This window comes from Ruegeria sp. S263 (assembly GCF_056780525.1).
This window is the reverse complement of record NZ_CM165558.1, coordinates 308,152-422,099: the sequence shown is the minus strand read 5'-3', so window position 1 is coordinate 422,099 and position 113,948 is coordinate 308,152. Positions and strand designations below refer to the sequence as shown.

The 113,948-nt window shown below is 57.7% G+C and carries 110 protein-coding genes, 3 tRNA genes, 1 pseudogene and 3 riboswitches (2 of these 117 only partly in view); of the genes and pseudogenes, 46 read left to right on the top strand and 68 right to left on the bottom strand.

Going from position 1 to position 113,948, the window contains the following annotated elements; translation table 11 throughout:
* Nucleotides 1-22, bottom strand: partial view of a dTDP-4-dehydrorhamnose 3,5-epimerase gene (gene rfbC, locus ACT2B1_RS02055; protein ID WP_171240271.1) — the beginning only. It extends 509 nt beyond the left edge of the window; 22 of the gene's 531 nt are visible here — the first part of the coding sequence; the start codon lies at nt 20-22; its stop codon lies beyond the left edge, outside the window.
* A 317-nt stretch (nt 23-339) separates the two neighbouring features.
* On the opposite strand from rfbC, the gene ACT2B1_RS02050 reads away from it, so the two are divergent.
* A complete protein-coding gene (locus tag ACT2B1_RS02050; RefSeq protein WP_481668473.1) occupies nt 340-1,509 on the top strand; it encodes a glycosyltransferase family protein in 1,170 nt (389 codons plus the stop codon).
* A 432-nt stretch (nt 1,510-1,941) separates the two neighbouring features.
* On the opposite strand, the gene ACT2B1_RS02045 is transcribed toward ACT2B1_RS02050, so the two are convergent.
* The gene (locus ACT2B1_RS02045; protein ID WP_171240270.1) at nt 1,942-2,658 is read right to left on the bottom strand and encodes a sulfotransferase family 2 domain-containing protein; all 717 of its coding nucleotides are present in this window, start codon (nt 2,656-2,658) and stop codon (nt 1,942-1,944) included.
* 326 nt (nt 2,659-2,984) lie between these two features.
* Nucleotides 2,985-3,060: transfer RNA gene (locus ACT2B1_RS02040), tRNA-Lys, on the bottom strand.
* A 211-nt stretch (nt 3,061-3,271) separates the two neighbouring features.
* Between ACT2B1_RS02040 and dapF the strand changes: the two genes are divergently transcribed.
* Entirely contained in the window at nt 3,272-4,114 is an 843-nt protein-coding gene (gene dapF, locus ACT2B1_RS02035; RefSeq protein WP_171124010.1) for a diaminopimelate epimerase, read from the top strand.
* Entirely contained in the window at nt 4,111-5,367 is a 1,257-nt protein-coding gene (gene mtaB / locus ACT2B1_RS02030; RefSeq protein WP_171240256.1) for a tRNA (N(6)-L-threonylcarbamoyladenosine(37)-C(2))-methylthiotransferase MtaB, read from the top strand. Before dapF ends, mtaB begins: the two co-directional genes overlap by 4 nt.
* Before the next feature lie 141 nt (nt 5,368-5,508).
* On the opposite strand, the gene ACT2B1_RS02025 is transcribed toward mtaB, so the two are convergent.
* The 3 genes from ACT2B1_RS02025 to petA are packed head-to-tail and all read right to left on the bottom strand — an operon-like array spanning nt 5,509 to nt 8,239.
* Nucleotides 5,509-6,294: a cytochrome c1 gene (locus tag ACT2B1_RS02025; RefSeq protein ID WP_171124256.1), complete on the bottom strand. Its 786-nt coding sequence runs from the start codon at nt 6,292-6,294 to the stop codon at nt 5,509-5,511.
* 17 nt (nt 6,295-6,311) lie between these two features.
* The gene (gene petB, locus ACT2B1_RS02020; protein ID WP_170387948.1) at nt 6,312-7,643 is read right to left on the bottom strand and encodes a cytochrome b; all 1,332 of its coding nucleotides are present in this window, start codon (nt 7,641-7,643) and stop codon (nt 6,312-6,314) included.
* Between the two features lie 11 nt (nt 7,644-7,654).
* Nucleotides 7,655-8,239, bottom strand: a complete 585-nt coding sequence (gene petA, locus ACT2B1_RS02015) for a ubiquinol-cytochrome c reductase iron-sulfur subunit (protein ID WP_171124003.1) — start codon at nt 8,237-8,239, stop codon at nt 7,655-7,657.
* Nucleotides 8,240-8,724: 485 nt separating this feature from the next.
* Here petA and ACT2B1_RS02010 point away from each other — a divergent pair, with 485 nt between their 5' ends.
* Nucleotides 8,725-9,168, top strand: a complete 444-nt coding sequence (locus tag ACT2B1_RS02010) for a c-type cytochrome (protein WP_171240254.1) — start codon at nt 8,725-8,727, stop codon at nt 9,166-9,168.
* Nucleotides 9,169-9,180: 12 nt separating this feature from the next.
* Here ACT2B1_RS02010 and ACT2B1_RS02005 read toward each other — a convergent pair whose 3' ends face one another.
* Nucleotides 9,181-9,792, bottom strand: coding sequence for an FMN-binding negative transcriptional regulator (locus tag ACT2B1_RS02005; RefSeq protein ID WP_171123999.1), 612 nt, complete (start codon nt 9,790-9,792; stop codon nt 9,181-9,183).
* 55 nt (nt 9,793-9,847) lie between these two features.
* Nucleotides 9,848-9,998, top strand: a riboswitch (FMN riboswitch).
* A gap of 68 nt (nt 9,999-10,066) precedes the next feature.
* Between ACT2B1_RS02005 and ACT2B1_RS02000 the strand changes: the two genes are divergently transcribed.
* From ACT2B1_RS02000 to cobO, 5 genes are all read left to right on the top strand, one after another.
* Entirely contained in the window at nt 10,067-10,507 is a 441-nt protein-coding gene (locus ACT2B1_RS02000; RefSeq protein ID WP_481668472.1) for a 6,7-dimethyl-8-ribityllumazine synthase, read from the top strand.
* 142 nt (nt 10,508-10,649) lie between these two features.
* Nucleotides 10,650-11,750: a chorismate synthase gene (gene aroC / locus ACT2B1_RS01995; RefSeq protein WP_481668471.1), complete on the top strand. Its 1,101-nt coding sequence runs from the start codon at nt 10,650-10,652 to the stop codon at nt 11,748-11,750.
* Nucleotides 11,734-12,408 (top strand): HD domain-containing protein, encoded by a 675-nt coding sequence (locus ACT2B1_RS01990; protein WP_171240252.1) that lies wholly within the window; start codon nt 11,734-11,736, stop codon nt 12,406-12,408. Before aroC ends, ACT2B1_RS01990 begins: the two co-directional genes overlap by 17 nt.
* Before the next feature lie 32 nt (nt 12,409-12,440).
* Nucleotides 12,441-13,376 (top strand): DMT family transporter, encoded by a 936-nt coding sequence (locus tag ACT2B1_RS01985; RefSeq protein WP_171240251.1) that lies wholly within the window; start codon nt 12,441-12,443, stop codon nt 13,374-13,376.
* 58 nt (nt 13,377-13,434) lie between these two features.
* A complete protein-coding gene (gene cobO, locus ACT2B1_RS01980; RefSeq protein ID WP_481668470.1) occupies nt 13,435-14,034 on the top strand; it encodes a cob(I)yrinic acid a,c-diamide adenosyltransferase in 600 nt (199 codons plus the stop codon).
* A 237-nt stretch (nt 14,035-14,271) separates the two neighbouring features.
* Here the strand turns inward: cobO and ACT2B1_RS01975 are convergent, their stop codons facing one another.
* Complete coding sequence (locus ACT2B1_RS01975; protein WP_171212054.1) at nt 14,272-15,138, bottom strand: branched-chain amino acid aminotransferase; 867 nt, start codon at nt 15,136-15,138, stop codon at nt 14,272-14,274.
* 160 nt (nt 15,139-15,298) lie between these two features.
* Between ACT2B1_RS01975 and ACT2B1_RS01970 the strand changes: the two genes are divergently transcribed.
* Genes ACT2B1_RS01970 through dxs form a run of 6 tightly spaced genes read left to right on the top strand, consistent with a single transcriptional unit; the run spans nt 15,299 to nt 20,539 of the window.
* Nucleotides 15,299-15,811, top strand: a complete 513-nt coding sequence (locus ACT2B1_RS01970) for a MarR family winged helix-turn-helix transcriptional regulator (RefSeq protein WP_171123984.1) — start codon at nt 15,299-15,301, stop codon at nt 15,809-15,811.
* Nucleotides 15,808-16,509: a response regulator gene (locus ACT2B1_RS01965; RefSeq protein WP_481668469.1), complete on the top strand. Its 702-nt coding sequence runs from the start codon at nt 15,808-15,810 to the stop codon at nt 16,507-16,509. The genes ACT2B1_RS01970 and ACT2B1_RS01965 overlap by 4 nt, the downstream gene beginning before the upstream one ends.
* Nucleotides 16,510-16,561: 52 nt before the next feature.
* Nucleotides 16,562-17,488, top strand: a complete 927-nt coding sequence (locus ACT2B1_RS01960; RefSeq protein ID WP_481668468.1) for a histone deacetylase family protein — start codon at nt 16,562-16,564, stop codon at nt 17,486-17,488.
* Nucleotides 17,485-17,727, top strand: a complete 243-nt coding sequence (locus ACT2B1_RS01955) for an exodeoxyribonuclease VII small subunit (protein ID WP_171123978.1) — start codon at nt 17,485-17,487, stop codon at nt 17,725-17,727. Before ACT2B1_RS01960 ends, ACT2B1_RS01955 begins: the two co-directional genes overlap by 4 nt.
* On the top strand, nt 17,728-18,594 hold the full coding sequence (locus tag ACT2B1_RS01950) for a polyprenyl synthetase family protein (RefSeq protein ID WP_171124238.1): 867 nt from the start codon (nt 17,728-17,730) through the stop codon (nt 18,592-18,594).
* A gap of 16 nt (nt 18,595-18,610) precedes the next feature.
* The gene (gene dxs, locus ACT2B1_RS01945) at nt 18,611-20,539 is read left to right on the top strand and encodes a 1-deoxy-D-xylulose-5-phosphate synthase (RefSeq protein ID WP_171240246.1); all 1,929 of its coding nucleotides are present in this window, start codon (nt 18,611-18,613) and stop codon (nt 20,537-20,539) included.
* A gap of 100 nt (nt 20,540-20,639) precedes the next feature.
* Here dxs and ACT2B1_RS01940 read toward each other — a convergent pair whose 3' ends face one another.
* The 5 genes from ACT2B1_RS01940 to ACT2B1_RS01920 form a co-directional block, all read right to left on the bottom strand.
* A complete protein-coding gene (locus ACT2B1_RS01940; RefSeq protein ID WP_171240245.1) occupies nt 20,640-21,536 on the bottom strand; it encodes a metal ABC transporter solute-binding protein, Zn/Mn family in 897 nt (298 codons plus the stop codon).
* The gene (locus ACT2B1_RS01935; protein ID WP_217350996.1) at nt 21,533-22,435 is read right to left on the bottom strand and encodes a metal ABC transporter permease; all 903 of its coding nucleotides are present in this window, start codon (nt 22,433-22,435) and stop codon (nt 21,533-21,535) included. Before ACT2B1_RS01935 ends, ACT2B1_RS01940 begins: the two co-directional genes overlap by 4 nt.
* Nucleotides 22,428-23,186 (bottom strand): metal ABC transporter ATP-binding protein, encoded by a 759-nt coding sequence (locus ACT2B1_RS01930; RefSeq protein WP_481668467.1) that lies wholly within the window; start codon nt 23,184-23,186, stop codon nt 22,428-22,430. Before ACT2B1_RS01930 ends, ACT2B1_RS01935 begins: the two co-directional genes overlap by 8 nt.
* Nucleotides 23,186-23,317: a hypothetical protein gene (locus ACT2B1_RS01925; protein ID WP_256367674.1), complete on the bottom strand. Its 132-nt coding sequence runs from the start codon at nt 23,315-23,317 to the stop codon at nt 23,186-23,188. Before ACT2B1_RS01925 ends, ACT2B1_RS01930 begins: the two co-directional genes overlap by 1 nt.
* A gap of 208 nt (nt 23,318-23,525) precedes the next feature.
* A riboswitch (cobalamin riboswitch) is annotated at nt 23,526-23,737 on the bottom strand.
* A gap of 468 nt (nt 23,738-24,205) precedes the next feature.
* A tRNA-Thr gene (locus ACT2B1_RS01920) sits at nt 24,206-24,281 on the bottom strand.
* A gap of 164 nt (nt 24,282-24,445) precedes the next feature.
* On the opposite strand from ACT2B1_RS01920, the gene ACT2B1_RS01915 reads away from it, so the two are divergent.
* From ACT2B1_RS01915 to arsB, 4 genes are read left to right on the top strand one after another with little or no spacing between them, the layout of a single operon-like run.
* Entirely contained in the window at nt 24,446-25,279 is an 834-nt protein-coding gene (locus ACT2B1_RS01915; protein ID WP_481668466.1) for an arsenate reductase/protein-tyrosine-phosphatase family protein, read from the top strand.
* Nucleotides 25,276-26,274, top strand: a complete 999-nt coding sequence (locus ACT2B1_RS01910; RefSeq protein WP_171240388.1) for an ArsJ-associated glyceraldehyde-3-phosphate dehydrogenase — start codon at nt 25,276-25,278, stop codon at nt 26,272-26,274. Before ACT2B1_RS01915 ends, ACT2B1_RS01910 begins: the two co-directional genes overlap by 4 nt.
* A complete protein-coding gene (arsJ, locus tag ACT2B1_RS01905) occupies nt 26,271-27,536 on the top strand; it encodes an organoarsenical effux MFS transporter ArsJ (RefSeq protein WP_481668465.1) in 1,266 nt (421 codons plus the stop codon). The genes ACT2B1_RS01910 and arsJ overlap by 4 nt, the downstream gene beginning before the upstream one ends.
* 41 nt (nt 27,537-27,577) lie before the next feature.
* Nucleotides 27,578-28,564 carry an ACR3 family arsenite efflux transporter gene (gene arsB / locus ACT2B1_RS01900; RefSeq protein ID WP_254449223.1) on the top strand — a complete coding sequence of 329 codons (987 nt, stop codon included), beginning with the start codon at nt 27,578-27,580 and terminating at the stop codon, nt 28,562-28,564.
* Between the two features lie 6 nt (nt 28,565-28,570).
* Here arsB and glf read toward each other — a convergent pair whose 3' ends face one another.
* From glf to ACT2B1_RS01885, 3 genes are read right to left on the bottom strand one after another with little or no spacing between them, the layout of a single operon-like run.
* A complete protein-coding gene (gene glf, locus ACT2B1_RS01895) occupies nt 28,571-29,728 on the bottom strand; it encodes a UDP-galactopyranose mutase (protein ID WP_481668464.1) in 1,158 nt (385 codons plus the stop codon).
* Nucleotides 29,725-30,618, bottom strand: a complete 894-nt coding sequence (locus ACT2B1_RS01890; RefSeq protein ID WP_481668463.1) for a hypothetical protein — start codon at nt 30,616-30,618, stop codon at nt 29,725-29,727. Before ACT2B1_RS01890 ends, glf begins: the two co-directional genes overlap by 4 nt.
* Nucleotides 30,615-31,415, bottom strand: a complete 801-nt coding sequence (locus ACT2B1_RS01885; protein WP_171124221.1) for a glycosyltransferase family 25 protein — start codon at nt 31,413-31,415, stop codon at nt 30,615-30,617. The genes ACT2B1_RS01890 and ACT2B1_RS01885 overlap by 4 nt, the downstream gene beginning before the upstream one ends.
* Before the next feature lie 543 nt (nt 31,416-31,958).
* Between ACT2B1_RS01885 and ACT2B1_RS01880 the strand changes: the two genes are divergently transcribed.
* Nucleotides 31,959-33,743, top strand: coding sequence for an ABC transporter ATP-binding protein (locus tag ACT2B1_RS01880; protein ID WP_481668462.1), 1,785 nt, complete (start codon nt 31,959-31,961; stop codon nt 33,741-33,743).
* A 149-nt stretch (nt 33,744-33,892) separates the two neighbouring features.
* On the opposite strand, the gene ACT2B1_RS01875 is transcribed toward ACT2B1_RS01880, so the two are convergent.
* The 3 genes from ACT2B1_RS01875 to ACT2B1_RS01865 form a co-directional block, all read right to left on the bottom strand.
* On the bottom strand, nt 33,893-34,927 hold the full coding sequence (locus ACT2B1_RS01875) for an NADP-dependent oxidoreductase (RefSeq protein ID WP_481668461.1): 1,035 nt from the start codon (nt 34,925-34,927) through the stop codon (nt 33,893-33,895).
* Between the two features lie 29 nt (nt 34,928-34,956).
* Complete coding sequence (locus ACT2B1_RS01870) at nt 34,957-35,367, bottom strand: DoxX family protein (RefSeq protein ID WP_171124215.1); 411 nt, start codon at nt 35,365-35,367, stop codon at nt 34,957-34,959.
* A 98-nt stretch (nt 35,368-35,465) separates the two neighbouring features.
* Nucleotides 35,466-36,146, bottom strand: a complete 681-nt coding sequence (locus ACT2B1_RS01865; protein ID WP_171124660.1) for a type 1 glutamine amidotransferase domain-containing protein — start codon at nt 36,144-36,146, stop codon at nt 35,466-35,468.
* A gap of 287 nt (nt 36,147-36,433) precedes the next feature.
* Here ACT2B1_RS01865 and ACT2B1_RS01860 point away from each other — a divergent pair, with 287 nt between their 5' ends.
* Entirely contained in the window at nt 36,434-37,018 is a 585-nt protein-coding gene (locus ACT2B1_RS01860; RefSeq protein WP_171240395.1) for a TetR/AcrR family transcriptional regulator, read from the top strand.
* 121 nt (nt 37,019-37,139) lie between these two features.
* On the opposite strand, the gene ACT2B1_RS01855 is transcribed toward ACT2B1_RS01860, so the two are convergent.
* Nucleotides 37,140-37,216 (bottom strand) — tRNA-Arg (locus ACT2B1_RS01855).
* Between the two features lie 114 nt (nt 37,217-37,330).
* On the opposite strand from ACT2B1_RS01855, the gene ACT2B1_RS01850 reads away from it, so the two are divergent.
* Nucleotides 37,331-38,356, top strand: coding sequence for a LacI family DNA-binding transcriptional regulator (locus ACT2B1_RS01850; RefSeq protein ID WP_171124211.1), 1,026 nt, complete (start codon nt 37,331-37,333; stop codon nt 38,354-38,356).
* A 4-nt stretch (nt 38,357-38,360) separates the two neighbouring features.
* Nucleotides 38,361-39,572 (top strand): winged helix-turn-helix domain-containing protein, encoded by a 1,212-nt coding sequence (locus tag ACT2B1_RS01845; RefSeq protein WP_481668460.1) that lies wholly within the window; start codon nt 38,361-38,363, stop codon nt 39,570-39,572.
* Nucleotides 39,573-39,575: 3 nt separating this feature from the next.
* On the opposite strand, the pseudogene ACT2B1_RS01840 reads toward ACT2B1_RS01845, so the two are convergent.
* Together ACT2B1_RS01840 and hpaR are read right to left on the bottom strand one after the other, a co-directional pair.
* Nucleotides 39,576-40,264 (bottom strand): annotated as a pseudogene (locus ACT2B1_RS01840) (fumarylacetoacetate hydrolase family protein).
* Between the two features lie 113 nt (nt 40,265-40,377).
* Complete coding sequence (gene hpaR / locus ACT2B1_RS01835; protein ID WP_171123943.1) at nt 40,378-40,806, bottom strand: homoprotocatechuate degradation operon regulator HpaR; 429 nt, start codon at nt 40,804-40,806, stop codon at nt 40,378-40,380.
* 237 nt (nt 40,807-41,043) lie between these two features.
* Here hpaR and ACT2B1_RS01830 point away from each other — a divergent pair, with 237 nt between their 5' ends.
* Entirely contained in the window at nt 41,044-41,814 is a 771-nt protein-coding gene (locus tag ACT2B1_RS01830; protein ID WP_171240397.1) for an HpcH/HpaI aldolase family protein, read from the top strand.
* Between the two features lie 4 nt (nt 41,815-41,818).
* Here ACT2B1_RS01830 and ACT2B1_RS01825 read toward each other — a convergent pair whose 3' ends face one another.
* Complete coding sequence (locus ACT2B1_RS01825) at nt 41,819-42,961, bottom strand: DUF3095 domain-containing protein (RefSeq protein WP_171124202.1); 1,143 nt, start codon at nt 42,959-42,961, stop codon at nt 41,819-41,821.
* Between the two features lie 142 nt (nt 42,962-43,103).
* Between ACT2B1_RS01825 and ACT2B1_RS01820 the strand changes: the two genes are divergently transcribed.
* The 4 genes from ACT2B1_RS01820 to ACT2B1_RS01805 all read left to right on the top strand — a co-directional run bounded on the left by ACT2B1_RS01820 (nt 43,104) and on the right by ACT2B1_RS01805 (nt 47,497).
* Nucleotides 43,104-44,276 (top strand): MFS transporter, encoded by a 1,173-nt coding sequence (locus ACT2B1_RS01820; protein ID WP_481668459.1) that lies wholly within the window; start codon nt 43,104-43,106, stop codon nt 44,274-44,276.
* 23 nt (nt 44,277-44,299) lie between these two features.
* Entirely contained in the window at nt 44,300-45,334 is a 1,035-nt protein-coding gene (locus ACT2B1_RS01815; RefSeq protein WP_481668458.1) for a glycosyltransferase family 4 protein, read from the top strand.
* A 111-nt stretch (nt 45,335-45,445) separates the two neighbouring features.
* Nucleotides 45,446-46,468 carry an aspartate-semialdehyde dehydrogenase gene (locus ACT2B1_RS01810; protein WP_481668457.1) on the top strand — a complete coding sequence of 341 codons (1,023 nt, stop codon included), beginning with the start codon at nt 45,446-45,448 and terminating at the stop codon, nt 46,466-46,468.
* A gap of 150 nt (nt 46,469-46,618) precedes the next feature.
* Entirely contained in the window at nt 46,619-47,497 is an 879-nt protein-coding gene (locus ACT2B1_RS01805; protein WP_171240400.1) for an endonuclease NucS domain-containing protein, read from the top strand.
* Nucleotides 47,498-47,566: 69 nt separating this feature from the next.
* On the opposite strand, the gene ACT2B1_RS01800 is transcribed toward ACT2B1_RS01805, so the two are convergent.
* The 7 genes from ACT2B1_RS01800 to ACT2B1_RS01770 form a co-directional block, all read right to left on the bottom strand.
* Nucleotides 47,567-48,613 carry an ABC transporter ATP-binding protein gene (locus ACT2B1_RS01800; protein WP_171240401.1) on the bottom strand — a complete coding sequence of 349 codons (1,047 nt, stop codon included), beginning with the start codon at nt 48,611-48,613 and terminating at the stop codon, nt 47,567-47,569.
* A complete protein-coding gene (locus ACT2B1_RS01795; RefSeq protein WP_481668456.1) occupies nt 48,613-49,860 on the bottom strand; it encodes an MGH1-like glycoside hydrolase domain-containing protein in 1,248 nt (415 codons plus the stop codon). The genes ACT2B1_RS01800 and ACT2B1_RS01795 overlap by 1 nt, the downstream gene beginning before the upstream one ends.
* A gap of 5 nt (nt 49,861-49,865) precedes the next feature.
* Nucleotides 49,866-51,074, bottom strand: a complete 1,209-nt coding sequence (locus tag ACT2B1_RS01790) for a carbohydrate ABC transporter permease (protein ID WP_171124188.1) — start codon at nt 51,072-51,074, stop codon at nt 49,866-49,868.
* Nucleotides 51,074-52,306 (bottom strand): ABC transporter permease subunit, encoded by a 1,233-nt coding sequence (locus tag ACT2B1_RS01785; protein ID WP_481668455.1) that lies wholly within the window; start codon nt 52,304-52,306, stop codon nt 51,074-51,076. The genes ACT2B1_RS01790 and ACT2B1_RS01785 overlap by 1 nt, the downstream gene beginning before the upstream one ends.
* Before the next feature lie 66 nt (nt 52,307-52,372).
* Entirely contained in the window at nt 52,373-53,728 is a 1,356-nt protein-coding gene (locus ACT2B1_RS01780; RefSeq protein WP_171123920.1) for an ABC transporter substrate-binding protein, read from the bottom strand.
* Nucleotides 53,725-54,879 carry a LacI family DNA-binding transcriptional regulator gene (locus ACT2B1_RS01775; RefSeq protein ID WP_481668454.1) on the bottom strand — a complete coding sequence of 385 codons (1,155 nt, stop codon included), beginning with the start codon at nt 54,877-54,879 and terminating at the stop codon, nt 53,725-53,727. Before ACT2B1_RS01775 ends, ACT2B1_RS01780 begins: the two co-directional genes overlap by 4 nt.
* Nucleotides 54,880-55,185: 306 nt before the next feature.
* Entirely contained in the window at nt 55,186-55,836 is a 651-nt protein-coding gene (locus ACT2B1_RS01770) for a carbonic anhydrase (protein WP_171123916.1), read from the bottom strand.
* A gap of 150 nt (nt 55,837-55,986) precedes the next feature.
* Between ACT2B1_RS01770 and ACT2B1_RS01765 the strand changes: the two genes are divergently transcribed.
* From ACT2B1_RS01765 to ACT2B1_RS01755, 3 genes are all read left to right on the top strand, one after another.
* A complete protein-coding gene (locus tag ACT2B1_RS01765; protein WP_481668453.1) occupies nt 55,987-56,370 on the top strand; it encodes a hypothetical protein in 384 nt (127 codons plus the stop codon).
* Nucleotides 56,371-56,434: 64 nt separating this feature from the next.
* Complete coding sequence (locus ACT2B1_RS01760) at nt 56,435-57,817, top strand: leucyl aminopeptidase family protein (RefSeq protein ID WP_481668995.1); 1,383 nt, start codon at nt 56,435-56,437, stop codon at nt 57,815-57,817.
* A complete protein-coding gene (locus tag ACT2B1_RS01755; protein WP_171240407.1) occupies nt 57,814-58,551 on the top strand; it encodes a C40 family peptidase in 738 nt (245 codons plus the stop codon). The genes ACT2B1_RS01760 and ACT2B1_RS01755 overlap by 4 nt, the downstream gene beginning before the upstream one ends.
* Here the strand turns inward: ACT2B1_RS01755 and ACT2B1_RS01750 are convergent.
* From ACT2B1_RS01750 to ACT2B1_RS01705, 10 genes are all read right to left on the bottom strand, one after another.
* The gene (locus ACT2B1_RS01750; RefSeq protein WP_171123908.1) at nt 58,548-58,898 is read right to left on the bottom strand and encodes a DUF2794 domain-containing protein; all 351 of its coding nucleotides are present in this window, start codon (nt 58,896-58,898) and stop codon (nt 58,548-58,550) included. The genes ACT2B1_RS01755 and ACT2B1_RS01750 overlap by 4 nt on opposite strands.
* Before the next feature lie 72 nt (nt 58,899-58,970).
* Nucleotides 58,971-60,638 carry an ABC transporter permease gene (locus ACT2B1_RS01745; protein WP_481668452.1) on the bottom strand — a complete coding sequence of 556 codons (1,668 nt, stop codon included), beginning with the start codon at nt 60,636-60,638 and terminating at the stop codon, nt 58,971-58,973.
* A 110-nt stretch (nt 60,639-60,748) separates the two neighbouring features.
* Nucleotides 60,749-61,966, bottom strand: a complete 1,218-nt coding sequence (locus tag ACT2B1_RS01740; RefSeq protein ID WP_171240409.1) for a phenylacetate--CoA ligase family protein — start codon at nt 61,964-61,966, stop codon at nt 60,749-60,751.
* Nucleotides 61,967-61,985: 19 nt separating this feature from the next.
* A complete protein-coding gene (locus ACT2B1_RS01735; RefSeq protein ID WP_171123903.1) occupies nt 61,986-62,819 on the bottom strand; it encodes an ABC transporter ATP-binding protein in 834 nt (277 codons plus the stop codon).
* A gap of 73 nt (nt 62,820-62,892) precedes the next feature.
* Complete coding sequence (locus ACT2B1_RS01730; RefSeq protein WP_171123900.1) at nt 62,893-64,173, bottom strand: ABC transporter substrate-binding protein; 1,281 nt, start codon at nt 64,171-64,173, stop codon at nt 62,893-62,895.
* Nucleotides 64,174-64,245: 72 nt separating this feature from the next.
* Nucleotides 64,246-65,322, bottom strand: coding sequence for a branched-chain amino acid ABC transporter permease (locus tag ACT2B1_RS01725; protein ID WP_481668451.1), 1,077 nt, complete (start codon nt 65,320-65,322; stop codon nt 64,246-64,248).
* 3 nt (nt 65,323-65,325) lie between these two features.
* On the bottom strand, nt 65,326-65,583 hold the full coding sequence (locus ACT2B1_RS01720; RefSeq protein ID WP_171123896.1) for a hypothetical protein: 258 nt from the start codon (nt 65,581-65,583) through the stop codon (nt 65,326-65,328).
* Nucleotides 65,584-65,585: 2 nt separating this feature from the next.
* A complete protein-coding gene (locus ACT2B1_RS01715) occupies nt 65,586-66,572 on the bottom strand; it encodes a branched-chain amino acid ABC transporter permease (RefSeq protein WP_171124173.1) in 987 nt (328 codons plus the stop codon).
* A gap of 29 nt (nt 66,573-66,601) precedes the next feature.
* Nucleotides 66,602-67,420 carry an ABC transporter ATP-binding protein gene (locus ACT2B1_RS01710; RefSeq protein ID WP_171123892.1) on the bottom strand — a complete coding sequence of 273 codons (819 nt, stop codon included), beginning with the start codon at nt 67,418-67,420 and terminating at the stop codon, nt 66,602-66,604.
* 78 nt (nt 67,421-67,498) lie between these two features.
* The gene (locus ACT2B1_RS01705) at nt 67,499-69,442 is read right to left on the bottom strand and encodes an AMP-binding protein (protein ID WP_171124286.1); all 1,944 of its coding nucleotides are present in this window, start codon (nt 69,440-69,442) and stop codon (nt 67,499-67,501) included.
* 217 nt (nt 69,443-69,659) lie between these two features.
* On the opposite strand from ACT2B1_RS01705, the gene ACT2B1_RS01700 reads away from it, so the two are divergent.
* Nucleotides 69,660-70,064, top strand: a complete 405-nt coding sequence (locus ACT2B1_RS01700) for a hypothetical protein (RefSeq protein ID WP_171240411.1) — start codon at nt 69,660-69,662, stop codon at nt 70,062-70,064.
* 23 nt (nt 70,065-70,087) lie between these two features.
* Here the strand turns inward: ACT2B1_RS01700 and mutT are convergent, their stop codons facing one another.
* Genes mutT through ACT2B1_RS01685 form a run of 3 tightly spaced genes read right to left on the bottom strand, consistent with a single transcriptional unit; the run spans nt 70,088 to nt 72,564 of the window.
* Nucleotides 70,088-70,486: an 8-oxo-dGTP diphosphatase MutT gene (mutT, locus tag ACT2B1_RS01695; RefSeq protein ID WP_171240412.1), complete on the bottom strand. Its 399-nt coding sequence runs from the start codon at nt 70,484-70,486 to the stop codon at nt 70,088-70,090.
* Nucleotides 70,483-71,709, bottom strand: coding sequence for a bifunctional glutamate N-acetyltransferase/amino-acid acetyltransferase ArgJ (gene argJ / locus ACT2B1_RS01690; protein ID WP_171240413.1), 1,227 nt, complete (start codon nt 71,707-71,709; stop codon nt 70,483-70,485). Before argJ ends, mutT begins: the two co-directional genes overlap by 4 nt.
* 6 nt (nt 71,710-71,715) lie before the next feature.
* Nucleotides 71,716-72,564 carry a peptidylprolyl isomerase gene (locus ACT2B1_RS01685; protein WP_481668450.1) on the bottom strand — a complete coding sequence of 283 codons (849 nt, stop codon included), beginning with the start codon at nt 72,562-72,564 and terminating at the stop codon, nt 71,716-71,718.
* 176 nt (nt 72,565-72,740) lie between these two features.
* Between ACT2B1_RS01685 and secA the strand changes: the two genes are divergently transcribed.
* The 3 genes from secA to ACT2B1_RS01670 all read left to right on the top strand — a co-directional run bounded on the left by secA (nt 72,741) and on the right by ACT2B1_RS01670 (nt 78,056).
* A complete protein-coding gene (gene secA / locus ACT2B1_RS01680; RefSeq protein ID WP_481668449.1) occupies nt 72,741-75,458 on the top strand; it encodes a preprotein translocase subunit SecA in 2,718 nt (905 codons plus the stop codon).
* 100 nt (nt 75,459-75,558) lie between these two features.
* A complete protein-coding gene (locus tag ACT2B1_RS01675) occupies nt 75,559-76,476 on the top strand; it encodes a hypothetical protein (RefSeq protein WP_171124163.1) in 918 nt (305 codons plus the stop codon).
* A gap of 23 nt (nt 76,477-76,499) precedes the next feature.
* Complete coding sequence (locus tag ACT2B1_RS01670) at nt 76,500-78,056, top strand: phosphate ABC transporter substrate-binding/OmpA family protein (RefSeq protein WP_171240417.1); 1,557 nt, start codon at nt 76,500-76,502, stop codon at nt 78,054-78,056.
* A 3-nt stretch (nt 78,057-78,059) separates the two neighbouring features.
* Here ACT2B1_RS01670 and radC read toward each other — a convergent pair whose 3' ends face one another.
* The 13 genes from radC to dnaK form a co-directional block, all read right to left on the bottom strand.
* Nucleotides 78,060-78,815 (bottom strand): RadC family protein, encoded by a 756-nt coding sequence (gene radC, locus ACT2B1_RS01665; RefSeq protein WP_171124657.1) that lies wholly within the window; start codon nt 78,813-78,815, stop codon nt 78,060-78,062.
* Nucleotides 78,816-78,850: 35 nt separating this feature from the next.
* A complete protein-coding gene (locus ACT2B1_RS01660; RefSeq protein ID WP_171124160.1) occupies nt 78,851-79,585 on the bottom strand; it encodes an ABC transporter permease in 735 nt (244 codons plus the stop codon).
* Nucleotides 79,582-80,307 carry an ABC transporter ATP-binding protein gene (locus tag ACT2B1_RS01655; protein ID WP_481668448.1) on the bottom strand — a complete coding sequence of 242 codons (726 nt, stop codon included), beginning with the start codon at nt 80,305-80,307 and terminating at the stop codon, nt 79,582-79,584. Before ACT2B1_RS01655 ends, ACT2B1_RS01660 begins: the two co-directional genes overlap by 4 nt.
* The gene (gene tenA, locus ACT2B1_RS01650) at nt 80,304-80,978 is read right to left on the bottom strand and encodes a thiaminase II (RefSeq protein WP_481668447.1); all 675 of its coding nucleotides are present in this window, start codon (nt 80,976-80,978) and stop codon (nt 80,304-80,306) included. The genes ACT2B1_RS01655 and tenA overlap by 4 nt, the downstream gene beginning before the upstream one ends.
* Nucleotides 80,975-81,910: an ABC transporter substrate-binding protein gene (locus ACT2B1_RS01645; protein ID WP_481668446.1), complete on the bottom strand. Its 936-nt coding sequence runs from the start codon at nt 81,908-81,910 to the stop codon at nt 80,975-80,977. Before ACT2B1_RS01645 ends, tenA begins: the two co-directional genes overlap by 4 nt.
* A gap of 19 nt (nt 81,911-81,929) precedes the next feature.
* Nucleotides 81,930-82,892, bottom strand: coding sequence for a HesA/MoeB/ThiF family protein (locus tag ACT2B1_RS01640; RefSeq protein ID WP_171240421.1), 963 nt, complete (start codon nt 82,890-82,892; stop codon nt 81,930-81,932).
* The gene (locus ACT2B1_RS01635) at nt 82,889-83,485 is read right to left on the bottom strand and encodes a thiamine phosphate synthase (RefSeq protein ID WP_481668445.1); all 597 of its coding nucleotides are present in this window, start codon (nt 83,483-83,485) and stop codon (nt 82,889-82,891) included. The genes ACT2B1_RS01640 and ACT2B1_RS01635 overlap by 4 nt, the downstream gene beginning before the upstream one ends.
* Entirely contained in the window at nt 83,482-84,246 is a 765-nt protein-coding gene (locus ACT2B1_RS01630; protein ID WP_171124151.1) for a thiazole synthase, read from the bottom strand. The genes ACT2B1_RS01635 and ACT2B1_RS01630 overlap by 4 nt, the downstream gene beginning before the upstream one ends.
* Nucleotides 84,247-84,248: 2 nt before the next feature.
* The gene (thiS, locus tag ACT2B1_RS01625; RefSeq protein ID WP_171123862.1) at nt 84,249-84,443 is read right to left on the bottom strand and encodes a sulfur carrier protein ThiS; all 195 of its coding nucleotides are present in this window, start codon (nt 84,441-84,443) and stop codon (nt 84,249-84,251) included.
* On the bottom strand, nt 84,427-85,404 hold the full coding sequence (locus ACT2B1_RS01620; protein ID WP_171240425.1) for an FAD-dependent oxidoreductase: 978 nt from the start codon (nt 85,402-85,404) through the stop codon (nt 84,427-84,429). Before ACT2B1_RS01620 ends, thiS begins: the two co-directional genes overlap by 17 nt.
* Nucleotides 85,401-86,204 (bottom strand): bifunctional hydroxymethylpyrimidine kinase/phosphomethylpyrimidine kinase, encoded by an 804-nt coding sequence (thiD, locus tag ACT2B1_RS01615; RefSeq protein ID WP_481668444.1) that lies wholly within the window; start codon nt 86,202-86,204, stop codon nt 85,401-85,403. Before thiD ends, ACT2B1_RS01620 begins: the two co-directional genes overlap by 4 nt.
* Nucleotides 86,205-86,251: 47 nt before the next feature.
* Nucleotides 86,252-86,358: riboswitch (TPP riboswitch) on the bottom strand.
* Nucleotides 86,359-86,531: 173 nt separating this feature from the next.
* On the bottom strand, nt 86,532-87,683 hold the full coding sequence (gene dnaJ / locus ACT2B1_RS01610) for a molecular chaperone DnaJ (RefSeq protein WP_171123856.1): 1,152 nt from the start codon (nt 87,681-87,683) through the stop codon (nt 86,532-86,534).
* A gap of 74 nt (nt 87,684-87,757) precedes the next feature.
* Entirely contained in the window at nt 87,758-89,665 is a 1,908-nt protein-coding gene (gene dnaK, locus ACT2B1_RS01605) for a molecular chaperone DnaK (RefSeq protein ID WP_171212102.1), read from the bottom strand.
* Nucleotides 89,666-89,877: 212 nt separating this feature from the next.
* Here dnaK and ACT2B1_RS01600 point away from each other — a divergent pair, with 212 nt between their 5' ends.
* Nucleotides 89,878-90,480 (top strand): alpha-ketoglutarate-dependent dioxygenase AlkB family protein, encoded by a 603-nt coding sequence (locus ACT2B1_RS01600; protein ID WP_171123852.1) that lies wholly within the window; start codon nt 89,878-89,880, stop codon nt 90,478-90,480.
* Here ACT2B1_RS01600 and ACT2B1_RS01595 read toward each other — a convergent pair.
* On the bottom strand, nt 90,477-91,298 hold the full coding sequence (locus ACT2B1_RS01595) for an ABC transporter permease (protein ID WP_171123850.1): 822 nt from the start codon (nt 91,296-91,298) through the stop codon (nt 90,477-90,479). The two genes, ACT2B1_RS01600 and ACT2B1_RS01595, sit on opposite strands and share 4 nt — an antisense overlap.
* A 122-nt stretch (nt 91,299-91,420) precedes the next feature.
* Between ACT2B1_RS01595 and cysQ the strand changes: the two genes are divergently transcribed.
* The 7 genes from cysQ (at nt 91,421) to ACT2B1_RS01560 (ending at nt 99,407) form a co-directional block, all read left to right on the top strand.
* Complete coding sequence (gene cysQ, locus ACT2B1_RS01590; RefSeq protein WP_481668443.1) at nt 91,421-92,218, top strand: 3'(2'),5'-bisphosphate nucleotidase CysQ; 798 nt, start codon at nt 91,421-91,423, stop codon at nt 92,216-92,218.
* Nucleotides 92,218-93,018 carry a 3-deoxy-manno-octulosonate cytidylyltransferase gene (locus ACT2B1_RS01585; protein ID WP_481668442.1) on the top strand — a complete coding sequence of 267 codons (801 nt, stop codon included), beginning with the start codon at nt 92,218-92,220 and terminating at the stop codon, nt 93,016-93,018. Before cysQ ends, ACT2B1_RS01585 begins: the two co-directional genes overlap by 1 nt.
* A 60-nt stretch (nt 93,019-93,078) precedes the next feature.
* Nucleotides 93,079-94,062, top strand: a complete 984-nt coding sequence (gene galE, locus ACT2B1_RS01580) for a UDP-glucose 4-epimerase GalE (protein ID WP_171240431.1) — start codon at nt 93,079-93,081, stop codon at nt 94,060-94,062.
* 7 nt (nt 94,063-94,069) lie between these two features.
* Nucleotides 94,070-95,104: a glycosyltransferase family 2 protein gene (locus tag ACT2B1_RS01575; RefSeq protein ID WP_481668441.1), complete on the top strand. Its 1,035-nt coding sequence runs from the start codon at nt 94,070-94,072 to the stop codon at nt 95,102-95,104.
* 167 nt (nt 95,105-95,271) lie between these two features.
* A complete protein-coding gene (locus ACT2B1_RS01570; protein ID WP_171240529.1) occupies nt 95,272-96,258 on the top strand; it encodes a glycosyltransferase family 2 protein in 987 nt (328 codons plus the stop codon).
* On the top strand, nt 96,255-97,955 hold the full coding sequence (locus ACT2B1_RS01565) for a DUF5927 domain-containing protein (RefSeq protein ID WP_481668440.1): 1,701 nt from the start codon (nt 96,255-96,257) through the stop codon (nt 97,953-97,955). Before ACT2B1_RS01570 ends, ACT2B1_RS01565 begins: the two co-directional genes overlap by 4 nt.
* Nucleotides 97,956-97,961: 6 nt before the next feature.
* Nucleotides 97,962-99,407 carry a nodulation protein NodH gene (locus ACT2B1_RS01560; protein WP_481668439.1) on the top strand — a complete coding sequence of 482 codons (1,446 nt, stop codon included), beginning with the start codon at nt 97,962-97,964 and terminating at the stop codon, nt 99,405-99,407.
* Here ACT2B1_RS01560 and ACT2B1_RS01555 read toward each other — a convergent pair.
* From ACT2B1_RS01555 to hslO, 8 genes are all read right to left on the bottom strand, one after another.
* Nucleotides 99,391-99,909 carry a L,D-transpeptidase family protein gene (locus tag ACT2B1_RS01555; protein WP_171123838.1) on the bottom strand — a complete coding sequence of 173 codons (519 nt, stop codon included), beginning with the start codon at nt 99,907-99,909 and terminating at the stop codon, nt 99,391-99,393. The two genes, ACT2B1_RS01560 and ACT2B1_RS01555, sit on opposite strands and share 17 nt — an antisense overlap.
* 60 nt (nt 99,910-99,969) lie before the next feature.
* Complete coding sequence (locus ACT2B1_RS01550) at nt 99,970-100,755, bottom strand: ion transporter (protein ID WP_171240436.1); 786 nt, start codon at nt 100,753-100,755, stop codon at nt 99,970-99,972.
* Between the two features lie 21 nt (nt 100,756-100,776).
* Nucleotides 100,777-102,000, bottom strand: a complete 1,224-nt coding sequence (locus ACT2B1_RS01545; protein ID WP_481668438.1) for a class I SAM-dependent RNA methyltransferase — start codon at nt 101,998-102,000, stop codon at nt 100,777-100,779.
* A gap of 108 nt (nt 102,001-102,108) precedes the next feature.
* Nucleotides 102,109-103,941, bottom strand: coding sequence for an ABC transporter ATP-binding protein (locus ACT2B1_RS01540; RefSeq protein WP_481668437.1), 1,833 nt, complete (start codon nt 103,939-103,941; stop codon nt 102,109-102,111).
* Complete coding sequence (locus tag ACT2B1_RS01535; RefSeq protein ID WP_481668436.1) at nt 103,938-105,776, bottom strand: ABC transporter ATP-binding protein; 1,839 nt, start codon at nt 105,774-105,776, stop codon at nt 103,938-103,940. The genes ACT2B1_RS01540 and ACT2B1_RS01535 overlap by 4 nt, the downstream gene beginning before the upstream one ends.
* A 191-nt stretch (nt 105,777-105,967) precedes the next feature.
* The gene (locus tag ACT2B1_RS01530; RefSeq protein WP_171124125.1) at nt 105,968-107,122 is read right to left on the bottom strand and encodes a CCA tRNA nucleotidyltransferase; all 1,155 of its coding nucleotides are present in this window, start codon (nt 107,120-107,122) and stop codon (nt 105,968-105,970) included.
* Complete coding sequence (locus ACT2B1_RS01525) at nt 107,119-107,724, bottom strand: CoA pyrophosphatase (protein ID WP_171212113.1); 606 nt, start codon at nt 107,722-107,724, stop codon at nt 107,119-107,121. Before ACT2B1_RS01525 ends, ACT2B1_RS01530 begins: the two co-directional genes overlap by 4 nt.
* Nucleotides 107,708-108,685, bottom strand: coding sequence for an Hsp33 family molecular chaperone HslO (hslO, locus tag ACT2B1_RS01520; protein WP_171123823.1), 978 nt, complete (start codon nt 108,683-108,685; stop codon nt 107,708-107,710). The genes ACT2B1_RS01525 and hslO overlap by 17 nt, the downstream gene beginning before the upstream one ends.
* A gap of 76 nt (nt 108,686-108,761) precedes the next feature.
* Between hslO and ACT2B1_RS01515 the strand changes: the two genes are divergently transcribed.
* A complete protein-coding gene (locus tag ACT2B1_RS01515) occupies nt 108,762-109,205 on the top strand; it encodes an NUDIX hydrolase (RefSeq protein WP_171123821.1) in 444 nt (147 codons plus the stop codon).
* Here ACT2B1_RS01515 and ACT2B1_RS01510 read toward each other — a convergent pair.
* The gene (locus ACT2B1_RS01510) at nt 109,202-110,425 is read right to left on the bottom strand and encodes a PP2C family protein-serine/threonine phosphatase (RefSeq protein ID WP_481668435.1); all 1,224 of its coding nucleotides are present in this window, start codon (nt 110,423-110,425) and stop codon (nt 109,202-109,204) included. The genes ACT2B1_RS01515 and ACT2B1_RS01510 overlap by 4 nt on opposite strands.
* A gap of 208 nt (nt 110,426-110,633) precedes the next feature.
* Here ACT2B1_RS01510 and ACT2B1_RS01505 point away from each other — a divergent pair, with 208 nt between their 5' ends.
* Nucleotides 110,634-110,963 carry an Hpt domain-containing protein gene (locus ACT2B1_RS01505; RefSeq protein WP_481668434.1) on the top strand — a complete coding sequence of 110 codons (330 nt, stop codon included), beginning with the start codon at nt 110,634-110,636 and terminating at the stop codon, nt 110,961-110,963.
* Here ACT2B1_RS01505 and ilvA read toward each other — a convergent pair.
* Complete coding sequence (gene ilvA / locus ACT2B1_RS01500; protein ID WP_171240444.1) at nt 110,960-112,186, bottom strand: threonine ammonia-lyase IlvA; 1,227 nt, start codon at nt 112,184-112,186, stop codon at nt 110,960-110,962. The two genes, ACT2B1_RS01505 and ilvA, sit on opposite strands and share 4 nt — an antisense overlap.
* A gap of 59 nt (nt 112,187-112,245) precedes the next feature.
* Nucleotides 112,246-112,887 (bottom strand): hypothetical protein, encoded by a 642-nt coding sequence (locus ACT2B1_RS01495; protein ID WP_481668433.1) that lies wholly within the window; start codon nt 112,885-112,887, stop codon nt 112,246-112,248.
* Nucleotides 112,888-113,149: 262 nt separating this feature from the next.
* Between ACT2B1_RS01495 and ACT2B1_RS01490 the strand changes: the two genes are divergently transcribed.
* On the top strand, nt 113,150-113,948 hold the 5' portion of the coding sequence (locus ACT2B1_RS01490; protein ID WP_171240445.1) for an argininosuccinate synthase. It continues 428 nt past the right edge of the window; only the first 799 of its 1,227 coding nucleotides appear in the window; its start codon is at nt 113,150-113,152; its stop codon lies beyond the right edge, outside the window.

Here is a 113,948-nt window from a genome sequence, read left to right as displayed (position 1 = left end):
AAGGCGTTTCAGTAAAAATCATTAACCATCCGCCTGTTCCAACGGTCACCAAATATCGGGTGGTTCAGATTCTGAGACCGGGCGTGGATCAGTGGTAAGAAAAATGACCCTAAAAAAGAGCCCGCGAAGTGAACCAGACGTAAAAACTTAACCAGACAACGCGGATTATTTCCATAGTTTTTGAAGCGGTCAGCCGATATCGTCCGGGCAATGCTGAAATCTCGATCTTACAGGGCAATCAGCCGGGCAAGTTGAAAGGTTCGGGAAGAAAGTCTTTGAATAGGCCACGTAGTGGTTGTGAAATACATTTTGTCTGGAATCCTTAAAAGGAACACGTATTTGACCAGCCCAGCCCCGTCCGCAAAGACGCCCAGAGAAGTTCTGATTTTCTCCCAGCGCAGCCTGAACGACAACGTCTCGCGCTGTTCGGGGTTTGAGTTCGAAGACCTGATTGCCGAAATCGAAAACGCCGAGATTCTGGCGCCAAAGCGCGCCAAGGAACGGCGCCTGCCCTTTAACCCCAAGCGGTGGCTGTCCAAACGCTCGGATCTGTTCAGGCACTGGCCGTCCGGCGTGCAGAAAACCAAGCTGGATCGCGACTACGACCTGTTCTTTTGCGATGCGCAAAAACCAGAAGAGCTTTTGGCGCTGGACGCGATTTCTAACTGGCGCGCACGCTGCGGTCTGGCCGTCTGTGTTCTGGAAGAGGTCTGGTCGAAGGAGTTGGATCTTCATCTGCCGCTTATCAAATATCTGGCCCAATTCGACCTGATCTGCTGCGCCTTTGCTGAAACTTGCGATGACCTTCAGCGCATAACAGGAAAACCCGTCATTCACCTGCCTGGCGCGGCTGACATGGTTCGCTTTGCACCAGAAGCAGCAACTTCGGACCGCCCGATCGACGTTTATTATATGGGCCGCAGACGTCCGGAATTGCATGATAGGTTGCTTCAAAAGATCAAGGAACGCGGCGGTTTCTACCTTTATGACTCGGCGACCAAGCCACCCGTTACCGCGCAACACCGCGTGCACCGTGATCTGCTGGCAAATCTCGTTCAGCATTCCAAACTGTTCATGGTCGATATCGCCAAAATCGGCCACGAAGATCAGATAAAGGGCAACATCGCGTGGGGACCGCGCCACGTGGAAGGCATAGCGGGTGGGGCCGCGCAGGTTGGCTACGCCCCCGAAACCGAAGACTATGAACGGTATTTCGACTGGCCCGAGTCCGTGGTCAGGCTGTCCGAAGACCCTGACGCGGCCATTGACCAAATTGTTGCTTTGCTGGACGACCCCGCAGAACTGGACCGCATGCGCAGGATCAACCTCGCAGCGGCAACGCAAAAACACGACTGGCTGCATCGCTGGGCACAGATTCTGGACCACCTGCAAATCCCCCAGACAGACGGGATGGCAAAGCGCCGTCAGCATCTTGCAAATATCGCAGCCGGTTACAGAAGTGATGATCCTTCATACACGGATGCGACCAAGCTCGTGAGTGCGCCCTGACCGATCTGAGCCACGCCCAAGCACCCGACACAAGGCCGACGCTCATACACTAATTGTAGCGAAAGTCGCGGGGCGGCAAGTTGCACTCTACAACCCCCTCTAACCAGTCAATGAAAAAACCGGTATGCGCTCAAAACAATAACATGCCGCCCACCTTACGATGATGACATTGTGGCAAAACTGTGTCCACGATTCTTGCGGAAACGAATTGTTTCCTAAATAGAAACCTATAATTTTCAGTAAGTTAATATCAGGTTACGTGAATATATGCAATAATATTTCACTATCGTGAAACGCAAGGCAGTTACTGTTGCCGGATAGAAAACAGTATCCCCCGATGCCTTGAGTCAGGCTGTACGGAAGCCGTTCATAGCGACGCCCGTGAAACAGGGTATGGGATCAAAATTGAGCTTTTCCACTGGCAGACGCCTCTCAATCGAACCGGTAACCAAAGGCCTCAATATCTTCGCCATAGCGCCGGCCGATGATCTGACGGGTGCGCTCATCAAACGCCGTGTGATAGCTTTCTGCGGCCGGTTTGACATTCTGCGCTGCGATTCTGGGGAATGTCACACCGGTCAGGCTTTCAACCCTATCGAGATCAGCATCAAAGCTTTCGATCTTGCCCACGAAATCGCAGATCTGCGCACCCGCACTGGTGGACAGGTGGCGCGTCTGCGACAACCAGTGACGGTCCGCCACAGCATCGCTTCCATAATCGCTGTCCAGCCACTCGACAAACTCCGGGAACGGCATAAACGGGCGAATTCCTTCAAACCGCGACAGAATCGACAGCTTTGACGCCGTCACTGCATCGGCAATCTTGTCCTTCCAGCACGAATGAACCCGAGACCAGGGATTGCGTACAAAAGAGAACACAAAATAGTCCGGAAAACCGGCGGCAATCTCATCTGGCGTGCTGTCGAATTCATGACCCGGCGCATTGCCGCTGGCCTGAGCAAACATCGCCTGAACGGTGCGGCTGGCAACCTTTGGAATCGGAGCAGCCAGAACCTTCTGTTGCCGCAACACAAACCTCTCGGCCCTCGGATCGCAGCTTGGCGGCGTGCCTTGCCTAAGCAGCCTCAACCCTTTGAACGCGGCCTGCGACATGGTTGGGGAAAAAAGGCGACGGTGCCGAAGCTTCATCCTAACCCTCTGCTCGCCATACGGCTGTCTGGTGTCGCGTCAGCACGTTCGAATCCCTTTCGTATGGCCCTGTTTTTGAAAGATAACACATCCATTTTACCTTGTCCCAGCCCCCGCAAGGACTCCGACGTCACACCTGCTGTTAACTGCACAAATACAAAGCCGGTCCGAATGGCTTGGATATGCGCGATGACCCAAAAACTGTGCATGACGACGGGCAAAGCCCTAAATGGTGCCAAAATTCCCGCAAACAGGTGATTTTCATAGATGGCAAACAACCAACATCGGTCCTTGGAAGCCTAAACAAATGACGCTGTTTGAAAAAGTGGTGAGCCGTGCAGGATTCGAACCTGCGACCCACTGATTAAAAGTCAGTTGCTCTACCAACTGAGCTAACGGCCCACTCTTTTGTCTGGATCTTCTCGATCCGTGGCGCTCTCTAAGGCATTTTCCCAACTGGGTTCAAGGCCTTTTTTGCACCTCGTTTCGCCAACAATTTCTTGCGTTTCGGCGTCCCGATAGGCGGCCTACTTAGGCAGGTGGCGCTGGGGGGTCAACCCCTTTTTTGAGGAATTTGCACTGCAGGCTGGATTCCCGTCCTGCGCAACGCTATATGCCCGCTATGCAACAAGATCCAAACACCGGTTTGCCCTTCATGAAGATGCACGGGCTGGGCAATGACTTTGTCATTGTGGACGCCCGCGCGCAGTCCGCCGAAATTTCCCCTGCGCTGGCAAAGGGAATCGGTCACCGGCAGTTTGGTGTTGGATTTGACCAATTGGCCGTTATCGAAAACGGCGAATCGGATGCGCATCTGGTCTTCTACAATGCGGATGGGTCGACTTCGGCCGCCTGCGGGAATGCCACACGCTGCATTGCGCGGTTTCTGATGGAAGAAACCGGAAAATTAGCCCTGACCCTGACAACAGAGCGCGGGACGCTCTACGCGCAGGATGCAGGCGACGGCCTGACGTCGGTCAACATGGGACATCCTCAAACCGATTGGCGCGACATACCTCTGGCCGAGGATGTAGACACCCTGGAACTGCCAATCGAAGGTGGACCGACGGCCACGGGCATGGGCAACCCGCACTGCACATTCTTTGTCGAAGATGCCGACGCCATTCCCCTGACCGAGTTCGGCGCGCGCTATGAACATCACCCGCTTTATCCCGAACGCACCAATGTGCAGGTGGCGCATGTAATCCGACCGGATCACATCCGTATGCGCGTATGGGAACGGGGTGTGGGCATCACTTTGGCCTCGGGCTCATCGTCCTGCGCAACTGCGGTGGCGGCTGCACGTCGCGGCCTGACGGAGCGCAATGTACAGATTGAACTGGATGGCGGTACGATCTGGATTGATTGGAAAGACGACGGTGTCTGGATGACCGGCCCGACCTGCCACGTCTTCTCGGGTACCCTGACACCTGAGTTCCTGAGGACGCTTGGATGAGCATCCCTAAATTCACCACCCTGGGCTGCCGCCTGAACGCCTATGAGACCGAGGCGATGAAGGAGTTGTCGCAGCAGGCGGGCCTGTCGAACGCGGTCGTGGTGAATACCTGCGCCGTCACGGCCGAGGCCGTCCGAAAGGCCCGGCAGGAAATCCGCAAGCTGCGCCGCGAAAACCCCGATGCGCGGCTGATCGTAACCGGTTGCGCCGCCCAGACCGAACCCGAAACCTTCGCCCAAATGGACGAGGTCGATGCCGTTATCGGCAATACCGAAAAGATGCAGCCCGACACTTGGAAAGGCATGGCCGCCGATTTTATCGGCCAGACCGAAGCGGTTCAGGTCGACGACATCATGTCCGTGACCGAAACCGCTGGCCACCTGATCGATGGCTTCGGCACCCGCTCGCGTGCCTATGTGCAGGTTCAGAACGGCTGCGATCACCGCTGCACCTTCTGCATCATTCCCTATGGCCGCGGAAACTCGCGCAGCGTCCCCGCGGGCGTGGTGGTGGATCAGATCAAGCGGCTGGTGGACCGAGGCTATAATGAGGTGGTGCTGACCGGCGTAGACCTGACCTCATGGGGCGCAGACCTGCCAGCACAGCCCAAGCTGGGCGATCTGGTGCTGCGCATCCTCAAGCTGGTACCGGACTTGCCGCGCCTGCGGATCAGCTCGATCGACTCGATCGAAGTGGATGAAAACCTGATGCAAGCCATCGCCACCGAGCCGCGCCTGATGCCCCACCTGCACCTGTCGCTGCAGCATGGCGACGACCTGATCCTGAAACGGATGAAGCGCCGCCACCTGCGTGACGATGCTATCCGCTTTACTGAAGAGGCCCGCAAGCTGCGCCCAAACATGACCTTTGGCGCGGATATCATCGCAGGTTTCCCCACCGAAACAGACGCCCACTTCGAAAACTCGCTGAAACTTGTCACCGACTGCGACCTGACGTGGCTGCACGTCTTCCCCTATTCCAAACGCGAAGGCACCCCGGCCGCCCGCATCCCGCAACAGATCAATGGCAATGTCATCAAAACGCGCGCCGCCCGACTGCGCGCCGCCGGGGACGCTCAGGTCGCCAAGCATCTGACCGCCCAACTGGGCAAAACCCATCACATTCTGATGGAAAACCCCACCATGGGTAGAACCGAGCAATTCACCGAAGTCACCTTCACCACCCCTCAACCCGAAGGCCAGATCGTCACCGCCACGATCACGGATCACACCGGTAGCCAACTCAAAGCCTGATCCGCGCTTCATCTGGCCAAAAATATCCCGGGGATGAATTGGCCGCAGGCCAAGAAGGGGCTGGCCCCTTTATCCCGCCCTCAACGAAAAACCCCCGCTACCGGATGGCGCGGGGGTTCAAATTTCTAGCTGTCGAAAACCTCAGACGGTCTTCTTGCCTTTTACACCAGCCCACAAACGCTTGTTCACAAGGTACAGCAGGACCGACAGAACAGACAGGAACAGCACGCCGACAAAGCCGGAATACTTACGCTCCATCATCTTCGGCTCGGCAGTCCACATCAAGAAGGCCGCAATATCCTCGGACATGGCTTCGACGGTGGCCGGATGACCATCCGCGAATTCTACCTGATCTTCGGACAGCGGAGGCGCCATCGAGATCCAGCCGCCCGGGAAGGCTTTGTTCTCATAAAGAACGGTGCCCGCCTCTTCCTTTTCCTCACCGGTGTAACCATCCAGCAATGAGGCGATGTATTCCGCACCACCCATACCTTTGAACAGTTGGTTGATCCCCAGACCATAGGGGCCGTGGAAACCGGCACGGGCCTTCGCCATCAGGCTCAGGTCAGGCGCGCCAACACCGTTGTTCGCCGGGAAGTGGTCAGTTGGGATGGCCGGGCGGAAATCGTCCAGCTCAGGATCGAACACTTCGAAGTTACCCGCCGCATAGGCGATGACTTCTTCTTCCGAATATCCCAGCGCTTCGAGATCACGCAAAGGTACATATTGCAGGCCGTGGCAGGCCGCACAAACCTCGGTATAGATCTGAAGACCGCGCTGAAGCTGATGCTTGTCCCAGGTACCAAACGGCCCTTCGAACGAGAAGTGGAAATCCTCGATATGCTGCTCGCCGCCACCTGCCGCGAAGGACGCAGCAGGGGTAAGAGCCAAAGCAAACGCGGCACCGATTGCAAGTTTCTTGAACATGTTTCCGGTCCCTCTTCTTACTCGGCCGGCGTGGCGTCGGCGTCAGCCTTGCCATAATGCGCGTTGAAGTCTTCTTCGATGGTTTCCGGCTGGGCATCGGGTTTTTCGATAACACCCAGGATCGGCAGGATCACGAAGAAATAGGCGAACCAGTAGGCGGACGCGATCAGCGAGAAAGTCGCATAAGGCTCTTCTGCGGGCATCGCACCCAGCCACATCAGGGCAAAGAAGTCGATGATCAGCAGGTAGAACCACCACTTGAACATCGGACGGTATTTGCCCGAACGCACGGTCGAGGTGTCCAGCCACGGGGCCAGCGCCATCGCCAGGATCGCACCGAACATCGCCAGAACACCAAAGAACTTGGCGTCGATGATGCCACCAGTGATGAAGCTGGCGAATTGCACAACCCAGACCTCACCGGTGAAGGCACGCAGGATCGCGTAGAACGGCAGGAAATACCATTCAGGCACGATGTGTGCAGGCGTGACCAGCGGGTTGGCCTCGATGTAGTTGTCCGGGTGGCCCAGATAGTTCGGCATGAAGCCGACAACCGCCCAGAACACGACCAGGATCACGGCAAGCGCAAACAGGTCCTTGATCACGAAATACGGCCAGAACGGCAGCGTGTCTTTCTCGGCCTCGGCTTTCGAACCACGGCGCACTTCAACACCCGTGGGGTTGTTGTTGCCGGTGGTGTGGAAGGCCCAGATATGCACGATCACCAGCGCCGCAATCACGAACGGCAGCAGATAGTGCAGCGAGAAAAAGCGATTCAGCGTGGCGTTATCCACCGCCGGTCCGCCCAGCAGCCAAGTCTGGATCGCGTCACCCACAAACGGGATCGCGCCAAACAGACCGGTAATCACGGTCGCACCCCAGAAGGACATCTGACCCCAGGGCAGAACATAGCCCATGAACGCGGTGCCCATCATCATCAGGTAGATCAGCATCCCGATGATCCACGTGATCTCACGCGGGGCTTTGTACGACCCGTAAAACAGGCCACGGAAGATGTGGATGTAAACCGCAACAAAGAACAGCGACGCGCCGTTCATGTGCAGGTAACGCAGCATATAACCGCCATTCACGTTGCGCATGATGTGCTCGATGCTGGCAAAGGCCAGATCAACATGCGGGGTGTAGTGCATCACCAGAACGATCCCGGTGACGATTTGCAGCGCCAGGCAAAACGCCAGGACGATGCCCCAGATCCACCACCAGTTCAGGTTCTTGGGGGTGGGGATCATGATGGTGTCGTAAATCAGGCCGACGATTGGCAGGCGGCTGTTCAGCCACTTCTCGCCGTTTGTCTTCGGCTCGTAATGATCGTGGGGAATTCCGGACATCTGGGTCTCCCTTAGCCGAGTTTGATGGTGCTGTTGTCCGTCCACTCAGCGGGCGGGACAGGCAGGTTTTCAGGCGCGGGGCCTTTGCGGATACGACCGGCAAGGTCGTAGTGCGAACCGTGGCAGGGGCAGAACCAACCGCCAAAGTCACCGGCATCGCCCAGCGGCACACAGCCAAGGTGTGTACAGACGCCCATCTGAACCAGCCACGCACCGGGTGCCTCGCCCTCCGGCGAGGGCATCACGCGGTTTGCGTCCGTCGCTGGCGCATCGGCCGGTTGGTTGAAGTTGCGTGCCAGCGGATCGGGCAGCGAATCAACGCCTTCGGCGTCCTGTTCCTTCGCCTCTTGGATCTCGGCACCGGTACGGTGACGGATAAAGACGGGTTTACCCAGCCACTTGACAGTCAGCTGTGTCCCCGGCTCAACGCCGCTTACGTCCACACGGATCGAGGACAGCGCCTGAACGTCTGCCGAGGGGTTCATTTGGTTGATCAGGGGCCATACGGCTGCACCCGTCGCAACGACACCTGCGCCGCCAGCGACGTAGTAGAGGAAATCTCTGCGGGTGCCTTCGTGGTCTTCTGCGTGGGACACGAGGTTTTCTCCGATTCCGGCGCCCGGAGGATACCGGGCAAACATGCATCAGCACCGCATCAAAGCGGCGTCTCATCGCGGCTATCTAGCCGGGAGAAATCGGTTCGTCCAGCGGTCATAGGCGCGCACTACGCCGCATCTGGGCATTCATGTCACAACGTAACCCTGAATTTTCAAGCCTCGGGGGGATTTTTGGCAGGATTCCCGCTGATCGTCGCGCGTTCGTCGAAATGTGATTCGGATCAGCAGGATGCGGTGACAACCGATGTGCACAAGGGTACCAGATCCGCTGCACCCCGCGTCGAATTGCAAAGTTTAGGTCAGAATTAGCCAAAAAAATTCTACTTTTGCGTGATTTCGATCGCCGTAAATATCAGATCAAAAATAGATATTCTCAAAATCCTTGAAACGCATCATTTCGATTGCACTTTTAACGCGAATGCATAAAGGCGCAGGGAAAAGCCACCGTTAACAGGACGCCTTTCATGCCAAACCTATCTGTACCCATTCTGACCTTTGCGCTGCTTGCGTCGACTCAGGCCTTAGCTGCCGGTGACCCGGCGCGGGGCGAGACACTCTATTTTCGCTGTTCGTCCTGTCACGCGATAATCAAGGGCGGCGAAGTTCTGGTCAAAGGTGGCATCACGGGGCCGAATCTCTATGGCGTTGTCGGCCGGGCAGCAGGAACCGAGAACGATTACCTGAACGGAAGCGAACGGCTACCCGTTGGTCTTTTCACCGATGACATGATCCGATCTGGTCAGGAAGGCTTGATCTGGACCGAAGAGAACATCGCAGCCTACTCCAAAGACCCGATCGGTTTCATTCAGGATTTCCTGAACGACGAAAAAGCGCGCCCCAACATGAGCATCAAGCTGAAGGAAGGTGCTGAAGATATCGCGGCCTATCTCGCGACTTTCTCCAACTAACCCCTGGTCTGGTCACGCGTCGCGCATCAGCGTGGCCAGCCATCCCAACTCGACGCCGAGCCCGCCTTCAACCCGTTCAGCCGCCGCTTCGCGCGCCTCGTCGGGTTTGTTCTGGTTCAGCTTCCAGGTTCCCTGAATATCGTCGACATACATCCGGCAGGGCACGATCATCCTTAGCATGCGATCCAGCGCATCGGGCGACATCTTGTCAGCGGTCCATGCGGGCTTGGGTAAAAGCCGCTCTTCATAAAAGGCCGATTGTCGGTCCAAAAGACCCCGCAACTCGGCCTGAGGGCGCTTTTCAATCCGCCCAGTCAGATGCACGGCGACATAGTTCCATGTAGGAACCTGATCTGCCAGACCGTACCAATCCGGAGAAATATACCCATCCGGCCCGGATACCGCGATACGCCCAGCGCGCGGGGCGGTTAGGGTGCGCAGGATCGGATTCGACCGCACCAAATGCAGTTCGACCATTGAACCATCGGAACTCAGCAAAAACGGCACATGGCTGATCAGGGGTGCGTCATCAGTGGACAGCGCCAAAACCCCAAAGGCCCGGTCACGGGCAAAGTTGATGTGGCGGGTACGGTCTTCGGCGCGGAAAGCCGGATTTGGGTGCATGGCATCTCTCCTGACGGAACGACTTGCAGATTCGCTTGGTCCTTGGCAAGGTTTGCCTCGTTCTCAGGGCGGGGCGGAATTCCCCACCGGCGGTATGCGGGCCATGACCCGTAAGCCCGCGAGCGGCCCCGGAATCTTCGGGGTGACAAGCAGATCTGGTGAGAAACCAGAGCCGACGGTTACAGTCCGGATGGAAGAGAACGTGCAGCGCGCCAATTGGCGCGGCTGCTCGTGATCGCCTTGGGTGACGTGTCTGTTTACGAAGGAGATCACAATGACACACACCCGCTATGCTTTCGTCAAAGCCAACTGGCATTCCGATATTGTCGATCAAGCGCTGGAAGGATTCCAACAGCTTATCCCCGCTGATCAGATTGACGTCTTCGACGTGCCCGGCGCGTTCGAGATGCCGTTGCTGGCCCGCGACCTGGCCCAAACCGGCAAATATGCCGCCATCGCCTGCGCCGCTTTCGTGGTGGATGGCGGTATCTACCGACACGACTTCGTGGCGCAAGCCGCAGTCGACGGCCTCATGCGCGCCGGGCTGGACACGGGCGTTCCTGTCCTGTCAGTCTCGCTGACGCCGCACCAATATCAGGAAACCGACCACCATAATGCGATCTACCGCGCGCATTTCGTGGAAAAGGGCCGCGAGGCAGCGCAAGCCGCGCTCAAAATCAGTAAAACCCGCGCTGCACTTTTAGAACCGGCCTGACCCTTCTTCTGTTCAAAAATACTTCGGGGGAATCGCGGCTTGCCGCGATGGGGGCAGCGCCCCCTCCCCGCGCTCCAAACGCAAATCCGCTTGAGGCCCAAGGCTCTCCCCGCTAATCACAACCCTAAAAGGAGCACGCCCCATGTCGATGAACAGCTTTGGACACCTCTTCCGCGTCACCACCTGGGGTGAAAGCCATGGCCCCGCATTGGGGGCGACAGTGGACGGGTGCCCTCCCGGGGTCACCATTGACGAAACTATTATCCAGCACTGGCTGGACAAGCGGAAGCCGGGGCAGAACAAATTCACCACGCAAAGGCGCGAGCCGGATCAAGTGAAAATCCTGTCCGGCGTGTTCGAAGGCCAAACCACTGGAACGCCCGTACAGTTGATGATCGAGAATACCGATCAACGCTCCAAGGACTACGGCGACATCATGGACAAGTTCCGTCCGGGTCACGCCGATATCACCTATTGGCAGAAATACGGCATCCGCGACTATCGCGGCGGTGGGCGCAGCTCGGCTCGCGAAACCGCATCGCGGGTCGCGGCCGGAGGGCTGGCGCGCGAGGCGATCAAACAGATCGCGCCCAACGTGCAGATCACCGGCTACATGACCCAGATCGGCCCGCACAAAATCGACCGTACCAATTTCGACTGGTCGCAGATTGAACAGAACCCGTTCTGGACCCCCGATGCCCAAGCTGCTGACGATTGGGCAGCCTATCTGGACGATCTGCGCAAGTCCGGCAACTCGGTCGGTGCAATTGTCGAGGTGGTGGCGCGCGGCGTTCCCGCTGGGATCGGCGCACCGGTTTATGCCAAGTTAGACACTGATCTGGCCGCCGCGATGATGTCGATCAACGCCGTCAAAGGGGTCGAGATCGGCGAGGGTATGGCCGCCGCCGAACTGACGGGTGAGGCCAATGCCGATGAGATCTTCATGGGTCAGAACGGCCCGCAATACAGTTCAAACCACGCGGGCGGCATATTGGGCGGCATCTCGACCGGGCAGGACATCGTGGTGCGGTTTGCAGTCAAACCCACTTCGTCGATCCTGACCACGCGCAAGACGATCACCAAGTCGGGCGAAGAGACCGAAATCATCACCAAGGGCCGCCACGACCCCTGTGTCGGCATCCGTGCGGTGCCTGTGGGCGAGGCGATGATGGCCTGCGTGATCCTGGACCATTTACTTCTGCATCGCGGTCAGATTGGCGAGAACCGTGGACATATCGGCTGATCTGCGCCACCGGTTGCGCGGCATTGTCGTGCAACGCATGGAGACCGACCCGGCGCATGATCTGGCGCATCTGGACCGTGTCTGGGTGAACGCGCAGGCCATTTCGGACGAAACAACCAATATGCGCGTCCTGCTGGCGGCCAGCTATTTGCACGATCTGGTCAACCTGCCCAAGAACGACCCGGATCGCCACCTTGCGTCCCGTCGGTCCGCTGAAGAATCAGAGCCTATACTGGACAATTTCGGCTATACGCCCGAGGAAATCAAAGCCACGCGACACGCCATTGCAGCCCATAGTTTTTCCGCAAATATCCCCCCTGAAACCGCAGAAGCCTGTATTCTGCGCGACGCCGACAGGCTGGATGCGCTGGGGGCCATCGGTGTTGCGCGCAACTTCTCGGTTTCAGGCGCGTTGGGGCGGTCACTCTACGATCCGGCAGATCCATTTGCAGAATCCCGGTCACTGGATGATCTGCATTTCTCGGTCGACCACTGGAAGGTCAAGTTACTGAAACTTCCGGCAGATATGCTGACGAAACGCGGCAAGGCCCTTGCCCGAAAACGGGCCGAACGTATGATCCGCTTCCTGACCGAATTCGCCGAGGAAATCGGCCATCCGCTTCCGTCGGACTGGTCGCAACTAAATTCCACACGTTGATCTTTGCCCGCCAAAGGCGCAGGGTCGCGCCGATGGCTGACCCCCTAACGTCAAACAAACCACTTCTGGCTGTGGCGCTGAAACTCAGCGCCCTGGTTCTGTTCACGTCGATGCAGGCCCTGGTCAAAGCCTTGTCTGACACCTTCCCACCCGGAGAAATGGTGTTTTTTCGCTCGCTCTTTGCCGTGCCGGTCATCATAGGCTGGCTGGCCTGGCGCGGAGAGCTTTCGCAAGGCCTTGTGGTAAAAAAGCCCATGGGCCACTTCTGGCGCGGTGTTTTGGGCACCAGCGCCATGGGGCTGACCTTTACCGGCCTCAGTCTGCTGCCTTTGCCCGAAGTTACAGCCATTGGCTACGCCACGCCGATCTTCACCCTGATTCTGGCTGCAATCATGCTGGGGGAACGCATTCGCATGATCCGTATCGGCGCCGTGGCTTTGGGACTGCTGGGGGTTCTGATCATGATCTGGCCGCGTCTGGGCGGCAACAACATGGACACGGCCGCCACAATCGGGGCGCTGTGCGTGTTGGCGTCGACCATGGCGCGGGCCTTTGTGCAAATACATATCCGACAATTAGTTCAAGTGGACCATCCTGCGGCAGTCGTCTTCTATTTCTCGCTGACGGCTACCCTTCTGTCTGCGTTAACCGCCTTTTGGGGGTGGACGATGCCAACGCTGGAACAGACTCTAATACTGGTCGTTATGGGCCTAACCGGCGGGGTCGCGCAGATTCTGGTGACCACGTCCTACAAGTTCGGACAGGCCTCAATGCTTGCGCCCTATGACTATACCACGATGCTATTTGCCGTATTGATCGGGTATATCTGGTTCGATGAACTGCCGACGCTGGTAATGCTGGGCGGGGCCGCACTTGTGATCGCCGGTAATGTGGTTGTCATCTTGCGCGAGCGCCAACTTGGGATTGGACGCGAAAAGGCGCGTCAGGCGACAGATCCCAAAGCCTGATCTTTACCTTTTTAGAACTTCACCTAATTTGGGGCCAACACCAAATAAGGGTCCCAAGATGAGCGACGCAGAAGATCACAAGGAAAAGATGCAAAAGGTGCAGGCAAAGCACCGCAAAAAGGTGTCCGAGGCCGTCGATCCCGGGCGCGGCTTGGTGCTGATCAACACAGGCAAAGGCAAAGGCAAGTCATCTGCCGCCTTCGGAGTTGTCATCCGCGCGCTCGGATGGGGTCAGAAAGTCGCCGTGGTGCAATTTATCAAGGGAAAGTGGAAAACCGGCGAGCGTCGCTTTTTTGAAGAGCGCGATTTGGTGACATGGCACACAATGGGTGAGGGCTTTACCTGGGATACGCAAGATCGTGAACGCGACATCGCTGCTGCCAATGCCGCGTTTGACAAGGCACGGGCGCTGATGGCCAGCGGTGACTATGACCTTGTGGTTCTGGACGAAATCAACATCGCCTTGCGGTATGAATATTTGTCAGTCGAGCAAGTGATTGATGGGCTGAACTCGCGATCAGACAAGACCAGCGTATTTCTGACTGGCCGGGACGCACCGCAAGCCCTGCGCGACTATGCCGATCTGGTGACGGAAATGACCGAAGAAAAACACCCGTTCCAAGCTGGGATAAAAGCCCAGCGCGGCGTGGATTTCTGAGGATTAGAACCGCATTGCAGCCCCCGACCACTGCCCGGGGGAATGCAAGGTTTCGATCAGATCGCTTTGGGCTTGGGGTTCAGCGTGACGAACCACAGTTCAGCATCAGAGCGAATTGATCGAACGCTCACTTGCAACACCGCCCAACCAAAGGGGCGATCTGCACCAGACCTCTAACCGTGGGCAAAGAAAAACCCCCGCAGTAGCGAGGGTTTTGGTTCTTTCAGGTTTTTCAGATCACGCGCGTACAAGCGACTCGTAATCCTGTGCAATCTCACGCGTGATATCACCGACTTCGAACGTGTAGTCGCCGATCTGACCAACCGGGGTGACCTCGGCGGCTGTGCCCGTCAGCCAGCATTGTTCAAAATCAGCCATCTCTTCGGGCATGATGTGGCGTTCGTGAACCTTGATGCCCTTGTCTTTCAGCATCTGGATCACGGTCTGACGAGTGATGCCGTTCAGGAAGCAATCGGCCAACGGTGTGTGAACCTCGCCATCTTTGACGAAAAACACGTTGGCACCGGTCGCTTCGGCGACATAGCCCCGGTAATCCATGAACAGTGCGTCCGAACAGCCCTTGGCCTCGGCCTTGTGCTTGGAGATGGTGCAGATCATGTACAGACCCGCAGCCTTGGCGTGAACCGGGATGGTTTCGGGGCTGGGGCGTTTCCATTCAGCGATATCCAGCTTGGCACCCTGCATCTTGGCATCGCCGTAATATGCCCCCCATGGCCACACAGCCACGGCCATACGTACTGGGTTCTTGGCCGATGCCACGCCCATGTCATCACCTGACCCGCGCCAGACCAGCGCCCGGATATAGGCGTCCTGCAACCCGCTGGCTTTCAACGCCTCTTCCTTTGCGGCTTCGATCTGATCGACCGTATACGGCATCGGGATATCCAGCGCCTCGGCCGAGGCGATCAGACGTTCCGAATGCTCACGGCTTTTGAAAATCTTACCGTTATAGGCACGCTCACCTTCAAAGACGGACGAGGCGTAGTGCATTGCATGTGTCAGGATGTGGACCTTGGCATCGCGCCATGGCACCAGTTCACCATCCAACCAGATGACACCGTCACGATCGTCATACCCCGCCATGCGCAACCTCCTGAATCGGGCTTGGTTTTTCAATTATTGCGCTAATTAAGTCCGAAGCGGACATAATGTTGCGCAAAAACTGCGATTCGATACCTGTCCACTCTTGGAATGTCAATAACGCTGACATAAACTCGGCCTTGAGTAACCAATGAGGCATGATATGTCCGACACCCGTCCCGCCCAGGTCTTTGGCGGTGAAAGCCTGTTGTTTCTGACGGATGAACAACTGCGGCAGGGTATCGAAGCCATGTTCTTCGCCTATCGCGGATTCACAGCGGACCCGGACCGCATCCTGTCAGAGCTGGCCTATGGCCGCGCGCATCACCGGGCCATCCACTTTATCAACCGAGCACCGGGGACGACCGTAAATAACCTGCTGGCGATTCTCGGTGTTACCAAACAGTCCTTGAACCGCGTCCTGCGCACCCTGATTGACGACGGCCTGGTGGAAAGTCGCGTTGGAACAGTGGACAAACGTGAAAGACACCTATTCTTAACCGATAAGGGAGAGGAGCTGGAGGCCAGATTGTCCGAAGCCCAACGCGTACGGATGCGCGCCGCCTATAAGGACGCCGGCCCCGAGGCCGTTTCAGGTTTTCGCAAAGTGCTTGAAGCGATGATGGATGCTGATATGCGTCATGCCTATAAGAAACTGCGGGATACCACCTCATGAGCGATATGGACGCCCATCTGCTGATTGTTGACGATGACGAGCGCATTCGTGATCTGCTCAAGAAGTTTTTGATGCGGAACGGTTTTCTTGTCACAGCCGCGCGGAACGCCGCCCATGCGAGGCGGGTCTTGTCAGGCCTGGATTTCGACATGATCGTTCTGGATGTCATGATGCCCGGAGAAGACGGCGTCAGCCTGACCAAGGCGCTGCGAGAGACACACGCAACCCCGATCCTGCTGTTGACGGCGCGCGGTGAAACCGAACACCGGATTGCGGGGCTTGAGGCCGGGGCCGACGACTATCTGGCCAAACCGTTCGAGCCGAAGGAGCTGTTGTTGCGCATCAACGCAATTTTGCGGCGGATGCCCGAAACACATGCACAGGAAACGGCAAGCAAAATCCTGATCCTTGGGCCGATCCGGTACGACGTGGAGCGCGGAGAGATGTGGCAGGGCGAAGACCCAGTTCGTCTGACCGCAACCGAAAGCCAGTTGATGAAGATTTTCTCGGCGCAGCCCGGAGAACCCATAAGCCGCGCCAAGCTGGTCGAAGATCTGGGCCGCGACAAGGGGCAGGCACAGGAACGCGCGGTGGATGTTCAGATCACACGTCTGCGACGCAAGATCGAACAGGACCCAAAGCAACCCCGCTATCTGCAGACAGTCCGTGGGGCGGGTTATATGTTGGCCCCGGATTGATTTTGCCGCTGCGCGGCGATTTTATGCCTTCGGCGAGGATATTTTTAGCCTGATGAAGACTGCTCTTTTGACCCACGCGGATTGCCTTGAACATATGACCCCGGACGGACATCCCGAACGGGTCGCGCGGCTTGAGCATGTTCTTCATGCGCTGGAATCGCTGGATTTGGACCGAAGGACGTCTCCGCTTGCCGCGGATGATGACCTGCTGCGCATTCACCCCGAAAGCCACATACGGAGTATCCGCAGCAGCCGCCCGACTGAAGGATACAGGCAGATTGACGGCGACACTTTCATGTCTCCGGGATCGGTGGATGCGGCGTATCGTGCAGCGGGTGCTGTCGTTCGGGCGGTCGACCTTGTTCTGGGCGGTGACTCTCCGAATGCATTTTGCGCAATCCGTCCGCCGGGGCACCACGCCGAGTCCGAGACGGCGATGGGGTTTTGTCTGTTCGGCAATGCGGCGCTGGCTGCCAAACATGCGCTGGATCACCACAGGTTGAAACGCGTGGCAGTGGTAGATTTCGATGTGCACCACGGAAATGGCACGCAGGACTTACTGTGGGATGAGGCGCGTGCTTTGGTCATAACCAGCCAGCAGATGCCGTTGTGGCCCGGTACGGGACGTCCTGATGAAACCGGAGCCTACGATACGGTTTTGAATATTCCGCTGCCGCCTCGGTCCGGCGGAGCAGAGATGCGCGCAGCCTACGAAGCCCAAGCCTTCCCGCGGCTACGGGCATTCAAGCCAGAACTGATCATCATCTCGGCGGGTTTCGATGCGCATCAGGATGATCCTTTGGCAGAGCTTAACTGGTCGACCAGCGATTTTGCGTGGATCACGGCCGAGCTGTGCAAGATCGCTGATGAGTGTTGTAACGGGCGTATCGTCTCGACTCTGGAAGGCGGGTATGATCTGAACGCACTGGCCGAGGCCACACGTGCCCATGTGGAAGAATTGATGAAGGCAGCCCGATGACCGATACCCCTGTAGATCAGATGACATTTGAGCAAGCGATGAAAGAGCTTGAGGCCGTTGTTGGTCAACTTGAACGAGGCGATGTGGCGTTGGATCAGTCCATTGCCCTGTATGAGCGCGGTGCCGCCTTGAAAAAGCGCTGCGAGGACGAATTGAAGCGGGCTGAAGAAAAGGTGGCCGCGATCACGCTGGATGCGGACGGTCAACCAACCGGGACGACTCCTGTCGAAGGCCTGTAAATGTTTCAGGACATTCTGGCACGGGATGCCGCGCGGATTCAGAAGCAGTTCGATCTGGTTCTGGGCGGGCTGGATGATCTGGATGTGACCCATGCGATGGCGTATGCCACCGAAGGCGGCAAGAGGCTGCGTGGATTTCTTGTTCTGGAAAGCGCGCGGCTGCACGGTGTGGACCCGGCGCAGGCCATTTGGCCCGCAACGGGGATAGAAACGCTGCACGCCTATTCGCTGGTTCACGATGATCTACCTTGCATGGATGACGATGATCTGCGCCGGGGGCGTCCGACGGTCCATGTGAAATGGGATGAGGGAACGGCGGTTTTGGCCGGGGATGCATTGCAGACGCTAGCATTTGAGCTGTGCGCCCGACCCGAGGTCGGATCGGCCGAGGCTCGCGCAGAATTGGTACTGACTTTGGCCAAGGCAAGCGGTGTGCAGGGCATGGTGCTGGGTCAGGCGCTTGACATTGCTGCGGAAACCGCGAAATCGCCATTATCGCTGGATCAGATTACCCGGCTTCAGGCTGGCAAGACCGGTGCGTTGATTGAATGGTCGGCCTGCGCCGGTGCGCGTTTGGCTGGCGCGGATCCCGAACCCCTGCGCCGATACGCGCGGGATCTTGGACTTGCTTTTCAGATCGCTGACGACATCTTGGATATTGAAGGAGACGCGGCAATCGCCGGAAAGCGTCTTCAAAAGGATACAGAGGCAGGCAAGGCAACTTTTGTGTCGCTGCTGGGTCTGGATACCGCCAAAAGCCGGGCGGCCGAGCTGGTGGATCGGGCCTGCGACGCACTTGAAGGCTATGGGTCAACCGCGGAAACCTTGAAGGACGCCGCGCGCTTCGTTATTGCCCGGGACAGCTAAGCCAGGAACGCGCCAAATGTCAGATCGCCCGAACACGCCCTTGCTGGACCTCGTGAGCCGCCCCGCGGACCTGAAGCAGTTCTCGGACGCGCAGCTACGTCAGGTTGCGGATGAACTGCGAGCGGAAACGATCTCGGCCGTTTCGGTCACGGGCGGGCATTTGGGTGCAGGGCTGGGTGTGGTGGAACTGACCACAGCGCTGCACGCCGTGTTCGATACACCGCGCGACAAGATCATCTGGGACGTTGGGCATCAGTGCTATCCGCATAAAATCCTGACCGAACGGCGCGACCGCATCCGTACTTTGCGCATGAAAGACGGGTTGAGCGGCTTCACCAAGCGCAGCGAAAGCCCATATGACCCGTTTGGCGCGGCGCATAGCTCGACCTCGATCAGTGCGGCACTCGGGTTCTCGGTCGCGCGCGATCTGGGCGGTGTCACGCCCGAAGGATTGGGCGACGCGATCGCCGTGATCGGCGACGGTTCGATGTCGGCGGGCATGGCGTTCGAGGCGATGAACAACGCGGGCCACCTTAAGAAACGCCTGATCCTGATCCTCAACGACAACGAGATGAGCATCGCCCCCCCGGTCGGCGCGCTGTCCAATTACCTGTCCCGAATTTATGCCGAGGCTCCGTTTCACGATCTGAAAGCGGCGGCAAAAGGTGCAGTTTCTCTGCTGCCAGAGCCTTTCCGCGAGGGCGCGAAACGAGCCAAGGAAATGCTCAAGGGCATGGCAGTCGGCGGCACCTTGTTCGAGGAGTTGGGGTTTTCCTATATCGGCCCGCTTGATGGTCACGATATGGACCAGTTGCTGCCAGTTCTACGCACGGTCAAAGCGCGCGCGACTGGCCCGATCCTGATCCATGTGCTGACCAAAAAGGGCAAGGGATACGCTCCGGCAGAGCAAGCCCGCGACAAGGGCCATGCAACGGCCAAGTTTGATGTCGTGACCGGAAAACAGAAGAAAGCACCGTCAAACGCGCCGTCTTATACCTCGGTCTTTGGCAACACGCTGGTGGATGAGGCCGCGCGGGACGACAAGATCGTTGCCGTCACTGCCGCGATGCCGGATGGAACCGGCCTGAACCTGTTTGCCGAACGCTACCCCTCGCGCTGCTTTGACGTGGCGATAGCCGAACAGCACGGCGTAACCTTTGCTGCCGCGCTGGCTGCAGGCGGGATGAAGCCCTTCTGCGCGATGTATTCGACTTTTTTGCAGCGCGGTTATGACCAGGTCGTGCATGACGTGGCCATTCAGCGCCTTCCGGTGCGGTTCGCGATTGACCGGGCGGGCCTTGTAGGGGCAGACGGGGCGACCCATGCAGGGTCATTCGACATTGCCTACCTCGCCAATCTTCCCGGTATGACGGTCATGGCCGCCGCGGACGAAGCCGAACTGGTGCACATGGTTGCCACGGCAGCGGCTCATGACGACGGGCCAATCGCATTCCGCTATCCGCGTGGTGAAGGGGTCGGGGTTGACCTGCCTGAACGGGGCGAGGTTCTGGAAATCGGCAAAGGACGTATGATCCAAAAAGGGGCGCGGGTGGCGCTGTTGTCATTCGGCACCCGATTGGCCGAAGTGCAAAAAGCGGCTGAGGCTTTGTCAGCGCGCGGGATCACACCGACAATTGCGGACGCCCGGTTTGCCAAGCCTTTGGACCGTGACCTTATCCTGGACCTTGCGGCCAATCACGAGGCGCTGATCACCATCGAAGAGGGTGCGATTGGCGGTTTCGGCTCTCATGTGGCGCAGTTGCTGGCCGACGAAGGCGTCTTCGATCACGGCCTGAAATATCGGTCGATGGTTCTGCCTGATATTTTCATTGATCAGGCAAGCCCGGCGGATATGTATGCCGTGGCGGGAATGAACGCGGAACAGATCGAAGCCAAGGTGCTTTCGGTGCTGGGCGTCACCACAATCGGTGAAAAGCGCGCCTAATCGGGCCAATCGGCAGAGCAAAAACCGGAGCTTTCGGGCCCCGGTTCAATTCAACCGCGAGGCGTCAGTAAATCTGACCTCCTCGCGTAGAAACTTCTAATCAGCTTGCGGGTTCGCCCAGCGCGTTCATCAGCGTGCCCAGATTGTGCTGGAACATAGCAAGGTAGCTGGTCGCTGGGCCTCCCCGCTCGGACAGCGCATCGGAAAACAGGCGGCCACCGATGACAATGCCGGTCTCGTCCGAGATTTGCTGAACCAGAGCGGGGCTGGTGATGTTTTCCACGAACAGAGCGGCTGCACCTTCGGCCTTCAGTTGGTCGATCAGGATGGCCAGATCTTTTGCGGATGGTTCCGCCTCGGTGTCGATCCCGACAGGGGCCAGGAAGGTCAGGCCATAGGCATCAGCCAGATATCCGAACGCATCATGCGCGGTCACGACGGTGCGGCGGTCCGCAGGCAAATCTGCCAACTTGGATTTGGTCTCTGCGTCCAGCGCCTCAAGCTCTGCGATATAGGCGTCAGCATTGGCCGCGATCTGATCCGCGTGCTCAGGCATCGCAGCTTTCAACACATCCGCGACATTGGTCACATAGACCACCCCGTTCGACAATGAGTTCCACGCATGCGGGTCGATTTCGCCGTCGACCTTGACCGGAGTAATCCCATCGGTGGCGACGTGTACCGTGGCATCAGTACCCGATTCTGAAATGAGCGTGTCGGACCATGTTTCAAAGCCCAGACCGTTGACAAAGATGATGTCTGCCTTGGCGACAGCTTTGGCGTCGGCGACCGAGGGCTGATAGACATGCGCGTCTGCATCGGGGCCAACGATCGTCGTCACGTTGGCCAGATCGCCAACGACCTCTTCAACCATGTCCCCGAGGATCGAGAAACTGGCGACAATCTGGACGTCGTCCTCACCTGCAATGGCCGGAAATGCGACCAACGCAAACGAAGCCGAGGCGATGCCGGCATAGAGCGATTTTATAAGAGTCATTGTGCTTTCTCTTCTTGTTGAATCTGAGCAACGGGAATGTCGTTGGACACGACTGGTTTGCGGGCTCTTTTGCCAAAACCAAGTGGGCCGAAGATGGCCGAGACTAGGAAAATTCCGCCCGCGACCAGAACAATGGCCGGTCCGGACGGGGTCTCTGGGAACAGGTAAGACAGGGTCAGCCCGATCCAGCAACTGGACAGCGCAAAAACGAAGCCCAGAACCAACTGAGCTGTAATCGTACTGGCCCAGTATCGTGCCGCTGTTGCGGGCAGGATCATCAGACCAACGGCCATCAGCGTGCCCAAAGTCTTGAATGCGGCCAGCAGGTTCAGCACCAGCAGCAGCATGAACCCCTGATCCACCAGCCAAGGCCGCCGCGTTTGAGTTTCAAAGAAAACCGGGTCGCAGGTGCTGACAATCAAAGGCCGCAGAAGGAAGGCAAAGGCCACCAGCGTTACGGTCGCCACACCGCCCACCAGCAGCATCGACGCGTCGTCGATCCCAAGGATCGAGCCAAACAGGAAGCTTTTCAACGGAACAGCCGACCCCGCCGCAGACAGAATGAATATCCCAACCGCCAGCGCGATCAGATAGAGCGACGCAAGGCTGGCGTCGCTGCGCAGGATCGTTCTGCGCGCCAACAACGCCGTCAGCATTGCGACACCGACGCCCGCGATCAGACCGCCCACCAGCAATGACATGACTGACAGGCCAGCGGTCACGAAACCAATGACAATGCCCGGTGTGATCGCATGCGCCATCGCCTCGCCCGCCAGCGACAGACGCCGCAGAACAAGAAACGCCCCGACCGGAGCAACCGAAGCCGACAAGACGGTCGTGACCACGAAAGCACGGCGCATAAAGGCGAAGCCCCACATTTCGCTGAGCAGTTCAAACATGCGCGGGCTCCTGCGGTTTTGGGCTGGACCGGAACATCCAGGACGCCTGACTTTCGGACAGATACCCCTGCGCCACCAAACGGTCCGGCGTCAGTACATCATCCACCGGGCCATGCGTGGCCTCTTGCCCGCCAAGCAACAGGGCGTGGCTGCAATGGTCCAGCACCGAAGACAGGTCGTGCACCACCAACACGACTGAGCGTCCCTCGTCACGCCAGCGGTGAATAATCGACAGCAGATGCGCCTCGGTGCTTTGGTCAACGGCTGCAAATGGCTCGTCCAGCAGGATCAGCGGTGCGTCCTGCATAATGACACGCGCGAACAGGGCGCGCTGCAACTGCCCACCTGACAGCATGTGAATTGGGCGGTCAGCGATATCAAGAACACCGGCCTCGTCCAGCGCAGCGGTCATTCGGTCACGTGCCGCATTGTCCAGCCCCGACCGAAATCCAAACTCGCGCCAGGCACCCATTGCCGCCAAGTCCCGCACGCGAATTGGGAAACGCCGGTCAAATTCTGTCATTTGTGCCAAGTAACCGATTTCGCGCGGGCGGCCCTTGGGCCAATTCAGGCTGCCCGACAGCGGGTCCATCAAGCCCAATAACATTTTCACAAACGTGCTTTTACCTGACCCGTTGGCACCTAACACAGCCAAGGTTGTTCCCGCCTCGATATCCATCGTCAGTCGGCGAAACAACGTCAGTTCGCGGTACCCAAGCGTCACATCGCGGATTTGCAGAACGGCCGTCATCAGATCACCATGTAAATCGCAAGCCACAACAGCGCAGACAGCACCAAGGCACCCGCGACCAGAACCGGCACGCTGAGCTCGGTCAGGCAGCGTCCGCGTTGGCCCACGGCATAATTCGAACGGCGCGTCATGGGGTTGCCTCGCAGGGCATAAGGCAAGCGTAATCAGACAGCGTCAAGGCGGCGATGTCCCTGCACATTCTGCAGGGCCTGAACTGACAGTAATGCAATGACATGCGCATCGCCTCCTTCATTCAGACGGGGGACAAGCGAGTACAAGACAACGGGCGGCACAACCGCTTGAAACATTGTCATCTCCCTCTGGGACACCCCGCCCAGGTTCTTAAATATTCGGATGGCAGGTCTCCTGACTTACGGGTCTACGCTTTCCCGATCCTTCCCAGACAAATGCCCAGTGGACGATCTCGGGTCGCTCACCGCCTACAGTTGCGGGGGCAGTCACGGACTTGACCCATTTGACCGGGTCGCACCGTATTCCCTTTTATCCCTTCCCGCAAACAGCGGTCGGGAACCATCCCGGCGACAAAATAGGAACCGGGTCGATTCGGCAAGGGTCCACACCCGGCCTTGGCAGTTGTACGCCGCTGCGCGGGGCGCGACAAAAGGAAGCCCGACCCCAAGACCACATGCGCTCTGAACAGAGGTTAAATGCGAGAATAAACGCCATGTTGCGGTTTTCCTTTGGCATTGCCTCTCAACTTCGACCCTTCCGGCCAAGGTTGAACACCTGATCTTGAAGCAGTTTCGACTAATGAAGGGCAAGACAGCGATCCAACTTGTCGAATCGTTTTTCTGAAACAGACGTTGAGACCCACTATATCTGAGTGTTCGGTATGCACTACCGCGGTTTGCGCTGTTACGATGCCCCGCGATTACCCAATTGCTAATCCTGACCGCAGCCCGGACCGAATTTATCAAAGTCGAAAACGCAACCGGCACCAAGAAAAATGGCTGAAAGCCTTGATCCCAAATCCTAATTTGCATCGAAATTGAGAGGAGTGGTGCCTCAAGAGGGACTCGAACCCCCGACCTTGTCCTTACGAAGGACCTGCTCTACCAGCTGAGCTATTGAGGCAAACGCAGGACCGTTTAAACGGTCCCAAAGTGGCGTGCAAGTCTTGATCTGCCGGATTTCCTCCACCGAACAGGTGCTGCGCTTTCCAGCTTCAATTGTGAATTATTTGTAACAGCGTGGATCACGCGTTGCCGACTCATTCATAATTCAATATTTCATGAAATATGATAGATCAGATAACCGACCAACTTGCCATTCTTGGCCACCCGCAGCGCATCTCCGTGTTTCGCATGTTGATGCGACGATTTCCTGACACCGTCCCGGCAGGTGAGTTGGCAACGGAACTGGGGATCAAGGCCAGCACCTTGTCGAACTACCTGAACGCACTTCAGCGGTCGGGTCTGGTGATGCAGGAACGGGCGGGAACCTCTCTGCTCTATTCGATTGAAATGAAGAATGTGCAGCACATGCTGGAATTCCTGCTGAACGACTGCTGCCGTGGACGACCTGATATCTGTATGCCTTCAACACAAGGAACCAGGAAAATGACGGATCGGAAATTCAACGTACTTTTTCTGTGTGTGGGAAATTCCGCCCGCTCGATCTTTGCTGAATCCCTTCTGCGGACGTTGGGCGGGGATCGGTTCAACGTCTATTCCGCGGGCACGCAACCTACGTCGAAACTCAACCCCTTTGCCGTTCAGGTGCTGAGCGATAGGGGGCACGATACATCAGGCCTGCGCTCGAAACATATGTCCGAGTTCGCCACAGACGATGCGCCCGAGATGGATTTCGTCTTTACGGTCTGCAATCAGGCCGCCAACGAAGAATGCCCCGCTTGGGAAGGTCAGCCCATCAGTGGCCACTGGGGTATGGTCGACCCGGTCAAGACAACCGGCACAGAGGCCGAGCAAAGCCTCGCCTTCCAAAACGCATATGGTGCGCTGAAACGGCGGATCGAAGCGTTCACCTCGTTGCCGGTCGAAAGCCTGGATCGGATCGCATTGCAAACTGCCGTCGACGATATCGGCAGAACCCACGTCGAGGACACGAAATGACCACTTACGCGGTAAACGGCCTCGGCCGGATGGGAAAACTGGCCCTGAAACCCCTGCTGGAGAAGGGTGCCAAGATCGCCTGGATCAACGACGGGGTCGGTAACCCCGAGATGCACGCGCATCTGCTGGAGTTCGACACGGTGCATGGCCGTTGGGATGCCGAATTTACCTACGACGCGGACAGCGTTACGATCAATGGCACCCGCCTGCCGTTCATTGGCACCAAAGACCTGTCCGACCTGCCGCTGGACGGTGTGGATGTGGTGATCGATTGCACCGGCGTGTTCAAAACGCAGGCCAAGCTGGCCCCTTATTTCGAGGCGGGGGTGAAGAAGGTTGTTGTCTCGGCCCCGGTCAAGGATGGGCCTACCGCCAATATCGTGATGGGCGTGAATGAGGGCACCTATAACCCTGCTATGCATCACATCGTGACGGCTGCGTCCTGCACCACGAACTGTCTGGCCCCGGTCGTTAAGGTCATCCACGAAAATCTGGGTATCCGCCATGGCTCGATGACCACGATCCACGATGTGACCAACACCCAAACCATCGTGGACCGCCCCGCCAAAGACCTGCGGCGTGCGCGGTCGGCGCTGAATTCGCTGATCCCGACCACCACCGGGTCCGCCACGGCGATCACGCTGATCTATCCCGAACTGAAGGGCCGATTGAACGGCCACGCGGTGCGGGTGCCGCTGCTAAATGCCTCGCTTACCGACTGCGTGTTCGAGGTTGAACGCGAAACTACCACTGAAGAAGTTAACACCTTCTTCAAAGCTGCCGCCGAGGGCGAACTAAGGGGCATTCTGGGCTATGAGACCCGGCCGCTGGTCTCAACCGATTACACCAATGACGAGCGGTCTTCGATTGTCGACGCGCCTTCGACCATGGTGGTGAACGGAACGCAGGTGAAAATCTATGCGTGGTATGACAACGAGATGGGCTATGCGCATCGTCTGGTTGATGTGGCGCTGATGGTCGGGGCCGCGCTGTGACCGACCGGCCCGAAGGACTGTCGGCCTATATTGCGGTCACGGCAGCTTATTGGGCTTTCATGCTGACCGACGGAGCTCTGCGGATGCTGGTGCTATTGCACTTTCATACGATGGGGTTCTCGCCGGTGCAGCTGGCGTATTTGTTCGTCCTTTACGAAATCGCCGGGATAGTCACGAACCTGGCGGCCGGTTGGATCGCGGCGCGGTTCGGCCTGACCTCAACGCTGTATGCAGGGCTTGCGCTACAGGTCGGGGCGCTGCTGGTGTTGGCGCACCTAGACCCTAACTGGGCAATTCCGGTCAAAGTCGTCTTTGTGATGATCGTTCAGGGCGCCAGCGGGGTAGCCAAGGATCTGGCCAAGATGTCATCCAAATCCGCCGTGAAACTGCTGGCCCCAACAACGGGCGGAGGACTGTTTCGCTGGGTCGCCATTCTGACCGGATCGAAAAACGCGGTCAAAGGTTTGGGCTTTCTGCTGGGGGCCGGTCTGCTGGCAACGGTGGGCTTCATGTGGGCGACGCTGGCGATGGCCATTGTGCTGGCACTCATTCTGGTTGCGGTCTTTGTGTTGATGCCACCCGGCCTGCCGCAAGGACGCAAGGGCGCCAAGTTTTCCGAGGTCTTTTCCAAATCCGCAAATGTAAACTGGCTGTCTGCAGCACGTGTCTTTCTGTTCGGCGCGCGGGATGTGTGGTTCGTGGTTGGTATTCCGATTTATTTCTACGCGGTCCTGTCCGACGGGACCGAAGAAGGAAACCGCGCGGCCTTTTTCATGATCGGCACCTTCATGGCCGTCTGGGTTATCCTATACGGAGCAGTTCAGGCCAGCGCGCCCAAAATTCTGCACGCGTCCGAGCGGACCGAGGGCGACCTGATCCGGGCAGCCCGCAATTGGGCTTCGGCCCTGTTCTGTGTCCCGGCTGCATTGACGGTGGCTGTCCTGATGTCGTCGGGGCCTGAGGCATGGCTGACCGTGACACTGGTTCTTGGCTTACTGGTGTTCGGGGCGATATTTGCGGTCAATTCCTCGCTGCATTCCTACCTGATCCTTGCCTTCACCAAGTCCGAACGGGTCACGATGGATGTCGGGTTTTATTACATGGCAAACGCGACGGGCCGTTTGCTGGGCACTGTCCTGTCCGGCCTGACCTATCAGATCGGCGGCCTTCCACTGGTGCTGGGAACTGCTGCTATTATGGTAGCCTTGGCGGCGCTGACCTCAAGCAAGCTCACCGATCAAACGAATGAGGCGTACTCTTGAGCATTTTCGAACGCTACCTGACTGTTTGGGTCGCCCTGGCCATGATCGCAGGCGTGCTGATCGGGCTGGCAGCCCCCGGTCTGGTGGCATTTATCGCATCGGCTGAGTTCGCCAGCGTCAATCTTGTGGTGGCCGTTCTGATCTGGGCCATGGTCTATCCGATGATGGTCAGCGTCGATTTCGGCGCTGTCGCTGGGGTCGCCCGTCAGCCCAAGGGCCTTATCGTCACGCTGGTGGTCAACTGGCTGGTCAAGCCGTTCACAATGGCTTTGCTGGCAGTCTTGTTCTTTGACCACGTATTCGCGCCGTGGATCAAACCAGAAGACGCCGCGCAATACACCGCTGGTCTGATCCTGCTGGGCGCGGCCCCTTGTACGGCGATGGTGTTTGTCTGGTCTCAGCTTACCAAAGGGGATGCGACCTATACACTTGTGCAGGTCTCAGTGAACGACCTGATTATGGTCGTGGCCTTTGCCCCGATCGTCGCGTTCCTGTTGGGGGTTACCGACATCTCGGTCCCGTGGCAGACCTTGGTTCTGGCAACGGTTCTCTACGTGGTGCTGCCCCTGATTGTCGGTCTGCTCACACGGCGCAAACTGGGCTCGCAAGAGGCCATTGACGCGTTCTCAGCTCGGGTAAAACCGTGGTCCGTGCTGGGTCTGATCACCACAGTGGTCATCCTGTTCGGCCTGCAGGGGCAAACCATTCTGGTCAAGCCGCTGGTGATTGTGCTGATCGCCGTGCCCATTCTGATCCAAAGCTACGGCATATTTGCGCTAGCCTATGGTGCGGCCTATGCGTTGAAGGTGCCCCATCGCATCGCTGCCCCCTGCGCCATGATCGGCACATCCAACTTCTTTGAACTGGCCGTCGCCGTCGCCATCAGCCTGTTCGGGCTGAACTCGGGCGCGGCCTTGGCAACCGTTGTGGGTGTTCTGGTTGAGGTACCGGTAATGCTGTCACTCGTGGCTTTTGCAAACCGCACGCGCAACCGGTTTCCGGATCCGGCGGTCCCGCACAAGGCATGACCCCGCCTAGAGCACCGAAACAAAAAACGGTTTGAGGTCGTCACCTCGTTCCAGCGACGCAAGAACAGCCGTAGCCGTATCCAAAGACTCGCGGATCGTGACGTCCATATCCAGATAGCGATAAGTTCCCAACCGGCCAACAAAGGTCACGTTCGCGGTCTTGTTAGCTAGCTCGACATATTCGCCAAGCAGCGCTTTTTCCTTCACCTGCCGGATCGGGTAATAAGGAATGTCGCCCGGCTGGGCCGCGCGCGAATACTCGCGATAACAGACCGACCCGTCATGTGTTTCCCAAGGGGCAAAGTGCTTGTGTTCGGTGATCCGCGTATAAGGGACGTCTTCTTCGCCGTAATTCATGACGGCACAGCCTTGATAATCCCCGTCATAGGTAAAGCGTTCAAAATCCAGCGTGCGATACCCGAGACGCCCAAGCTCATAATCGAAGTAGCCGTCCAGCGGCCCCGAATAGAAGACGTGGCCAAACCCCTCGGCCATGTTGCGGTCGAAGGTCGTGTTCAGTTTGACCGTGATCGAGGGGTGATCAAGGATATCCGCGATCATGTCGGTATAGCCGTTTTCTGGCATCCCCTGAAACTGATGGAAAAAGTAATTGTCGTCGTAGTTGAACCGCACCGGCAGGCGTTTAAGGATCGACGCAGGCAATTCGGACGGGTGACACCCCCACTGTTTGATCGTGTATCCTTTGAAGAACGCCTCATAGAGGTCGCGCCCGACGAACCGCATGGCCTGTTCCTCAAAGCTCTGCGGATCAGTGATTGAACTGTCGGCCTGTTCTTCGGTGATAAAGCTATGGGCTTCGTCCGGGCGCATCGTCTTGCCAAAGAACTGGTTGATTGTGTGCAGGTTGACCGGCAGCGAAAAGACCTGCCCCCGAGAGGTTGTCTTTACCCGGTTCTTGTAGGGCAGGAAATTTGCATACCGATTGACATAGGCCCAAACCTCTTCGTCATCGGTGTGAAAGATATGGGGGCCATAGACATGAACCATGACGCCGGTATCCGCGTCGCGCTGGGTATGACAGTTGCCGCCGATATGGTCGCGGCTGTCGACAACTGTTATTTCGTGCCCTGCTTGGGCCAGTGCTCGGCCTATCACGGCACCGGACAGTCCAGCGCCAACCATCAGGAAACGACTTGCTTTCATTTCAAAGCCTTCGTCTTCAAGTTTATCGTCGTCATATCAAGCGGCTTGATCAACTGCCGCCGTGCGATCTTGAGGACACCAGACCGCGCCTCGCCCGCATTGCGAAAACTCGACAGTTTTGACAACCACGCCCGGCACATGAGCCATCCCAGTTGAAGCCGACCTGAAACAGGCTGTCCGCCTTTCAGTATCCCGGCAAAAATAATAGGTACCGTACGGCGGGACAGATCGAACATTTCTTTTAGTACGGCCTCTTCTTCTTCCGAACTGAGATTGCCAGTCTCGGCCATGGCAGCTTTCAGATTCTTGCCGACCGGACGGGTATGATGCATTGCGATTTCATCCAGAATCGCGGTTCGGAAGGCCCCGGCTTCGGCCCAGCGGCACCAGATGTAATCCAGCCCGTAGCCGCTCATGGTGTTTTCGAACAGCGGCAACGCCTTTTTCAGAATGTCCCGATGCATACATGGGGCCATGATCTCAATGTAATTGGTGTACCGCAGAACAAAGCCGGGGCACTGGCTAAACACAAAATGGGAAAAATAGCTGTCCGGGGTGAGAGATGGCTGTGCAATACGCAGTCCATAGCCACCCATGGCATCGAACAGCGCGTTCACCATTGACGCGCTTATGTCCAGATCATCGTCCGGCAGCCAGTAATAGTCGTATTGGTCCAGATTACGGTTCGAAAGCGTCTTGTACAGCCCGTCCCATTTACCGCCTTTGACCAAAACCGCTTCGACGCCGGGTTCGGGCGTAAATTCCGCATATGCTTCGTCCGAAAAGTAGCTGATCAATAGATCGTAGTTTCGGTCCTCATAGGGGATGTCCAGCCACCGGTGGTGAAGTGAGTTGCTGCCCGCACGGACAACCACAAGGCTATTCTTCATACGTGGGACCGGACCTGCTGTTCGGGGCGAAGCAAAGGACCCAGCCCGTCAATCATGTCCGGGTTCAGCGGGTGGCTCAACCGGCCATGCGTAAACTTGGCCTGATAGACAAGGTTGCGGACAAATCTTTCGACCGCCGAACCCGGCTTGGTCTTGCGACGGGCAGTTTCGATATTGCTGTCATGCGAATCTCGCTCGGCAATCATCTGCTTGCCCAAGGTCAGTATGGGGACCTTATGTTCCCAATAGAATTTCAGGTCGATATCGACAGGTCGCGCGATCGGAGCATCAACCTGCAGCAATCTGGCAGCCGCGCGCCGCCCAAGGATATAACCTGTAGTTCTGGGCGGCAGGATGTCAGACAGAACTAAGTTCTGATCGGCAAATTCCTTGATGATCTGCGCGTTCTTGCCCGGAACACCGTCCAGTTTGATCATGACGTCCTCAAAGCACTCGGGACATTCGGCAAGTGCGTTCAAAAAGGATCGTGGGTCACGGATGAAAGTGGCATCGTCTTCCAGAACAAGGCCCACACAATCTCTGGATTCAGCGATGTGCTGCCAGATCTGGCGGTGCCCAAGCGTGCAGGCCACTTCATTTCGACTAAGGGGGCGCTTGAACTTAGCGCGGTTCATTTCTTCATCATAAATGAGTTTCAGGTCTGACCGGCCCAGCTGTTCGCCCGCGATCGCATCCGAAAACTCATGACTCAATCCAAAGCGGGCCAGTTCTGCTTCGCAGAAACGTCGCCGCTCTACATCTTTTGGCAGGCTAAGGATAACGGCAGTGATCGACACGACTTTAATACCATCTTAATATTCCGCGTTCCTAATACTAACATTTAAGCAGTAGAAAAGCGAAAGAACGAGCGTTTTTTTCGAAAGCTACGCTAAAAACCCACAGCGGCAAAAAACCGCGCAACTACAAGTACCTATCCAAAAGGCCAGAAAATCAAATTTACGCCCGCAAGCCTTGCGACCTGGCATGGATACAGGCAAGCGACGAAAAACAAAGAGAAAAAGTGCTGTTCGCGGCAAAAACACACGCACGAGGCTTCAGAAATTATTCTTGCTTTTCAAATACTTAAAAATCGCAACGAATCACTCGAAACACCCCATCATTCAAACGCCCTTGCCCGGCTTTATCGGATGCTGACAACAAAAACGTCTTCTCTTTTCATCAATGACTCTTGCCGACAGCTTTCCTGACACCTATCTGGTTGGGGCTATCGCCAAACAGTCAGAACAAACCGTTGGGTCAATTCATTTCATCTGCCCTTTAGAGAAGAACGGTTATAGGTTATCTGAGCGAGCGCACAGTTTCACGATCTGGAGAACGCAATGATTAAGCGCGCCTGGGACAAATGGCGGTCAGGCTATATGGGCCGCCTCATCAGCGAGAGCTTCTTTGCGCAAGGTGGACTATACGCCGTCGCGATTGTTGCGATGATTGCCGTGGCGGTGACGACCGCCGGATCCGCCTACATGATGGAATACATCGTCGATGCGATGACCAGCCCCGAGATGCGCGGCTGGGCTCATTTGATCGCGCTGGGCGTCATTGGCCTGTTTTTGGTGAAAGCCATCGCTTCTTACATTCAGGCGGTCTATCTGGCCCGCGCCGGGAACCGGATCGTGGCCGTTCAGCAGGAAAAGGTCTATCGCAAACTGCTCAGGCATGGCGTTTCTTTTTTTTCCGAAAATGAATCTTCCAACCTGTTGATGCGAACGACCAACGGGGCGCAGGCGGCGCGAAAGCTGATCGACGTCCTTGTCACCGGCTTTGTCCGCGACACCCTGACACTGGTCGGGCTTGTTATCGTAATGGTGTATCAGCAGCCGGTTTTGTCGGTGATGTTCTTTATCGTCGGCCCCATAGCGTTGATGGGCGTCCGCTACCTGTTGAAAAGCGTCCGGTCGATCATGCAGGCCGAGTTCAAGTCCCTGGCCGAGATCATCCGCGTTCTACAGGAGACATCCGCCGGAATCAAAGTGATCAAGGTGTTTTCGCTTGAGGACAAGATGATCAACCGGATGGATACCGCCATCCACAAGGTTGAGCAGCGTTCCAACGACATTGCGCGGCTTCAATCCATCGCCAGCCCGTTGATGGAGTTTCTTGCTGGTTTGGCCGTCGCGGGCGTCCTGATCATCAGCACAATCGGACTTGCCGGAACCGAGCAGCCAACCGCCGGTCAGCTCATGTCGTTTATCACCGCTCTGCTTATGGCCTATGAGCCCGCAAAACGGCTGTCCAAAATGCGCGTCCAGATCGAAACTGCAATGGTCGGTGTCGGCTTGTTGTTTAGCCTGTTGGATCAGGAAGACACGATGCAGGAAAGCCCGGATGCCAAAGACCTTCTTGACGGTCCGGGTGAGATCGCATTGCGCAACGTGACCTTTGGGTATCAGGGGTCGATGCCGGTGATCGAAGACTTGAGCCTGACGTTCGAGGCACGCAAGACCACAGCGCTGGTGGGTCAGTCGGGCGGCGGCAAGTCAACGCTGTTTGGCCTGATTATGCGCTTCTATGACCCTGACGAAGGCAGTGTGGAAATCGACGGGCAGGACTTGCGAAATGTCAGCTTCTCATCATTGCGACGCAAGATTTCCTACGTTGGTCAGGACACCTTCCTGTTTTCCACCTCGATCATGGAGAACCTTCGCTGCTCGGCGCCGGATGCAACAGATGAAGAGGTCATCGCGGCAGCGAAAGCCGCCCATGCGCATGACTTTATCAGCGAGTTGCCCAAAGGCTACGATACTCCTGTTGGCGAAAACGGCACCTTCCTGTCAGGTGGCCAGAAGCAAAGGGTCGCGATCGCTCGTGCGATCCTGCGCAAAGCCGAGATTCTGTTGCTGGACGAGGCGACAAGCGCGCTGGATGCAAAATCCGAGTCGTTGGTCAAAGAAGCACTGGATGCCTTGACCAAGGACGTCACGGTGATCGTGATCGCACACCGCCTGTCGACGATTCTGGAGGCCGACAAGATCATGGTTGTTCAGGACGGCGCTGTCGTCGAACAAGGCAACCTTGATGAGCTACTGCACAAAAACGGCAGTTTCCGCAGCTTGTTTGATGAGCAATTCAAGAAACGGGAACCAGAAGCCGAAGTAGCGGAATAAACCCGTTTGGCGCTGTGGATGCGATGGACCGTCCGCTAAGGTAAGCCGCGCGACCGGTCTGGCCGCATCCCAATCAGATCCCAGTCAAAGGTCGAATTCTACCGGGGCCACCTGTTGGCCCCGGAATTTCGCGATGCCGCCGGACAAGGTCACGCGGCGACGTTGATCACCATCTTTCCGAAATTACCCCCCTGCAGCAATTGGTTCAGAGCTTGTGGCGCGTTTTCGAGACCGTCGACCATGTGTTCCTTGTACTTGATCGACCCGTCTTCAATCCAACCCGTCATGTCGCGGGTGAATTCCTGATAAACCGACGGTGGGAAACTATCGAAGATGATGAAGCCCTGCATTTTGACCTTTAGCCGCAGCAGGGTTCCCATGATCGCGGGGCCCATATCCGGGCCTTCGGGCAGGCCGGTCAGGTTGTACCAGGCAACGATGCCGCACACCGGAATGCGCGCAAACGGGTTCAGCAGGGGCAACACGGCGTACAGGACTTTGCCGGCCACGTTCTCAAAATACACGTCGATGCCGTCTGGACACGCCGCGACGAGCTGGGCTGCAAAATCATCAGCGTTATGATCAATGCAGGCGTCAAAACCAAGGTTTTCGACCACATGAGCGCATTTTTCAGCCCCGCCAGCAACGCCGACAACCCGACACCCCTTAAGCTTGGCGATCTGCCCAACCGTTGCACCCACTGGCCCCGCAGCAGCGGCAACAACAACGGTTTCACCCGGTTTCGGCTCACCGATTTTCAGAAGACCTGCGTAGGCCGTGTATCCGGGCATACCCAGAATGCCCAAGGCCCAGGACGGGTTCTGCGGCGTCTTGCCCAGATTGATGACCTGGGTTCCGTCAGAAATCGCGTAATCCTGCCAACCGCTGCCGGACAGAACGTAATCCCCCGCTTCATACCCCGCCAGGTTGGATACAACCACCTGACCCACAACCTGCGCTGTCATGACGCCACCAATGGCAACCGGTTCCGCGTAAGATTTGGCATCGTTCATCCGACCGCGCATGTAGGGGTCAAGCGACAGATAAACCGTGCGGACTAGCATTTCGTTTTCGCCGGGCGTTGGCACGTCCGTGGTTTCCATCCGCAGCGTGTTTTCGTCCGGCAAACCTACGGGACGTTCGTTCAGAACGATCCGGCGATTGGTATCTGCTGATTGTGACATTTTATCTCCCTTTGATCTCGGTTATTAGGTCAGGCGGCATATGCGTTGTCTGATTTTGACAGCAAAGTCAGATCAAGCGGCCTTTTTGGGCTGGCTCCGGCAAGGATGAGTGTTCCAGCCAAAATCCCAAGGTTTTTGACAAAATTCTGAACCTCATGCTGGCCTTGGACACCTTCAAAATTCCAAAAGTCATGCAGGCAAAAGTTCACCAAAAGGATATAGGCAACAAGGCCAAAACTGGCCGCGCGAACAAAACGATTGAACAGTAGCAAAAGCGCACCTGCAATGTTGGCAACTCCGGCCACCACCAGCAACGGCACTGGCGCGGGGACGTTATGCTGCTGCATCAGCGCAACATGCATATCAAATGCAGCGAACTTCATCAGTCCGGGGATGAGGAAATAGACGGCTAGAAGGCATCGACCAAGTGTTATGCTCATGATATTGCGACTTCCTAAATTACGTAATTGCAAATTTTGCTAAGGTTTCCAGCCTGAATCGAAAAGACGGGGCCGCTGTTCACCGCCCCGCTTTTTGATCACGAATTCACGGCTGCGATTAGTTTTTCCGCAGCGCCTTCAGATGAGGCCGGGTTCTGACCAGTGATCAGCAAGCCGTCCTGCAAGACATAGGGCGCCCAATCTTCACCACAGGAATATTCGCCCCCATTGCTTTTGAGCATATCCTCAACCAGGAATGGGACGATTTTGGTCAATTCAACTGCTTCCTCTTCCGTGTTGGTGAAACCCGTAACCTTTTTACCGGCAACCAGCGGATTGCCGTTACCGTCTTTCACGTGTTTCAGAACGCCGGGCGCATGGCATACCAGCGAAACCGGTTTTCCAGCCGCATGGAATGCTTCGATTAAGGCAATCGACTGTGCGTCTTCGGCCAAATCCCACAACGGACCGTGCCCACCCGGATAGAAGACCGCATCAAATGTGTCATGGGCGACATCAGCCAGTTTAACGGTGTCTGCAAGTTGCGCCGTGGCATCGGCATCAGCTTCGAACCGCCGAGTCGCATCTGTCTGGAAACCTTCTTCGGCGCTTTTAGGATCAAGCGGAGGCTGACCACCCAGCGGAGATGCCAAGGTGATTTCCGCGCCAGCATCTTTGAAGACGTAGTAAGGCGCAGCCAGCTCTTCGAGCCAGAAACCGGTTTTTAGCCCGGTTTCACCGAGTTTGTCATGCGAGGTCAGTACCATCAGGATTTTCATGTTCTGCTTTCCAAGTTGGGTCAATTCAGTTGGATCGTGCATTCCACCTGCACCGCGACCGGGGGCACGCCCCCGCGTTCATCGCGGCAAAGAGGGTCTTGGGCGACTCACCTACGCCAAACTAGACCGGTCGTCTAGTAATTTATTTTTCAAATCCTTGGCCAAAAATTTTATACTTTTGCCAAATATCTCAATTCTTGGTCGACCTATTGTACGTTCGCGGCTGGAGTATTAGACTATCCGTCTATCATGGAAGCAGACCTGAACCGGGTAAGAAGGCGGGGCAGATGAATACGCGATCTAACATTGTAACCGCTGGCCAATCCCTGATCGGTCAAAAAGGTTTCAGCGCCGTTGGCCTTGCAGAAATCCTAAAAGCTGCAGGTGTACCGAAAGGCTCGTTCTATCATTTCTTCGAATCCAAGGATGCGTTTGGCGTGGTATTGCTAAACGAGTACTTTGAATCCTACCATGCAAATCTGGATCATCTCTTTGCGAAACAAGGGCTTACAGCGGCTGAGATGTTGATGCTGTATTTTTCGAACTGGCGCGAAAATCAGGGCCTTGAGGATTGCGAAAGCCGGTGCCTGGCTGTGAAGCTTGGCGCGGAGGTATCGGATTTCTCTGAACCGATGCGGAGCGCACTAAAAACTGGAACAGACGGTATCATCTCTCGCCTCGCAACTGTCGTCCAAGCGGGCGTGTCAGATGGGTCCCTTCGCGTGTCTCAGACCCCAACTGCTGTGGCAGCCAGTCTGTATTACTTGTGGTTGGGGGCCAGCATCATGGTCAAGATATCCAAGTCGCATGATCCATTTGAAATTGTGCTGACAAACACACGGCAAACTCTGGGTATAGGCGCATCTAACTAGGGGATCTGCGCACAGTTCTGGGTCTGAGGGCGGCTTACCTTTCAGCGGACGAACCCGACCTAAGGGTGCATGCCAAGAGCGGTTAAGCGCAACGCTGCAAGCCAGCAAGCCATTATTAAGCTGGCGACCCCGGCAGGATTCGAACCTGCAACCTGCCCCTTAGGAGGGGGCTGCTCTATCCAGTTGAGCCACGGGGCCGCGCAAGGCTCTCTCTACCTGTGTTTTTTCTGGTTGTCATGGCCTTTGCACAACAGTTGTAAATTGCGCGCTGTTCACGCTACCATTCCACAAAACAACAACGCAGGTACCCCAGTGACGACAGATACAAAACGCCCGCTTACCCTTCGTGATGTCTCTGAGGCGTCCGGTGTATCCGAGATGACGGTCAGCCGGGTATTGCGAAACCGGGGGGACGTGTCTGACGCCACCCGAACCCGGGTCTTGGCCGCTGCAAAAGAACTGGGCTATGTGCCGAACAAAATCGCAGGCGCGTTGGCATCAAGCCGGGTCAATCTGGTGGCTGTCATTATTCCATCGCTGTCCAACATGGTTTTCCCGGAAGTTCTGACAGGGATCAATCAGGTGTTGGAAGATACCGAGTTGCAACCCGTGGTCGGCGTCACCGATTACCTGCCGGAAAAAGAAGAAAAAGTTCTGTACGAGATGCTTTCGTGGCGGCCCTCAGGCGTGATCATCGCCGGGCTGGAGCACACGGACGCGGCCCGCGCCATGCTGGATTCTGCGGGCATTCCAGTGGTCGAAGTCATGGACACCGACGGTAAACCGGTGGACGCGATGGTCGGGATTTCGCACCGTCGGGCCGGGCGCGAGATGGCGCAGGCGATCCTTAAGGCTGGCTATGAACATATCGGGTTCATGGGCACCAAAATGCCGCTGGATCACCGCGCGCGTAAGCGGTTCGAAGGGTTCACCGAAGTGCTGGGCAAGCACGGCATCGAAATCGAGGATCGAGAGTTCTACTCTGGTGGCTCGGCACTGGCCAAGGGGCGCGAGATGACGCAAGCCATGCTGGAACGCTCACCTGAATTGGATTTCCTGTATTATTCCAACGATATGATTGGCGCAGGTGGCCTGCTTTACTTACTGGATCAAGGCATTGATGTGCCTGGCCAGATCGGCTTGGCTGGGTTCAATAATGTCGAGCTTTTGCAAGGTCTGCCGCGCAAGCTGGCCACGATGGATGCCTGCCGGTTGGAGATCGGGCGCAAAGCGGCCGAGATCATCGCCACGCAACTTGCCGATCCGAACGCCGAGGTCGACACCCGCGTGACCTTGACCCCCAAGATCAGCTATGGCGACACGTTGAAACGACGCTGACCTGATGGCGCTTCGTCAACTGGACAACCGAACAGCGCGGGCCGTGTTCCTGGATCGGCACGCCCTTCTTGAGCCGCCGACGGGCAGCGCCAAGGGGACCGCTCTTCTGGACCTGATTCAGCGGTTGGGGTTTGTGCAACTGGACAGCATCAACACGGTGGCTCGCGCCCATGACATGATCCTGTTTTCGCGCAGGCCCAGCTATCGCGCGAAGAATCTGAAACACCTGTACGAACGCGACAGGGCATTGTTTGAACATTGGACACATGACGCCGCGGTTATCCCCATGGAGTATTACCGGCATTGGCATCTCAGGTTTCAACGAGACGCGGATATGTTGAAGTCCCGGTGGAAGAACTGGCGCCGGGACGGGTTCGAACAGCGGTTTGAAACCGTCTTGCAGCATATCCGTGACCACGGGCCAGTGTCGTCGTCAGACGTCGGCAAGGACGAAAAGAAAGGATCGGGCGGCTGGTGGGACTGGCACCCATCCAAAACCGCGCTGGAGTTCCTGTGGCGGTCCGGGGCGTTGACTGTGATTGGGCGACAAGGGTTTCAGAAACGCTATGACCTGACAGAACGTGTGATCGACGACCATCTTTGCCCCGGCAAGCTGCAGGTAGACCCGGAAGAAACCGTTGATTGGTTGTGCAATGCGGCGATGGACCGATTGGGGTTTGCAACCTCGGGCGAACTGGCCGCGTTCTGGGACACGGTAAGCACCACAGAAACCCGGGAATGGTCTAAACAGGCTCTAACTAAAGGAGAGTTGGAGGAAATCGAAGTCACCTGTGCTGATGGAAGGACGCGCAGGATGCTCTCACGGCCCGGCTCCGAAGACGTAAATCACTTGAACAAACCGCCGGGCCGTATCCGAGTGCTTAGTCCGTTCGACCCCATGCTTCGCGATCGTAACCGGGCGGAAAAGCTGTTTGGGTTTCACTACAGGATCGAGGTGTTCGTACCTGCCCCAAAGCGGACCTACGGCTACTATGTGTTTCCACTGTTGGAAGGTGACCGAATGATCGGTCGCATCGACATGAAGGCCCACCGCGACGACGACGCATTGCGAGTCAGCGCTGTGTGGCCGGAACGGTCCGTCCGTTGGTCTGCGGCACGGACGGGTCGGTTGGAATCCGAGCTCGGCCGGGTGCGCAGATTCACCGATCTTGGCCGCGTAGAGTTTGCGGAAAACTGGCTAAAAGACCCTATTTAGGGTCTATTCTGCCGCAGAGAGGGTCAAGCTTATGGGTTGCAAGCCGTCAATCGTACCCGCCAGCCTGTCACCGGGTTGCACCGGCCCAACGCCCGCCGGGGTGCCCGTCATGATCAGATTACCGGGGCGCAGATGGTAATAGCCTGAAAGATGGCTGATGATTTCGTCGATCTTCCAGATCAGCTCGTGCAGCGTTGCGTCCTGACGCACATCGCCATTCACGCTTAGAACGATACGCTTGTCGTCATCCGGCGACCAATCCGCAGCGGGTGTCAGGGGGCCAAAGACTGCTCCGTTCTCAAGGTCTTTGCCCAGATCCCAGGGCCGCTGCTTGTTCCGCTCTTTTATCTGCAAGTCCCGGCGGGTCATGTCCAATGCGCAACCATAGGCATATACGGCGTCTGCGGCCTCTCCTCGGGACGCACGAAAGACGGGTTTGCCGATCGCTACGGCCAGCTCCATCTCGTGATGAAAGTTGTCTGTCCCCGGCGGGAAGGGCACTGTGGCACCGGACAAAACCGCATTGGCTGCGGATTTCGTGAAATAGAACGGTGCTTCGCGATCAACCTCGTGGCCCATCTCGGCCGCATGCGCCGCATAGTTCCGTCCAACACAGAAAACGCGGCCCAACGGGTAAGGGGTCGAAAGCCCTCGACCGGGATTTCAAGCGGTTTTGGTAGCGAAAACGGCATAGCGACCCCTTCATCTGGCAACAACAGCGCATCTTAGAGGACAAACCACTGGGGGCAAGCAGGTGAACCGCCTGTTGGAAATGACGTCCTAAGTTCAGATCCCCGTGAATGGGCTAAAGGTCATGCAGCTCGTTCAACAGGTCCAGCAATGCCTCGTGCCGCTTTTGGCCCAGTTGGTCTTTGATTTCTTCGGCAAGACGTATCATCACTTCGATATTGTCCTGAATAATCCGCTCACCCTGCGCCGTGACCTCGACAATCTGACGGCGCTTGTCGCCGGGATTAACCCTGCGCCGGATCAAACCCTTGGCTTCCAGTTTTTGCAATATCCGCGTAAGGCTGGGCAGCAGAAGACAGGCGCGCTCGGCGATACGTGTCGGCTCCTGCGGGCCCTCCTCTTGCAGGACACGCAGGACACGCCATTGCTGTTCAGTCACGCCTGCATCTGACAGCATTTTGCGAATAGGTCCCATGACACGCTCCCGCGCCCGCAGCAATGCTATGGGCAATGAGCGTGACGTAAGTGGAAAGTCATTGGGCATAAGGAATCTTGGACGAAATCTCATCAGACTGCAACTCAGCCGAAGTTTATTAAATACGCCTTATTTAGAGACTGTTTAAGATTTTTGATGAGCGCTAACGCGATGGGCTCAGCGCGAACCGTTATGGGCGGTGATCTGCCATGCGCTTTTGGGCTGGTCAAACTCGGAACCACTGGGAATGATGCTCTCAAGGTTCGATCGCCGCACTCGCCACATCACTGATGAAAAGGTTCCAACATGCCCGCCCCTACAAACACCTTTAAGCTGGCTTTGCAAAATGGCGACAGATTGATCGGCTGTTGGAGCAGCTTTGCCGAGGCCGTCACGGCCGAAATCATGGGTACGGCCGGGTTCGACTGGCTGGTGATTGACGGAGAACATGCGCCAAACGACATCCGGTCTGTGCGCGATCAACTCATGGCGTTGTCGTCCAGTCCCACCCATCCCGTTGTCAGGGTACCCGTGGGCGACACCGCATTGATCAAGATGGTTCTGGACGCCGGGGCGCAGACCATTCTTGTTCCCATGGTTGAATCCGCGCAACAGGCGCAGGAACTGGTGCGCGCCTGCCGCTATCCACCACAGGGCGTGCGGGGGGTCGGGGCCATGGCGTCACGCGCGACGATGTATGGAACGACCACCGATTACATCCAGACTGCGGACACCCAGATTTGCCTGCTGGTTCAGGTTGAAAATCGCGCCGGAATCGAGGCTCTGGACGAGATTCTGAAGGTTGAGGGCGTCAGCGGCGTGTTTATCGGACCTGCGGACCTGTCCACGGATATGGGCCATCAGGGTGACAGTACCGCACCCGAAGTCCGTGCCGTAATTGCCGATGCCATGACGCGGATCAGGGCTGCGGGCAAGGCTCCGGGCATTCTGGGCACGACGGACGAGGCCAGTCAGGCCTATCTGGATATGGGCGCGCAGTTTCTGGCGGTTGGCATTGATGTCATGTTGCTGACCCGGGCTGCACGCGCACTGGCTGCGCAATGGAAAGGGAAATAACGCCTCAGCCCTGCATGGCGGCTGCCGCTTGCGCATAGCCGCCGGATGCGCCGTCAATAAAATGAACGTGGTCGTCGCGCGTGGCCGAGGGGACAAAACAGGTCATCATCGCCTCATCTTGCGCATGCAGACCATAGCGGATCTTTCCCTGACCACGGGCCTGTTCGAGCATTATTCGGATTTGCGATAGCGTCGCCTCGTCGCAATCCAGTGTCATCTTCAATCCGTCGTCGAACTTCCGGTAATCCGCGTTACGGCTGACCATTTGTTGATAGTGTTCGGGCTGGAAGTCACCCATGGGTCGCCCGACCTTGAACAAGAGGTAAATCAGCAGATTTTGTGCCAGCAACCCAAGTTTTTGCAAAGTGAGATTGCGACCCCGTCGCGACACATGCGCGTCGATATCCAACCCCGGCGGAGGCCAATTCATTGGCGGGCCGTTCACAGGCACAGGATGTCCCGCCCGCTCTAACCCTTCTGAGGCGACCAGAACAGATTGCGCCAAATCCGCAAAATCGCTCTCAGTCGCTTGCGCAGTCGGCTCGATCACCAAAGACACGATCTGACCATGGGCCGCCCTGATGTTTGACCAGCGACAGGACAGGCCCGTTAGATCCGGTTGCGCGCCCGGTTCCGCGACAGGCACAGCAAACGCACCCGCTTTCATCTGCGCCTCGGCCCAGGCCAACCCACCGCCCGAGAACATGGCATAGTCCACGCCATCGGACGGCGCGTAGCGGGCGACACGCAAATCCCGATCCGACGCCCGGATTTCGGCAACGGGCATCAACGCGGCGCGCAAAGATATTCCGAATTCGTCCTCGGCCCAGCGCCGCAAGGCAGCCAACGTGGATCGGGCGTCGTCAGCCGCACTAGCGGGGACGGCAAACCCTGCGCCGTCGCCGCCAAACACATAGGGGAAGTCGCTGCCCTTCATGGCGTTGATCATGGCTGAAATAACCGCGGCGCCGACCATATTCACGGTCTTGTAGCGGCCTTTGGCAATTTCGCCCGTTGAATCGACAATATCCGCCACCCCGACGACCCAATTGTCAGGAAGGGCTGAAAACTGCACGGGGTCGGCAAGCCGGGCAAAGTCGCGCAGCAAAGGAAGACTGTCATAAAACGCGGCCTGAGCGTCTTTCATAATCGCCTCGATCAGAAATCACCTCCTAGGGTAGTGCGATTGCGGTTGCTGTCCCGTGAAATCGTCACGACACACGTGCTTGTGTGCGGCGATTGTACGTGCCAATCAGGGGCGGTCAGCCGTTGGGGAAGAGGGGCGATACATGAAGGCAGGATTGGTGGTGTTGTGTCTGGGCTATGTGCTCAGCCAGTTTTTTCGTGCTTTCCTTGCCGTTCTCAGTGTCGATCTTGGCCGCGACATAGGGGCCACGCCCGAGGACCTAGCCTTTGCCTCGGGCCTTTGGTTTTTGATCTTTGCCGCCATGCAGCTTCCAGTGGGTTGGGCGCTGGATCGGGTCGGCCCGCGCCTGACGGCCGCCGCACTTTTACTGATCGGAGGTGCCGGTGGGGCTGCATTGTTCGCAATCGCTTCTACGCCCTTCCACGTTGCCATCGCGATGGGGCTGATCGGGGTTGGCTGTTCACCGGTCCTGATGGCGTCTTATTACATCTTCGCGCGTGAGTTTCCCCCGGCGCGCTTTGCGACGCTAGCCGCGCTGATGCTGGGTGTCGGGTCAGTGGGTAATTTGGTGGCCTCATATCCCACCGCACTTGCCGTCGAATTGATGGGCTGGCGCGCAACCATGTGGGTGCTGGCGTTGTTCTCAGGCGCGATTGCGCTGGGTATTCTGACTACCGTGCATGACCCCAAACGGGTTGAAACAGACCACAAGGGTTCGGTTCTGGACCTAGTGAAACAGCCCGCTTTGTGGGCGATCCTGCCGCTGATGCTGGTGGCCTACGCGCCTTCGGCGGCTACGCGCGGGCTTTGGGCCGGACCTTACCTGAGCGATATCTTCGCCCTCAGTACCACGCAAATCGGCACGGCGACGCTGATCATGGGAGCCGCCATGATTGCCGGGACCTTTACCTATGGGCCGCTCGACCGGATTTTAGGCACGCGGAAATGGGTGATCTTTGGCGGCAATGCGCTGGGGGTGATCGCTTTGTCACTGCTGTGCCTGTGGATCGACAACAGCGTCTGGGTGTCCATCGTATTGATTTCGATCATTGGCTTTGTGGGGGCCAGCTTTCCAGTCATCATGGCGCATGGCCGCGCCTTTGTACCGCCACATCTTGTGGGCCGAGGCGTAACCCTGCTGAACCTGTTCGGGATCGGTGGCGTCGGCTTCGCGCAGTTCGTCACCGGCCGCATCCATGCGGCCACAGTGGACATCAGTCCAAGCGCACCCTACACAGCGATATTCGGCTTTTTCGCGGTCACGCTTGCCATTGGCTGCGTGATCTATCTATTCAGCCGGGACAGCGTCGACTGACGCTGAAACCGTCAGGAGCAACCATGTCCGACCCGCGCGTTATCGCCCCCAATCTGAAACGCAGGCTTTCAGGCGTAACGGCGACGATTGCGCGGTTGGTGCCGTTGCAAGTGCAGTGGATCGACATAGCCGCCACCGGCCCCGGCCTGCCTGCCGACATTCCGCATATCCCGCTGAGCCGCCTGCCCTTTTTGTCGCGTAAATCCCTGCGTGTCTGGCATGCGCGCCGCAACACCGAGATGCTGTTGGGTCTGTTCCTGCGCAACATCCTGCGCCTGCGGTTGAAGCTGCTATTCACCAGCGCCTCGCAGCGCAGCCATTCGGGCTATACCAAATGGCTAATCGGCAAGATGGACGCCGTGGTGGCCACCTCGCGCAAGACCGCCGGGTATCTGGACCGGGACGCGCAGGTCATCATGCATGGCATCAACCTGCAGGATTTCACCCCGCCCGAGGATAAGGCGGCGGTTCGTACCCGCTTGGGTCTGCCGGATGGTCTGTTGCTGGGCTGCTATGGCCGCATCCGCCAACAGAAAGGCACCGACGCTTTTGTCGATGCGATGATCGAGCTGTGTGGCCAGTTCGATGACGTCCACGGCATCGTCATGGGCCGCGCCACAGAAAAGCACACCGCCTTTCTGGCCGAGCTGAAAGACAAGGTCGCGGCTGCGGGCCTGTCCAACCGCATTCTGTTCATGCCCGAAGTCACGGTCGACCAGATCGCCGAATGGTATCAGGTGCTGGACCTATTCATCGCGCCCCAGCGGTGGGAGGGATTCGGCCTCACCCCGCTGGAGGCGATGGCCTGCGGCGTGCCCGTCGTGGCCACCGATGTCGGAGCGTTCTCGGAAATCGTCACCGACCCTACGCTGGGCCGTATCATCCCGCCGGGCGACATCCCCGCCATGGTGGACGCCAGCGCCCAAATGCTGAAAAACCATGATTCCCTCACCCAATCCGGCCGCGCTGCCCGTGCCCATGTCGAACAGAATTTCGACATCAACGGCGAAGCAAAGACCCTTGTTGCCCTCTACGAACGGCTTCTGACCGAAAACTGAGGCGATGCGCCGCGTCAAATCGGTGTCATTGGGTGAAATATGCCCCGAAAACTCTTTTTTCTTTGCTGCAACGCGGCTATGAACGCGCGTCCTTAACTTTGGAGACATGAAATGGGCTATCGCGTCGTTGTCGCCGGCGCCACGGGTAACGTGGGCCGCGAAATGCTGAACATCCTGGCGGAACGCCAGTTCCCCATCGATGAACTTGCTGTTCTGGCAAGCCGTCGTTCGCTGGGAACCGAAGTAAGCTTTGGCGACAAGACACTGACCACCCAGGACATCGACACCTTCGACTTCACCGGCTGGGACATGGCGCTGTTCGCCATCGGCTCGGACGCGACCAAAGTCTACGCGCCCAAGGCGGCCGCTGCGGGTTGTGTGGTGATCGACAACAGCTCGCTCTATCGCTACGACCCGGATATTCCGCTGATCGTGCCGGAATGTAACCCGCAGGCGATCCACGACTATAAAAACAAGAACATCATCGCCAACCCCAACTGCTCGACCGCGCAGATGGTTGTCGCGCTGAAGCCGCTGCATGACCGCGCCAGGATCAAGCGCGTTGTCGTCTCGACCTATCAGTCGGTGTCGGGCGCGGGTAAAGACGGTATGGATGAGCTTTGGGATCAGACCAAAGCCATCTACAACCCCACCACCGAGGTTGAGCCGAAGAAGTTCCAGAAACAGATCGCCTTCAACGTCATTCCGCAGATCGACGTCTTCATGGAAGACGGCTCGACCAAGGAAGAGTGGAAGATGGTTGTCGAGACCAAAAAGATCGTCGACCCGTCGATCAAAGTCACAGCTACCTGCGTCCGCGTTCCGGTGTTCGTTGGCCACTCCGAGGCCGTGAATATCGAGTTCGAGGAATTCCTGGACGAGGATGAGGCCCGCGACATCCTGCGCGAGGCCCCAGGCATCATGGTGATCGACAAGCGCGAAGACGGCGGCTACGTCTCGCCGATCGAATGCGCGGGCGATTTCGCCACGTTCATCAGCCGCATCCGTCAGGATTCGACCATCGAGAACGGCATCAACCTGTGGTGCGTGTCCGACAACCTGCGCAAAGGCGCGGCCCTGAACGCTGTGCAGATCGCCGAACTGCTGGGCCGTGAGGTTCTGAAAAAGGGCTGAGGTTCGGTAAACCTGATCAAGGCCTTTAAGACACACCCCGCCATGAAATTGGCGGGGTTCTTTTTTGAAAGAGAATTTATCTTTCCATCCTGGCGAGTTAAGCCGTTACCCTGCTTCTGAACTCATTTTGGCATGCAGGTGATCGCAGTAATGGTACCCCCAAGATCCTTCTCAAATGGTATTGAGATTGAAGACGTGGAAGGTGGCCTTTTCGTGCATCAATACGACGAGGCCTACATCGCGCGAAACTGGGATCTTACCCCACCCGTAGAGCATCTGATCGAAACGGCACTGACCAGTGACTTGACCTGTATGATCCGAAACGATCATCCGCGCCGCAACGCGCGTTGGCCCAACCCGCGGGGCGTTGTCTATCTCGCCTTTTCACCATCCAGAGACAATCAGTGGTCTCTCGCTATTGATACATTTTCAGTCGCACGCGGCGACTATGGCCACGCCGTGTTCAACGGAAAGTACCATGAACAGTTTGTAGCGAGCGGCCTTTCCTTCGAGTTCGAGAAGCGCAACAAGACGGCAGGTCATCTGGTTGTTTACCGTGACAGGGTTATCCAGACACTCGAGCATCTGGCGGAATTTGATCACTCTGTCCTTTCTCTGAACCGAAAACCTCATACCGGCGAAGGATTTACTACTGAGTATGTCATCCAGCGCGAATTACTGTTGAACTGGTCCCAAACGCCGTGGAGCGCACGCTACGACGTTTATCAGGATGAATATCCGCTGGACGGCGGCCTGAATTCGCGGCGGATCGATATTCTCGCCCGAGACCGTTTGAATGGCGATTGGCTGATCATCGAACTGAAACGTGCCGAAGCCAAGCCGGCAGCAATACATCAGGTCTCGGACTATTTGCTTGCGCTGGGCAGGTTGGACGGCTTCGCAAATGGACAACTGAGGGGCGTCCTTGTTGCCGAACGCATTTCAGAGGATGTTCGATCCATAGGCAGGTCCGAAAACATAGACATGTACGAGGTCAGTTGGCCGCTGAAACTGAAGCAAGTGGGCTAGACACAGCCCGAAAGGATCGAAGGGCGAAAGACAGTGGATGCGCCCATTCGACAGGCGCAGCCACCGCGATTACAACGCCTGCCCCTCCCCATCAAAAAACTGCAATTTCTCGGGCGCGAAATGCAGACCGATCTGCGCCCCGGCCTTGATTTCGGTATCTCCCCCAAGGCGAACGGTGACTTTTTCTTCGGTGCCGCAATCGACGATGATGAACATGTCGGCGCCAAGGTATTCGACAACCTCGACCACGCCGTCGCTGTGGCCTGTGCCCGGTTCGACCACGCTGATATGTTCGGGGCGGATGCCCAGCCGTGTCGCCTCGCCCGTCCGGTCAAATGGACCGCTGCCGCCGTTTTCCAAACGGAACTGATCCCCGGCCACGGTACAGGGCAGGACGTTCATCTTTGGGCTGCCGATGAACTGCGCCACAAACAGGTTGGCCGGGCGTTCATACAGCTCGCGCGGGGTGCCGACCTGTGCGATCTTGCCGAACTCCAGCACCACGATTCGGTCGGCCAGCGTCATCGCCTCGACCTGATCGTGGGTCACGTAGATCATGGTTCGGTTCAGGCTTTGATGCAGCTTGGCAATCTCATAGCGCATTTCGACCCGAAGGGCGGCATCGAGATTGGACAGGGGTTCATCAAACAGAAACGCGGTCGGGTCGCGTACGATGGACCGACCGATGGCCACGCGCTGACGCTGCCCACCGGATAGGTCCTTGGGGCGGCGCTCAAGATAAGGCTCTAACTTGAGGACTTCAGCCGCTTTTCCGACACGCTCGGCGATATCGGCCTTGGACACACCCGCCACCTTCAGCGAGAACCCCATATTCTCGGCCACGGTCAAATGGGGGTACAGAGCATAGGACTGAAACACCATCGTCAGCCCCCGTTTCGAGGGCGGGTGGTCGGTCACATCCGCCCCGTTGATCAAAAGCCCCCCGCGCGAGATATCCTCGAGCCCGCCAATCATGCGCAACAGGGTGGACTTGCCGCATCCCGAGGGGCCGACAAAGACGACAAACTCACCTTTTTGAATCTGCAGGTCGATCCCTTTGATCACCTGCACCTCGCCGAACCATTTCTCGACGCTTTTGAGTTCGATGCTGCCCATCAGTTCCTCCCTGCCCAGTGCAGCCAAACGGCGGCGGTCCATGTGAATGAATTGCCACCTGCGGGACCTCCGGTGAGCGGATCAAAATACTCGGCAAAGCCATGTCCGGCGATCAGGCGCGCGGTTTTCAGGCGCAGAGCTTCGGCTTCGACCCCGTGGCCCATTTCAGCCAGTCCAAAACCGGTCAGCATGTTCATGAATGCCCATGTCGGGCCGCGCCAGTATCGGCGTTCGTCGAATTTAGGCATGTGCGGGTCATAGCTGGGAATCGGATGCGGTACCGTGGTCAGAACCGTCTTGACCCGGTCCAGCATCCGGGCCGATTCAATTCCTGCGTACCAGCACAAATAGCTTGCGTTAGAGACACTTTCTGCCCATTCGCCAGTATGCGCATCCCGCGCGTCAAACGCGCCCAGCACCTCATTCCAAAGGGATCGCGCACCAGCCTCAAGCCGATCAATATCGGCGCTGAGACCGTCAGCCTCAAGCCCGAGATCATTGCTCACGGCCAGCAGATCGCGGGCAGCGCGCAGGGTGGTGAAGCTCATGGTCGGATCGGCCACGCGAAACGGATTCACCTCTAGCAGCTTCGCCTGATCCCATCCCGCCTCACGGCCGATATTCACCAGTTTGATGTAGCGGTCGTAGTCGTATTTCGTCGGACGGTCGGCGCTGTTGACATGGCTGGTATCACGGCGCTGATATTCACCCACGTCCGAGGCATCAATTGCCGCCATCGTATTGTCCCAGTCGGGGGCATTGTCGCGCCCGGCCTCCCACGGGTGGGTGGTGCAGACCGCGCCGTGATCGTCCAGCCGCCACGCCATGATCCAACGGTGCCAGGCCAGCATCTTGGGGAACAGCGCCCGCATCCGTTCTTTGCCTGCCACCGGATCCATATCCACTACCCGCCGCGCCATTGTTGCCGCCAATGGAGGTTGAATGATCCCCGAAGACGGGATCGGCCCCGTTCCGCCCCACACGTCCGGTCCTGGAAAATAGCCCGGATCGGGCTTGTGAAACAGGATATGCGGGACCATGCCGTCCGCCCATTGACCCGAGAACAGCGTCTCAAGCTCAACCCATGCGCGGTTGATGTCGAACTCGGCAAAACCCAGCGCAGCAACCGCGCTGTCCCAGTTCCATTGGTAGGGATACAGTCCGCTGGTGGGGATCGTGTAGCCGCCCCTGTCATTGGCAATCAGGATATTGCGAGCCGATTCACTCGGCGTAGTATAGTAGTTCATGTCAGTCATCCTTTGACCGAGCCTGCCGTCAGGCCCTTGGTCATGAAACGTTCAAGCCCCAGAAACAGGGCCATGATCGGAACGGTGGCAATCACCGCGCCGGCCATCAGGTGTTGGCGGGGAATCTCCGAGGAGTTCAGCATCGTAACGCCTCGGGTCAGGGTGAATTTCGACGGGTCGTCGAGCAGCATGAAGGCCAGCAGGAACTCGTTCCACGCAATCATGAAGACATAAAGCGACACCGACGCCAGCGCAGGCAGGCTAAGCGGCAGGGTGATCTTCCAAATCACCGCCAGCCGCGACAGACCATCCATCAGACCGGCCTCTTCCACTTCGGTCGGCAGACCCCGGAAGTAACCTTGCAGCATATAGAGCGCGACCGGGATCGTGGTAACCGGGTAGATCATGACAATGCCCAGGATCGAGTTGCGCAGACCCGTCAGCGAAAACGCGATGTAAATCGGCAGCGCCAGAACGATCATCGGCACCATGTAAATCAGCAGGATCGAGCGTGAGAACGCCTTTTGCCCTTTGAACCGAAATCGCGCGACGGCATAGGCTCCGGGAACGCTGAACAACAGGGTGATGAACACCGTCAGGACTGACACATAGAACGAGGTCCACAGGTAAGTGCCGAAATTGAAGTCTCGGAACAGCTCCGAATAGCTGCGAAACAGCGCCCAGCCTTGCGACAGGTCAACCGAGAAATCCAACGGGTTCTGCAATAGGGCCTGTTGCGATTTCAGGCTGGTCATCACCATGACATAGAAAGGGATGACGACAATGGCGGTGAAGAAAATATAGCCGAAGCCGGTGCAGAACCGGATCACGGCGTCTTCAAATTCGTGGCGGGTGAGCTCACCTAAGGGCGTGTCCCGCAGGATCGCCGCCAGAGACAGGTGCGTAACAATGGCCATGGCAAGAACCGTGACCAATACGGCCTGCAAAGACGTATCCGAGCCGATCAGGACCGGGCCAAATCCGGTCAGGGCAGACAAGCCCAACAGGGCCGAGATCCCCAACCGCGCCGGTGCACGCTGTGCCGGAAACCGGACATAGACCAGCCCGGCCAAAGCCCCCCAGATCAGGCAGAGCAAGACCTGCGGGCGAAACGCTGCCCCGGTCGAAAACGACATGGTGATGGCGACAGTGGTGGCAATCACAACCAGCCAGAGCGCGCCCAGAACCGGGCCGGTGATATATCCTTTGCGCATCACAGACCCTCCTCTCGGCTGATGAAGCGGAAGAAGACAAAGCTGAAGGCGATCAGGCACATCAGGATCACAACGGCCACCGCTGCGCCTGCCCCGATATTGGAAATCGCGAATGCCTGTTCATAGACATTCACGGTTAGGGTGCGCGTGCCCGCATTGCCGCCGGTCAGCAGGAAAATGTCGTCGAACTTGTTGAACGTCCAGATAAAGCGCAGCAGGAACAGCACCGACAGAATGCCCAGCAGTTGCGGGATGCTCAGCAGCCAGAACTTCTGGAAGGGCGACGCCCCGTCCATATCCGCCGCCTCATACATGCTGGAGTCGATGGACTGCATCCGAGCCAAAATGAAAAGGAAGGACAGCGGGAAATAGCGCCAAATCTCAAACACAGTGACCATGATCAACGCCAAAGGCCGCTCGCCGAAGAAATTAATTGGCTCGCTACTCAATCCCATTTGCACCAGCAACGCATTGGCCGAGCCTGAGAACGGGTCAAACAGCGTAACCCACGTAAAGGCCACCGCGATCACCGGTGCGACGTAGGGAAACAGGTAAAGCCCCCGGATGATACCCTGCCCTTTGAAACTTTTGTTCAGCAACAGAGCCGCAAACAGACCCATCACCAAGGCTCCGATGGTACCGAAAACCGTGTAGAACAGCGTGACCCAAAGAACGCCCCAGAACTCATCCCCGTCGAATACGCGAGCATAGTTTTCCAAGCTGAACTGGAAATTGGTCAGAACGCTTGGCCCGCTGCCGGTGACGCCGGGTTCGGACCCTTCGATCGCGTCTTCAAAGGCGTCAGGGTCTCCGTCCACGGTGACCGGAATTCGAATGCGTTCGCGCTGACCTCCTTCCAGAGTGCCGAAATCACAGAACAAATCCGGCCCGTTCAGCACGCAAGGGGCGGAAACTTCGCCCACCGTTACACCATCGGGCAATACATCTGTCACGGTCACGCCTTCAATGGCGATTTCCTGGCTTGAATTGCGCACGCGGTATTCGATCCGCAGATCCTCGCCTGATCCGCGCAGGCTTTCGCGCACAACGGGCGCAGGCGGGCGCAGGTCAGACAGGGTGAACGGCTTGAAACTGATCCAGAAGATCGCCAGCAAGGGCAGGATCACCACAAGCGATACACTGATCACGGTTGGGGAAAGCAAAGCCCAGGCCAGACGCGCCTCGCGTTTGGCAAGCGCCCCGGTTCCGGTCGGTGGGGTGGCCGAAGACATAGGTGGACCTCAGAGGGTTAGGTGCAGCGGCGCGCACGCCGCTGCAGATACCGGTCAAGCAGGGGTCTACTGAACCTTGGCAAGTTCTTCGTTCATCGCGGCCACGGCAGCGGCGGCGTCGATTTCATCGTCGATATATTGACGCACGATCCGGTTGATGACCTGAGAGTTGATCATCTTGGACGCCAGCGAAAGCTGCCCTTCGGCCACGCCCCAACGCTGCGCAACGTCCAAACCGCCGACGATCTCGTCGATCATCGCCTGATCGTATAGCTCACCCAACGGGGCCTTGCGATCAACGCCCACGGGCAATTCCGCCCACGCTTCGGCAAAGGCCGTCGGGTTGTCGGCGTTACCGCGACGCACCGGGAACTTGCCTTCGGGCGCGATGGACAGCGTCTGGGTATAGCCATCATCCATGGCGAATTTCACAAACTCCATCGCCGCGTCAGTATCGGCGTCATTGGTGATCCCGAAATACCGCACATCCCCCCATGCTGCGCCGTCCGGGTTGGATGGGCCAGAGAAGTTGGTCACAATCCCCGTTTTCGACGCCAAATCGCGCGAGGTCGGGTCATCGGTGATGGTGGGCGGCGCGCTGTCGCGTAGACCTGCCAGTTCATCCAGAATGAACGGCGACCAGATGATCATCGCGGCTTTGCCATCGAAATACAGCTCGCGCGATTGCTTCCAGAACAACTCGCCCGGAGGCGAGGCTTTGGAAATCGCCTTGTAAAAGTCCAGAACTTCGGTGGTTTTGGCCTCATCCAGCGGCTGGAACCCGTCCGGGCCAACGGGCGAAACGCCGTTGGCGAGGAAGACATGCTCCAACACCTGGCTCATGAAGTTTTCGTCAACCTTCGTGGCCGAGACAAATCCGTACATTTCCGGCGGGTTGTGCAACTTGTCCAACGCAGCCAGAACATTGGCATAGGAACTTGGGGCTTCCAGACCAGCCTCGTCGAACAGGTCCTTGCGGTAGACGACCATCTGGGTCCAGCCATCAACCGGGACCGAGGCCGTTTCACCATTGAACGCCGCCATTGCCAGCGCCCCGGGGGCGAATGTGTCCGCGCCCAGTTCCTCGATCACCTCTGTTGCGGCTTCGGTATCCAGGATACCCGCCTCGGCCCAGGGCAGAGCGTATTGCAGTGTGTGATAAACGACGTCCGGCAGATCACCGGCAGCAAAGGCCGCGGTTGCACGCGTACCCAGATCGCTTTCGGTGACAGGGATCACTTCGACTGTCGTTCCCGTTTCAGCTTTGAACTGGTCGGCCATCTCCTGCTGCTTGGCCAGACGTTCGGGCTGTTCCTCGGTGGTCCAGAAGCGGATCGTATCCGCCTGCGCCGACAGCGCGCCAAGCATCACTGCCAGCGACGTGCCCAGCATCAGGCGGGACATCTTGGGTGTAAGTTTCATGATCGGTCTCCCCGGTTATGATTATTGTCAGTCTGTATTATGCGCGCCAGTTCCTGTGGCGTTCGTGTTGGCGGTCCGTCCGATCCACCCTCAACCAGGGTGGCTTCGGTCAGTTCGCGTAAACCTGCGGGGTCGTCGCCCCGGATTTGCCGGATCAGCATCGTCGCCAAACGCTGTCCGGCCATGTGTGAATCTACCGCAAAGCTGGTCAGAGCCGGGCGCGCGTACCGGGATTCGGGAATGCCGTCATAGCCAATGATGGACACGTCACGACCGATCTCAAGCCCCAGATCCTGCGCGACCGGGTAAAAGCCCAAGGCCGCCAGATCGGTGGCAAAGACAATTGCTGTCGTGGGCTGTTCGACCTGCATCAAGGCCATGGCCTGCGCAGCGCCTTCATCCCGTGTTCTGACCCCGTCCCGGATCAGGTCGGGGTCCAAGGGCAATCCAGCCTCGTGCAGACCTTCGGCATACCCATCGCGGCGCAGGTGGCTGTAGTTGAACTTGAGGTCACTGCCGACATAACCAATGCGCGTATGTCCAAACCCGGCCAACCGCAAAACCGCCTTGCGCATCGCCGTTTCACCGGCGATATCGAACCAAGAGGTTTCCTCCCACGTGTTCGGCTGCCCATACCCGGTACGGCCATACAGGATGTGGGGAACCCCAAGGCTGCGCAAAAGGCCGATCCGGGCGTCCTTGACTGCGGTCCGGGGCAGAATGAAACCATCCGCTTTGCGTTCTTCGAACAATCTGCTGAGGACTTTCAACGTGTCCCGTTCCGAGGTCGCGGTCGAAATCGTCATCGTCCAGTCAAGGTGACTTGCAGCCTCGCACGCACCAGCCAGAAAATCCTGCAGGAACGGGTTGTGACGATCAGGTTCGTCGCTGTTCAACACCATCGCAATCGCACGAACCTGCCCGGTACGGATGGCCTGCGCATGGCTCAGAGGTCGATAGCCCAACTTGCGCGCCGCCGTTTCCACCCTGGCGCGGGTCACAGCCGAAATATCAGAATACCCGTTGAGCGCCCGCGATACAGTGCTTTTAGACAAGCCCAGATGCGCGGCCAATTCATCAAGCTTGACGCGCCCAGAAACCGAGGGGCGATCTGCGGTGTCCCGCGGCCGATGTGAAAGATTCGCTGTCATTGATTGCAATTTTTTGTTCCGAAACCGGTTTCGGCAACGAAAAAGTTAAAAAAAGTGCAGAATGGCTATTTTTTTGGCTTCTTCTTATTGGGAAATCGCCCCGCTGGGCCGTCGCAAACGGACGAACGCCTTTAATTTAACCAATCAGGATTGCGTTTGAAGTAATGTCCCAGGTGGTCGGACCACACAATTTACGTATCGACCGACCTGAATCGGTTCAGGCTGGGTGCGGTACGTTGGACAAAAAAGGGCGCGGAATCGGCAACCTGATCCCACGCCCGTCAAATTGAAAGAACCTTCGGCGGTTTAAACGACGACGAACTTCTTCGCCTGCGGATCATAACATTGCAGTCCGCCTTCACCGATATCGGTCCACAATCCATGCAGGCTGAGCGAGCCATCCTCGACCGCCGACGACACAAACGGGAAGGTCATCAGGTTTTCCAACGAGGCCACAACCGCTTGCCGTTCAAATTGACGCGCTTGCTCTGCCCCGTCTTCGACATCAGAAACAAGTTCGTATTTCGGTTTCAGGATATCCATCCAGCGGCCAACAAAGCTTTCTTTCGCTTCCAACTGCGGGGCCTGTCCCTTGCACATGTCAATGCACCCCTGAACCCCGCCGCATTGCGAATGGCCCAGCACGATCAGATGCGCCACTTTCAGCGCAGTTACGGCATATTCGATTGCCGCGCTTGTGCCGTGGTGGTCACCGTCAGGGGCGTAAGGCGGAACAAGGTTGGCGATATTGCGGTGAATGAAGAACTCACCCTGATCAGCCCCGAAGATCGAAGTGACATGAACCCGACTATCGCAGCACGAAATCACCATGGCGCGCGGACGCTGTCCCTCTGTAGCAAGACGGCGATACCAGACCTGGTTCTCGGAATAAGTGGTGGCTTTCCAGCCATGATACCGTTTGACCAGATAATTCGGCAAAGGCTTGGCATGATCCATGTTCGTGTCCCTGATTTGTTCGCTGTGGGCTGCTCTAGCCCGAATTCGAGGAAAATTCGAGCAATTATCCCTCAGGAACGCAAGGTTTTGCAAAGAAGTTCTCGGTCAAAGTCGCCTTGTACCGTGGGGGTATAGTGAATTGGGGAATAAGTGGTGGAAAATATTTTCACGCTTGAACACAAGGAAACTGTCCGACTGGACCCGGACCGGGTGAACGGGTTGTATCGGCAGCTTGGAGAAAAGAATGCACTGGACGTGTTGTGCCGCACGGTCGAGGAGCTGGCCGTTCGCCTGTCGAATTGCGAACGGTTCTGGCGGCAGCGCGATTGGACCGGGCTGCGAAAATGTTCGCGGTCGTTGGTGGCAATAGCCGACCAGGTCGGCATGACAGCAGTGGCTGGTGTCGCAGATGACGTCGCCCGAAACGTAGATGCAGGAGATGCGGTCGCCACGGGCGCCACCCTGTCTCGTCTGATCCGCGTGGGCGAGAAATCCCTGACGGTGATCTGGGATCAGCAGGACCTTTCTGTCTGACAGGGGCTTGCAGATGGAATGTGGGCGGCTAGGCTGGGCGCAAATCGAACCAGCCGAGTTACCCATGACCCTGACCTTTGCCTCGCCCTCAGACAATTCTGTCCCGCTGCACGTGATCGCCCAACCCGATCTGGATGATTGGGTAAAGGATCAGCCTGATGCCGTGCAGAACTGGGTCACGAACAACGGGTTTACGGGGGCGATGGGCCAGACCTTGTTGGTTCCCGGAACGGACGACGCGCCGCTTTACGCTTTGGCGGGGTATGGCAAACCCGCAGGCCGCGCCCGCAAGCGTTTTCCACTGGCGGCTGCGGCAGAGGCGCTGCCGAAAGGCACCTATCACATCGCTTGGGGCGTTCCCAAGGACGCTCTGGAAACTGAATGCTTTGGCTGGTTGATGACCGGATACGCATTTGACCGCTATGCCAGTCAGTCGCCGGCCAAAGCCCGGCTGGTTGCCCCCGACGGCATTGATGCCGCGCGTCTTGAGGTTCTGGCCAAAGCCGAAGCCCTGATCCGGGATCTGGTCAACACCCCCGCGTCGGATATGGGGCCAGAGCAATTACAGGCCGCCTCCGAGGGCCTCGCGCAGGAATTCGGCGCATCCTGTTCGGTGATCGCAGGCGATGCGCTGCTGGATCAGAACTTTCCGATGATCCACACGGTTGGCCGCGCTGCCGCGCAGGAACCGCGGCTGATCGAGATGAACTGGGGCACAACAGGGCCAAAGCTGACCTTGGTCGGTAAAGGTGTGTGCTTTGACACGGGCGGTCTGAACCTGAAACCCGGCGCGTCGATGGGGTTGATGAAGAAAGATATGGGCGGTGCCGCCAATGTTCTGGGGCTGGCCCGTATGATCATGGCGCTGAAGCTGCCGCTGCAACTGCGGGTTCTGATCCCCGCTGTCGAGAATTCGGTGTCCGGAAACGCCTTTCGGCCCGGCGACATTCTGACCTCGCGCAAGGGCCTAACGGTCGAGATCAACAATACCGACGCCGAAGGTCGCCTTGTTCTGGCAGACGCGCTGGCGCTTGCGGACGAAGAGACACCGGACCTCGTGATCTCGATGGCGACGCTGACCGGCGCTGCGCGGGTGGCCGTGGGAACCGATCTTGCGCCCTATTTCACCGACAGCGACAACGCGGCAGACGCGCTGACCCGCGCGGCGCGCAAGGCCGCCGATCCGGTCTGGCGCATGCCGTTCCACGACCCGTATGAAGGGTTGATCGAGCCGGGCATCGCCGATCTGGACAACGCCCCGGCCGGTGGGTTTGGCGGTTCCATTACCGCCGCGCTGTTCTTGCGTCGCTTTGTAGGCGACAGCCGTTACATGCATTTCGACATCTTCTCATGGCAGCGCAGCAACGAACCCGGTCGCAGCAAGGGCGGGTTTGGCCAAGGGCCACGCGCCTTGTTGACGGCCTTGCCCGAGATGCTGGACCTATGACACGCCAACGCATCATCCAACCGGTTACCGACCTGTTGCGCGAGCCGGACGGTCCGCGCGACCGACAGTTGCTTTTTGGTGACGCTGTCGAGCTCTCAGAACGGGCAAACGGCTGGAGCCGGGTCATCGCAGAAAAAGATGGCTACGCCGGCTGGGTCCGCTCGGAACAGCTTGGCCCGGACCTAAGCGCAACGCATTGGATCACGGCACCAGCCACCCACGCCTATGCTCGGCCAGACATGAAAAGCCCCGACCGGACCTCTTTGAGTTTTGGAAGCAGGGTTGCGGCCACGTCCGAGGTAAATGGCTTTCTGGACACCGAGCTTGGGTTCATCCCGACCGTTCACGCCAAACATGTGGGCGTTCCGCTGACCGATCCTGTTGCAGTAGCCGAACTTTTTCTGGGCACACCCTATCTTTGGGGCGGAAACAGCCGGTTCGGGCTGGATTGTTCAGGACTGGTTCAGGCCGGGCTGCTAGCCTGCGGACAACCCTGCCCAGGAGACAGTGGCGATCAGGAGCGCGAACTTGGTCATCTGCTGCCGCAGGGCACCCCTCCTCAGCGCGGCGATCTGCTGTTTTGGAAAGGGCATGTGGCCTGGGTTTATTCCGAGGATATGCTGCTGCACGCCAATGCTTTCCACATGGACGTGACGTTTGAGCCAATGGAACAGGCGATCACGCGCATTCTGGAACAGGGTGACGGGCCGGTGACGGCCCATAAGCGGCTCTAATCAAGGTCAACTGAACGGATCAGCTTACGCTCAAGCACGCGCAGCACCGTGCGCAGATCGTGGCCGCGTTTCAGGATTCGGCCATCCATGCCCACGACCGAATACATCCCTTGTTTCTGTCGAAGCCGGGGGTGTTTCTCGACCCGATAGATGGGATGTTCCGCAGTTCGGCGAAAGATCGAAAACACGGCCATGTCCCGCAAGTTGGAAATACCGTAATCGCGCCATTCTCCGGCGGCGACCATCCGGCCGTAGACGGACAGAATATGGGACATCTCATGCCGGTTAAACGCGACGGGCATCTGGGCCGAGTTTGCAGAGAACCGGCTGGGAGGCTGCATGTTCATACCCCAAGCCTTGCCGGAAAACGCGTCTGAATCAAGTCCGGCGACACCCGGGTGTGATATTTTTGGATCGCTCTAACGCCGCTGACCAACCTGTCGACAGATCAGGATGACCGGCAACAGCCCCACCGCCAGGATGACCAGAGAGGGGACCGCAGCCCCCTCGAGCCGTTCATCCGAGGCCAACCGATAGGCCTGCACCGCCAGCGTATCAAAGTTGAACGGGCGCATGATCAGGGTCGCGGGCAGTTCTTTCATCACGTCCACAAACACAATCAGCAGCGCCGTCAACAAGGACGGTGTCAGGATAGGAAGATGAACCCGGCGCAATGTTCCCAGCGGGGTTTGCCCCAAAGACCGCGAGGCCGCGTCCATGTTGGCATGAACTGTGCTTTGCCCACCTTCATAAGCGCCGAGCGCCGCCGCCAAGAACCGCACCATATAAGCGGCGACCAGCAGCCAGATTGAGCCCGTCACCAGCAAACCCGTCGAAACATCAAAGGTCGCCCGCATCCAAGCATCCAGTGCATTGTCGAAACTGGCAAATGGCACCATCAGGCCCACCGCAATGACACCTCCGGGCACCGCATAGCCCAACCGCGCCATGTACCCCGCGCCAGATGACAACCGCCCGGGGCGCAACCGCTGAAAGAATCCGACGGTGATCGCGGCGCAAACCGTAATCACGGCGGCAGTACCGGCCAAAGTCAGCGAGTTCTTAATGAAGCCGATATAGCGGCGCGACAGCAGGTTCTGCTCTGACTCCAGCCCCATCTGAATCAAGATGAACACCGGCAGCAGGAAGCCCAGAAGAACCGGAATGGCGCACAGCGTAAAGCCCGCGGCAGCCTGCCAGCCCTTTAGCCGCGCCGAGGGCAGTGACGCATGACTTTTCCCTGCCTGATAGTATTTCGCCTTACCGCGCTGCATCCGTTCGGCCACGGCCATGACCAGCGCAAAACCCAGCAGGCACAGGGCCAACTGCGCGGCGGCAGCGCGGTCTCCGATGGAAAACCAGCTTGTGTAGATACCGGTGGCGAATGTTTGCACGCCAAAATAGGCGACAGTGCCGAAATCGGCGATGGTTTCCATAATCGCCAGCAGCACACCCCCCGCAATTGCCGGGCGCGCCATGGGCAGCGATACGTGCCAGAACGCCAGCCAAGGGCTTTTGCCTAACGCCCGCGCCGCAAGAAAAGCCGTGGCGCTTTGCTGAAGAAACGCGGCGCGGGCCAGCAGGTAGACATAAGGATACAGCACGAGGATCAGCATCACCGCCGCACCCTCGGTCGAGCGTATCTCGGGGAACCAATAGTCGCGTGGCCCCCAGCCGGTCACATCGCGCAGGGTGCTTTGGACAATGCCGGGGTGATCCAGAATGAACGTATAAGCATAGGCCAGCACATAAGCCGGAAAAGCCAGCGGCAAAACCAAAGCAATCTCAAGGAACCGAACGCCGGGAAAGCGTGTCATGGTCACAAGCCACGCAGCACCGACACCGATGGCAAACGTACCAATCGCCACCAGAACGACCAAAATCACCGTCGTAAGCGCATAGCGCGGCAAAACGGTTTGCAACAGGTGAGAGATCGTATCCGTTCCGCCCGTTGCAGCCGCCAGAACGACGGCGAGCATCGGCAACAGGCAAGCGGCCGCAACAAGACAGGCGACCGTGCCAACCAGCCGGGTACCAAACGCGCCGTGGTTGCGCGTGCCATGTTCTGAAACTTCTATGTCGGCCATGATCCCGGCTTGTAACTGGCGAATGCGCAGAGTTGGCCATTAATCGACCAAAACGCTAAGAAACACCAGTCTACAGGGGAACAAATCTGCGGCACAAACTGCCGCAGACTTTATTCATAGACCCGCTGATCCTCGATCACCAAACCATCCTTGGGCAGCGAACCGGGTTCGACAACCTCGATCGCGCCTTTTAGCTTCAGCACTTCGATCACGGATTTGGCATAGGTCATGTCATCTCCGCTGGGGCTTTCAATCTGAACGGTCATTGTATCCATCTCGCCCTGACGGGCTGCGATGACACGAGCCTTTACGATCTCGGCGTGTTTGTCGACCAGCGCGGCCACCTGTTCAGGACGCACGAACATGCCCTTGATCTTGGTCGTCTGGTCGGCACGACCCATCCAGCCTTTGATCCGCGCATTTGTACGACCGCAGGGCGACTGGCCGGGCAGGATCGCCGACAGATCACCGGTCGCGAACCGGATCAACGGATAATCGGGGTTGAGCGAGGTTACGATCACCTCACCCACTTCACCCTCGGCCACAGGGATGCCGGTGCCGGGGGTCACGATCTCGACGATGATGTGTTCGTCCAGAATCATCCCCTCCATCGCAGGGCTTTCGTAAGCGATATTGCCCAGATCAGCGGTGGCATAGCATTGCAGGCACGAAATCCCGCGATCCGCATATTCCTGACGTAAGGATGGGAACAGCGCGCCGCCTCCCACAGCAGCCGTAGCGAATTGCAGGTCCACACCCATCTCATCCGCTTTATCCAGTATGATCTTCAGATAGTCGGGCGTTCCGGCATATGCGGTGCAACCCACATCACGCGCGGCGGTCACTTGCAGCTCGGTCTGGCCGGTGCCTGCGGGCAACACGGCGGCGCCCACGGCCCGCGCGCCGCTTTCAAATATCATGCCGGCAGGCGTCAGGTGATAGCCGAAACAGTTCTGCACGATATCGCCCGGCCCCACGCCTGCCGCGTGCAGGAACCGGCCCATGCGCCACCAATCGGGATCGGTGTTGCCCGGTTCGTAGATCGGACCCGGAGACTGAAACACATGATGGAAATGCCGCGCCGGAGTGACCGTGAACCCGCCGAACGGAGGTCGCTGAGCCTGTGCCTGCGCCAGTTCAGATTTTCGTAGAACCGGCAGTTTGACCAGATCTTCGATGGTTTTCACCGCATCGGTATCCACCCCGGCCAGATGAGCCTGAAACCCCGGCGCGGATTGGGCGCGTTCCAGCTGAACTCGCAACCCTTGCGCCTGATCAGCTGCGCGCTGATCGGCTGATCGGGTTTCGAGTGCGTCGTAGTAAGTCATCGCCAGATCCTCCACCCGCTCACAACCACCTCTTGCGGCGGCGGTATGAGCGTACATCTCGGAAACTTTTTCGGCCTTCATCGGACATGCCCAGATAGAACTCTTTCACGTCCGGGTTTTCACGCAACTCATCGGCAGGTCCGTCCATAACGACACGGCCCGATTCCAGAATGTACCCGTAATGGGCGAACCGCAGAGCAACGTTTGTATTCTGTTCGGCCAGCAGGAAGGACACGCCCTCTTTTTCATTGAGATCCTTCACGATGCCGAAAATCTCTTCGACCAATTGCGGGGCCAGCCCCATTGAAGGCTCGTCCAGCAGGATCGTTTCCGGCCGCGACATCAACGCCCGGCCCATGGCAACCATCTGCTGCTCACCTCCCGAGGTATAACCCGCCTGCGACCGGCGTCGTTCAGCCAGACGTGGGAAGTAGGTGTAGACCAGATCAAGGTCTTTCTGGACCGCGGCTTTGCCGTCCTTGCGGGTATAAGCTCCGGTCAGAAGATTTTCCTCGACCGTGAGGTGTTCGAAACAGTGACGGCCCTCCATCACCTGAATCACGCCTTTTTCAACCAGATCCGCCGGATCGCTTTCATGCACGCTTGCGCCGCGATACTTGATCGACCCTTTGGTGACTTCGCCCCGTTCCGAATGCAGCAGGTTCGACACCGCCTTGAGCGTCGTCGTCTTGCCCGCGCCATTACCACCGAGCAGAGCAGTAATACCGCCTTTGGGAACGGTCAGGCTGACACCCTTAAGGACGAGGATCACATGGTTGTAGATCACCTCGATATTGTTGACTTCAAGCAGGGTTTCCGCCTGCACGTCAGTGGTTTGAGCCGCATCCAGCATCAGCGCGTGTCCTCGTGCGAGTGTTGGGGTCGGGACGGCGGTCTGCCGCCGCCCCGGATTTCAGTACGCCGGATCAGCAGCGCGATCCGATGTTGTTTTCCGACGCATAAGCGCTCGAGTCTTCGTCGATCAGCGGACCGATCACGTCGCCATCGGTTGCCTTGAACTCGGAAATCAGGCTCCAGGTTTTGTTGGCCGCATCCCATTGGGTCACACCAACCAGAGCGTCCCCGCCGTGGTTCTCACACGAGACCGAGAATGCCGGACCAAAACCAGGCAGACCCAGTTCGGTCATCTTGGCTTCGTTGATTTCCAGCGCCTCCATACCGTCGCGCATCATCGCAGGGGTGATGTCGGCAGTACCGTGGATTTCCTGCGCTTTCTTGGCAGCTTCGGCCGCAAGCATCGCGGCATAAAGACCACGGTTGTACAGAACCGTACCGACCTGATCGCCAGCACCGGCAGCTTTACCCGCATCGACGACATGCGTCTTCAGATCGTCAAAGACCGGGAAATCCGTGCCCACGTTGTGGAAGGTCAGCGCCTTATAGCCGTTTGCGGCCTCGCCCGCTGGCAGCACATCGTTTTCAGAACCGGACCACCAGATACCGATGAAGTTTTCCATCGGGTAACGGATGTTGGCAGCTTCCTGAACGGCCACCTGGTTCATGACGCCCCAGCCCCACATCAGAACATAATCGGGGCGATCACGGCGGATTTGCAGCCACTGCGATTTCTGTTCCTGGCCCGGATGGTCAACCGGCAGGGCGACAAGCTCAAAGCCATGCTTGGCCGAAAGCTCTTCCAACGTGCGGATCGGTTCCTTGCCATAGGCCGAGTTGTGGTAGACCAGAGCAATTTTCTTGCCGCTCAGGTCCCCGCCATTCTCTTCCAGCAGGTAGTTCACCGCGCCCGAGGCACCATCCCAATAGTTTGCAGGATAGTTGAACGTGTGGCTGAACACATCGCCGTTCTTGGCGGACGTACGGCCATAGCCCATCGTGTGCATCGGGATGCCGTCTGCCGTGGTCTTAGGGATCAGCTGATACGTGATACCGGTCGACAGCGGTTGATAGACCAGCGCACCTTCGCCCTTGGTCGATTCATAGCATTCCACACCTTTTTCGGTGTTATACCCTGTCTCGCATTCAATCACCTTCGCCGGAACGCCACCGATCCCGCCGTCACGTTCGTTCAGCAGGGTAAAGTAATCCGCATACCCATCCGCAAACGGAATACCACCCGCCGCGTAAGGTCCGGTACGGTAGCTGAGTGACGGGAATACGAGATCGGCCATAACCGGTCCTGCCGCCATTACGGCGCCCAGCGCCACGGTTGCCAATTTCAATTTCATCGGGTTTCTCCTCCCTTGGTTGGTCCGATGTTGGGTTCGGGCTTTGCACCCGTTATCTGATTGGGCCTGCCCCTAGTGCGGGAATGGCCAGAGTTTGAGTTTCTCTTTGGCGACGCGCCACAACTGCGCCAGCCCATGTGGTTCCAGGATCAGGAACATGATGATCAGCCCACCGACGATCACCAACTGCAAATGCGCCACGATATCCGTGGGCCAACCCAGCATATCCGCGCCAACCACTTTCAGGACCACCGGCAACAGCACAAGGAACGCCGCCCCCGCAAAGGACCCGAAGATAGAGCCCAATCCCCCGATAATGATCATGAACAGAACCAGGAACGATTTGGTAATGCCGAACACCTCGCCAACCTCAACCGCGCCGAGATAGACTGCAAAGAACAACGCGCCCGAGATGCCCACAAAGAATGAGCTGACGGCAAAGGCGGTCAGTTTCGCCTTGAGAGGGTTCACCCCGATGATCTCGGCCGCGATATCCATATCGCGGATCGCCATCCACGTACGCCCGGTAGTGCCGCGTGTCAGGTTGCGTGCGATCACGGCGCAGACGGTCAGAAAGATCAGGCAGAACAGATACGTGGCCCATGCCGGAGCATTCGGTCCAGTGATGATGATCCCGAACACATCGCGTTCCGGTGCGTTGATCTGACCCGAAGCCGAGTAGTTGTAGAACCACGGCACCCGGTTGAACAGCCACACAAGAAAGAACTGCGCGGCCAGCGTCGCCACCGCCAGATAGAACCCCTTGATCCGCAACGATGGAAGACCGAACAGAACGCCGACAATGGCAGTGATGCCGCCGGCCAGAATGACATGGATGAACATGCTGACGTCAGGAAAGGCCGTCATCAGCTTGTAGCAGGCATAAGCCCCCACCGCCATGAAGCCGCCCGTACCAAGACTGACCTGCCCGCAATATCCAACCAGAATATTCAGGCCGATCGCCGCGATCGCGTAGATCAGGAACGGCAGCAAAAGCGCGTTAGCCCAGTAATCGTTGATGATGAACGGTATGATCCCGAACGCGACCGCCAGAACCACATAGTACCGATACCGGTCGAACTTGATCGGGAAAGTCTGGCTGTCATCCACATAGGAAACTTTGAAGTCTCCGGCTTCACGATAGAACATGTGTCACTTTCCCCATTGTTCCTGCGCCCGGTTCCGGGCTGCGGCGTCCAGTTGATTGGACCCTTTTGCGTATCCGCTCGCCTCTGACGCGCGCACCAGTTTCATGTAGGCCATGATGCCCGTGACCAGCCCGGCAAAGGCAAGGATCGCAGCGACAACCAGTTGGGTTGCGGTCAGATCGTCCGAGGTGACGGCGATATAGCCAAAAGCCCAGAACCCCGACCATGCGATCACATTGATGATGGCAATCATTTTCTGCATCGCTACACCCTCTCGATGATCTTCTCACCGAACAGACCCTGCGGTCGGAATACGAGGAAGATCAGCGCCAGAACATAGGCGAACCAGTTCTCGGTCGCGCCACCGACCATCGGGCCGATTGCGAATTCAAACAGCTTTTCACCCACTCCGATGATCAGCCCGCCCACAATCGCTCCGGGGATCGAGGTAAAGCCGCCCAGCATCAGCACCGGCAACGCCTTAAGCGCGATCAGCGACAGCGAGAACTGAACGCCCGACTTGGTGCCCCACATGATCCCAGCAACCAGCGCGACAAACCCAGCAACCGACCAGACCATGATCCAGATGAAGTTCAGCGAGATTCCCACCGACAGCGCGGCCTGATGATCATCCGCCACCGCTCGCATCGCCCGGCCCTGCTTGGTGTATTGGCTGAACACCACCAGCGCGGCCACCAGCAGCGCCGCAATCAAGGTCGCCACGATGTCCAGGTTGTCGATGAAGAAGCCATAGCCAAAGATGTTGAACGTGGTCTCGTCGATCCACAGGTTGATGCCTTGTGGCAGGCCCACGTCCAGGGTCTTGATCTCGGATCCCCACATCAGGTCGGCCACGCCTTCAAGCAAATAGGCCAGACCGATGGTCGCCATGAACAGAATGATCGGTTCCTGACCAACCAGATGGCGCATGACGAACCGTTGCACCGCCCAGGCAAGGAACACCATCACGGCCATGGTCAGCAGGATCGCCAGCAACGCCGGGACATTCCACCCGAAATAGTGGATATGCGTCCCGAAGATCGCGTTGATCAGATGCGCGAACGGCACTTGCCCATTCATGATCCCGACAAGGGTCATGGCCGCGAACAGGGCCATAACACCCTGAGCATAATTGAAAATCCCCGAAGCCTTGTAAATAAGCACAAAGCCCAGTGCGACCAGCGCATACAGAACCCCGGCCATCAGGCCATTTAGGATGACCTCCATCGCGAAAATCAGCTGATCAGGCATGTTCGCCCCCTCTCATGTCTGTCAGTTGGTCAGTCATGGCTCACCCCCAGATAGGCGTCGATGACTTCCTGGTTGTTGCGCACCTCGTCCGGTGTGCCGTCCCCGATCTTCTTTCCGTAATCCATCACGACAACCCGGTCGCTCAGATCCATCACCACGCCCATGTCGTGTTCGATCAGGGCGATGGTGGTGCCGAACTCGTCATTCACATCCAGGATAAAGCGGCTCATGTCCTCTTTTTCCTCGACGTTCATGCCTGCCATCGGTTCGTCCAACAGCAACAGCTTGGGTTCGGCCGCCAACGCACGGGCCAGCTCTACGCGTTTTTTCAATCCGTAAGGCAGGCGCGACACCGGAGTTTTCCGGATGTGTTGGATTTCAAGAAAGTCGATGATCTTCTCGACCGCCTCGCGGTTTTCGGTTTCTTCCGCCTCGGCTTTCCCTTTCCACAGCGCCTGCTGGAAAATGTTGGTCTTCATGTAACCCAGCCGCCCTGTCATGACGTTATCCAGAACGCTCATGCCTTCGAACAGGGCAATGTTCTGGAAGGTTCGCGCAATCCCCTGCTGTGCCACCTCAAAAGGCCGCATCGGAGGGCGCTTCGCCCCGTGAAACCAGACCTCACCCTCTTGCGGGACATAGAACCCCGATATCACGTTCAGCATCGAGGACTTCCCCGCGCCGTTCGGGCCGATAATGGCGCGGATCTCACCTTCGCGGATGTCGAACGAGATATCCTTGATCGCGACCACACCACCGAAACGCAGGGTGATATTCTTCATCTCCATCACCACGCCGCCGATCTTGCGGCCATCCTCGGTGACATATCCTTCGGAACTATCCAGCATCAGTCACTCCCTGACTTGCGCAAAAACGGGACGGAGGGCGGGGCGAAGACCGCAGGTCGAGCGGCGCTCGAACGGCCCTCATTCCGCCGCCACCTTGTGCTGTGCCGCCGGTACAACCGCTGCGTCGATGATTTGCAACGTAGCGCTGATCGACCCTTTGCGCCCGTCCTCATAGGTCACTTCGGTCGTCGTCGAGACATTGGGCGAGCCATCATACAGGGCAGCAATAATGTCGTGGAACTTCTCCTCGACGAACCTGCGCCGCACCTTGCGGGTCCGGGTCATCTCACCATCATCGGCGTCCAGTTCCTTGTGCAGAACCACAAAGCGATGCACCTGACAGCCCGACAGCATCTCATCGGCCGCAACCGACTTGTTCACCTCTTCCACATGGGCCTTGATAGTCTCTAACACACGGGGATGGCTGGTCAGTTCCTGATACGACGCATAGGCAACGTTGTTGCGTTCTGCCCAGTTGCCTACCGCCATCAGGTCAATATTGATGAAGGCCACGCAACGATCCTTGCCGTTTCCGAACAGCACAACCTCAAGGATATCAGGATAGAATTTCAGCTTGTTCTCGACATATTTAGGCGCAAACATCGATCCGTCGGCCATTTTGCCCACATCCTTGGCGCGGTCGATAATCCGCAGATGGCCGCTGCTTTCCTCGATGAACCCGGCGTCCCCGGTCGCGACCCAGCCCTCGGCATCCTTGGTGGAGGCGGTCGAATCCGGGTTGTTGTAATACTCCACAAACACGCCCGGCGAGCGGTAGTGAATCTCGCCACTGTCATCGACCTTCAGCTCGACCGCGGGTGAGGGCACGCCCACCGTATCGGCGCGCACTTCGCCATCGGGCTGCTGGGTGATGAACACCGTGGCCTCGGTCTGGCCATAAAGCTGTTTGAGATTGATCCCCAACGAGCGGTAAAAGTCGAAAATCTCGGGCCCGATCGCCTCACCCGCCGTATAGCCCACCCGGAACCGCCCATAGCCCAGCGTATCCTTAAGCGGGCCGTAAACCAGCATATTGCCCAGCGCGTATTTCATCTTGTCGCCAAAACTGACCGGCTTGCCATCCAACAACAGGCCACCGACTTTTTTGGCGTGGGCCATGAAATTATGGAACATCTTCCGCTTCAGGCTGCCCGCGTCCTCCATGCGGATCATCACATTGGTTAGCTGGGTTTCGAAAACGCGCGGTGGGGCGAAGAAATAGGTCGGCCCGATTTCGCGCAGGTCGGTCATCATTGTGTCGGCACTTTCGGGGCAGTTCACGCAGAAGCCGCACCAATAAGCCTGACCGATGGAAAAGATGAAATCGCCCACCCAGGCCATCGGCAGATAAGACAGGATGTCTTCGTTCCGTGTCAGGTGGTCGAACTCAGAGGAATTCTTTGCGCTTTCGATCACGTTACGGTTCGACAGCACCACGCCCTTGGGCTTTCCGGTCGTACCCGAGGTATAAAGCATCACGCAGGTGTCGTCATAGGTGATCGCGGCGATCCGCTTATCCAGCTCGGTGTCGAACCGTGCGTGTCCCGCGCCGCCTTCGGCCATAATGTCGTCCAGCGCGTTCATCTGTGAATGGTCGTATTTCCGCATCCCGCGCTTGTCGGTATAAAGGATGTGTTTGACCTGATGCAGGTTTTCCTGAATCTCGATGACCTTGTCGACCTGCTCCTGATCACCGCAAACGACGTATTTCGCGCCGCAATGTTCCAGCACATAGGCCATCTCTTCGGCGACCGAGTCCTGATACAGAGGCACCGGTACAGCACCCACCATCTGAGCGGCTACCATTGACCAGTAATGCGCCGGGCGGTTTCGCCCGATCACGGCGATATGGTCACCCTTTTCCACGCCGATTTCCAGAAATCCCAGCGCCAGTTTACGGATTTCAGCGGCGGCCTCGGCCCAGGACCAGCATTGCCAGATCCCGAATTCCTTTTCCCGGTAGGCCGGGGAATCCCCGAACTGCGTCGCATTGCGGTGTAGCAGCGCCGGAAGAGAGGTCATCCCTTCAGCGCCCGACTGCGTCTGAGCCAATCTCTTTCTCCTCCCTATCCAACCCCTCCCTTGGGTCGGAAATGGCGGGTCCGGTTCAGACCCGGACACCACTGCCCCTATGACGGGACACGAGGACGATCAGCGGCAAGTTTTGCCTGATGTTTTCTCAATTCTTACGAATTGTAACAGGGGTGGAGCGTAAAGTACTTGGCTTCAGGATAAACAGTTGCATGATTGTTCAGTTGCCTTGGGCAGCACAGTCGCAAAACCAGACTTCATTTCAGAAAGGCTGGGATTAAGAAACGGGCCGAGCATACAGGATTGGGAATTCGAAGTTGTAGATTCCACCGATCTAGGTGTTTATCTTAAACTGTTTGATGAAATGTCTGGTCGAGAAGACATTCGCTTTACGTTGGCGGATATGATCATCCAAGCATTTGACGAATCCGGGCTTGATTTAAAGACAAACCCAGAATGGCAAGAATTTCTCAAGACTCTTTCCCGCGAAATAGACATTCATGCGTCGCAGATCTGGTATTGGGCGAACTGGGAAGTTCAACTCGAAGACGCTTGGGATGTTACACCCTACATGCGTTCTTTGTGCCAAACCCATTTTGCTTATGAGACTTAGCTCGCAAGCATTTTATGAACATACTACAACCAATCCCTCAGTATCGGAATCAGCGGCACATCCGCCGCGGGCATCGGGTAATTCCGCAACTCATTCGCCCGCACCCACTTCAATGCCTGACCCTCTTTGGACTGCGGGATACCCTCCCACTTGCGGCAAGCAAACAAAGGCATAAGCAGGTGGAAATCGTCATAGCTGTGGCTGGCAAAAGTCAGTGGCGCAAGGCACGAGGCCCAGGTGTTGATGCCCAGTTCTTCCTCCAGCTCGCGGATCAGGGCGGCCTCGGGGGTTTCGCCGGGTTCGATCTTTCCGCCGGGGAACTCCCACAAACCAGCCATGGACTTGCCCTCCGGGCGCTGCGCTAGCAGCACCCGGCCTTCGACGTCGATCAGGGCGACAGCCGACACCAAAACGGTCTTCATGAACGATAATCCGCGTTGATCTCGATATAGCCGTGGGTCAGGTCGCAGGTCCAAACGGTGGATGCGCCCTCACCCAAACCCAGATCGACCGCGACCACCAAGTCTTGGCCTTTCATATAAGCGGCCGCGTCTTCCTCGCGGTAGTCAGGGCTAACCCAGCCTTTCTCGGCCACCAGAATATCGCCGAAAGAGATACTCAGACGGTCGCGGTCGGCGGCGGCACCGGATTTCCCGATGGCCATGACCACGCGGCCCCAATTGGGGTCTTCGCCCGCAATCGCCGTTTTCACCAGCGGTGAGTTGGCAATCGCCAGCCCATGCACCTTGGCATCCGCGTCCGAGGCCGCGCCAGTCACACGGATTTCTACGAATTTCGTGGCCCCTTCGCCGTCGCGCACCACCTGCTGTGCAAGGTCCAGCATCACAGCCTCAAGCGCCTGCGCAAAACCCGCGTTGCCAGTGGCATCCACACCCGAGGCCCCGGTTGCACACAACAATAGGGTGTCCGAGGTCGAGGTATCGCTGTCCACGGTGATGCAGTTGAAGGTACGATCCGTCTGCGTGCCCAGCATCGACTGCAGCGCCGATTGCTCGACCACCGCATCGGTGAAGATGTAAACCAACATCGTCGCCATATCCGGCGCGATCATACCAGAACCCTTGGCGATCCCCGCAATAGAGACTGTTTTTCCATCAATCTCAACCTGCGTCGAGGCCCCCTTGGGGAAGGTGTCGGTGGTCATGATCGCCCGCGCAGCATCCTCGATCGCGTGGCGGCTGAGGCCCGATTTCAACGCTTCAAGCTGGGCGGTGATCTTGTCATGGGGCAGCGGCTCACCGATCACGCCAGTTGACGAGGTGAATACCCGTTCCACCGCAACACCAGTGGCTTTGGACACGGCTTGCGTCAGCTCGGTCACCGATGTCCGGCCGTGATGCCCGGTGAACGCATTGGCATTGCCTGAATTCACAAGGATCGCCGCCGGGCCATCGCTGGCCCCGCCGATTTTGTCCTGACAATCCAATACGGGTGCCGCGCGAGTGGCCGAGCGCGTGAACACCCCCGCCACCGAGGTACCGGGATCCAGCACCGCCAGCATCACATCGGTCCGGCCCTGATAGCGCACGCCCGCTTCAACCGTGGTAAAGCGCACCCCGTCAATCGCGGGCAATTCAGGAAACGCCGCCGGAGCCAGCGGCGAAACTTTGGTGATCGTCGCCACGGTCGCTTACTCCTGAATCAACTCAATCTGGCGAACGACGTCGGGGCTTACCCCTTCCAGTTCGGGCCGCTCGATCTGTGCTGCCTCAGTCAATTCTTCGATACGGGCCTGAATCGCTTCGTTTTGAACCGTCTGTGTCAGTTCATCGCGGATGGCATCCAGCTCCGGGGCTTCGGATTTGCGTCTGTCATTCAATGTCACAACATGCCAGCCGAACTGAGTTTGCACCGGGTCGGAAACCTGACCTTGCTCCAGTTCCAGAACAGCGGCCTCAAACTCGGGCACCATCTGGCCTTTGCCGAACCATCCCAGTGAACCGCCATTGGGTCCGGACGGGCCTGTCGATTTCTCTTTGGCAAGTTCAGCAAAATCCGCGCCGTCATCAAGCTGGGTCTTGATTTCCTTTGCCTCGTCTTCCGTCGCCACAAGGATGTGGCTGGCGTTGAATTCATCCTCGCCCTCAAACTGCGCATACTGCGCGTCGTAGGCAGATTGGATGGCTTCCTCGGTAACCGCATCCTCGATCAGCGCATTCACGGTCTGAACTGCCAGCAACGACCGGGTCTCATTCGCCAGCGCAAGGGCGTTCAATTTCGTCAGCGCTTCCTGCTGCTGTCCCAGCAATTGCTGCTGGACCAGTTGCTCGATGATGAAGTCGTACAGAACATCGTCTTCGATCTGCTGATAGTTGGGCGGCAGGGTCGCAACAGTAGCGATGACATGGCCCAAAGTGATCTCGTCCCCGTTCACGCGGGCAACAACCGTACTGGCATCAGGCTGTGTTTCGGCGGCCAGCGGCAGGGCCATCATGGCAGTCAGGGCCAGAGATGGCAGAAAAGTGAAGCCTTTGGGCATTGAATCATCCTATTTCTTTGCCACGACGGGGCGCAGCGTTGACACTCAGGAACCTGCCGCTTACATCGCTTTGAAGCCTTAGACAGGGCCGCCTTTCACCCCCCGTATCTATGGGTTGCGCGCAAGGTGGGCAAGCCTGTCGCAACCAAGACAAGAACAGATCCGCTGGAGTGAACATGCTGGGACTCGGAACGCTCGCCAAAAAGGTGTTCGGAACACCGAACGACCGCAAGATCAAGGCGACCCGCCCGCTGATCGAACAGATCAATGCGCTGGAGCCCGAGTTCGAGAAATTGTCCGATGAGGGTCTGATCGAAAAGACCGCCGAGCTGCGCAAACGCGCACTGGATGGCGAAAGTCTTGACGCCCTTCTGCCCGAAGCCTTTGCCAACGTCCGCGAAGGGGCCAAGCGGGCCTTGGGTCTGCGCGCGTTCGACGTGCAGTTGATGGGCGGGGCCTTCCTGCATCAGGGCAACATCTCGGAAATGAAAACGGGTGAGGGCAAGACGCTGGTCGCCACTTTCCCCGCTTATCTGAACGCACTGACCGGCAAGGGCGTTCATGTTGTTACGGTGAACGAATACCTGGCCAAGCGCGACTCGGAATGGATGGGCAAGGTGTTCGGCGCTGTCGGCATGACCACTGGTGTTATCTGGTCGGGCCAGCCCGATGCCGAGAAAAAAGCCGCCTATGCCTGTGACGTGACCTACGCCACCAACAACGAACTGGGCTTTGACTATCTGCGCGACAACATGAAGGCCGATCTGGCCGAGATTTATCAGGTCCACCACAATTTTGCGATCGTGGACGAGGTTGACTCGATCCTGATTGACGAGGCTCGGACGCCGCTGATCATCTCGGGCCCGTCACAGGATCGGTCCGAGCTTTATACCACGATTGATGCGCTGATCCCGTCCTTGCAGGACGACCATTTCTCGTTGGACGAAAAATCCCGCAGCGTGACCTTTACGGATGAGGGCAACGAGTTCCTCGAACAGCAACTGATCGCCGGCGGACTGATCCCCGAAGGCCATTCGCTGTATGATCCTGAAAGCACCACGGTTGTTCACCATGTGAATCAGGGCCTGCGCGCGCACAAGCTGTTCACGCGCGACAAGGATTACATCGTGCGTGATGGCAACGTAGTTCTGATCGACGAATTCACCGGCCGTATGATGCCGGGCCGCCGTCTGTCGGAAGGTCTGCATCAGGCCATCGAAGCCAAGGAAGGTGTGCCTATTCAGCCGGAAAACGTGACGCTGGCCAGCGTGACCTTCCAGAACTATTTCCGTCTGTATGACAAGCTGGGCGGTATGACCGGCACCGCGTTGACAGAGGCCGAAGAATTTCAGGAAATTTACGGTCTGGGCGTGGTCGAGGTTCCGACCAACAAGCCGATCGCCCGTGCGGATGAAGACGATCAGGTTTATCGCACCGCTGGAGAAAAATACGGCGCGATGATCCAGGAAACAAAGGAAGCGCAGGAACGCGGGCAGCCCGTCCTTCTGGGCACTACCTCGATCGAAAAGTCCGAACTTCTGAGCCAGATGCTGACGAAGGAAGGTGTCGAGCACAACGTCCTGAACGCGCGCCAGCACGAGCAAGAGGCGCAGATCGTCGCCGATGCAGGCCGGTTCGGTGCCGTCACCATCGCCACCAACATGGCGGGCCGCGGCACCGACATTCAGCTTGGCGGCAATGTCGAGATGAAGGTCCTGCAGGCGTTGGCTGAAAATCCCGAGGCCGACCCTGCCGAGCTTCGCTCTGCCGAGGAATCCCGGCACGCAGAAGAGAAAGATAAGGTTCTGGCTGCAGGTGGTCTTTATGTCATGGCGTCCGAACGCCACGAAAGCCGCCGCATCGACAACCAGTTGCGCGGCCGTTCCGGCCGACAGGGTGATCCGGGCCGCACCGTGTTCTACCTGAGCCTTGAGGATGACCTGATGCGCATCTTCGGGTCGGAACGTCTGGATAAGGTCCTGCACACGCTGGGCATGAAGGAAGGCGAGGCAATCATTCACCCTTGGGTGAACAAATCGCTGGAACGCGCGCAGTCCAAGGTCGAAGGGCGCAACTTCGACATGCGCAAGAACGTCCTGAAATTCGACGACGTCATGAACGATCAGCGTAAGGTGGTCTTTAGCCAGCGGCGCGAGATCATGTCGTCGGATGACCTGTCCGAAATCGTGTCGGATATGCGGGAACAGGTGATTGACGACCTGATCGACGAATACATGCCGCCGAAATCCTACGCCGATCAGTGGGACACCGAGGGTCTTCATGAGGCGGTCAAAGACAAGCTGATCATCGACGCCCCCGTGCAGGACTGGGCAGCCGAAGAAGGCGTAGATGACGAACAGGTGCGCGAACGCCTGATCAATGCCTCGGACGAGATGATGGCCCAAAAAGCTGCAGCCTTTGGCCCCGAGAACATGCGCAACATCGAAAAGCAGGTGTTGCTGAACACGATCGACAGCAAGTGGCGCGAGCATCTTCTGACGCTGGAGCATCTGCGCTCGGTCGTGGGATTCCGCGGTTACGCCCAGCGCGACCCGCTGAACGAATACAAGAACGAAAGCTTCCAGTTGTTCGAAGGCATGTTGGACAGTCTGCGGGAAACTGTAACCCAGCAATTGTCGCGCGTCCGACCGCTTACCGACGAAGAACAGCGCGAGATGTTGGCGCAAATGCAGGCGCAGCAGGCACAGGCGCAACAAGCCGTCGATCAGGCGGTGGATCAGGCCGAAGCAGAGGCCGAGGCAGAAGCCTCGGGTGATGCGCGCCCCGGCTTTGTCGAAGATGACCCTAGCACATGGGGCAACCCGTCGCGCAACGACAGATGCCCCTGCGGATCAGGGAAAAAGTTCAAGCATTGCCACGGTCGTCTGACCTGACGCCGACGTAATTCAGACACAATGAGTCCGTTTCACGGCCACATATTGGCCGTGATTCATCTCCAGTATGCGACTCGCTCCTTCAACTGGGGAGGGTGTCTTGTTTGTAATTAAGAACTACGTGACCACCGGGGGCACGGTCGCCTGCGCCCTTGCGATCGGTTACCTGATGCAGAATGGATCACCTGCGCAGCCGAACGGCACGCAGACCGTTGTCAATGCGACCGCAATGACAGACCAAGCTTCGATCATCGCCGGGCTGGAGGATATTGTTCTGACCTCCTCGTCTCCAGCCACGGACGCGACCCAATCCAGAAAATCCCTGCAACCCAACCGTTCGGCCCCCTCAGAACCGATGGATTGCAATCTAAGCGCGCGGGCGCATGCCGTTCCGGGTGCAGCCGCCGCGCTGACTGTCAGGGCGCCCTGTCACGCCAATCATCGGGTTGACGTGCTGCACAGTGGCCTGACCGTGACGCAGATGACCGACGAAAACGGGCGGATGGAGCTGACGCTTCCGGCGTTGTCCGAATATGCAATCTTTCTGATCTCGGTCGACGATCAGAATGGTACGGTCGCAACCACGCATGTCCCGGACCTGAACCAATACAACCGGATTGCCCTTCAGTGGACGGGCGAGACCGATCTGCAAATCCATGCCCTTGAATTTGGGGCAAGCTATGGCGGCGCGGGTCATGTTTCCTCTGATCCGAATGCGCAGGGCGCGGGCAATGTCGTTACTCTTGGCCATTCCGGTCTGGAAAGCGCGCGCAATGTCGAAGTGTATTCCTTTCCAGCCGCTCAGATCAGCCAGTCAGGGTCAATTGCCCTGACGGTCGAAGCCGAAGTGACAGACGCCAACTGCGACCGCGATCTGAGCGTTCAGTCCTTTGAATTGCGCTCGGATCGCCGGCTGACATCGCGCGAGATGACGCTCAACCTGCCGAATTGTACCCAAACGGGTGAGTTTCTTGTGTTGAATAATCTGATCGAAGACCTGACAATCGCCGCAAATTAAACGCAGGCAGGCTCGATCTTCTTATGACCTTTCTTCGTGTGGCGGTCGCTGCACTTATTTCGCTGACGCTATCCAAAAACGTGTCCGCGCAGGATATCACCCTGACATCCCACGACGGCAAGGTTGAGGTTGTCGGCAATCTGCTTGGCTTTGATGGTGAGTTCTATCGGGTGGACACTCCGTTCGGAACGCTGACCGTTGATGGATCAGGCGTCACGTGTGACGGCCCAGCATGCCCCAGCCTGACTGATTTCGTGGCAGAGGTGCGTTTCTCAGGCTCGTCCGTGATGGCCGAAAAAGTTCTGCCGGCACTGATCACAGGTTTCGCCCGGCAAGAGGGGTTGCTGGCCACGTCTCATGATTCCGAGTCTGGCAACCTCGTGATCGAGCTGCAGAAAACGGGTCGGAATGCACCGCTGGGGCGGTTCTTTTTCAGCGCAAACAACACAGGGCAGGGTTTTGTCGATCTGACCAATAACGAGACCGACATCGTGATGGCCCTGCGCGAAATACGCGATGATGAGCAAACCGCGGCAGAGGCGGCCGGTCTGGGAGACCTGACCCATGTGCGCCGGTCGCGTGTTGTGGCATTGGACGCGCTGGTCCCGATCGTTGCAATGGATAATCCCGTGCGGCAGATTTCCCCAACCGATCTGGTTCGGGTTTTTGCCGGAGAGATTATGAACTGGGCCGAATTGGGGGGGCCGGATGCGCCGATCTCAACCTATTTGCCTAGTGCTGGTTCAGGACTGGCCCAGATTGCCGAGGACCAGTTGTTTGTGCCATCAGACGCAGCCCTGTCGGAAAGCGTGGTTCGCCATATTCACAGCGGTTCGCTTGTGCAAAAGGTGGCAAAAGACCCGTTCGCCGTCGGGTTGGCAAGTCAGGCTGAACTGGACACTGTTCGTGCGCTGCCGTTGACCGGGGGGTGCGGTCATGCGCTTTCTGCCACGCGGCAGACTATCAAGACCGAGGATTATCCCCTTACTTCGCCCATGTTCCTGTATCTGCCCAACCGCCGCCTGCCCCGGATCGCAAGGCAGTTTCTGGCCTATACCCAAAGCGATGCGGCACAGTTACAGATCCGAAACTCTGGTTTTGTCGATCAAGCCCCGGAAATGATGCAGATCGGGTTACAAGGGGATCGGCTGGCAAACGCCATAGCGTCAGGCGGCCCCGAGGTCGGGCTGGACGAATTGCAGCGCATGATCGAAACGCTGCGTCCCCTCTCACGCTTGTCACTGTCCTTTCGGTTTGAGGCGGGGTCGTCCCGGCCTGACGCGCAATCGCGGTCCAACATACGGCAACTGGCACAACAGATTGAATCCGGGGCATTCGATGCGCGCAAGCTGACCTTTGTCGGGTTCAGCGATGGCGACGGTCCCGCCGCAGGCAATGCACGTATCGCCCTGCTGCGCGCGAAAACGGTTCGCAATGCAGTGGTGGCAGCCGTCGAGACCACGGTGCCAGACAGCGTCGAACTGAATGTGGATGCATTTGGTGAAGCGATGCCAATGGCTTGCGATGACACGAATTGGGGCCGCAAGGTCAATCGCCGGGTCGAGGTCTGGGTCGAGTGACAGCTACAGATACCCTTCGGAGCGGAAACTCAGCTCATTTGATTTTCCGATGATCAGGTGATCGTGCAGCGTCAGCCCTAAGGCTGTGCACGCATCCTGAATTCGGTTTGTCATGTCGATGTCCGATTGCGACGGCGTCGGATCACCTGAGGGATGGTTATGCACAAGGATCAGGGCCGAGGCGTTTAGCTCAAGCGCGCGTTTGGCGACCTCGCGCGGGTAGACTGGCACATGGTCCACCGTGCCCTTGGCTTGTTCCTCATCCGCGATCAGCACATTCTTGCGGTCCAGAAAGAACACCCGAAACTGTTCAGTCTCGCGGTGCGCCATGGTTGTGTGGCAATAGTCCAGCAAAGCATCCCAGCCGGAAATCACGTGCCGGTGCATCACCCGCGCCCGTGCCATCCGGTGGGCGCAGGCTTCGAGTATCTTGAGGTCGGTGATCACCGTATCGCCCACGCCTTTGATCTGCCGCAGCCGTTCTTCTGGCGCAGTCAGAACGCGGTTGAAATCGCCGAATGTGTCCATGAGGGCACGCGCCAGAGGTTTAACATCCTGCCGAGGGATCGCGCGGAAAAGGACCAGTTCCAGCAACTCGTAATCCGGCATGGCAGCCGAACCGCCAGCCATGAACCGTTCGCGCAGCCGCTTGCGGTGATCCTTGATATAAGACGGCAACTTACCCGTCGGCAAAGGTTGCCCCGGGGCTTCGTCAAAGTCGAACAATGAGGGGGCTTCGGCAAAGGCATCCTGAGTCATACTCAAAGATTGGCTCAGAATCAGTTTCTGAATGGTTAACGCGCCTCGCCCGCCATGCGCGCAGTGGCCCGTCGGACAATCAGGTGCAAAAGGATGGAAAATACCCCCAGCGTCAGCATCGCAGCAAACATCAGATCGGTTTTGGCGCGCCCATTGGCCAACAGCATCAGATAACCCAACCCTTGCGAGGACCCGACCCATTCGCCGATCACCGCCCCGATCGGTGCATAAACGGCCGCCAGCCGCATCCCCGAGGCCAGCGACGGCAGCGCGGCGGGTATACGAATGTGCCACAACACGGCGCGGGGGCTGGCCTGCATGGTGCGCGCAAGGTCCAGATACCCTTGTGGCGTCCGCATCAGCCCGTCAAAGAAGGAGGACGTGATCGGGAAGTAGATGATCAACACGGCCATGGCGACCTTGGACCACAACCCGTATCCCAGCCACAGGGTCAGTAAAGGTGCCAGCGCGAAAACCGGCAAGGCTTGGGTAAAGACCAGCATCGGCTGCACCAACACCCGCGCCGCGCGTGAATTGGCCAGTTGCAGGGCGGTCAGAACCCCCAAAACCGTCCCAAAGGCCAGACCGATCACCACCTCAACCGCCGTAATCCACGTATGTTCCGCGATGATCCAGCGATTCTGCCACCATGTCTCGGCAACCAAAGCAGGGCCGGGCAGGATGAATTTCGGCAACCCGGTCAGGCTGACGATCGCCTGCCAAAGAACCAGCGCAAACACGGTTGCAGCAAGGGCCGACAGGATCTTCATGCAGCCTCTCTCAGCAGTCGCAACAAAGCACCCTGCGTTTCCAGCGTTTCCTGATCATCCACATGGCGCGGCGCAGGCGCGGCAGGGGGATCGCATGAGGTCAGCCCCTGCGGTGTCATCACCACAATGGATTGACCCAGCCGCGCGGCCTCGCCCGGATCGTGGGTCACCAAAAGAACGGTCCTGCCCTTCAGCGCATCGGCGGCAAGGTCCTGCATATCGGCTCGTGTACGCGCATCCAGGGCCGAGAACGGCTCATCCAGCAAAACGATGGGCCGATCCTCCATCAGGGTTCGCGCCAACGCGACCCGCTGGCGTTGCCCCCCGGACAGTTCTGACGGTCTCTTGGCCATGTGATCCTGAAGCCGCATCCGTTCGATCAAACGGTCCCTGCGTTCGATATCGGGTGTCTCACCGCGCAGCCGCGCGCCCAATGATACGTTCTGCGCAACTGTCGCCCACGGCAACAACAGATCGTCCTGCGCCATATACGCGACGCGATCCGCCACGGTCTGACCATCACTTGCGGTAATCTGGCCCTCGAAATCCGCGCCCGTTTCTAGCCCTGCGATCAAGCGCAGGACTGTGGTCTTTCCAACACCCGACCCCCCCAGCAAACAGGTCCACTGTCCCGACCCAAGGTTCAGGCTAAGCGGCGCGAACAGCGTCGCTCCGTCAATGGTGGCCGTGCCGCTTATGGTTAGATCCGGTGCAGAGGTCATGGTGTCAGGCCCATTTGCCAGAAATTGACCTCTAGCTCTGTGGCGGTTCGGAAGGTCTGGCACAGCCTGTCCCACCGGGGCGAAGTTTCAAAATCCGGTCCAATACGTCGTGTTAGAGCCTGATCCAGCAATGATCCCACCGCCTTGCATGCGTCTTGGTAGTCTGGGCCTGCATAGGTGTTGATCCAGTCGCGATAGGTCTCCGACGTGGCCTCGATCGCCAGCCGTGCTCCGATCTCGCCATAGCCCATCACGCAGGGCGCTAGGGCCGCTAGCAGATCCAGCAAATCGCCGCTATAGCCCGCCTCGAGCACGAACCGCGTATAGGCCAAATTCTCGGCACGTTCAGGGGTGGCGAACAGTTCCTCGCCCGAGATACCTTCGGCCTCGCATATACCAATATGAAGCTGCATTTCCTCGGCCACCAGCGCGTTCACGGTACCGACTGCAGTCAGCATCTCGGAATGGGTTTCCGATTTTACCACCGCCAAGGCCCAGGCACGAGAAAAGTGGATCAGAAACACATAGTCCTGACGCAGATAGTGCAGGAACGCGTCACGCGGCAGGTTTCCATCCTTCAGCCCTTCGACAAAAGCGTGGCGGGTATAGTCCCGCCACGGCCCTTGCGCCGCGTCGCGCATCAGCGCGAAGGCCTTGCCGTACTCGCTCATTGTGCCGTCACGTCGATAGTGATGTCGCTGACTGGGTTGATGCTGTCGATCATGCCGCTGTCCTTGAGGAATTCTTCGAACCGGGCATAACGGCCAGCGTCAAAACCCGCTGGACGCAGGGCAAAACGGGGCAGAGTGTCGACCCATGCGCGTGCATTCAGTTCGTCCTGCAGCTCAGGCGACGTGGCGGCGAAAATTTCCCAGCTTTTTTCGGGGTTGTTGACGATGTACTGGGTGGCTTTCTCGGTCGCTGCCAGAAAACGGGCGATCATGTCGGTGTCCATCTTGTCGGGATTGGCGACATAGATCAGTTCATCATAGGGCGGAACGCCTTCTTCCTCGATATAGAAGCAACGGCCTGCGACGCCTTCGATATCCATCTGGTTCAGCTCAAAGTTACGGAACGCGCCGATCACAGCATCGACCTGACCGGTCATCAGCGACGGCGACAGCGAAAAGTTGACGTTGATCAGCTCGATATCGTCCAGTGCAACACCATGTGCGTTCAGCATCGCAGTCAGGATCGCCTCTTCCACGCCTGCGACCGAGAATCCAACCTTCTTGCCCTTCAGATCGGCAAGCGATTTGATCGGGCCGTCCTCAAGCACCAACAGACAGTTGAGCGGCGTCGCAACCAGAGTGCCCACCCGCTTGAGCGGCAGCCCCTCGTGGATCTGCAGATGCAGTTGCGGTTGATAAGACACGGCCAAATCCGCCTGACCCGCAGCAACCAGACGCGGAGGCGCAGACGGGTCCGCTGGTGGGACGATCTCGACCTCAAGCCCCTCATCTGCGAAGTAGCCATTTTCCTGAGCGACGATGATGGGACCGTGATCAGGGTTGATGAACCAGTCCAGCAGCACGGTCATCTTGTCCTCGGCCCATGCAGGCGCGGCGGCCAGCAGAGCGATGGCTGTGATCAGCTTTTTCATGTCTCGCGTTTCCTTCTGTTCACGAGGTTGCGGCCGCGACGAGGACAATCTCGCCGGACCAATCCGGTTGTAATTCTTCAGCGGCGCGCCAGGCGCGCAAACCTGTGGCGCAGCACAAAGCCAGTGTTTTCTCTTTGCTAGGCTCTGATTTTAAGGCGTTGAGCGACAGGCGCTGCGCATTCGGATGCACGGGTTTCGGTGCTTCGTCTTCGCCGCGTAGTTCAACGATCAAGTCGTCCTCGGTCAGATCGCCCGGGGAGACAAATCTGAAATGCCGATCGGGCTCGGGCGCATTGTCAAAGCGAAAAGTGGTGCTGCGCAGGGTTCGCGCGTCGAACTGAACCATCTGACCCAAGGGCGAGGGGTCCAGCCCCAATATCAGGTTCAGCGTCATTTGCGCCTGCATCGCACCGATCATTCCCACAACGGGCCCCAAAACGCCCGCTGTTGCGCAACTTGCCCCATTGTCCGGCGCATCCGGAAACACAGCGCGCAATGACGGGGCACCGCCGCAGAACCCGCCGACATAACCCGACAGACCCAGAACCGACGCGGTGATCAGTGGTTTTCCCGCGCCAAAACACGTGTCGGACAGGATATAGCTGGCGGCATAACTGTCAGCACAATCCAGAACCACATCTGCCTGCGCCACCAAGTCGGCTGCGTTTTCGCTTGTTAGGGCCTGTTCACTCGCAATTACGTTGATCTCGCCATTCAACGCGCGGCACCGTTCAGCAGCGACCGCAGCTTTGGGCCGCCCACAATCCGCTTCGGCAAACAACGTCTGGCGGTGCAGGTTTGACAAGGCAACCGTGTCACCATCTACAATCGTGATCTGCCCGATACCGGCACCGGCAAGTAGGGGAAGAACCGGTGCCGCCAGACCTCCGGCGCCAATCACGATAACCCGCGCGTCGGACAAGCGCGCCTGACCTTCGGCCCCGACTTCGGACAACAGGGTTTGACGCGCGTACCGGCTCATCGCGTGACCTCGATCCATTGGCGCACGCGGGCTTCGGGATCGTCGTTCAAGGTGATGTCGGTCACAACCGAAACAATATCAGCACCCGCCTGCAATACGCTCTGTGCACGCTCCACACTCATGCCACCGATACCGACAAGGGGAATGTCGCCTACCCGTGCCTTCCACTCTGTTACGCGCGGCAAACCCTGCTGTTCCCATTTCATTTTCTTCAGAATCGTCGGGTAGACAGGGCCAAGCGCCACATAATCCGGGTCCATCGCCAGAACACGCTCCAGCTCATCATCGTCATGGGTGGACACACCCAGCTTCAACCCAGCCTTACGGATGGCTTTCAGGTCGGCATCGTCTAAATCCTCCTGACCCAGATGAATCCAGTCACACCCCGCATCAATGGCGGCCTGCCAATAGTCGTTCACTACCAGCACCGCGCCGTGTGCTCGACAGAGGTCCAGTGACGCAGAAATCTGTTCCCACACCACCTCATCCGGCTGATCTTTGATCCGCAACTGGACCAGTTTGACGCCCAGCGGCAACATGCGGCGCAACCAGTCGGAGTGATCGAAAATTGGGTAAAACCGGTCCAGCGTCATGACAGAAACGCCTTTCCGATCACTGGGGTCGAAGGTTCAGCCATATCTCGGGCCTCGATCGGATCGGCCTCATGCGCCAGTTGCCCCGCCTCGATCGCCAACATCATGGCCCGCGCCATCGCCGCCGGGTCGCCCGCCCGCGCCACGGCTGTATTGAGAAGCACCGCGTCATACCCCAGCTCCATCGCGTGTGCCGCGTGACTTGGCAGGCCGATCCCCGCATCAATCACCAACGGGACATCAGCAAACTCGGCGCGCAGCGCGCGCAGCGCGTATTCGTTGTTCAGCCCGCGCCCCGACCCAATCGGCGCGCCCCAGGGCATCAGCACCTCGCACCCGGCCCCCAACAGGCGTTCTGCCACAACCAGATCGTCAGTGGTGTACGGGAAGACCTGAAACCCATCTCCGGTCAGGATGCGGGCCGCCTCGACCAATTGAAACACATCCGGCTGCAGGCTGTCGGTATGGCCTATCAGTTCAAGTTTGATCCACTTGGTATCAAACACCTCGCGCGCCATATGCGCCGTAGTCACGGCCTCTTTAACGGTATGGCAGCCAGCGGTGTTGGGCAGAACCAAAACGCCAAGGTCGCGGATAATTTGCCAAAACGTCTGCCCGGCACCAGATTCGCGCCGCAAGGACACGGTGGCGACCCCGGCTCTACTTTCCCGAAATGCTTTTTCTAGTATTGCCGGGCTGGGATACTGCGCAGTCCCCAGCATCAATGGATTCGGCAGTTTGGTGCCATAGAACGTCTTCACCTTCAGCCCCCCTGCATCGGCGCAACAACTTCGACCCTGTCGCCGTCAGTCAGTTTATGGGCGACGCGTAGGGTCGACGGTACAAAGTCTTCATTCACCGCCGTCGCGACACGACCGGTAAACCCGCATTCCAGCAACAAGTCCGACAAGGTTTCGGCGCGCACCTCGCGTGGTTCACCGTTAAGCACGATCTTCATCGACCATCTCCGAATGTTTGTTCTCAAGCGCCAGATCAGCCACACCCTGCGCAAGTGCCGGGGCCAACAGGTAACCATGACGATACAGCCCGTTCGCATAAATCGTATGCCCCAGACGCCGAATGCGCGGCAGGTTGTCGGAGAAAGCCGGGCGCAGGTCGACACCGATTTCCAGCACCTCCGCTTCTCCGAAGGCGGGGTTTAGCGCGTATGCGGCGCTTAACAATTCCAACATGGACCGCGCGGTGATGCGGCTGCTGTCCTCAGATTCGATCATTGTCGCGCCCAGCATGTAGACGCCATTGCCGCGCGGCACGATGTAAAGCGGCATCCGCGGGTGCAACAGGCGTACGGGCCGAGACAGGGTAACGTCAGGGCACCGGATCACAAGCATCTCACCCTTGACCCCACGAAGGTCATGCAATGTCTCGCGCGCGTGCAAACCCCGACAATCAATGGTGTTTTTCAAACCCGACGGGGCAAGTTTCTGATGAAATACCACACCCTCTGATTGCAACCGCCGATACAGGTCCAGCAGCGCGCGACGCGGATCCAGATGCGCCTCGTTCGAAAAGAACAGGCCCTTAGGAAAACCCGTTAAATCAGGCTCTAATTCGACTATTTCCGGCTGATCGACGTCCTTAAATTCACGCGTCCGACGCGAGAACCGGCGCAGATCAGGCAAATCTCTTGAATTGGCAACAACCAGAGTGCCGCGCCGATGTACCACGGTGCGCGTGCCCCACCATTCCAACGCGCCTTGCCCCAGGCGCAGCACTGGTTCCTCGGCATTTTCATACTCGCACCACGGAGCCAACATACCGCCAGCCCACCAGGAACACCCATGCGCACCCGGAGGGCCGCCGGGGTCAAAAACCTGCACCTTCGCGCCACGCGACACAAGCTCGCTGGCGACGGTCAAACCGGCAACACCGGCCCCTATGACCGACCAAAGCGTCATGCCGTCCACACCCGATGAAAGTGATGAACCGGCCCGTGGCCCTGTCCGATATTCAGCTCATCCGCCTTAGCGATTGCCCCCTGAAGATACTCATGCGCCTGCGCGACCGCATCGGGCAGTGCAAGAACTTTGGCCAATCCCGCGGCAATCGAGGATGACAACGTGCAACCGGTGCCGTGCGTGTTGCGGGTCTCAACACGTGGGGCTGTATATTCGCCAACAACGCCCGAAGCGTCCAGCAGTACATCGTGGCAAATATCCCCTACGCCATGACCGCCCTTCATCAATACGGCCTTTGCCCCCAATGCACACAAGCTACGCCCCTGATCCGCCATTTCCGCAGGAGACGTAGCCGCTGCGCTGCCCAACAGACACGCAGCTTCCGGCAAATTGGGCGTCAATACCGAAGCGCGAGGTAAGAGCACATCCCGCAAGGTTTGGACCGCGTCCTGCGCCAACAAGGCATCCCCCGACTTGGCGACCATCACGGGATCCAAAACAATCGGACCTTCAAAAGCTGCGATGCTGTCGGCCACGGTATGGATAATCTCAGGTGTCGCCAACATTCCAATCTTGATGGAACCAACCTTCAGATCAGTCAGAACAGCATCAATCTGCGCGGCGATAACCTCCAGCGGTATTCCATGCACGGCGGTCACCGCACGGGTGTTCTGCGCCGTTACCGCCGTAACAACACTCGCGCCAAACACACCCAGCGCCGACATCGCCTTAAGATCGGCCTGTATTCCGGCGCCGCCGCCGCTGTCCGATCCTGCAATTGTCAATGCAATAGGCGCCATTTGGTTGCTCCAGTTCAGTAGGGGCAACGGTGGCGTGGATAACGTCAGTAAACTGTACGACCGTTCCCTCCGCCGGTATTGCCCGGATCAGGTTCGATGGGTTGGCGCATTTGCACCTCTCAGCCCCATGATCAGGGCACCCCAACGGTTGGCGCAGAACATCTCAGGCGCGGTCGGATTAATCAAGAGGATTCTGCGAGGCTCTGCCTCGCGCTCCGGGATATTTCTGGCCAGATGAAGAACGGATCCCCTGCTTCATCTGGCTAAAAGTATCCCGGGGGAGTCGCCCGAATGGGCGGCGGGGGCAGAGCCCCCTGACTGAAGGCTTCAGCCCTTCATCCCGTCCCAGAACGATTTCACTGAAGAGAAGAAGCTTTTGGATTCGGGATGATTGTCTTCGCCCAAGTCGTCGAACTCTTTCAAAAGCTCTTTCTGACGGCTGGTCAGGTTCACCGGTGTTTCCACCGCCAATTCGATGAACATATCGCCGACACCGCCACCGCGCAGCGCGGGCATACCCTTGCTGCGTAGACGCATCTGTCGGCCCGACTGACTTCCAGCCGGAATCTGCACGCGACCACGGCCGCCGTCGATCGTCGGCACCTCGATCGACCCACCCAGCGCGGCCTTTGCCATGCTGACAGGTACACGGCAATAAAGGTTCACGCTGTCACGTTCGAACAGTTTGTGGTCCGAAACCTCGACAAAAATATAGAGATCGCCAGGAGGGCCACCACGCATCCCGGCCTCACCCTCGCCTGCCAGACGAATGCGCGTACCGGTTTCAACACCGGCAGGGATGTTCACGGACAATGCGCGCTCTTTTTCGACGCGGCCTGCGCCGCCACAGGATTTACAGGGATTCTTAATGATCTGGCCAAGGCCCGAACAGGTCGGACAAGACCGTTCTACCGTGAAAAAGCCCTGTTGCGCGCGGACCTTGCCCATGCCGGAACATGTGGGGCAGGTTGTAGGCTCGACGCCACTTTCCGCGCCCGAACCGTCACAGGCGGAGCAGGCAACTGCAGCGGGGACGTTGATGGTTTTCTGAAGCCCCGAGAATGCCTCTTCCAGCGTCACGCGCAGGTTGTAGCGTAGGTCTGATCCACGTGCAGCACGACGGCCGCCGCCGGCCCCGCCACGCTGACCACCCATGAAATCACCGAACAGGTCGTCAAATACGTCAGAAAATGCGCTGGAAAAGTCGCCCTGACCAAACCCACCACCGGGACGGCCACCACCACCCATGCCGTTTTCAAACGCGGCATGGCCAAAGCGGTCATAGGCGGCCTTTTTTTCGGCATCGCGCAGAACGTCATAGGCTTCGTTCGCTTCCTTGAACTGCGCCTCGGCATCCGGGTTGTCCTTGTTGCGGTCGGGATGCAATTCCTTGGCTTTCTTGCGAAAGCCTTTCTTGATCTCGTCCGCTGATGCGCCCTTTGATACGCCGAGCACATCATAGTAGTCGCGTTTTGACATCAGTATTTCCTTCTGCCTCAACGTAATCGGGCCGGCCCGACAACCGGACCGGCCCGAATTGGCCCGGTTACCCGTTAGTTACGCTTGTCGTCGTCCAGATCTTCGAACTCGGCGTCGACAATATCATCATCGCCCGGCGCTGCGTCTGCCGCTGCAGGCTCATCCTCACCTTCTTCGGCTTGCGCCTTGTAGATGGCCTCGCCCAGCTTCATGGCCGCTTCGGTGACGTTCTGGATGCCCGACTTGATCTTGTCGGCATTCTCGGTTTCCAGCTCGTCTTTCAGCGCGGCAATCGCCAGCTCGATGGCTTCGATGGTGGTCGGGTCGACCTTGTCGGCATGCTCTTCCATCGACTTCTCGGTCGAATGGATAAGGCTTTCCGCCTGGTTCTTGGCGTCCACCAACTCGCGGCGTTCCTTGTCGGCCTCGGCATTTTCCTCGGCGTCCTTGACCATCTTTTCGATGTCCGCGTCGGACAGACCGCCCGAAGCCTGGATAGTGATCTTCTGCTCTTTGCCGGTGCCTTTGTCCTTGGCCGAAACCGACACAATGCCGTTGGCGTCGATGTCAAAAGTCACCTCGATCTGAGGCATACCGCGCGGTGCGGGCGGGATATCTTCCAAGTTGAACTGACCCAGGATCTTGTTGTCCGCAGCCATTTCACGCTCACCCTGGAACACGCGAATGGTCACGGCGTTCTGGTTGTCCTCGGCGGTCGAAAAGACCTGAGACTTTTTCGTCGGGATGGTCGTGTTGCGGTCGATCAGACGGGTGAACACGCCACCCAGCGTTTCAATACCCAGCGACAGTGGGGTAACGTCCAGCAGAACCACGTCTTTAACGTCGCCCTGCAGAACACCGGCCTGAATGGCGGCGCCCATGGCAACCACTTCGTCCGGGTTTACGCCTTTGTGCGGCTCTTTACCGAAGAATTTGGTGACCTCTTCGATCACTTTCGGCATCCGGGTCATACCACCGACCAGGACAACCTCATCCACGTCGCCAGCCGACAGACCCGCATCTTTCAGTGCAGCCGCGCAAGGCTTCATCGACTTCTTGATCAGATCGCCCACCAGCGATTCCAGCTTGGCACGGGTCAGTTTCATGACCATGTGCAGCGGCTGGCCGTTGGCGCCCATCGAGATGAACGGCTGGTTGATCTCGGTCTGCGAGGTCGAGGACAGTTCGATCTTGGCTTTCTCAGCGGCTTCTTTCAGACGCTGCAGGGCCATTTTGTCGCTGGACAGATCGACACCGTGCTCTTTTTTAAACTCATCCGCCAGGTAGTTGACGATGCGCATGTCAAAGTCTTCACCACCCAGGAAGGTGTCGCCGTTGGTCGACTTGACCTCGAACAGGCCATCGTCGATTTCCAGGATGGTCACGTCGAAGGTACCGCCACCAAGGTCATAAACCGCGATGGTTTGGGTTTCTTCCTTGTCCAGACCATAGGCCAGAGCGGCCGCTGTCGGTTCGTTGATGATCCGCAGCACTTCCAGACCAGCGATTTTACCAGCGTCTTTGGTAGCCTGACGCTGTGCGTCGTTGAAATAGGCTGGAACGGTGATAACCGCCTGCGTGACTTCCTCACCCAGATAGCTTTCGGCGGTTTCCTTCATCTTGCCCAGAGTGAAGGCCGAGATTTGGCTTGGGGAGTACTTTTCACCACGGGCTTCAACCCATGCGTCGCCATTGCCGCCATTGACGATGGCATAAGGCACCATTTTCTTGTCTTTTTCGACTTCTGCATCATCCACACGACGGCCGATCAGACGCTTGACGCCAAAGATCGTGTTGTCGGGGTTGGTGACCGCCTGACGTTTTGCAGGCTGACCGACCAGTCGCTCATCTTCGGTGAAGGCGACGATCGAGGGCGTGGTCCGCGCCCCTTCGGCGTTTTCGATGACCTTCGGCTGCGAGCCGTCCATGATGGCCACGCACGAGTTGGTGGTTCCGAGGTCAATCCCGATTACTTTACTCATATGTTCAATCCCTTTCTCTTCAAGGCGATGTCCGAGGTCCGGACCCGTTATGGCACCCGCCCCCGATCTGATTTGCGCAATAGCCCTACACCATCACGCGTCCCGGCGTATATAAGGGCGGGACCAAAAGCCTGCAAGCGGTGTAAATCGCAGGTTTTCGGGATTCTGTGGCCTTTTTTCGCAAGGTTTTGGCAAGGATTGAGGATTCTGCGATGGCGCGGCTGATTTTGCGCGATTTCGACATCAGAAAAGCCTATCTGGACAGCACTGAACAAACAGGGCTGGTCGAGGTACTGCGCCCGATTCTGAAGTCCGCGCCTTTGTTCCGGCCCGTTACGCCTTCGGGCAAGGAAATGTCCGTTCGCATGACCTCGGCCGGATCGTTGGGTTGGGTGACAGATCGCGCGGGCTACAGGTATCAGTCGCAGCATCCCAAAGGGGTCAGTTGGCCGTCAATCCCCGAACCCATTCTTGCAGTCTGGCGCGATCTGGCCAGCGCGGAACGTGACCCGGATTGCTGCCTGATCAACTATTACGGCGAAAATGCCCGAATGGGGCTGCATCAGGACAAGGACGAAGCAGATTTTTCCTGGCCGGTTCTCTCAATTTCGCTTGGCGATGACGCCTTGTTCCGCATTGGCAACAGCGCCCGAGGCGGCAAGACCGAGTCGATCTGGCTGAACTCGGGCGATGTCGTGATTATGGGTGGCCCTGCGCGCCTGACCTATCACGGCGTGGATCGCATCCGGTTCGGGTCATCCAAGCTGTTGCCGAAAGGCGGAAGGATCAACCTGACCCTGCGCGTAGCCAGTTAGCGGCGCGCGTTCCAGCTCTGCGAGATTTGCTGGCGCGTGTAGAAAATTCCCAACAGACCAATCAGCAACAGCGTCAAGCCAACCCAGATTGGATATTCCCAGTTGGTGTTGCGCGGAAAATAGTTCCGAAACACAAATCCGCGGCACTGGTCGATGATATGAAACAACGGGTTCCACGCAAACATCGTCAACATGAAACCGCCCAGCGCGTTTGCCACGAACATCTTTCCCGAAAAGACCATGTTCAATCTGCGATAAATCGTGCTCAGAATCGTCGAAGTCGTTGGAAACCACGGCTTCAGGGCCATGAACACCACACCTACAGCGCACCCAGTGAACCAGGCCAATATCAGCATGTAGAACGCACCGCCTGGATCTTGAACTTCCAACGGGGCAACGACGACTATGTAACCGAACAGGATCACGAAAATGGATACCAACTGCGTATAAAGCGTTCCAAACGCGGCAGCCAACAGAACCACCATCATGTTCATCGGCGAATGCAGCATCATCGGGTTGTCGCCGGTACCAACACCGGACACTGCACCAACCGCTTTGACATGTGTGAGGAACAGAAAGATACCCGACAGCAGAAACAAAATGAACTCACCCCGAACCTTCGCAACGCGGGTCCCAAGAAAGGACATTATCAGGTAAAAGACAGTGAGCAGTGCCAGAACCTGAATGACATTCTTCACAATTGCGATAATTGCGTTGGAATGACCCGCGCGGATGTTGCGCACGACGGCGTGAAACACCAGTTCAGCCGTTGTGAACGCGCCACCCAAAAGGGTCTGATTTCGCTTAAAATAAAACACGCGTGCGTCGTTTCCTGCCCAATCGCCTGTAAACTGTCACGAAATTCTTGCCGATCCGTAACTGGCACATCATAAGGCCGACAGAATATTCAATCAACAAATCACAGGAACGGAGCATTTTTGTGACGTACGACGCCCTTATCCCCGTCATCCGCCGATTGGCTTTGGAAGCTGGCGACAAGATCATGGAAATCTATAATTCGGATGATTTCGACGTGAAGGTCAAATCCGACTCCAGCCCAGTGACCGAAGCTGATGAGGCCGCAGACGCCCTGATCTCGGCGGGTTTGCGCGACGCTTTCCCGAATATTCTGCTGGTGACCGAGGAACAGGCAGACTCGCACTCGGAAAAAGGCGACACGTTCCTGATCGTCGACCCACTGGACGGGACCAAGGAATTCATCAACCGCCGCGGCGATTTCACCGTGAACATCGCACTTGTTGAAAATGGCACGCCGACCCGAGGTGTGGTCTATGCCCCTGCCAAAGGACGCATGTTTTACACGCAACCCGACGGACAATCGGTTGAGGAAACCGGCGCGCTCGATAAGGACAATATCGACGAAACGACCTCGATCTCAGTCTCTAAACCGGACAATTCCGCACTTTTGATCGTGGCTTCGAAATCACACCGGGATCAGGCGACCGAGGATTACATCAATAAGTATCAGGTGCAGGACAACAAAAGCGCCGGCTCATCGCTGAAATTTTGTCTGGTGGCAACGGGTGAGGCCGATCTGTACCCCCGGGTCGGCCGCACGATGGAGTGGGACACAGCCGCAGGTCACGCCGTTCTGGCAGGCGCTGGCGGTAATGTGGTTCGCTTTGACGACCATACACCTCTGACCTATGGCAAGGACGGCTATGCAAACCCGTTCTTCATCGCCTACGCTCCGGGTGTTGACCTGAAGGAAGCCTGATGTCCGTTCTGATCGCCATTCCCGCCCGCTATGCCTCGACCCGCTATCCCGGCAAACCCCTGGTTCCCCTGACCGGAGCAAGTGGCAAAGCAATGACCCTGATTGAACGGTCATGGCGCGCGGCCTGTTCCGTATCCGGTGTGGACAAGGTGGTTGTCGCCACCGATGACGACCGCATCCGTGACGCGGCCGAAGAATTCGGGGCCGAAGTTGTCATGACCTCGGAATCTTGTGGAAATGGCACCGAACGCTGTGCAGAAACCCACGCCAATCTGGGCATGGGCTATGACATCGTGGTCAACCTACAGGGCGACGCACCGCTGACCCCGCATTGGTTCGTCGAAGACCTGATCGCAGGGCTGCGCGACGCACCAGATGCAGGCGTCGCCACACCGGTTCTGCGCTGCGACGGTGATGCGCTGAACAGCCTTCTGAACGATCGCAAGCACGGGCGCGTCGGCGGCACGACCGCCGTCTTCGCCGCAGATCACAGCGCCATGTATTTTTCGAAAGAAGTGGTTCCCTATACCGCCCAGACCTATGCATCGGCGGACGACACCCCAGTTTTTCACCACGTCGGCGTTTATGCCTATCGTCCCGATGCTCTGGCTGCTTACCCCACATGGCCCGTTGGCCCGCTGGAACAGTTGGAAGGTCTGGAACAACTGCGCTTCATGGAAAACGGGCGCAAGGTTCTTTGCGTCGAGGTTGAAGCCAAGGGTCGTCAGTTCTGGGAACTGAACAACCCGCACGACGTGCCGAAACTGGAACAGATGATGGCCGCCATGGGGCTGGACTGACCGCGGTGCATATCAGAAATAATCGGCCTTTCTGGGCGGCAAGACAAATTGGACTTTTGAATGACTAATATTCTTGTGACCGGCGGAGCCGGCTACATCGGGTCGCATGCCTGCAAAGCGTTGTCGCAAGCAGGATACACGCCTGTGACCTTTGACAACCTGATTACCGGTTGGCAGGACGCTGTGAAATTCGGCCCCCTTGAACAGGGCGACCTATTGGACCGCGCCCGGCTAGACGAGGTTTTCGCCAAATACCAGCCCGCCGCCGTGATGCATTTCGCGGCCCTCAGCCAGGTGGGTGAGGCGATGTCGGAACCGGGCAAATACTGGACCAACAATGTCACCGGATCGCTGTCTCTGATCGAGGCCGCCGTTGCCGCCGGGTGCCTGAACTTCGTGTTCTCATCGACCTGCGCCACTTATGGCGAACACGACAATGTCGTGCTGGACGAAAACACGCCGCAGGAACCGCTTAACGCATATGGTGCATCCAAACGGGCGATCGAAGATATTCTGCGCGACTTTCAGGCAGCGCATGGTCTGAACCACGTGATTTTCCGGTATTTCAACGTTGCAGGCGCGGACCCTGACGGTGAGGTGGGCGAATTCCACCGCCCTGAAACTCATCTGATCCCGCTGATGCTGGATGCCATCGACGGCAAGCGCGACGGCCTGACGGTGTTTGGCACCGACTATGACACACCGGACGGAACCTGCATCCGCGACTATGTCCATGTCTGCGATCTGGTCGATGCGCATGTTCTGGGTCTGAACTGGCTGGAACAGGACAAGGGCAGCCGCGTGTTCAACCTTGGGACAGGCAGCGGATTTTCCGTGATGGAGGTTATCGGACATTCCAAGTCCGTCACCAATCGCGACGTGCCCTATTCCATCGGACCGCGCCGGGCCGGGGACTGCACCAAGCTGGTCTCAGGGTCGGTGCGCGCCGGTGACGAACTAGGCTGGGCGCCGAATAGATCTACGTTAGAGACGATGATTGCCGATGCGTGGCGCTGGCATCAAAACGGCCATTACGAGAAATGAGCCCCCTGTGACCGGTACCGAGGATATTCTGCCGCCCCTTTCATGGGTGCAGAAGTACCGGCTGCGCCTGAAACGACGGCGGCTGTTGTGGAGATCATTTCGCAGCCGCCGCCAGTTGACTCCGCTATTGGATCGAACCCGCGCGATCAAACCGGGCGACATTCTGGCCTTTACGACCCTTCGGAGCGAAATTACCCGCCTGCCCTGGTTTCTGCGGCACTATCGGGCCTTGGGTGTGGATCACTTTCTGATTGTGGATAACGGCAGCGAGGACGGGTCGGTCGTGTTTCTTTGCGACCAGCCGGACGTGTCGCTGTGGCAGACGCATGCCGGCTATCGCGATGCGCGGTACGGGCTGGACTGGCTGACCTGGTTACAGATGCGGCATGGGCACGAGCACTGGACGCTAATGGTGGATGCCGATGAGCTGCTGATCTACCCAGAGCATGATACGCAATCCCTTCATGATCTGACGTCCCTTCTGGACCAACAGGGTCGCGACGCGTTTGGCGCGCTGATGCTGGACCTTTATCCCAAGGACCAGCTGGGGGTTCAGGGCTATGAACCCGACACTGACCCAACTGCAGTTCTGAGCTGGTTTGACCCCGGTCCTTACCGCGCAAAACGGCAATCTCCCTTGGGAAATCTATGGGTACAGGGCGGCGCGCGCGAACGAATGTTCTTTGCCGACACGCCGCGGCAGTCCCCGACGTTGAACAAGCTTCCTCTGGTTCGGTGGTCCCGGCGGTATGCCTATGTCAATTCGTGCCATTCGGCCTTACCGCGAAAATTGAACGCGGCCTATGACGGCCCAGATGACAGCAGACCGTCGGGCGTATTACTGCACACCAAGTTTCTGCCCGAGGTGATCGAGAAATCGAAGGTCGAAAAAACCCGGCGGCAGCATTTCCATAACCCCGATCAGTTCGCGGACTATTATGACGGGATAATTAATCGCCCCTTAATGTGGACACCTCAGTCAGAGCGTTACACAGGCTGGAGGCAACTGCAGCAGCTTGGGTTGATGGGCAATATTGATTGAAAATTCGGCCTCTTCGGCTAACGGCTTGTAAATGCGTTGCCTCGATAGATGGAAAAGTGGCATAACCCGATAATGACCCGGCACCACTCTGGCTGATCCAGGCCCCGGGTATGCTCGCGTAAATCAAAAGGTAGGGCAGTCACGTGAGCCTGTTGGATTCTTACCGAATGAGATTGCGGCGCAAGCGCCGTATTTTGCGCTGCCTTAGAAAACGGCGTGATCTTACGGCCGTTTCGACGAAAACACAGAATATCAAACGGCGTGATGTCCTGTTGGTGAGCGTCGTGCGAAACGAAAAAATTCGCCTGCCATTCTTTCTGGAATATTACCGCCGTCTGGGGGTCAATCACTTTTTGTTCGTCGACAATGACAGTGATGACGGAACCGGCGCATTTCTAGCCGATCAACCGGATGTTTCAGTCTGGCGGGCTGATGCAAGCTATAAGCGGGCTACGTTCGGCATCGACTGGTCGAATTACCTGCTGCGCAAATACGCGCATGGTCATTGGGTTCTGACAGTCGACCCGGATGAGTTCTTTATTTACCCGTTCTGCGACACCCGCCCGGTGCGGGCATTGACCGATTGGCTGGACGGATGCGCCGTACGCAGTTTTGGCACGATGCTGATCGACATGTACCCGCGTGGCCCTGTTGAAGCCGAACCCTATAATGAGGGTCAGGATCCGTTCGAAATCGCCCGCTGGTTCGACTCGGGCAACTACATGATCACAAAGAACCACGACTACGGAAACCTGTGGATTCAGGGCGGCCCACGCGCGCGGGTGTTTTTCCGGGACAACCCATCCAAAGCCCCCGCGCTGAACAAGATACCGCTGGTCAAGTGGGACCGGCGCTATGTTTATGTCAGTTCGACCCACTCTCTGCTGCCGCGCGGCCTGAACCAAGTTTATGACGAATGGGGCGGCGAAAAGACCAGCGGGGCGCTGCTGCATGCCAAGCTGATCGACACTTTGGGAGATAAGGCCCGAGAAGAAATGGAGCGCGGCCAACACTATCGAAGATCGGGGGAATACCGCGCCTATGCCCAAGGGTTGGACGACCAGCCCGTCTTTTGGTGCGACTGGTCCGAGAAATACATCAACTGGCGGCAGCTCGAAATTCTGGGGCTCATGTCCAAAGGAAACTGGGCATGAGCAAACTTGGCATCGTCATGCTAGTTCATTCTGCGCTGCACCGGGTCGAGCAGGTTGCGCGCCATTGGGCCACCGCCGGGTGTCCTGTTGTCATTCACGTCGATCAAAAAGTCTCGGACAAGGCATATTCCGATCTGGCCACATCCTGTGCGGACACGCCGCTCATCCGATTTTCCGAGCGACACACGTGCCAGTGGGGTGGGTGGAGCATCGTGGCAGCCTCGCAATCCGCGGCCGAACTGATGCTGGACGCGTTCCCGGATGTTCACCACGTTTACTTGTCGTCGGGTGCCTGCCTTCCACTGCGTCCCGTTTCCGAACTTGTCGACTATCTTGCGGAACGTCCGCGTGTGGATTTCATCGAAAGCGCAACCACTGCCGATGTTAGCTGGACCATCGGAGGGCTGGATCAGGAAAGGTTCACGCTGAGGTTTCCGTTCTCGTGGCGCAAGCACCGCAAGCTGTTCGATCTGTACGTCCGGCTGCAACGAGCGCTTGGGATGCGGCGCCGCATCCCCAAAGGATTGGTGCCACACATGGGCAGCCAATGGTGGTGCCTGACCCGTCAGACGCTGTCCGCCATTTTGCAGGACCCCAAGCGCAAGGTGTATGATCGGTATTTTCGCCGGGTCTGGATACCCGACGAAAGCTATTTTCAGACATTGGCGCGCCTTTATTCGATCCAAATCGAAAGTCGGTCACTCACCCTGTCTAAATTCGACTATCAGGGGCGTCCGCATATATTCTACGACGACCACCTGCAGCTTTTGCGCAGGTCTGATTGTTTTGTGGCCCGTAAGGTCTGGCGCGACGCGGATCGACTGTATCAGTCCTTTCTCGCTGATCAGGCTGGCACAATGAAACCGGCAGAACCCAATCCGGGGAAGATCGACCGCGTATTCTCGAAGGCGGTCGAACGCCGCACACGGGGACGGGACGGGCTGTATATGCAAAGCCGCTTTCCCCGTCATGGCAGCGAGAATGGCCTGACCTGTTTCCCATATTCCGTCTTTCAGGGCTTTGCTGAACTGTTCGAGGATTTTGAGCCTTGGCTGACTGAGACAACAGGCGGGCGCGTGCACGGCCACCTTTTCGCACCCAGCCGGGCAGAGTTCTCGGGCGGAGAAACCATCATTAACGGCGCGTTGAGCGACTGTGCAAAATTGCGGGACTATAACCCGACCGCCTTTCTATCCAACCTTGTCTGGAATACCCGAGGCGAGCGGCAATGTTTTCAGTTCGGGCCCCGTGATACGCAAAAGATCAGCTGGTTTCTGGCACGTGATAAGAATGCCCAAGTCTCAGTGATCACTGGCGCATGGGCCATCCCGCTGTTTCGGTCCAACCTGAATTTTTCGGATATTCGCAACGAGGCCGCCCGGCTTCAGCAGATCGAAACCAAACAGCTTGAGGTTTTGAACTCGGTGTGGACTAAGGCACGGGTTCGAACGTGGTCTCTTGCGGAATTTGTTGAAACACCGATGGAACCACTTCAGGCGGTGGTCGGGGAAATAGGCATTCAAAACCAAAGCCATCTCACACAGACCCCGACCATGGTTGACCTTTCGGGATTTGGCCAATTCCTGCAAAACCTCAAGAACCAGGGGATGCATCCCTACATGATGGGCGACTTTCCGTCAGACGACGTGTTCGGAAAACAGGTCAGGCCATATCCAAAACCTTATTTGGTGCGATAACCGGATATGAGCCAAAAATTCGACTATTTCGTTATTCTTGCCGCCATGCGCACGGGCTCAAACCTGCTGGAGGCCAACCTGAACGCATTGGACGGGGTCACCAGCCACGGCGAGGCGTTCAACCCGCATTTCATAGGGCGATTGAAAACCGAAGAACTGCTGGGCATTTCGATTGAGCAGCGGGACCAGAATCCGACCGACCTGCTGGACGCGATCCGCGAGGCGCCTTTTGGCCTGAATGGTTTCCGCTTTTTTGATGGCCACGATCCACGCGTGTTAGAGCCTGTTCTAAGCGATCCCCGCTGCGCCAAGATTATCCTGACGCGAAACCCCTTGGACAGTTTCATATCGTTGCAAATTGCGCGGGAAACCAAGCAGTGGCAGCTAAAAAACGTGAAACGCAGGCGTGAGGCCCGCATCGAATTCAAAGTGGTCGAGTTTCAGAAATACCTGGACCAACAGCAGAATTTCCAACTTTTGCTGCTTCATCACCTGCAAGACTCGGGTCAGACCCCATTCTACATCGCGTATGACGATTTAAATCGGCTGGAATCGCTGAATGGTCTGGCAGAATGGCTGGGTGTTGCCGGGCGGCTTACGGAACTTGATGACACGCTGAAACCTCAAAACCCCGAGGCGACCCAGTCCAAGGTCACAAACCCGGATCAGCTTGAGCGTGACTTGTCCCAAGTCGACAGGTTCAATCTGTATCGCACCCCCAATTTTGAACCCCAGCGTGGTCCGGCAGTAGCCAACTACGTGGCCGCGCCGAACACACCACTGATGTACCTGCCTGTGCGCGGAGGGGTTGAAGCACAGGTTTCGCAATGGCTGGCTGATCTGGATGGGGTGGACATGGATGCCCTGATCACCAACCAGAACCGAAAGCAGGCACGGAGGTGGATGATTTCCCATCCCGGTCACCGGAAGTTCACCGTGCTGCGCCATCCGTTGGCCCGTGCGCATTCCGTTTTTTGTTCTAAAATCCTAAGCACCGGACCGGGTTCTTATCTGAAGATCCGCAATATGCTGCGCAATCGGTTCAAAATTCCCATTCCAGGCCAATTGCGCAAAGACAACTACCCTATCGACCAACACCTAGAGGCATTTTCCGCTTTCTTGCAGTTTCTGCGCCAGAACCTTGCGGGTCAGACGCCGGTTCGCGTTGACGGAATGTGGTGCAGTCAGGCGCAGGTGTTGGAAGGAATGGTGTCATTTGCCCTGCCCGATGTGATCCTGAGGGAAGAAGAACTGGCATCAGCCCTTCCCAATCTGGCCCGGTCGGTGGGGCACGAAACCCCGCTGGTGCCAACAATAACCGACCCTGACAGCCCTTACACGCTGGGCGAGATCTACGACGAAGCGCTCGAAACGCTGGCGGCAGATGCCTACCAGCGCGACTATATGCAATTCGGATTTGGTGCGTGGAAACCTGTTAAGGGCGCAGAGTGATCAGCGTACCGCGGTTCACCATTGCGTAGATTTCTTCAATCTCTTCATTCTTGACCGCAATGCATCCGGCCGTCCAATCCGGCGTCTTTTTCGCGCGTTTGCGTTCAGATCGCTTGTTGGGCTGGCCGTGGATAAAGATATCGCCACCGGGATCAACGCCTGCTGCCTTTGCCTGTGCAACGTCATCCGAGTTTGGGTAAGAAATCCCGAGGGACAGGTGATAACTGCTGTTGGGATTGCGGCGGTCGATCAGGTACGTGCCTTCGGGCGTGCGACCATCACCGCGTTTGGTCTTGGTCCCCGCGGGCGCAAAACCCAGATCCACCTTGTATTCTTTTAGAACGTGTTCGTTGTGCAGAAGATACATCTTCCGCGCACTTTTGTTGATGACCAAAGATGTCACTTCGGGTCCATCATATGTCAGAAATCTGGGGTTTGCAGAGGCGCAGGCCGAAAGGCCCAGCGTTGCCATAGCACCCAATCCAAATGCTCGACGATCCATGTTTCACTGCCTGCCGTTTTGTTTTTTTCAGGATTATGCCAGAAATCCGAAAAACTGAAATCACTTTTTGATGTTCGACTGCTCAATTAAGCGACGTTCGATGGTTTCAAGGCGCTCTAGCACCTCATCGCGGTAGGCATCGGTCTTTACCTCATCCTCGGCGTGGTGGGCATCTTGCATCGAGTTCACGATCAAACCCACCAGCAAGTTCACAACGGCAAAGGTCGTGACCATGATGAATGGCACAAAGAAAACCCACGCATAGGGATAAACCTGCATAACCGGGCGCACGATGCCCATCGACCAGCTTTCCAGCGTCATGATCTGGAATAGCGTATAGGCTGACAGGCCAAGATCGCCGAACCAGTCCGGGAAAGACTCCGAGAACAGCTTGGTCGAAATCACCGCGCCAATATAAAACAGGATCGCCATCAGAAGGAACACACTGGCCATGCCCGGCAAGGCTGAAATGAACCCTTCGACCACCCGGCGCAAACGGGGCGCAACCGAAATCACGCGCAGCACCCTGAGAATACGCAGCGCCCGCAAAACCGACAGGCTGCCCGCACTGGGCACAAGGGCGATGCTCACAATCAGGAAATCAAAGTTGTTCCACCCGTTCTTGAAAAAATTCCGCCCCGTGGCAATCAGCTTCATCGAGATTTCGGCAACAAAGATGGCCAGACATAGCTGATCCAATGTCACGATCACCGGGCCTGCCAGCTCCATCAGGGTCGGAGATGTCTCCATCCCCAGCAGGACCGCATTGAACAGGATGACTCCGGTGATGAAATGGCCAAAAGCCGGGGCGTCGATGATTGTCTGCAGGCGTTGGGTGATCCCCATTCGGGTGCTCTCCTGTCAGGGTTATGAGTTCAGAGTAAAGCGGGCGGCAAGTTCGACATGTGACGACCACCGAAACTGGTCAACCACTTGTACCCATTCAAGGGTGTAACCCGCGTTAACCAGCGTTTTTGCGTCACGGGCGAATGTAACCGGGTTGCAAGAGACATAAGCAATCACTGGGCGTTTTACCTGCGCCAGCTCGGACACCTGCGCCTCGGCCCCTGCGCGCGGCGGGTCCAGCACGATCGCGTCAAAATACCTAAGTTCATCCGGCATCAAGGGTCGGCGGAACAGGTCGCGCGCCTCGGTCGTTACCCGCTTCAACCCTTTAGCCTTGCGCCACCCCTGATCCAGCGTGGCCGACATGTCGGCCTCGCCTTCCACTGCGAGAACTTCGGCGGTCTGCGCTAGTGGAAGCGAAAAGGTACCGCTGCCTGCGAACAGGTCGACAACGCGCTTTGCCCCCTCGGTTGCCTGCAAAACAGCCTGTAATAGAGCCTGTTCGCCGTCCTTGGTGGCCTGCAGAAACGCGCCGGGCGGAGGTACGACTTCGGCCGTCCCAAAGCGTTGAACCGGCTGCTGCCGCGTGGCGATAACCTCGTCATCCCAACTGAGCCGTGCAAGACCATGGTGTTCGGTCGCCTGCGCAAGGGCCAGCTCAAGCGGGCCGTCCAATGGCTTGCCGCCTTTGACTGCCACGTCCAGACCACCCTCGGACAGGGTCAGCGTCACAGCCAGAACCCCTTTTCGGCTGCCCCCCAGCAGGGCCAACGCCTCGGCCACCGGGATCGCGGCGATCAGGTCGGGATGCAGCAAATGGCAATCCGGGATTTCGGAAATCGTATCGGATGCGCGGCCATGGAACCCAGCCAAAGTGCCCTTTTTCGTGCGCCGCACAGCAACGGTTGCCCGACGCCGGGACCGTTCGGGTGAGGTATGGATCGGGCGCATGTCCGCTTCGATCCCCTGCGCATCCAGCGCCTTGCGCACAATTTCGACCTTCCAGTCGGCGACAAATGCGTCTGATGCATGTTGCAGTTGGCATCCACCACAAGACTTGTAGTGGCGGCACAGCGCCTTGACCCTTTGATCCGAGGGGGTTTCGACCCGGACCTCGGTCAAAAGCTGCCCGACAACGGTGCCGCTGACCGCTTCACCCGGCAAGGTGCGCGGTGCAAAAACGGGGCCTTCGGCAATGCCATCCCCCTGATGACCAAGGCGCGTTATGGTGAATGTCTGCGTCATGATCCGCCTGATACCGGGGCTTTGCCCGCAACAAAACCCCTTTGACACCGTCACGGTCGGGTTGAACATAAAAACGCCGCCGGACCACCCGAGCCAATCAGCTAAAAGCTATTCCGCAGCCTCTGCTTGAATGAAGCCACCAGACTGACGATGCCAGAATCGTGCATAAAGGCCGCCCTGTTCCAGCAGATCGTCATGAGTGCCGGATTCGACAATGCGCCCCTGATCCAGCACGATGATCCGGTCCATCTCTCGCAGCGTTGAAAGCCGGTGTGCAATCGCAAGGACGGTCTTGCCCCGCATCACGCGGTGCAGGGCGGCTTGGATCGAGGCTTCTACCTCGGAATCCAGCGCAGATGTCGCCTCATCCAATACAAGGATCGGCGCGTCTTTCAGGATCGCACGCGCCAGGGCGATCCGCTGGCGCTGTCCCCCGCTGAGTTTTACGCCACGCTCACCCAGATGGGCATCATATCCTGTGCGACCGTGGGCGTCCTGCAAGCCAAGAATAAATTCGTGCGCCTCTGCCTTTTGTGCCGCGGCGATCATCTCGGCTTCTGTGGCATCAGGACGGCCATACAGGATGTTTTCACGCGCCGAGCGGTTGAACATCGCAGTTTCCTGCGTGACCATCCCGATATGCCTGCGCAAGCTGTCCTGTGTCACTTGGCGAACATCCTGACCGTCGATGCGAATTGTGCCCTTTTCCCCGTCATAGAGCCGCAATAGCAAGGAAACCAAAGTTGACTTCCCTGCCCCGGATGCGCCGACGATGCCCAACTTCTCACCCGGATATACGGTCATATTCACATCGCTTACACCGCCGACATCGCGCCCATAAGCAAAGCTGACATGGTCAAACTCGATCCGACCGTCCTGCACCTGCAGATCGGACGCGTTTGCTGTGTCCACAATCCGGTCCCGTTTGGCAAGAGTCATCATTCCATTCTCAATCTCACCAACATTCGCATAGAGGCCCATCAGCGTGAAACTGACCCAGCCTGTCATCTGGGCAATACGGATCGAAACTGCGCCCGCCGCAACGATATCGCCTGCCGTTGCAGTTCCCGCCTGCCACAACCCGATCGTTGCGCCCATCAGCACAACCGGCAGCACACCTGCCAGCGTCATCAGAATGAACCTGAAACTAGCGGAAAGACTGCCGAACTCCAGCGACCGTTCCCGCAGGTCGACCATCGCATTGCGGGCAGCCTGATCTTCATAGGCAGAATGCGCAAACAGCTTTACGGTCTTGATGTTCGTGATGGTGTCGACCACCTGCCCCGACACCATCGCCCGCGCCCCAGCCCGCGCGGCCGAGCGTTTGCGGATGCGCGGCAGATACCAGCGGACAAGCAGGAAATAAACGGTGAGCCAAGCCGTGAAGGGTAGCATGACAAGCGGATGAATAGACCCTAACAAAAGGAACGAACCCACAAGCGAGGCGAGGGCAAAGACGATCGCACTGATGGTCTCGGACACGACCGACGCCATCGCATTCGAAGTTTGCATCTGTTTCTGGGCGATCCGTCCGGCGAAGTCGTCGTCGAAATAGGTGACGGACTGCCCCAATGTCCAACGGTACAGCTTGGCCAGAACCAGCGGCGTGATATTGGGCATTACGATGTAATTGTTCGACAGTGAGGACAACCCGAACAATGCCGGGCGCAACAGCATGAAAAAGGCAACTGCGCCGAGTATCATCCACATGTTGCTAGCGGTCAGAAAGTTCTCGGGCCCGCCTGCGGTTGCAATGTCGACCACCAATCCCAGAATCCAGGCAGTTCCGGCCTCCATCGCGCCAGCGGTTGCGGAAAAGAAGGCCGCGACAAACAGCATGGGCCACGCGCCGGACAAGCACCAGCGAATGAACGCCCCCAGTGTTTGCGGCGGGGGCGTTTCGATGTTTTTGAACGGATTTATGAGGTCGGCGATCCTCATTCCGCGGCCTCCGGGTTCAGGAAGCCCCCAGATTGCCGCGCCCAGAACTGGGCGTAAAGCCCACCATGGGACAACAGCTCGGCATGGCCGCCTTGCTCTACAATTCTTCCGTCGTCCATGACCAGAATGCGGTCCATCTGGGCAATGGTACTCAGCCGGTGGGCAATGGCGATCACGGTTTTACCTTGCATCATGCCGTAAAGAGTTTCCTGTATCGAAGCTTCAACCTCGGAATCTAGAGCAGATGTCGCTTCATCCAACAGCAGGATCGGCGCATCCTTCAGGATCACGCGCGCCAAGGCCACCCGCTGACGTTGCCCGCCAGACAGTTTAACGCCCCGCTCACCCACATGCGCGTCATAGCCCGTGCGCCCTTGTGGGTCTTGCAGATCAAGGATGAACTCATGCGCTTCGGCCTGTTTGGCAGCGGCGATCATCTGAGCCTCGGTCGCGTCAGGACGACCATAGAGGATGTTATCTCGGACCGAGCGGTGCAGCAGCGCGCTGTCTTGTTGCACCATGCCGATATGACTGCGCAAACTGTCCTGCGTGACCTGCGCGATGTTCTGACCGTCGATCAGGATCGCACCCTGCTCGACGTCGTAAAACCGCAAAAGCAGCTTTACTAGGGTCGATTTCCCGGCCCCGGACCGCCCGATCAGACCGATCTTTTCACCCGGCTGAATGGTCAGATTGATGTGGTCCAAACCCCCGGTCTTGCGCCCGTAATGGTGGGACAGATCGCGAATGTCGATCTGACCATTGGACAATTGCAACGGTTTGGCGCCGGGCAAATCCAACAGATCAATGGGTTGCGCAATCGTCTGCATCCCCTCGGCCACAACACCAAGCTGACGGAAAAAGCTGGTCAGCGCCCACATGATCCAGCCAGTCATCGCGTTCAGCCGCAGGGTCAAAGCGGTAGCAGCCGCAACCACCCCGACCGAGGCGCTGCCTTGCATCCACAGGGCGATCGCCCATCCGACAACGCCAACGATCAGCAGACCGTTCAGCGTGACCAGAACCGCATCCATGATGGTGAAGATCCGCATCTCGATCTGAAAGGTTCGGCGTGTTTCTTCGATGGCTTCGCGGGCATAGTCCAGTTCCTGCGCGTCATGGGCAAACATCTTGACCGAGTGGATGTTGGTGTAGCTGTCGACCACCCGCCCCGTCACGGCAGACCGCGCATCGGACGCCGCCTGCGACGCGGGACCTACCCGAGCAACCGTCCAACGAACCAGCAATCCATACAGGACAAACCAGACCAGCAGTGGCAGCAAAAGGCGCGGATCAGCCGCCAAAAGCAGCACCGCCGCCCCGATCAAATAGGCCAGCGAGAAAGAGATCGCGTCAAAGACCTGAAACACCGCCTCGCCCGCTGCCGGGGGCGTTTGCATGATCCGGTTGGCGATGCGGCCCGCAAAGTCATTCTCGAACCAGCCCACGGACTGACGCAGCACATGTTTATGCGCGCGCCAGCGGATAAGGGTGCCAAAGTTCGGCAGAATCGTGTTGTTCAACAACAGCACATCCACGACATGCAACATGGGCCGCAGCAAAAGGACAAAAAGGGCCATCAGGATCATTTCAGTCCCGTGGGCCTTCCACACCTCGGCCGGCGGTCCGGTCAACAGGTCAACTACGCGACCCATATAGTAGATCAGCCCGACCTCAACTGCCGCTACGATGACTGAAATCAGCCCCGCCCAGAAGAATACCCGATAGAACGGCTTGGAGTATTCCAACATGAATGGCCACAACCGCGTGGGCGGCGTGTCAGATTCCTTGTAGGCGACAAAAGGGTCAACGAGGTTTTCGAAAAAGCGAAACATGGAGAGTGCTCCGATTGAGCAGAAAATTGGTCATGCGAAGAAAGATGGCGCTAGAACACCACCCCTACGGGTCAAGGTGTCCCGGCTTTAGCCGAACCAGATCCCGTAATACATTCGCATCCCTCCATTTAAGTGACAGGCGAACGTAAGCACAAAGACTGCGACTTGTCATCCCTTTTTGAGACTACGCCTCAGCCGCTCAGCAAATCGTCGCGGGTCAGCACGAAACCCGAAGCAATCCAGCGGGCCTCAAGCTCGGCCAGTTTCCGGCCCAGCGCGGGGCCGGTGAATTCGGGGATCAGGTCTGACGCGGTGATTGGAAATTCGGCTTTGGCCCCGGCGTGAAGGTCGGTGCGCATCTCCTCGGACCAGGGCTGTTCGAAAAAGGCGCATCTCAGAAGCACTTTGTGCAGACCGCTTTCCTCGCCATATCGGAACCCAAGCTCTGCGGTAGACGCGTTCCCGCTTGCCTCATCCCGCATCTGAGTAAGTCGCTGAAGCTGCGCCTTGCTCAGGCGCAGGGTCTTTGCAATTTCGGGCGTCGCAATCGCGGCGAGCCGCCGGATGGGATCTGGTGCGGCTCCTGCCTGCTGCTCCAACATAATCAGTGGCGCAAGGGCCCGATCATCTGCACCCGGCACAAGTTGCGCCAGAACGCCGACGCTGCGCATGGCCGCGACAGAGGGTGCAGGATCGGGGGCACCCAGCAATTTCAAAAGCTCGGCCCCGACACGTTCGCGGGACAAATCCGACAATCCGTCCAAATTGGACGCAATCGCCGCCAGAGCATCCGCGTCAAACCCAGCCTCTGCATCACCATACCAAGCGTGGAACCGAAAATAGCGCAAAGACCGCAGGTAATCTTCACGGATGCGGTGTTCTGCGGTTCCGATGAAGCGCACCCGCCGTGCCCGCAAATCCGGCAGGCCATTCAGCGGATCCAATACCGTCCCGTCAGGCTGCGCATAAAGTGCGTTCATGGTGAAGTCCCGGCGTGCCGCGTCCTCTTGGATATTGTCCGAGAACGCCACAACCGCGCGGCGGCCATCAGTTTCGATGTCACGGCGGAAGGTGGTGATCTCATGCGGGACGCCATCACAGACCACCGTGATCGTTCCATGATCAATCCCGGTTGGGATCGCTTTCAGCCCCGCGTTTTGCGCAAGCTCGACAACCTGCTGCGGGCGGGCGTCCGTCGCAATGTCGATATCGGACACGGCCGCGCCCAAAAGCGCATTTCGCACACAGCCACCGACAAACAGCGCCTGCGCCCCGCCGTCCGTCAACACCGCGCAAACCTTTTGTGTCGCCGGATCGGAAACCCAGCTTTCGGAAATTTGCGTCATTCGCTCACCCGCGCGGCCAGACCCCGTAGCATGCGGGCCGTCGCGCCCCAAATATAATAGGGACCGAACGGCACCGTAAAATAATACCGTTTGTGACCCCGCCAGCGACGCGACTCAATAATGTAGTTTGCGGGATCAAGGACATGCGCCAGCGGGACCGAAAACACCTCATCCACTTCGCCCGGTTCCGGTACCGGTTGAAACCTGTCCCGCAGAATGGCGAGTACCGGGGTGACCGTGAAGGATGTCACTGTCTCATGGGTCGGCAAATGGCCCAGAATGTCCGGCAGGTCCGGAGGCAAACCGATCTCCTCCTGCGCCTCACGCAGGGCGGTGGCCGTGACATCGGCGTCACCTTTGTCCTGCTTGCCGCCCGGAAAGGCAATCTGACCCGGATGATGTTTAAGCGCTGACGAACGCTTGGTCAGGATCACACGCGGAGTGTTTCCGACAACGGAAACCGGAACCAGAACCCCCGCCGGGCGCAGCTTCCGACCTTCCGGCAATACAGTGTCGGGGTTCAGGTCAAAATCACTTGACCCGTCGCCGGGGCGGCTCAGCGCCGCCCGCAGCACGTCTGTCGGATCAGGGCCGGTCAGCATCAAAACCGACGGTGCCGGGATCCAGCACGTAATGCGCGCCGCAGAACTGGCAGTCTGCGGTGACTTTGCCCTCGGGCGTCGTCATCTTTTCAATGTCCTTCGCCGAATAGATCGACAGGCTCTGCCGCACGCGATCTTCAGAGCAGGTACATCCGAATTGCACCGGCTGGGCGTCATAGACGCGGGGCTGTTCTTCGTGAAACAAGCGCACCAGCAAGTCGGTCGGCGCGGTTGACGGGCCGATCAGTTCCAGATCCTCGACCGTATCCAGCAGGATATTCACGCGGCCCCAGTTTTCACCTTCCTCGCCATCGACCAGATCGCTGGCGGTCAGAATGTCTCCGGTGCCTTCGCCCGTTGCCGCAAACGGCGAGGCTTTGGGCATATGCTGCAGCATGATCCCGCCCGCGCGCCAATGTTCGCCAACGCCCGGTTCGGTCGATTTTCCAAAACTCAGCGAGAACCGTGTCGGCAACTGCTCGGACTGGGCAAAATAGGCTTCGGCACAGGCGCTGAGCGACCCGCCGGCCAAGGGAGTGATCCCTTGATAGGGATGCGTACCTTCGCCCTGGTCGATCATGATCGCAAAATACCCTTCGCCCACCTGATCGAACGGGCTGGCATCGGTCAGCCTGTCCCGATCAAAGCTGGCATAAGCCCGAATGCGCGCCGGTTCGCCTTCTTCGGTGGGCGCATAGTAATCGGTGGCAATCATGCGAACGGCGCCCTTGGACTGTACCTGAAGGGACAGCTTCCAGCGCAATGACACCGTCTGACCGATCAACGCGGTCAGCAGGGCCATCTCAGCGACCAGAGCCTCGACCTTTTCGGGATAGTCGTGTTGTTTCAGGATGCCATCCAGCACCCCGTCCAGACGGGCCACGCGGCCACGCATGTCCGATACATCGAGTTGAAAGGGCAGGACGGTATCGTCCCACGCGATTTTGGTTCCAAGAGACATGGGGTTTCCTTACACGCCACAGGTTGGCATACCGCCAGCATATAGGTCGAACAATTCGGGTTGTAAGGGGCAATACATGATCAGACGGTTCGGTGAAACCCCACAAGCGGGTCGTAAATACATACGAAGGGTCGGCGTTTACGCGTTGCTGCCCCGGGGTCGGCACCTTTTGCTGACTTGTCAGATGGAACCCGGCCCTGATCTGCAATTGCCCGGCGGCGGTATTGATCCCGGCGAATCGCCTATAACGGCCCTTCACCGAGAGGTTTTCGAAGAAACAGGCTGGCTGGTGGCCAATCCACGTCGTGTCGGCGCATTTCGCCGGTTCACCTATATGCCGGAATATGACTTATGGGCAGAAAAGGTCTGTCTGATCTACCGCGCTCGTCCCGTCCGCAATATCGGCGCCCCGACCGAACCGTTTCACGAAGCGTTGTGGATGGATACTGCAGACGCGGTTGAGATGTTGGGCAATGGCGGCGACCGTCATTTCGCCAGTTTGCATTTGGATACGCTCTAGGGCCCTCCGTATTCGAAAAATACGGCCGAGACATCGTCACCTATGCTGCTGCCGGGGGCCATGGCTTGGGTCAGGTCTCGAAAGATGTTGTCAAGAAAATCGGACCCTGCGGCACCCTTGGTGCATTTGATCGCCATTTGACGCAGCCCTTCTTCTTCAAGCAATTGCCCATCCGCCATTGTGCATTCCGTAAAGCCGTCGGAATACAAAAGAAGCCTGTCGCCGGGGTTCATATAGGTTTCAATCCGCTGAAAAGACACGTCCGGCAACAACCCGATCGGCAGCCCGCCTTCGCCCAGAAACGCAGTTCCTCCATCCTGACGAAGCACCAATGGGTGGGGATGGCCCGCCTGCACCATTTTCAAGTGCCCGTTGCGCAGGTCGATGATCCCATAGACCATGGTAAAGTATTCTTCGATCCCGGCATCCGCCATCAATCGGGAATTTAGGGTCTCGGCGACCTTCTCGGGCTGCAACAGCGCATAGAATTTATCGAACCGCTTTTCCATCGCTACATTCTGATCGAAATGCTTGCTGGACAGATACCCGCCCAGCCGCGCTGTCATCATGGCCGAGGTGATGCCGTGGCCCGACACATCAATGCTATAAAATCCCAACCTGTTCACACCGGGTGAGAACATGCCGACAAGATCGCCGCCGATGTGACCGCAGGGTTTCAGCAACAGGCTGACTCGGGAATTCCCGAAGCTGCGCGTCAGTTCCGGCACCAGAGATTCCTGAATCTTGCGGGCCTGCATCAGGTCTTTGTCGATGGCGTCATGCGCCAGCTTCAGGTCTTCCAACGCTGATTCAATCAGGCGATTTTTCTCGGACAACTCGCGCTGCATATCCAGAATTCGGGCGCCTGCTGAAATACGGGCTCGCAGTTCGTCCGCCTCGAGCGGCTTAATCAGAAAGTCGTCTGCCCCGGCGTCCAGCCCGCGCGCGACCTCTTGCTTTTCGCTCTTGGAGGTTAGCAGGATGAAATAGCTGTACACCTCTCGATTCAACGACCGAAATGCCCGACAGAATTCCAGGCCGCTCATCCCCGGCATGACCCAATCGCTCAGGACCAGGTCCGGCGATTCCTTTGCGCAGATTTCCAGCGCGGCAGCGCCATTATCCGCCTCAAGAACCTGAAACCCCCATTTCTTGAGCGAGGCCACAAGAATGCGCCGCTGAAGTCGGCTGTCATCTACGACAAGCACCTTCTGGATCACTCCAAAATCCAACTCTGACCTGGCTTCTGCTTGACTGACCTCTGCCACCCGAATCCTCTGCTCCCTAGCTGCACCCCCCGCGCAAAAAGACTGTAGGCTTCGGCTGTTTAACATCAGGTGAAGGTTTATTTTTGCGTCGCTTAACCTGCCCTTTACCGGTACAACGCTACCAAAATCATGTCGCGGTTTTGTTTTGGAGATTTCGGGCATGATCAACTGGTCCAGGGTCAATCAGTTGCGGAACGAAGTGGGCAGCGCCGAGTTTGACGAGGTCGTTCAGATCTTTCTGGACGAAGTGCAAGAAGCGATCGACCGACTGGAACATGACACGTTGCGGAAAGACTTGGAACAAAACCTGCATTTTCTCAAAGGCAGCGCCCTGAGCCTTGGGTTTGACCACTTCTCAAGGCTGTGCCAGGACGGTGAGCGGTCGGCGGCCTCTGGCCAAGCGGTCGAAGTCAACCTGCCTGAAATTCTGACCGCATTTGAAGAATCTCGCGCCCGTTTCTTGACCGAAAAGGCGCAGAACCTGACTTAGATGACAAACTGCGCCAGCGTTTCGTCGTCTGTTATGTCGGTATAGGTAAACCCCGCTTCGTCCAGATGCGCGAAAAGACGTGCAAAATTCTCGGGCTTCCGGGTTTCGATACCAATCAGGACCGAGCCGAAATTGCGCGCGGATTTCTTCATATACTCAAATCGGGCAATATCGTCATCCGGGCCGAGGATATTCAGGAATTCCTTCAACGCGCCGGGACGCTGCGGCAAGCGCAGAATAAAGTACTTCTTCACGCCCGAGTAGCGCTGCGCCCGCTCTTTCACTTCGGGCAGACGCTCAAAATCGAAATTCCCGCCCGAGGTGACGCAAACCACGGTCTTGCCGCGAATGAAGCTTTGCACATCGGCAACCGCCTCAACCGCAAGAGCACCCGCAGGTTCCAGAACAATGCCTTCGACATTCAGCATTTCAATCATCGTGGCACAGATGCGATCTTCGGACAGGACCAACACATCCGAAAGATGGCGTGACTTGAGCAATTCAAACGGCTTGGCACCAATCCGACCAACCGCGGCGCCGTCAACGAAATTGTCTACGTGGTCCAGCGAAACCGGGTGACCCGCCGCCATCGCCGCATGCAGGCACGCCCCACCTTTGGGCTCGACAAACAGGCAATGCGTTCGATCGCCAAACCACGTCGCCACACCTGATGACATTCCTCCACCCCCAACCGGCAGGATGACGTGGTCTGGGACGCGGCCCAGTTGCTCTTCGATCTCAACCGCAAGGGACGCCTGCCCCTCGATTACGTCCTCATCATCGAAGGGTGACAGAAAATAACCGCCCTGCTGCGCACACCACTGTTGCGCCGCTGCCAGAGTATCATCGAAATAGTCTCCGGACAGATGAACCTCGATATTGTCGCCGCCGAAGATGCGGGTTTTTTGAATTTTCTGCTGCGGCGTTGTCACCGGCATGAAGATCACACCGCGCACGTTCAGGTGTTTGCACATGAACGCCACACCCTGCGCATGATTGCCTGCGCTGGCGCAGACGAAAAGGTCATACCCCTTTTGCTTGCGCATGGCGTTGAACGCACCGCGAATTTTATATGACCGCACCGGGCTGAGGTCTTCACGCTTGAGCCAGATATCAGCCCCATAGCGGTCAGACAGGTGGGCATTCCGCTGCAAGGGCGTCGGCGGAAAAACCAATCGCATTTCCTGTTCGGCGGCGCGGGCACGGGTCATGAAGTCACTCATGACGGTTTCACTGCCGCATCACCGCCGAAAGCGCAAGGAATACATATGTGTACGAGCGGCTAGGTCAGTTCGCGCTTTTCGATGAACACACCGAACATCGTGGTCAAAATACTGACGTTGATCAGTGGCAACACCAAAGTACCGAAGAACAGGGTCAGCAAGATGCCCAGCAAGGGAATAAACGCGAGCGCGGTGAACGCAAGCTGCACCAGAAACTGAAACAGAAAGTTCACGATAAGAAGCAGGATGATTGCACCGCCCATTCCTTGTGTGCTGTTCCACGCATCCCCAAGCGTTACTGGATGGCCAATCGCAGCCGCTGGCAGAATGATCGAAAGGCGATAGAATGCAACGATCAGAAAAAAGGCGAAAGCGACCATTACCACCAAAGTCAGTGCGCCAGCTCCCATCGCGGCCATAACCATGCTTAGCGGCAAGAAGGCAAGGCCCATCAGCAGGCCCAACAGCAACACGCGCCCAAAATACGCGAGAATCCTGTCAAACCGGAAAGTCGGAAAAATACCGTGGGGGTATTCTTCCAGCAGGATAAAACGATGCCAGGACACGGCGATCCAGAACATCGTGATTATTCCCACGATGGCCACGCTTGCGACGAAGAACACCAGCGATCCGTATGACGTTCCCGGTGGCAAGGTACCGCTTTCCGGATCAAGCTGATCCCAGGGTATATCCAGAACCATAAACAGCGCGACGATGGCGGCGGTTGCCGCAAGTGCCGGCCCAAAGGTAACTTGCAGAACCTACTTAATATTTCCAAAAACCATTCGCACGGAATGCACAAAAATCTGCCAGCCCAACATCGTAAAAACTGCCCTTTCAACCAATCCTTGTTCTCTATCCGTCCGTTTCACCTGAAATCGCTGCCTGCGTCAACGCAGATAACTTGCCCCCGCTTTCAAAACCCGTTAGGGGCCAATCGTTCTACGCATAAAGGGAAGTCAGATGTCCGCGCCCAAGAAAGTTGTTCTGGCCTATTCCGGTGGCCTTGATACCTCGATCATTCTGAAATGGTTGCAGACCGAGTATGGCTGTGAGGTCGTCACCTTCACCGCCGATCTGGGTCAGGGTGAGGAACTGGAGCCTGCCCGCCAGAAGGCCGAACTGCTGGGGATCAAGCCCGAGAACATCTATATCGAAGATATCCGCGAGGAATTCGTCCGCGATTTCGTCTTCCCCATGTTCCGCGCCAATGCGCAGTACGAAGGTCTGTACCTGCTGGGTACGTCCATTGCGCGCCCGCTGATCTCGAAACGTCTGGTTGAGATCGCGGCTGAAACCGGTGCCGATGCCGTGGCCCACGGCGCAACCGGCAAGGGCAACGACCAGGTTCGTTTCGAATTGGCAGCCTATGCTCTAAACCCTGACATCAAGGTCATCGCGCCGTGGCGGGAATGGGATTTGACCAGCCGCACCAAGCTGTTGGAATTCGCCGAACAGAACCAGATTCCGATTGCTAAGGACAAACGCGGTGAGGCTCCGTTCTCGGTCGATGCGAACCTGCTGCATACCTCGTCCGAGGGTAAGGTTCTGGAAGACCCCGCCGATATGGCGCCGGATTACGTCTATCAGCGCACCGTCCACCCCGAAGATGCGCCGAACGAACCCGAATTCATCGAAATCGGCTTTGAAAAAGGCGACGCAGTCAGCATCAATGGCGAAGCGATGAGCCCGGCCACCATCCTGACCAAACTGAACGAATATGGCGGTAAGCACGGCATTGGCCGTCTGGACCTGGTCGAAG

Bases quoted from the DNA above. Each gene is read 5' to 3' on its own strand.
- ACT2B1_RS02045 (WP_171240270.1), bottom strand. From the start codon at position 2,658: ATGAAGCTTCGGCACCGTCGCCTTTTTTCCCCAACCATGTCGCAGGCC.
- dapF (WP_171124010.1), top strand. From the start codon at position 3,272: ATGCCCGCTATGCAACAAGATCCAAACACCGGTTTGCCCTTCATGAAG.
- mtaB (WP_171240256.1), top strand. From the start codon at position 4,111: ATGAGCATCCCTAAATTCACCACCCTGGGCTGCCGCCTGAACGCCTAT.
- ACT2B1_RS02025 (WP_171124256.1), bottom strand. From the start codon at position 6,294: ATGTTCAAGAAACTTGCAATCGGTGCCGCGTTTGCTTTGGCTCTTACC.
- petB (WP_170387948.1), bottom strand. From the start codon at position 7,643: ATGTCCGGAATTCCCCACGATCATTACGAGCCGAAGACAAACGGCGAG.
- ACT2B1_RS02010 (WP_171240254.1), top strand. From the start codon at position 8,725: ATGCCAAACCTATCTGTACCCATTCTGACCTTTGCGCTGCTTGCGTCG.
- ACT2B1_RS02005 (WP_171123999.1), bottom strand. From the start codon at position 9,792: ATGCACCCAAATCCGGCTTTCCGCGCCGAAGACCGTACCCGCCACATC.
- ACT2B1_RS02000 (WP_481668472.1), top strand. From the start codon at position 10,067: ATGACACACACCCGCTATGCTTTCGTCAAAGCCAACTGGCATTCCGAT.
- aroC (WP_481668471.1), top strand. From the start codon at position 10,650: ATGTCGATGAACAGCTTTGGACACCTCTTCCGCGTCACCACCTGGGGT.
- ACT2B1_RS01985 (WP_171240251.1), top strand. From the start codon at position 12,441: ATGGCTGACCCCCTAACGTCAAACAAACCACTTCTGGCTGTGGCGCTG.
- cobO (WP_481668470.1), top strand. From the start codon at position 13,435: ATGAGCGACGCAGAAGATCACAAGGAAAAGATGCAAAAGGTGCAGGCA.
- ACT2B1_RS01975 (WP_171212054.1), bottom strand. From the start codon at position 15,138: ATGGCGGGGTATGACGATCGTGACGGTGTCATCTGGTTGGATGGTGAA.
- ACT2B1_RS01970 (WP_171123984.1), top strand. From the start codon at position 15,299: ATGTCCGACACCCGTCCCGCCCAGGTCTTTGGCGGTGAAAGCCTGTTG.
- ACT2B1_RS01965 (WP_481668469.1), top strand. From the start codon at position 15,808: ATGAGCGATATGGACGCCCATCTGCTGATTGTTGACGATGACGAGCGC.
- ACT2B1_RS01960 (WP_481668468.1), top strand. From the start codon at position 16,562: ATGAAGACTGCTCTTTTGACCCACGCGGATTGCCTTGAACATATGACC.
- ACT2B1_RS01955 (WP_171123978.1), top strand. From the start codon at position 17,485: ATGACCGATACCCCTGTAGATCAGATGACATTTGAGCAAGCGATGAAA.
- ACT2B1_RS01950 (WP_171124238.1), top strand. From the start codon at position 17,728: ATGTTTCAGGACATTCTGGCACGGGATGCCGCGCGGATTCAGAAGCAG.
- dxs (WP_171240246.1), top strand. From the start codon at position 18,611: ATGTCAGATCGCCCGAACACGCCCTTGCTGGACCTCGTGAGCCGCCCC.
- ACT2B1_RS01940 (WP_171240245.1), bottom strand. From the start codon at position 21,536: ATGACTCTTATAAAATCGCTCTATGCCGGCATCGCCTCGGCTTCGTTT.
- ACT2B1_RS01935 (WP_217350996.1), bottom strand. From the start codon at position 22,435: ATGTTTGAACTGCTCAGCGAAATGTGGGGCTTCGCCTTTATGCGCCGT.
- ACT2B1_RS01930 (WP_481668467.1), bottom strand. From the start codon at position 23,186: ATGACGGCCGTTCTGCAAATCCGCGATGTGACGCTTGGGTACCGCGAA.
- ACT2B1_RS01925 (WP_256367674.1), bottom strand. From the start codon at position 23,317: ATGACGCGCCGTTCGAATTATGCCGTGGGCCAACGCGGACGCTGCCTG.
- ACT2B1_RS01915 (WP_481668466.1), top strand. From the start codon at position 24,446: ATGATAGATCAGATAACCGACCAACTTGCCATTCTTGGCCACCCGCAG.
- ACT2B1_RS01910 (WP_171240388.1), top strand. From the start codon at position 25,276: ATGACCACTTACGCGGTAAACGGCCTCGGCCGGATGGGAAAACTGGCC.
- arsB (WP_254449223.1), top strand. From the start codon at position 27,578: ATGATCGCAGGCGTGCTGATCGGGCTGGCAGCCCCCGGTCTGGTGGCA.
- glf (WP_481668464.1), bottom strand. From the start codon at position 29,728: ATGAAAGCAAGTCGTTTCCTGATGGTTGGCGCTGGACTGTCCGGTGCC.
- ACT2B1_RS01890 (WP_481668463.1), bottom strand. From the start codon at position 30,618: ATGAAGAATAGCCTTGTGGTTGTCCGTGCGGGCAGCAACTCACTTCAC.
- ACT2B1_RS01880 (WP_481668462.1), top strand. From the start codon at position 31,959: ATGATTAAGCGCGCCTGGGACAAATGGCGGTCAGGCTATATGGGCCGC.
- ACT2B1_RS01875 (WP_481668461.1), bottom strand. From the start codon at position 34,927: ATGTCACAATCAGCAGATACCAATCGCCGGATCGTTCTGAACGAACGT.
- ACT2B1_RS01870 (WP_171124215.1), bottom strand. From the start codon at position 35,367: ATGAGCATAACACTTGGTCGATGCCTTCTAGCCGTCTATTTCCTCATC.
- ACT2B1_RS01865 (WP_171124660.1), bottom strand. From the start codon at position 36,146: ATGAAAATCCTGATGGTACTGACCTCGCATGACAAACTCGGTGAAACC.
- ACT2B1_RS01860 (WP_171240395.1), top strand. From the start codon at position 36,434: ATGAATACGCGATCTAACATTGTAACCGCTGGCCAATCCCTGATCGGT.
- ACT2B1_RS01845 (WP_481668460.1), top strand. From the start codon at position 38,361: ATGGCGCTTCGTCAACTGGACAACCGAACAGCGCGGGCCGTGTTCCTG.
- hpaR (WP_171123943.1), bottom strand. From the start codon at position 40,806: ATGCCCAATGACTTTCCACTTACGTCACGCTCATTGCCCATAGCATTG.
- ACT2B1_RS01830 (WP_171240397.1), top strand. From the start codon at position 41,044: ATGCCCGCCCCTACAAACACCTTTAAGCTGGCTTTGCAAAATGGCGAC.
- ACT2B1_RS01825 (WP_171124202.1), bottom strand. From the start codon at position 42,961: ATGAAAGACGCTCAGGCCGCGTTTTATGACAGTCTTCCTTTGCTGCGC.
- ACT2B1_RS01820 (WP_481668459.1), top strand. From the start codon at position 43,104: ATGAAGGCAGGATTGGTGGTGTTGTGTCTGGGCTATGTGCTCAGCCAG.
- ACT2B1_RS01815 (WP_481668458.1), top strand. From the start codon at position 44,300: ATGTCCGACCCGCGCGTTATCGCCCCCAATCTGAAACGCAGGCTTTCA.
- ACT2B1_RS01810 (WP_481668457.1), top strand. From the start codon at position 45,446: ATGGGCTATCGCGTCGTTGTCGCCGGCGCCACGGGTAACGTGGGCCGC.
- ACT2B1_RS01805 (WP_171240400.1), top strand. From the start codon at position 46,619: ATGGTACCCCCAAGATCCTTCTCAAATGGTATTGAGATTGAAGACGTG.
- ACT2B1_RS01800 (WP_171240401.1), bottom strand. From the start codon at position 48,613: ATGGGCAGCATCGAACTCAAAAGCGTCGAGAAATGGTTCGGCGAGGTG.
- ACT2B1_RS01795 (WP_481668456.1), bottom strand. From the start codon at position 49,860: ATGAACTACTATACTACGCCGAGTGAATCGGCTCGCAATATCCTGATT.
- ACT2B1_RS01790 (WP_171124188.1), bottom strand. From the start codon at position 51,074: ATGCGCAAAGGATATATCACCGGCCCGGTTCTGGGCGCGCTCTGGCTG.
- ACT2B1_RS01785 (WP_481668455.1), bottom strand. From the start codon at position 52,306: ATGTCTTCGGCCACCCCACCGACCGGAACCGGGGCGCTTGCCAAACGC.
- ACT2B1_RS01780 (WP_171123920.1), bottom strand. From the start codon at position 53,728: ATGAAACTTACACCCAAGATGTCCCGCCTGATGCTGGGCACGTCGCTG.
- ACT2B1_RS01775 (WP_481668454.1), bottom strand. From the start codon at position 54,879: ATGACAGCGAATCTTTCACATCGGCCGCGGGACACCGCAGATCGCCCC.
- ACT2B1_RS01770 (WP_171123916.1), bottom strand. From the start codon at position 55,836: ATGGATCATGCCAAGCCTTTGCCGAATTATCTGGTCAAACGGTATCAT.
- ACT2B1_RS01760 (WP_481668995.1), top strand. From the start codon at position 56,435: ATGACCCTGACCTTTGCCTCGCCCTCAGACAATTCTGTCCCGCTGCAC.
- ACT2B1_RS01755 (WP_171240407.1), top strand. From the start codon at position 57,814: ATGACACGCCAACGCATCATCCAACCGGTTACCGACCTGTTGCGCGAG.
- ACT2B1_RS01750 (WP_171123908.1), bottom strand. From the start codon at position 58,898: ATGAACATGCAGCCTCCCAGCCGGTTCTCTGCAAACTCGGCCCAGATG.
- ACT2B1_RS01745 (WP_481668452.1), bottom strand. From the start codon at position 60,638: ATGGCCGACATAGAAGTTTCAGAACATGGCACGCGCAACCACGGCGCG.
- ACT2B1_RS01740 (WP_171240409.1), bottom strand. From the start codon at position 61,966: ATGACTTACTACGACGCACTCGAAACCCGATCAGCCGATCAGCGCGCA.
- ACT2B1_RS01735 (WP_171123903.1), bottom strand. From the start codon at position 62,819: ATGCTGGATGCGGCTCAAACCACTGACGTGCAGGCGGAAACCCTGCTT.
- ACT2B1_RS01730 (WP_171123900.1), bottom strand. From the start codon at position 64,173: ATGAAATTGAAATTGGCAACCGTGGCGCTGGGCGCCGTAATGGCGGCA.
- ACT2B1_RS01725 (WP_481668451.1), bottom strand. From the start codon at position 65,322: ATGTTCTATCGTGAAGCCGGAGACTTCAAAGTTTCCTATGTGGATGAC.
- ACT2B1_RS01720 (WP_171123896.1), bottom strand. From the start codon at position 65,583: ATGCAGAAAATGATTGCCATCATCAATGTGATCGCATGGTCGGGGTTC.
- ACT2B1_RS01715 (WP_171124173.1), bottom strand. From the start codon at position 66,572: ATGCCTGATCAGCTGATTTTCGCGATGGAGGTCATCCTAAATGGCCTG.
- ACT2B1_RS01710 (WP_171123892.1), bottom strand. From the start codon at position 67,420: ATGCTGGATAGTTCCGAAGGATATGTCACCGAGGATGGCCGCAAGATC.
- ACT2B1_RS01705 (WP_171124286.1), bottom strand. From the start codon at position 69,442: ATGACCTCTCTTCCGGCGCTGCTACACCGCAATGCGACGCAGTTCGGG.
- mutT (WP_171240412.1), bottom strand. From the start codon at position 70,486: ATGAAGACCGTTTTGGTGTCGGCTGTCGCCCTGATCGACGTCGAAGGC.
- ACT2B1_RS01685 (WP_481668450.1), bottom strand. From the start codon at position 72,564: ATGCCCAAAGGCTTCACTTTTCTGCCATCTCTGGCCCTGACTGCCATG.
- secA (WP_481668449.1), top strand. From the start codon at position 72,741: ATGCTGGGACTCGGAACGCTCGCCAAAAAGGTGTTCGGAACACCGAAC.
- ACT2B1_RS01670 (WP_171240417.1), top strand. From the start codon at position 76,500: ATGACCTTTCTTCGTGTGGCGGTCGCTGCACTTATTTCGCTGACGCTA.
- radC (WP_171124657.1), bottom strand. From the start codon at position 78,815: ATGACTCAGGATGCCTTTGCCGAAGCCCCCTCATTGTTCGACTTTGAC.
- ACT2B1_RS01660 (WP_171124160.1), bottom strand. From the start codon at position 79,585: ATGAAGATCCTGTCGGCCCTTGCTGCAACCGTGTTTGCGCTGGTTCTT.
- ACT2B1_RS01655 (WP_481668448.1), bottom strand. From the start codon at position 80,307: ATGACCTCTGCACCGGATCTAACCATAAGCGGCACGGCCACCATTGAC.
- tenA (WP_481668447.1), bottom strand. From the start codon at position 80,978: ATGAGCGAGTACGGCAAGGCCTTCGCGCTGATGCGCGACGCGGCGCAA.
- ACT2B1_RS01645 (WP_481668446.1), bottom strand. From the start codon at position 81,910: ATGAAAAAGCTGATCACAGCCATCGCTCTGCTGGCCGCCGCGCCTGCA.
- ACT2B1_RS01640 (WP_171240421.1), bottom strand. From the start codon at position 82,892: ATGAGCCGGTACGCGCGTCAAACCCTGTTGTCCGAAGTCGGGGCCGAA.
- ACT2B1_RS01635 (WP_481668445.1), bottom strand. From the start codon at position 83,485: ATGACGCTGGACCGGTTTTACCCAATTTTCGATCACTCCGACTGGTTG.
- thiS (WP_171123862.1), bottom strand. From the start codon at position 84,443: ATGAAGATCGTGCTTAACGGTGAACCACGCGAGGTGCGCGCCGAAACC.
- ACT2B1_RS01620 (WP_171240425.1), bottom strand. From the start codon at position 85,404: ATGACGCTTTGGTCGGTCATAGGGGCCGGTGTTGCCGGTTTGACCGTC.
- thiD (WP_481668444.1), bottom strand. From the start codon at position 86,204: ATGGCGCCTATTGCATTGACAATTGCAGGATCGGACAGCGGCGGCGGC.
- dnaJ (WP_171123856.1), bottom strand. From the start codon at position 87,683: ATGTCAAAACGCGACTACTATGATGTGCTCGGCGTATCAAAGGGCGCA.
- dnaK (WP_171212102.1), bottom strand. From the start codon at position 89,665: ATGAGTAAAGTAATCGGGATTGACCTCGGAACCACCAACTCGTGCGTG.
- ACT2B1_RS01600 (WP_171123852.1), top strand. From the start codon at position 89,878: ATGGCGCGGCTGATTTTGCGCGATTTCGACATCAGAAAAGCCTATCTG.
- ACT2B1_RS01585 (WP_481668442.1), top strand. From the start codon at position 92,218: ATGTCCGTTCTGATCGCCATTCCCGCCCGCTATGCCTCGACCCGCTAT.
- galE (WP_171240431.1), top strand. From the start codon at position 93,079: ATGACTAATATTCTTGTGACCGGCGGAGCCGGCTACATCGGGTCGCAT.
- ACT2B1_RS01570 (WP_171240529.1), top strand. From the start codon at position 95,272: ATGAGATTGCGGCGCAAGCGCCGTATTTTGCGCTGCCTTAGAAAACGG.
- ACT2B1_RS01565 (WP_481668440.1), top strand. From the start codon at position 96,255: ATGAGCAAACTTGGCATCGTCATGCTAGTTCATTCTGCGCTGCACCGG.
- ACT2B1_RS01560 (WP_481668439.1), top strand. From the start codon at position 97,962: ATGAGCCAAAAATTCGACTATTTCGTTATTCTTGCCGCCATGCGCACG.
- ACT2B1_RS01555 (WP_171123838.1), bottom strand. From the start codon at position 99,909: ATGGATCGTCGAGCATTTGGATTGGGTGCTATGGCAACGCTGGGCCTT.
- ACT2B1_RS01550 (WP_171240436.1), bottom strand. From the start codon at position 100,755: ATGGGGATCACCCAACGCCTGCAGACAATCATCGACGCCCCGGCTTTT.
- ACT2B1_RS01545 (WP_481668438.1), bottom strand. From the start codon at position 102,000: ATGACGCAGACATTCACCATAACGCGCCTTGGTCATCAGGGGGATGGC.
- ACT2B1_RS01540 (WP_481668437.1), bottom strand. From the start codon at position 103,941: ATGAGGATCGCCGACCTCATAAATCCGTTCAAAAACATCGAAACGCCC.
- ACT2B1_RS01535 (WP_481668436.1), bottom strand. From the start codon at position 105,776: ATGTTTCGCTTTTTCGAAAACCTCGTTGACCCTTTTGTCGCCTACAAG.
- ACT2B1_RS01530 (WP_171124125.1), bottom strand. From the start codon at position 107,122: ATGACGCAAATTTCCGAAAGCTGGGTTTCCGATCCGGCGACACAAAAG.
- ACT2B1_RS01525 (WP_171212113.1), bottom strand. From the start codon at position 107,724: ATGCTGACCGGCCCTGATCCGACAGACGTGCTGCGGGCGGCGCTGAGC.
- hslO (WP_171123823.1), bottom strand. From the start codon at position 108,685: ATGTCTCTTGGAACCAAAATCGCGTGGGACGATACCGTCCTGCCCTTT.
- ACT2B1_RS01515 (WP_171123821.1), top strand. From the start codon at position 108,762: ATGATCAGACGGTTCGGTGAAACCCCACAAGCGGGTCGTAAATACATA.
- ACT2B1_RS01505 (WP_481668434.1), top strand. From the start codon at position 110,634: ATGATCAACTGGTCCAGGGTCAATCAGTTGCGGAACGAAGTGGGCAGC.
- ilvA (WP_171240444.1), bottom strand. From the start codon at position 112,186: ATGAGTGACTTCATGACCCGTGCCCGCGCCGCCGAACAGGAAATGCGA.
- ACT2B1_RS01495 (WP_481668433.1), bottom strand. From the start codon at position 112,887: ATGGTTCTGGATATACCCTGGGATCAGCTTGATCCGGAAAGCGGTACC.